The following is a 107,208-nucleotide window of genomic DNA, read 5'->3' as shown; positions in this document are numbered from 1 at the left end:
AGCGATGTACAACCGACGCTCACCACGGGTACGGGCCACTTGCACGTATTCCAGCGCCTCGATGTTCACCGCCATGCTGCGCGCAATGCGAAACGCGCCGGGGGTGAAACTCAATACGGCGGTGCAAATCAGCAAGGTCACTGAGGAGCCGAAAGCCGAGACCATGATCAATGCCAGCATCTTGCTCGGGATCGAAATGAACGCATCCATCAAGCGACTGATCACTTCGTCCAGCCATTTGGGCGAAACCACAGACAGTAGCGCGCAACTGGTACCCAGACCGCTGGCCAACACCGCCGCGATCAACGCCAGGCCAACGGTGAACCGTGCACCTACGAGGATGCGACTAAGCATGTCACGCCCAAGGTAATCAGTGCCGAACGGGTAAAGGGGGCTGATGCTGTCGAAGACATTATCGGAGACCACTTCGCCCACCGGGTGTGGAGCCAACCACGGGCCGAAGATCGCCACCAGCAACCAGATAACGCACATCGCAGCCCCGATCAGACCCAGCCAGCCCGGGCCATGAGCCCCCTTGCCAGTCGACAGGTCGGGGGTCACAGGCGTCGATTTCACAATGAGATTGTTCATTGGTTTCTCAGCCTCGGGTTAGACAGAATCGCGCAAAGGTCGGCGAGTAGCACCAGCCCCAGGTATGCCGTACAAAACAGCATGGTGCAGGCCTGAACCAGCGCCATGTCACGGTTGGTCACGGCATCGACCATCAGGCTGGCGATGCCGGGATAGTTGAAGATCGTCTCGACAATCACCACCCCGCCCAGCAGGTACGACAGGCTCAGGGCGATCGCGTTGGCAATTGGCCCTATGGCATTGGGCAAGGCATGGCGCAGCACGATGCGCATCGGGCTGACGCCTTTGAGCCGAGCCATTTCCACGTAAGGGCTGTCGAGCTGGTCGATCACCGCAGCCCGGGTCATCCGGGCCATTTGCGCGACGATGACGCAGCACAGCGTCATCACCGGCAAGGCGTAAGTGCGCATGAATTGCCAGGGTGAGGTGATGTCGCTGGCATAGGACAACGCCGACAACCAGCCCAGGTTTACCGCAAAAATCAGCACCGCCAGGGTCGCCACCAGAAACTCCGGGACGGCGACCATGGCCAGGGTGAAAAAGCTCAGGAAGCTGTCTATGCGCCCACCGCGCGCCATCGCCGAGCCGATGCCCAGAATCAATGCCACCGGCACCGACACCAGCGCCGTAGCGGCCGCCAGCATCAGGGTGTTCGGTACGCGGCCGGCCATCAACTCGCTGACCGGCATGGCGTTGGACACCGATACCCCCATGTCACCGCTGAGCAGGTTCATCAACCAGTGCAGGTAACGCAGCACACCGGGCTGATCGAGCCCCAGTTTCAGGCGCAGCGCCGCCACTTGTTCCGGCGTGGCGAACTGTCCCAGGGATTGTTGCGCCGCGTCCCCCGGCAGGACCGCCGTGATCGCAAACACGACCATGGACACGATCAACAAAGTCACGATCGCGGCGCCCAAACGCCGGCCGATCAACCACAGTGTGTTGCTATTCATCGCCTACCCTCCTGCGCTGTCCTTGACGTACCAACCGAGCATCCATCAAGCGTCCAGCCAGACCTGCTCAGCGAACATGTAGCCCATGAAGCCGCCCAGCGGGTTGCTGCCGTAGCCCTTGACGCGCTGGTCGACACCATCGATGTTGCTGATAAACACCGGCACGCCGATACCACAGTGGTCATGCACCAGGGTTTGCATGTCCGCGTACATCTTGCTGCGCTTGGCGTCGTCGGTTTCACCACGAGCGAGCATCAGCAACTGGTCGAACTGATCGTTCTGCCAACCGGATTCGTTCCACGGCGCTTTCGACTGGAAGAACTGCGAGAACATCACGTCGGCGTTCGGCCGTGGGTTGATGTTGCCGAAGCTCAGCGGGTGCTTCATCCAGTGGTTGGACCAGTAGCCGTCACTCGGCAAGCGGTTGACGTCGAGCTTGAGCCCGGCCTGTTTCGCCGACTGTTGCAACAGCACCGCGATGTCCACCGAACCGGTGGCGGCCGGCGATGCTGCCACCGGCATGCTGATGCTTTCCATGCCGGCCTTCTTCAGCAGGAATTTGGCTTTTTCCGGGTCGTAGACGGTCTGCGGCAGATCGGCATTGTAGTAGCGCGAACCCGGGGCAATCGGATGGTCGTTACCCACGACCGCGAAGCCACGGAACACCGCGGATTTGATCTGCTCGCGGTCAATCAGGTACTTCATGGCCTGGGTGAATTCAGGGCTTTTGCCGGGCAACTGATCCTGACGGATGATCAAGTCAGTGTAGTTGCCCGACGGCGCATCGACGACCCGGTGCTTGGCGCTGGCCTTGATACGCACCGTCGAGCGCGGGTTGACTTCGTTGATGATGTGCACGTCGCCCGACAGCAACGCATTAATCCGCGAGGGTTCATCGCCAATGGCGATAAATTCGATTTCGTCCAGGTAAGGCAGACCTGGTTTCCAATAGTCGGTGTTGCGCACAGCAAGCGAACGCACACCCGGTTTGAACTCCTTGGCCTTGAACGGCCCGGTGCCGATTCCCTGGTTGAAGTCGGTGGTGCCTTCGGGAACGATTAACAAATGTGAAACCGCGAGCATCGACGGCAGCTCGGCATTCGGGCCGCTCAGACGGATATGTACTTCGTTGGTGCCCGTGGCCTTGATTTCGGCAAACTGCTCCGCCAGAGGCATGACCTTGGAGCCCGTGATTGGGTCCTTGTGCCGCAATAGAGAAAACACCACGTCAGCGGCTGTCAGAGCCTTGCCATTGTGGAAGGTCACCTCTTTGCGCAAGGTGATCACCCAGAGCGTGGCGTCACTGGTTTCGATGCGCTCGGCCAACTCCAATTGCGGCACCATATGGCTGTCGAAACGGGTCAGGCCGTTGTAGAACATGAAATGGCGCGCGTAGTCTGTGGATGAGGAACCTTTGGCCGGGTCTAACGTATCGGCGGTGGAACTGGTCATGCCGGCGACTCGAATCCGCCCGCCCGGCTTGCCTTTGCCAGGACTCGCGGCTTCGTCGGCAAACAGTTTGCCGGCGGCACCGAACAGGCTACCGGCGCCTGCGGCAGCAACCCCGGCCACCCCCAGCATTTGCAAGGCACTGCGGCGTGACATGCCGCGATTGAGGCCTTCGAATACTCTCAGGCTTTCTTGGCCGGAGATCAGTTTCGAGTCGATCTTGTTGTCAGTCATATCAGCTGTACCTGTCGATAATGAGAAGGCTCATGCTCGCGGTTGTCCGGAGCGTCTTGAAACGCAAACGACGGTGAAGCCACAACTTCAAATTCAATGTAAATAATCCTGGAACCGGTAATAAGCGCCCACGAGCGGCAGGAACCACGGCTTGCCGAAATGCCCGGGAATCGCCGGCCAGTCCAGTTCACGCCAGGGGTTGGCCTCGACCTTGCCGTCCATGACCTCGGCCATGACCTGGCCCATGTGCACCGACATCTGCACCCCGTGACCGCTGTAGCCCATGGAGTGATAAACCCCACCGTGCTGACCGGCCCGAGGCAAACGGTCGGAAGTCATGTCGACCAGCCCGCCCCAGCAGTAATCGATTTTTACGTTGGCCAACTGCGGGAACATCCGCACCATCGCCGCTTGCAGCACCTTGCCGCTCTTGGCGTCGTTGACGCTGTCGGACATGGCAAACCGCGCACGACCGCCAAACAGCAGGCGGTTGTCCGGGGTCAAGCGGAAATAGTTACCGATCATGCGGCTGGTGACATAGGCACGATGACCGGGCAGCAATTGCTCGATCAACGACTGCGGCAGGACTTCTGTGACAATCACAAAACTGCCCACCGGCACGATCCGCCGCCGATACCAGCCCAGCCCGCCGTGCTGACAGGCGCCAGTGGCGAGCATCACTTGCCCGGCGTGCAGCGAACCTTTGCTTGTGTTGACCTGATATCCGCCAGCCCGGGCTTTCCAGTCCATTACCGAGGTGCCTTGATGAATCAGCGCACCATGTCGTACCGCCGCTTCCGCCAGGCCGACACCGAAGCGCCCGACGTGCATCTGCACACCGTTGCGTTGCAGCAAGCCACCGTGGAACTGCGCCGAACGCACTTCATTGCGGGTCTGTTCGGCGCTTAGCAACTCGACATCGGCATCGACTTCCCGACGAATCAGCTCGCAGGTTCGTGCCAGTCCTTCGTAGTGCATCGGCTTGGCTGCCAGTTTGAGCTTGCCGTTGCGGATCAGATCACAGGCGATTTGCTCCTGATCTACCAGCGACACCACGCTCTGCACCGCACTTTCGTAAGCCTTGTAATAGGCTCGAGCCTTGTCGACACCGAGGCTGGCACTAAGACCGGCGAAGTCCTGGGCCACCCCGGTATTGCACTGGCCGCCGTTGCGTCCCGAGGCTTCACCGATCACCCGCCCGGCCTCCAGCACGACGACACTGGCGCCTTTCAAGGCCAACGCCCGAGCCGCCGCCAGGCCGGTGAAACCGCCACCGACGATGGCCACGTCGACCTGCCCGGGCAACGCGCCGAGCTGGGCACCGGTGAACGCCGGTGCGGTGTCGAGCCAGTAGGATTCACTGCCCATGTCTAATCCGCCTATGCCAGGAAAAGTGCCATTACGTTACAACTCAAAGACCGACCAATGCCGCCAGTCCGCCGATGTCGGGGATTTGCTGGTAGCTGTAGAAGGCATTGGCAGGAACTTCATGACCACGGGCGACAAACGCCTTGTTCTTGATCTTCATGTCATGGGCCGGCATCAGGTCATAACGGAAGCTGGAGGACACATGCAAGATGTCTTCCGGGCCGCAGTTGAGGTTGTCGAGCATGTATTCAAAGGCGGCCAGACGTGGTTTGTAAGCCTGTGCCTGTTCGGCGGTGAAGACCTTATGGAACGGCGCGCCGAGCTTGTCGACGTTGGACATTATCTGGCTGTCGCTGGCGTTGGAGAAAATGACCAGGGGGATTTTGTCGGCGATTTTCGACAGACCTGCCGGCACGTCAGGGTGCGGGCCCCAGGTGGGTACGGCGTCGTAATACAGTTGGCCTTCGTCGCGGTATTCGATACCCCAACGCTTGCAGGTCCGGGCCAGGGCGGTCTTGAGGATTTCGTCATAAGGCATCCAGTCACCCATGACCTGGTCCAGGCGATAGGCCGAGAAATCCTTGACGAATTGGTCCATCTGCGCCGCAGGAACGCGATCAGCGAAAATCTCGCGAGTCATCGTGCCCATGTGAAAATTGGTCAGTGTACCGTAGCAGTCGAACGTAATGAATTTGGGGCGAAGAAAGCTCATTGAGTGCGGTCCTGAAGTTCGTTTAGGTCATGGCGTGACTAACATTCGCTTCATTCAAGAAGCTGTGATGCATCGCTGCAGCACACCGTCATTACAACACCGTGAATTCAGCAGATGGCGTTAAAAGCGACCTCTACTCGATACAAACCACCGTTTTAGCCTCCCCCCTCAGCAGACTTTGCGGCGCGCTCCTATCTTGGGCAAACCCCGTATTTGTGCGCTTTTATGGACCTTTATAATCCTGTACGAGCCGCGCGTGCCGTCATTAACCGCAGAAACTGCGCCGGACTGAACGAAAACGGGCGCTCCCCTGAGGAAGCGCCCGTTTGCTGTGGTTTGGAGCCTGCCATCTCTCTCCGGCTGGCCAGCTACCTGCGGGATCGCGATGTTATTGGAGGATGTCGATCAGCACGCTTTTGAAACGCAAATTGGCTTCGAATGCCAGGCCAACACGTCTTTATGTGGTCGGGTCGAACCCGCCGCTTCAAGCGGTGCGAGAGTCTCGGCATCCGCGTCGATCAGATCGGCCCAACGACGCATGACCCGCGCCCGCTCCCGAGGTAGACGGCTGGCCAATCACTGCAGGTGAACGCCTGCCAGGCATAGTTGACAGCCTCGTCCACCAAGGTTGGCTCGGCATACACCTGGCCGTCCGCATCACCTCCAGTACAGGCTGAGCATCGCGGTATTGGCCACCAATGAAATGAGCGCTGCGCACAGCGATTAGGCGAGGATCAAAACTGTCCATGGAGCGCTCCAGATATGAGCCGGCGAGTCGTTTACTCTGTTTCCATAGTAGAAAAAAAGCCCAGGCATTTGCTGCCGACCTTGCCATGCGATTAAGTAGTAAATGTGGTCTTGCGGCCTCTGCCTCGCGGAATCTGCCGAATGTACATCGCCCTCTTGTCAGTCCTTCATGCAGATGGGATACAGGCATCACCGCGCTGGAAATCCGGCCGCTCGTGAACACTTTTTAACGGAGACTCGCCATGTCCGACTCGCAACAATCCACCTATGGTTATCGCCCTATGACGGTTGCGGATCTACCGGCAGCCCACGCGTTGTCCGTGCAATTGAAGTGGCCCCATCGGCTGGATGACTGGGCCATGCTGCTGCGGATCAGCGATGGCTTTGTGGCGCTCGATGGCGAGCGCCTGATCGGCACCGCATTCGCATGCCCCCAGGGTGATTTCTCCACCATCGGGTTGGTGATCGTGAGCGACGCCTATCAAGGCAAGGGGATCGGACGCCAATTGATGGAACGGGCGCTTGATGCGTGCCAGCCACGCATCCCGGTTTTGAACGCAACCTTAGCCGGAGCACCGCTTTACGTGAGCCAGGGCTTCGTCGAGTTCGGTCGGATTCTGCAGCAACAAGGTCAGGCGCAAGTCCCGGCAATTACCCCATTGGCCAATGATGAAAAATGTCGCCCACTGCATGACGCCGATAAGGCGCGCGTGCTGGAACTGGCTAACGCCGGTACTGGGCTGGAGCGCAGTACCGTGATCACCGACCTGCTCGAGGTCGTCGAGCACTCGGTGGGCATTGAGTGCGATGGCCAACTGCGCGCCTTCGCCATGTTGCGCCCCTACGGCCGGGGTCGAGTTATTGGCCCGGTGGTCTGCGAGAACCTTGAACAAGCTCAACATCTGATCGGCGTGTTACTGGCCCAAGTGCCGGACACCTTCGTGCGTATCGACATTCCGGCGGATTGTGGCTTGAGCGACTGGCTGGAAACCGCCGGCCTAAAACAGGTCGATACCGTGGCGCAAATGGCCCGTGGCACACCGCCGCAAGCCAGCAACGGCGTGCGCCAGTTTGCCCTGGTCACCCAAGCCATCGCCTGATCGCTTGCCTTGATAGAACCCTCACCATCCAACACTTTTATTTGTATGGAGCGTCACCCGCATGCCCCAACCTACCGTTTTACTGTTAGCTCGAGCCGACGGCAGTCGCGTTGCCACACCTTTCAAATCGCTGCCATTGAGTGCTGCCGATCCGTTGATTGACTGTCGTCAGGTCGCCTGGTCCGGGACCGACGGCGTGTCTGCCGGCATTGTGGCAATCGGTGATGTGCTTGATATCGATGACTTCCCACACACAGAAGTGATCGTGATCCATGCCGGTCATGTCGTGCTAAAAACCGATGAGCAGACACTGCAATTGGGTATCGGCGCAAGCGCAGTGATCGGTCGCGGGACCGCGCTACAGATCGAGGCGCAGATCGGTACGCAATGGGCGTTTTGTACTATGACCACCGTAACCCCGACACCCGGCCTGACCTTGCTGGATCCGCTGGCGATGCTGTCCCCTTCCTCCCCACCAGAACCGCAAATATTGATCGGCCCGACGCCGCAATGCCGTTCACGTAATGCCTTCGAGGATGCGGCAACCAATCTGCGCGTCGGGGTCTGGGACTCGACGCCTTACGAGCGACACGGCCGAGCGCACAAGCTCAATGAGCTGATGTACTTGATCGAAGGCAGCGTGACCCTACAGGGATCTGACGGATCAAGCGTTACAGTCAACGCCGGTGACAGCGTGTTCGTCGCGCAGGGCGCACCGTGCGCCTGGAAAAGCACAGGGTATGTGCGCAAGGTGTATGCAGTTAAATAGACACCAATGGTCAAAAAAATGCCGGGATGGAGGATTCGTTGATGAAACAACGATCGAACTCATGCTCTCGGCAGTCGATGACCTGATTGCTGAGATCAATATTTTGATCTCAGCAAACGCCAGGAAAAATCCATCGTAACGTCGGCGGGCAAGGAATCTCCAACCAGTTTGCGTTGATTATTGATACCGATGCCGAATAGAACCCAGAGCCAGTCTTGGGGGGGTAAAAACACTTACTAATAAAAAAGGGGTCGCGAGATAAAATCTCGCGACCCTTTTGAATTATATGGTCGGGACGGAGTGATTCGAACACTCGACCCCTAGCACCCCATGCTGGGGACTGTAGCGACCCAAGCAATTGTTTTATAAGGATAACAGCCCTTTCTGAGGGTAGCAAAACATCCGCCTTTTTGTGCTTATGCAAACGGTAAACCGTGGCTTCCAGAGGAGGTTTTGCGCAGCAATGCATTGGGCGGCGACCACTTCCTGATGGTCTATGCTGGATTGGCCTGGACTGCCCCAGGCCCACCAAAAGGAAATTGAAGATGGCTGATGATCTGCACAACCGCGGCCCGAAAGACAGAGCTCGCGTGAACACATCTGAGGCTTGGGAGCTGAAGTACTGGGCGAAAGAATTTGGCGTCACCGAGGACCAGCTCAAAGCCGCTGTGAAAGCGGTCGGGCCGATGGTGACGGACGTCCGCAAGAAGCTCGGCAAGTAAAGTAATGTCGGCTCCGCGGCAATCGCGGGGCCTGCTTAGACCGCCACCATGTCAAGGTGACCACGAAACCAATGCAACCTATTGATCTATAACAATAAACAGGTGTTTTGTGCAGGGTTGAAAACCGTAACATACACCTATAAGAATCAATAACTTAGCGTTGTATATTCCTACAGTACTCCCCCCGTCCCCGGCGTTCTGCCGACCGAATACCAATCCCTTTTTTGACTGCTACGCTCTCCTCTTTCACGGAGGAAATCACAATGCCAAATTCAGACCTGCTCCCTTCCCTACTTTACAAGATCAACGAGAACCAACTCGCCCTTGAGGCCGCCATCATGGAGCTGACAAACTGGGTCGAGCAGCGAGGGTCCGCCGAGGTTGCCGACAATGTGCGAGGCGCTCTGGAGACGATTGACCGTAACGAGGAGTTCATCAAGATCACGCTCGCGGTGCTCATGACGCCCGAGTGACAAGGCGGCAGCTCGTCGCTTCCCCCTCGCCCAACGGCGTCAGCTCGATTACTGTACATACAACCAGTATTTGTACAGTGAATTGTCACGATGAATTTTGACCAGGCAAAAGTGCTGAGGCTTCAGCAGTGGCGCTCGACCCTTGATAACCATGAGTTCCGAATGCAGAACCCGGAGGCGCATCGCCAGACTCTTCATTCAATGAGCGAAACCTTGGCCGCCGAGGGCTTGATCGACAAGCTTGAGCAGTTCGACATGGATGAAATGGCGAACGCCGCCTACTGGCATGCCGTGGAAGAGCTGCATGACTCGCCACCTCGCTACTCCGGCGCGTCTTCCTATGACGTCGTATTGCGCGGGACTACCACCTTATTCGGTCGCATTGGCAGGTCCATTTTCTACGACGCCAGTTCGCTTGCTGATCCTCTGCGGTCTGGCTACGACGGCAAGGTCTATCCCGACGCCAGCGGAGCGAACCTTGTTTTCAATGCCTCTGGAACTATCGCGAGAATTACCGGGCTGACTATGGCCATGTCCGACGGGCGACTGTACGACCTTATCGAGACTCAACGCGTGGTCGAGGGAGCGACCTACGAACCGATCGAAGACCCCGACATGTACCGCGCCTTGGTCGACACTGCCCAGCTTGCCCGGGAGAGTCACGATCTGCGCGCCTTCGAAAAGGCACGGCCACTTCTCGACCTGGCAAGCTTTTGCACCTGCCCGACGTGCTTTGATCGCTTCGGTCCGCGCGAAGACTGTCCGACCTGCTTCGGAAAAGGGTTTGTAACGAAGCCGACATTGGCTGGTCTACGCTGAAAGCACGACGTGAGGATGTGGCAATGTGTGGACGACTTTCCCAGTACCGAGGCATTCACGACTTCGTGGCGGCATTGAGTATGCCGGGGGCACTCATCAACAATACTGGTGAGCAGCCCTTCTAGCGCTATAACGCCGCACCGACAACTCAGCTCGCTCTCTTCCATCTTGAGGAGAACGTACTGCACGCCGACATGGTCCGCTGGGGATGGCGGCCACACTGGGCCATGGATCGCGCCGCGCCGATCAACGCCCGGGTCGAGAAAGTCGCCCACGGCCCATTCTTCCGCGCAATTTGGCCGCACCGGGCAATCATCGCAATCGACAACTGGTTTGAATGGGTCGACGAAGGCGGGCCGAAGAAGCAGCCCTACTTGATCCGCCGGCGGGACCGGTCGCCAATACTGTGCGCCGCGATTGGGCAATACCCAAATGCCGAACATGAGCCCAGCGAGCACGATGGTTTCGTCATCATCACTGCTGATAGCGCTGGTGGCATGGTAGACATCCACGATCGACGACCGGTGACGCTGTCGTCCGAACTGGCCCGGGAATGGTTGGACCCGGCCACGCCAAAGGAACGCGCCGAGCAGTTGGTGATGCACCAGGGCGAACCCACTGAGGTATTCGAATGGTTCAAGGTGGACCGCGCGATTGGCAATGTGCGCAACCAGGGACCCGACTTGATAAGTCCGATCGAAGGAGCTCCAACCAGTGACTTATTCTAAATCAAAGCCACGGGCTTGAGCCGGTATCACTGTTTGCCAACCTTGAGGTCTATATCGTGATAGCCTTTTGACAACAATCAAACAGGAGACACGCATGCTTACTGATGAGCAGATCAAAGCCGCAAAAAAAGTTACCCCTTATTCGTCGGGGGAGAGTCCGCTGCACGAACACAACGACTGCATACGCTTTGCTTATGAATGGCTTGATGCACAGGCAAAGACTAAAGGCTTGGTGAAAACGCCCTTTCAGATAAAGCACCTGATCGAGAGATGGGCGGGACGATATGTATCAACTTCTGATGTAGAGGTTGCAGCATTCCTTCACCCCGACGTGCGAGGAAAATATCCCTACTTTAATATCAGCTCTCGGCTAACTAATCCCTCAACAAAGCGAATTCTGAATCTCGACCAAGCGTTCTCGCAAAATCAAAATGATCGACACGATTTGACTAACTACTCACGTAACGAATAAATCATCATGAAAGGCTGTCATGGCACATCCTTAAAGAACGCATGACCACCAAGCCTCAGCGTTTCTTTTGCTTTCGCCGCCCAGCCCGGGGCCTTCTTCATCGCGATGGCGTAGTAGTGCGTGGCACCGCCGGTGGGATCTGACACCTTCCCGTCGACGACCTGGTCAGCGGCGATCCGTGCTTGGGCAAGCTCGCGAAACGGGATCGCTTTTGCGCCGATCAGGTAGCCGTAGTTCGGGTCGCTCTTGTTCCAACAGCTGAACTGATACGGCGCCTGGCAAACACCGGCATATCCCTCCCCCCACCACGATCTGTCCTTGCCGTCGTTCACGCGGTTGCGAATTGTCCAGGCCACGGCGATCTGCCCTGCCAGGCTTTCGCCGCGCGCTTCGCCCCACAGCGTGCGCGCAAGGATGTCGCGGTCTTTATCGGTTACGGGCATAACTTTTCTCCAAGCAAAAAAATACCCGCGCTCGGCGGGCTTTTGTTTGTGTTGGTCAAACCTGCCCTTCCATGGACAGGCAATTTGGCGTGCTTGTTTTAGTAGGTGCTTATTGCTTCGACACTGAGGTTGTTTTGATAGCCCGATGAGTTGCGCGCCAAGGTACAGGTCGCGCGCACCGACCAATTTCCCGGCGGCAGCACAAGATTTACGGGCAAGATGACCCCGGTAACCGTAAGGACCACGTCAACCACTACGGTTTTCCCGCCAACGACCTTCTGGCATGCCTCAGCGTTAGCGATCGCTGAACTATTCGCGGCTACTACGACCACGCACGAAGCGTTGCCCGGCACACCATCAATCCGAACCGCCACAAACTGCCCGGCGGCTGCGTCAAAGGCTGTCGTAGTGTTGATGCCCTTGATCCGTACTGTTTTTACTTTTGTGTTATCCGTGGCTCGCTTAAATACGTGAAGTAGAGCCGAGAACGCCACGCCCCAAATAAGAATTCCGCCCTTTTTGGAGTGGTGGTTGATGGCGTTGCCGCCGTCTGAATTGGGGTTGGTTAGCCAGTCGTCGACGCCATAAATGTCGTCATCCGTCATTTGCGGGGTGCCGACAACATAGCGATTACCGAAGCGCGCTTGCAGGTCGAAAACAGCAGAGTCCGTTCCCGTTGAGCCCGTAATGTTAATGCCGTGACTGCCAGCCGAAAGGCCAAGATAGTTCCACACCGCCGTTTGGTAGATGCTGTTTACATACAGCATATGCTTGGCGCCTTCGCAACGAACCTCAAGGCGAACCGCAGTACCATTTGCCACTGTAAAGCCAAGTGCGCGAGTCAGAATATTTGTGCCGTTATAGTCGAGGCGTAGGCTGTTTCCCGCAACAATCGAAAGCGTGTAACAAAAGTTTGATCCCTCAGAGCGATAAAATATGCCAGGTACAGCGGTCGCGTAGTTCGAGCAAACGAACGTCGCACCGACGTGGATATCCTCGGACGTCACGTTTCTGGTGATTTTTCCGAAGCCCGACAGCACCGAACCTGGAGTGGTAAAAACGTAAGACGACGACCCTAAGTCCCAACCGGACGGGTAGTTGCCCCACCCGCTTTCACCGCTGTACTTTTTATTGCAGATATCGATCCCTTCACGCATGAGCCAAAGGCGACGGTTTACGTCCAGCAACGTGCAATTGTTTTCGCGCGCCTTGCCGCGTGCTGTGTCCGCGTTGCGTTGCAGCGGAAGTTGCAAAGGAGCACCGACTGGGTGCTTTTTTGATGGCAGCGCAGTCGGCACGATGGCGATGGATGGCGGGTTCGTCCAGAATTTCGTGTAGTCGATTACTGCCTGCATTTGGCTCGCGAACACATAACTATCGCCAAAAGTATCGTTTGCGCCAAGGCCAATGATGAGTAAGTGAGGCGCTGCGTTGCGGGCGTGGTCAATCCACGACAGGCCGACAGTGGAGCCTACCGGCCAAGAATTGTCAGCGAAGCCGCCCGGCGCCCTGTAGAACCCGACGTTTGGATCTACGCCGGGAGGTCCGCCCTTATAGTTCGGGTCTGCAAGGCCGCCCATGGCCACGCCGGCAATGCTGTAATTGACGATGTTGATCGTCAGCCCAGGATTCTGATTGATCAGAGATCGGCGCAAAATGCCAATCGACGAGTCTTCATAGAAAAGCTGCGAGTTACCCTCAAGGATAGAGTCGCCAGTAACAGCGATGGTCACAGACCCCGCCGCAATGCCGGCCAACAGGTAGTCAATGTTTCCGATGTCGTCAAACATGGACATGGCAACATAGTCGCCCTGCTGCTTTGTCAGCAGATTAAGCGATTGCTCAAGGGTTTGACCTCCTCGCCCGATCTTCGTCGTGCCAACGGTGCTTGCTAGTTCTTGGCGAAGGGCCGCGTCACCGATGGCCAGCAGCTTTGGCGCATCCGCCGCCCAGGTCGTTGTGGTGAAAGGAAGGCTTGCATCCTTGCCACGGTAGAGCTCGCCCGCATAGCGAACGACCTGCGTCGGCCGGGTAATGCTGATCCCTGCGACGTAATCGACGGCGGTTTCATACCCGCTACTGATGAGAAATTGTTGAAACTCAACTTCTCGCTCCGCTTGATCGGCGGCGAACTCAACTTCTCGCTCCGCTTGATCGGCGGCGAACTCAGTGCGTCGCTGCACCTGCGCGGCATCATGCTCTGCCGTCATGCCCGCCCACGTCTTGATTGCCTTACCTAGCCTTCCGAGCCAAGTAAGATTGGAGCTGTTTACGAGCTTGTCGAGGATTTGGGCATTGTCACGAAGGTCGCGTGGGTCAGTCGAGCCGTTTGGTTCAACAGGATTCCCGGTGTTATAGGCCATGGTTTTCCCCGAGGCAAAAAAAAGCCCACTCAATGGTGGGCCCGGAAAGGTTTTTGCTAAGCCGCGATCCGCGGCTCGTTGTCATCATCTGCATAGAACACTGGCGAGTATTCGGCAGCAGTAACCGCGCAGGTTCCATCCTGATTCGGGGTTATTTCGGTGATCATTGCGGGGTACCCGACTTGTTCGCTCGGCCCAAACAGGAAGCGTGCAGGCTCAATACTGAGGTCAGTGACAATGTCGAAGTCGATTGCGGTGGATGGCACAAGCACCTGGTGGAACCCCGCCGCCATCGGCTCGAACAGACTGGTTACCGTTCCGTCGTGCCGGCGGATCACCGCACGTGGTGCGGCCATAGACCAATCCATCTCCTCGCTCAGCGTGAGCAGGTACTGGCCGCCAACCAATTCAACCTCAGTGATCAAAGCGCTGCTCGTGGTGTTCGGGATGTCATCGGCCAGCGTGATGCGGTCGATGTCATCGAACACGAGAGCGTCCATCTCTGTGTCCACGCTGTAACCCCAGCGAGAGAACTGATACTTGCGCAATTGACGCATACCAATGCGCCAGGCCCTGGTTCGGTCAGACACCCCGTCGAGCTGAATTTTGTCCACCTTCAATTCCAGACTTCCATCCAGCCTGCACGGAACTGTTTCCTTGCGGTTCGTGTACTGGTCGATGTACTCCACGTCGACCCCATCGAAGTCATCCGGGCTTGGCGCTGTGAAGCTGGCGGTCAATTCGCTGGTCATTTCGTGTGGTGTGATCACACCGCGCGCAGGCTGTATGCCTTCACGCTTCACACTGAGAAGACCACTACCGCTCGACAGATGAGACATGCCGGCCGTGAATATCCCCTGAAGCGCTTCGCGGACAGGAATGGCCTTTTCATGCGACATGTCATACAGCTCGCCCCGTGGACTCCAGTAATCCAGGTCGGTCGCCGTGATTGCGTCCATATCAATTAATGATTCATCGATGCCAAGACTTTGGCACACGTGCAGGGCTGCACCTTTTATCGATCGGGCCGGCGCATTGTCATAAATCCGCGTGGGCACGCAGCTAATCTGGCGCTCCGATTGGGCGCTTAGACGATCTCCGCCGCGCATGTCAAAGGCGATTACGGTGATTCCGGCATACGACGCTGGAGCCGGAAGCCTGGACCTGAGTCCATACCACTGAATGGCATCACGCACCTGCCCGCCCTCGACAAGCTCAACCCGACGCATCCGAAACTCTGGCCGCAACGGGTAAGGAAACACCACCTTATGGGTGAAACCGATCTGGTCTGCGGTCGTGTCGGTGTAGGTGTGGGTGATTGAGTTCCAGGCCCCTGCAAGTGCAGCATCTCGCCACTGCACTTCGACTGACCTTGTGAGCGTCCGAATTTTCCCGGTCTTGTTGTAGTAGCAAAGCCCCTGACTAAAAAATATGTCGTACTCCGATTCTGTGGCCAACTCATTTTCCGGGCAGCCCATAAATGAACCGATCCAATTAATGGTGCCGCCGCTACCGGTCAACATGAAGTCGAGAAGCGTTCGTTCGGTAAAACCACCCCAAGCAGTATCAACAAGACCGGCGTCCGTAAGACGCTGAAGTGTTGCGGTAAAGCCGCTGATCGACGCAATCTTGAATCGGAGCCCGCGATAGCCAATTGCGATCCTTTGTTGCCCCGGCGGCACTCCAGTAAACGGCGTTCCGTTGTCGAATTTGAGGGTGATGAATGCGGCCTGTTCAGCGGTGCCACCCGAAGACGCAGTGCCCACGGTGTACGTCGGCCCCGACCCGAAAATCTGCACGGGTGCGCTGGACTGGGTAATAGGTCCGCCCTTGTATGGGCTCAACGGTTCAACCAGCCTGACCCGACCCGAGTTGTCCTGAGCCACAAGACCTGAGCCCGTCAGTTGCGCAGTGATCGATGCGATCAAACCACTCATGTTCGTGTAGTTGGTGCTGAGGGAAACCGTTCGCGCAATACCATTGAAGGTGATTGTCCACACCACAGCAGAGCCCGTGAAATCATAGGTACTTGGCGCTGCACTGGCCAAGACCGCTGACGGAGTACCACCCACGCCCGCGACAGGCGGAACATATGGCGAGTAACTGGCGATTATCAGGTCGAGCTCATCATCACTTTTAAGCGTGACCTTCATCCCCACAAATGGGTACAGATCGACGAATTGCCCGGATATTTTGCTGTATCCCGCCGCGCTGGTAACCGTGTATGTATCGGGCGTCACCAGCCTGACTACGGTTCCAGACGCCCACACCTCTGGAAATTTCGGAGCGTTTCCCAACAGCGAAATAGAGCTCCCGCTCAAAAGCAAAGAGTCGGCGATGACAGCCGCATCTGCTGGCGCTGTGCTGGAAAGATCAAGCCCCGCTGTGCCGGCATTGGTGCCGCCAACCTCGGTGACTGGGTACCAGTTTTGCGTTCTGATATCGGCGCCCAACGACTCACCGGGCTCATAAATCGAATAGTTCACATCCGACCCGAATGCCGCAACAGGCGTGTCACCAATTTTGATAGAGCTGGGAGGGATCGACAGGTGCCCCCTGCTAACCGACAAGCACAAGCTGGTTCTCATGATGCGCTTGTTCTCAAAGCGCGATACAGGAGGAACCAATAAGTCTGGGTAGACCTTGGCCATTCCCAAAAGCTCACGTATCGGAGAGTTCAGCTTTGCATGATTGCCAGTGGCCGTGGCAGCATCCAAATCATCGCCCTGCTGTTGCTTGCTGGCCTTCGCAGCTTTAGGCATGGTCAGCACCATGACAATTGAGATTGCCGCCAGCGCGACGGCCGCCCAGGCCGCTACTACTGCCGCACCGGCGCGCGCTTCGGGGAAAATTCTGACCTCGATATCTGGTGTGATGATCGTTTGGGGCCATTGTTCAGGAAGCACCACGGAGCCCGCAACCTCGATGCAGATCGGATGGGCTCTATCCAAGTTAAAACCACGGACATTTTCGGAAAGCCAAGCTGACAACAGCATCGGCTCGATCACGTCGTGAGCTTCCAGCGGTACAGCATCACCTTCCATGGCACCAATCCGGGATGGGTATATTTCGATCACTTGTAATACTCCACCCGCACATAGCGGCGTTTGAGCCTGTGCAGTGGCAGGCTGATTGTGTTTTGCTTTTCGGTGATCTCCATCGCCTCAAGTGAAGCGCCGCACCTGACCACTACGCCGACATGGCGCATCTCGCTACCCTGATAGAGGGCAATCAACGCCCCCTCCTCTGGATCGCAGGGTGTCAACGTGGGAAACCACTCGCCCGCGATCTCCACCATCGATCCGTCTCCGGCACGAATGTCGGCCCACTCAGGCCAATCAGGCAACCCAAGGTCGCGACGTACTTCCAGTACCAGGCCGTAGCAGTCAACGTTCGGCCACACTCTCCCGCCCTCTAGGTACCGGCCCGCGAGGTATTTGTCGTGGTCAATCATTATTGGTACCGCATGCCAGGGGCGAATTCGCCGGTGTAGTTGAAGCGAAGCCAGAGCGTTTCCAGCAGGTTGAAATAACCTGCGACAATCTGCGCCTCTGTGGCCGTGATAGAACCATTTTTAACTTTGTAACGAAGGATCTTCGACGGGTAGGCCATGTCGGTGCTGATGTACTCCCTGTACACCAAGCTGATCTCCCGTACAGACTTCAGCGCAGCACGCAGGAACCCTGAGACACTGCCGTCGATGTTGCACAGCGCAAACTTCAGGTCCTGCTTTCCGTCGCTACCACGCTTGGGCAGCGCGATGGATATGCCGCAAGCTTGGAAAGTAGCGAGGCCGCCAGTCTCAAGCCCCGCTTCCAAATCCTCATACCCATTGGTGAGGAAGTGGTGGGCCACACCATCGGTAACTTCCAGAGTTCCATGCAGAATCTCCGGCCCTCCACTGGAGTAGAGCCGGTTCAGTACGAAGCTGGTCATTGTGGCCAGTCCTTATTGATAGCCAAGTCGAGGATGTTCATGCCGAGGATGTACTCAGGCGCGTAGACGGCCCAGCCCCCGGTGAGGATCGGCCTTTCCCACAACTGCAGAGTTGCCTGGTAACGCCACAAACTAACGCCCTCAAGCGTCGGACCTTCGTAGATATCAAGAAAGTGGGCTTTGTACGACTGGAAGCCCTGTGGGGTTTTCAATTCATACTCAAACCACTGACTGCCAGATATCAGAACCTCTTCAAACCACGATTCAAAAAGCTGCGCCTGCGCATCGTTAAACAGCCAGGTAACAAGGCTTTCGGTTGGAACTGATGAGTACTTGCGACGGTATCTCGTCCGCCCGGTTTGCATCTGCGTACTGGCCACCGGACTCGTCGGCTTGAATCCATATCCATCTCGGAGAGCGCAAGGCAAACCCTTCGGAAACTGAATCATCTAGCAGCTCTCCCCATGCCGAACATTTGCTGGATGGCTTTTGCGCCCTTGCCGTCGCCTCGGATATCAGACACGAACTGATCAATCACCCATCGCCCATCCACTTGGCGAGACCGACTTTGACCGGCCTTGCTGGCATCTTCGATGAGATTGAAAACAGGTGGACCTGAGGAATTACTGCCTGCACTGACGCGATCAAGGGTTGAGTCCAGCTTTGCACTGGTTTCGGCAGTGGTGACTCGCTCACCTTTCTGCAGCAACCAGGTGCCAGTCTCCGGCACCGACTCGATACCATCGTGAGCCATACCGGCAAGCGCCGCAGTGCCGACAGCGCCTGCGAGTGGCCCGGTGATCGCCAAAGCAGTGGCCATCGCAGCAGGTGCTGCCAGCGGTCCAACGATTGGAATAGCAGCGGTAGACGCGAATGCGGCCAGACCGGCCTGGAGAGACATCGCCGTCGCGTTGGCAGCCAAAGCTGTCGCCGCACCGGACTGTGTGGTTTTGCCCACGATCAGTTGAACAGCCTGATAGACCAGCCACTGCGCGGCCATTTCCGTCAAGGCACCGACAATTGACTTCGCCATCGATGCGGCGACATTCGCAACGGAATCGCCGAAGCTTTGATTTTCTAGGACCATCGCTTGCAGGTTGTCCGAAATCGCGCGGCTGGTCCCCTCAAGGACGCTGGATGTAGCGTCAGCCGTTTGCTGCTGGTAATCAATGGCCGTGTCGCGGTAGTTCTCCCAGGCAGAAGTGACACCATCAAGCCAGTTGTTCTGTGCTTCGTCCTGCTGGTTGTAATAGTCCTCCTGAAGAACCATCCGCTCAGCAAGCGCTTCCCCGAGCATCTCGGTTTCTTTGTCGTACAACTCTTTGGTGATGTCTCCACCGTTGAGCTGCTTCTGCAAGTCAGCGGCCTGCTTGTTGTAATCCTGTTGAATCGCGAGATCAGCCTGCAGCCGTTCCTTCAGCTTGTCGCCAGATCCTGCGCCGGCAAGCTCTAACTCAAAACTTTGCTTTACCGTTTGATTGCTGTCCTTGAGCGTGTCGCCGAAGGTTGTCAGCTTCGCCGTATCTTCGTTGGCGAGCTTTATTTTTTGTAAGGCATCCAGCTCGGCAGCCAGACCTTCAAGTCGCTTTTGCTGGATCGCGTTGATCCCGACCAGTTTGCCCGATGAAATCTCAAAACGAATTTTGTCGATCTCAGTCGCTTTTTTCTGCGCGTCTGTACTGGTGTTGATCAGTGCAATCTGGCGTTCGAGGTCAGTCTCAGAACTTTTGAATGTGTCGCTTATCTTTTTGGCAGCAGTGGCGGCGTCCTGTGCGGCTTTCTTCGCGCGCTCAACGGCCTTGGGATCTACACCGCTGCCTTTGCCTGGCGTCACGCTGAGAGTGGTCGATGCGATTTCCGCAGCGGCTTTTTTGGCGTTAGCTACGTACTCCTTGAATTTGTCACCAGCAAGCGGCTCTTCAAGGCTTTGCTTTATCCCCGCTGCGGCCTGAGCTGCAATACCGAACTGGATTTGCGCGTCATTCGCAAGCGCGGCCGCGGTGGCTTTGAACTCTTTTGAAGTATCGCCAAATGAGATCATGCCCAGCGCGCTGTTGGCCTGGGCCGCCAAGTTGTTCGTGTGTCCTACAGCGGTGGCGAACATACCCACCAGCGTATTGGCCACAATGTCGAAAACACGGACGATGCCATCTCCGGCGTTCACAACGAAAGCCGCTGTTGTGACCAGCTTTTCACCCAGATTGCCAACAACACCACTCAGCCCGCCAGCATCTTTTGCTGACTGGTTGACGTCCTTTGAAAACTGGGCCAGCACAGGAAGGAATTCAGCAGCCAGCATAGTTTGTGCTGAGGTGATGTACTGCCCCAGTCCCTGAAGCTCGATACCGAACTGCTTGGCAGCAGCGATCGTCGTCTCGTCCATGACGATACCGGCATCCAATGCGGCCTGACCGAGTGCATCAAATGCTTTGCCGCCGTTGCGCAGCAGTGGTACCAGCGCGGTCGAATCGTTGGCGATGGCCTCCATGTAGAAGGTCATTTCCTGCTGATTTACGTTCGCCTTCTCAAGGCTGGTGACATACAGCGCCAGCGCGTCTTTGCTGTTCAGCTTCTTGAAGCTTTCGGCAGTGAGTCCAACCTTAGGAGCGATGTTTTCAAAAAAGTCTTTTAGCGCGCCACCGCCGGTGTTCGCAAAGTCACCCATCTTGTCGTTGGTGTCTTTGAAGATGTCCGACAGTTTGTCCTGCTCAACCCCTACGGTTTTCGCAGCGGCGGCGTACTTTTGGAATTCCGTGGTCCCGAGACCGGCAAGCGCTGCCTGGTTAGATATCTCTTTCGCGACGCTTGCAGAGTGAACAACCAGCGCCGTCAGGACGGCCGGGATGCTTCCTATCGCGACACCGACGCCCTTCGCCAAGCTGTCAAATGACTTGGCGATCTCTGCGTTACGCTTCTTCGCCTCTTGGCTGGCTTTATCGAGCGGGCCGGTGAAAGCACCGATTTTGGCGACTAGGTCCAGCGTCAGTGTCCCCAGTGATCTGCTGGCCATATGTTTTCTCCGGACGAAAAAAAACCCGCGTTAGCGGGCTCGATTTGTGCACTTATATCAGCCGTGATCCCACCAAGCTGTAAATCTCGCAGCTAGGTAGAAGACAATGCCGGCAGCCATGGTTAAAGCCCCCCACATGGGGTTATCTGATCCAACCATCATTACAACGCCGATGCAGGCTACGAGACCGCCTACCAGCATTCTCCCCTTATGCTTCTTGCCAGTTTGTTCCGTAACTGTAGGCTTCATAGTTCCCTCCATAAAAAAGGAACTCTAACACCTGGCCCTGTTCGACTTAAATGCCGGAAGCCAAACCGCTAAAGTACGAACTATTGGTATTTAAGCCCACGCTTTCATTGCCTCGGCTAGGCTCAGCGCTCGGTTTCCTTCATGAGGAATGAAATCCGTCAGCTTGAACCCACCGTCCTTGCTGATCTTGTTGGCATACATCGCCGAAAGAACCGCCAAACTTCGCTCAATGCGCAGCCCCATATTCAGCGAGCCGCGCTCCTTGCGGTATTTTGCCCACCGATGAAACTCGAGCGTGCTCACCCTTTCGCGGGCTTCCGCGATCGTGCAGCCGAGCGAGAGGGCGAGTTCGTGTTCGAGCTCGTCGAGGGCGGTGAGCTCTTCATCTTTCCCGCGTTGTTCACCTCATACATTGCAGCGAGCAACGCGACAGTCAACCGGCCGTCCAGCGCACCGCGCTCCGGGTCGGCGGCGCCCGTGATGTCGTCCACGGTAAACACCGGGGCACCGTTCTCATCACACACGCTTGCGGCCAGACGCCCAGCGAGACTGTCCTGCTTGCCATTCAACGAATTCACGTCGCTGATCGCAGCCTGATATCCCAACGGACGAATAAACACCGTAGCCTTGATTTCGTCGGCGCCTTGGGTCCAGGTGATTTCCTTCTCCACCGGCCGGCCCGTAAAGGCACCAACCGATTTCAAACTTTCGAGAGTCAGTTTCATTTCAAACCCTTAGGCAGTTTTACGGATCCAGGCCGAGCCACCGGACCGTTGGATGGTGGCGGCAGTGGTGACCACAGCGTTTGCGGCGAAGTCGAACGGGAAGTCGGAGACGTAGCCGTCGAAGATGAACCACGTGCGGGTGCTCGGTAGAACGAAATCGTCGCTGTCGCCAAGGACGGCCGCCGCTGTTGCGCCAGTGCCTGCACCGCCAGTCAGAGCAATGGTCGGGGTCGACGTGTAGCCGGCGCCTGGGTTGGTGATATTGAAGCCGGTCACTGCACCGCCGCTGATGATCGCGGTAGCAGTCGCGCCGGTACCGCCGCCGCCAGTAATAGCGACAGTTGGAGCGGTCGTGTAGCCGGTACCACCGGTGGTCAAGCTGATTGCAGCCAAGGCGCCATTGGTGCCAACGGTAGGCTCGATGTCGGTACCATCAGACCAGCCAACCGCCCAGCGAATGCTTTCGATGCTGTCGTCTTCGGAGAGTTGATGCAGACGCACATGGGATGCGTTGCGCGGATCCGCGTTGAGTGTCAGCGAAGCCTGGCCGGGAGTGCGCAGGCCACGCATGTAGGTCCGCACCTTCTGGCTTAGGCAGGTTGTTTCAATCTGGTCAGCAGGGTTACCGCCGGGGCTGAATGCCGTTGCGCACTCGATCTCGAGAATCTCGAAAATCGAAGGGTTCGCAACTGTCGGCACGAGTGCGTAAATCTGGGTTCCTTGGGAAAGGATCGACATGGCGTTCTCCAAATGTCGGGCATAAAAAAACCCGCGCATGGCGGGCTTGGGTTTGGGATTTGGCTATCTGGGTACAAGCCAGTCGATGTCGAAGCTCGACCGATACAGGTTTGTTTCTGCGTCCTTGCTCTCTCCGCCCCAGCGGACGACGTTTGCCTTCAGCTCGATGGCATGGGCTATGGCGTCGGTGACGGCCCGGGCAGATGACGCAGTTGCGGCGTATACATCAACCTGCAGCGTGAAACCGTCCATGTCAGGCCGCCCCGCCAAGTAGTTCTCGGGGCTGCCGGTGACCAACTGCCAAACGGCATACGGCTTCGCCACTCCCTCTGGCGCCTCGCCGAACGGATACAGCCTGTGAGGCGTCACGCCGAGCAGAGCGCGAACGCCAGCATCAGCTGCGCTCACGGTGAATATTGGTGCTGCTGGCATCAGCTACTCCCGGACGCCTTGGCCGCTCGCCTGATGGCACGATCAATGGCTTTTTCGTATTCGGTTATGAAGGTGTTGGTCGCTTCGCTGATGTTGTCAGCGAGAGCTTTCCGGGCAAACGGTTGAGCGCGCATTTTCGCGGTACCGAACTCAATCAGACGCCAATGCGGTGTTGGTGAGTTGGCCGACGTGTCGCCGCCATTTTTCAGCACCGCACCGTGCAAGATGCCGACCCTGAAACCGAGATCACCGCTCGCCTTGAATAGTTTCCCGTTCCATCGCAGCGCGACGTTGTCCGCGATCGAACGACCTGTTTCAGGGTCATCAATCCTCTTGGCGCCTTCTTTCATCTTGTCGGCGACCAGTTGTGCCACCTTTCGCAGCGCAGACCGCCCGCCCTTGCGCTTCATGTCATAACTGATGGCTTCGAGTTTCCCAACCAGCGAGTCGATGCCCACCAGGATGAACTCAACTGTCTCAGCCATCATTCAACCCCTTCGCCACCAGGATAGTGAGGTACTCCAAGCCCGACACAGGGTCGGGCATCGGCGGGCCTTGGATGTTGTACACGTCGCCGCGGTGCAGGATGCGCATCGTCGGCAACACACCGGGGCGGTATCGGATGACCATGCGGCCCGATGCTTCGGACTGGCCGGCCTGGGCCGCGATCAGGTCGCGAGCGCTGAGCGGTTCGACTGAGGCAGGAACCTTGTCCCACACCGTCGTCCAGCCCTCGATCTCTTCGCCGGTGCCAGGGTCCTGCGTGATACCAAGCGCCTGGAAGGTGACCCGGTGACGCAAAGCACCGGCCCTCATGGGATCACCACTGGATCAGGCGGGCCGGACCAATTGCGAGACGACCACAGCAAAGACTCAACGGCCATCGGGACCTCAGCAGTGATGGTGCCAACCACCACCGCCTCCCGATTCGCGTATGAATGCCCAATGAGCAGCAGCAACGCCGCCTTGAAGCTCGCCGGAAAGTCATCGACCTCCAGCAACTTTGGGTTGTCACAAAACCAGAGTGCCCAGGCCAACGCCGACTCGGCGTACAGGATTATGAGATCGTCTTCGTCCTCATAATCCAGACGCAAGTGCTTGCGAATCAGCTCGATGGGGAGCAGATCAGCAGCGGCGACGGTCATTTTTTGGTGGCCTTTTCCTTCGCCTTGGCGTCGGCTTCGGCTTTCGCCTTGGCTTCTGCGTCAGCCTTTTCCTTTTCGAGGGCGTCGGCCAGTGCCTCGGCGTCGGCTTCGGCTTTCGCCTTGGCTTCTGCGTCATCATCGACATACTCGGCCAGCTTCATGCCGACGAGAGCTTCGGCAATGTCGTCAGCGACCGGCCGAACCTCGTGCTGATCGAAGGTGCCACCGTTGAAATGGGAGAACTGTTGGAGCGCGCGAATCTTTTTCATCGGTCAAACAGGAGCGGTTGCCCGCCCCTGCCTCGCTGGCGATCAGGCTGCAGGTGCAAACGCACCCTTGATGATCGCGGTTGGACGATAGTGAGCCAGCGCCAGGCGCTCTTCGCACAGGATGGTCAGCATGTTCTTCACGAAGTTGTCGCGGTCTTCGCGGCTGACTTCCACGGTGGCATCCATGCGATCCCATACCTGGGACGCCAGATCGAAGCCACCGACGGTGAAGGTGCCAAGCGCCTGCGCCTTGGTGGCCACCACAGGGAGACCCCACATGACCTTGGCAGCGAACGCGGCTGGGCCGCCGAAAATGTAGCGGCCTTCGGCATCTTTCAGCAGTGCAATCGCGTGCCAGTCGCGCGGGTTCAAGATGATGCCGGAGGCTTCGAACTCGGACTCGCTGGTCTGGAAGATTGCGTGGGCAATCTGGTCCGCGCGGGTGTCGCCGGTCGCATTCAGGGCTGCATCGTATGCGGTGGCCACCTGGTTCAAACCGGTGAGGTTGTCACCGGTGCCGTCACCGTTCAGCAGCTGGGTTTCTTCAACCAACGCCAGACCGAACAGCAGACGGTTGTTGACGTAGGATTCCAGCATCGGCGCGTCATCCATCACCTGACGCGAAGCCTGGATCCAGTGAGCGATGGTCTTCACGTTCGCGGTCTGCTTGGTGAAGGTCAGGTTCGACTCGGGCTTCAGCGTGCCCTCGGGTACTGGCGCCGCGCTGTTGGTGAACACATTCTCGCGAACATACTCCAGCGAGTTCGTACTGATACGGCCCTGAGCGAGCAAGTCGCGAATGGTCAGACGGCGCAGGCCGGGCATAAGGATGCCAGGATTCATTTGGGCTTGGATCAGCGAGCCAGCCGAGCCAGCCGTGCTGCCCAGCACTTTGTCGAAGCTTTTCACGTCGACCTTGCCTGAAGACTTGCCGTCCCACGACTTGTTCAAGTCGATGGCGGTTTGCGCGGCAAAGCTCTTCTTGTTTTCCGGATCGTCCAGATTGCCGCCGGACAGCTTCTGCTCCAAATCGAACAGTCGAGTACCAGCGGATTTCAGTTCGTCCTGAACGGTGGTCAACTCGCCTTGCAGCTTTTTGCTGACCTCACCGGTGTCGGTGATTTCTTTTTTCTGCGCATCGAACAGCTCAGTCATTCGAGTCTGCGCGGTCTCGATGGCTTTCTGAATTTGTGCCAAGTCCATTATTTCTGCTCCAGCGATGGGAATGTTTTCAAGCGCTCCAGGAGCGCGGCGATTTCTGATTGGTCGCCGCCTTCGGAATCACTCCGAACCGCGGACTTGATGCGGGCGATAAACGCCTGCGCTTCGGACTTGGAAAGGCCGGCTGAATCTCTCAACCAGTTTTCCGCATCGCGGATGCTTTCGATGGTGTCCATGCTTTTCAGGGTGGACACAGTGGCCAGTTCATTGGCAGGGAAGGTGCAGATGCTGATTTCGTTGAGGCGGGACACGCTCTTGAATGAGTAGCCCGTCTCGATCGGAGTTACATCTCCTTTTGCGGCTGAAAACCCGACCGACATACCGCCCACGGTGCCGTGGATCATTGCGGCCTTGAGCGCGTCCGATTGCGGGTTGCCCGGGGTAAGTTCGCCACGAACGTGAAGGCCGGTGCCGTCCTCTGCCAGATCGAGCCATTTGCCGACAGGAATCTCATTGCGCCGATGGTTGAAGAACATGGCCACCGTGCGGGACTGGCTCTTCAGTGCTTGGGCAAATGCACCGGGCTCAATGATGTCGCCGTCGCCGTCAATGACACTGAAGACGCTGGCGTAGCCTTCGAAAATGCCCTGGGCACCGTCCTTGGCGAACTTGATAGAGGCCTGGTCGAAGGCCAGCGTTTTGCAAATACTCGGCATTTCAGCCTCCAGAAAAACTAAACCCCGCTTGGTGCGGGGTTCGTTTGGCCAAGTTGGGTAAGCGGTACGTTTTGCGATTGCCGTGTCGCAACATCCCCGCCGGGAAGCGGCGGCCGGTTATCAAGCCGTCGGCCTTCGTTGACCGTCAGCAGTCCGGAGTCGACGTTGGTCTTCAGGTAGTTCGCTCGGGCGGTGGAGTCTCCACGCAGCAGACCTTCCAGATTGTGCTCCGCATGCAGGCGACCTACTTGGTTCGGCTTGAGCAGCCAGCGCTCGATCGCGTACTCCCAACGATTCAGGTAAGGCGACAGTGTGTATTGAAGAAATCCGAGATTTTGCTGCTCGATGCCGGTGCCCCAACTGGTGGACTTTTCAACATCGCCGACCATGTGAGGCGGCACTCCGAAGAATCGCGCCAGTTCGCTGACCTGGAACTTTCGGGCTGACATGGTCTCCGCATCCTGCGGACTTACCCCGATCGCCTGGGTGGTAAAGCCACCTTCCAAAATCCACAAACGCTTGCGAACAGGTCCGCCGGATATTTCCTTGAAGTTCTCTTCGAGCTGCGCCCTCTGCTCCTTGTTGAGCACCTTTCCATCGCCGGTCATCAGCAATTGGGGCGACTTGGCACCATTGGCATAAAACTCTCGCTGCTGGTCTTCCATCGCCACCGCAACGCCAGCGGTCTTCGCGGCGAAAGCAATAGGTGAAAGGCCGACCAGTCCATTGAATCCAAACCCTTTGAGGTGAAAGATTTCGGACGGCTTGAAGTCGGCGTACTCGGTGTCTCGTTTGTACCGGTAAACCACCCGGTCGTTTTCAAGCCTGACGTCCATGTTCACGGACATGAGCGGTAGCAGGCTGATGACATCGCCGGCGCTGTTGCGCTCGATGTGAGCGTAGGAATTACCGTAGTAACAGAGCTGCATTGTCATGGCCTCGCGAAATTCCACGGCGGTCATGTACTGATTTGGGGAGTAGCGCAGCAGGCGTGCCAGGAGGTTATCCATGCCCACCTTGGTACGGTTGTCGTCTTTCGTTTCGTAGACGTCCAATGGCAATCCGGCTGTAACGCTTGAGATCAAACGCACACAGGCGAATACCGTAGCGATTTGCAGAGAGCGTTCGTCGTTAACGACCGAATCCCCTACCACTCCGGATGCGGACACTGGTCCGGTCTGAGATCCCTTTTCCGGCGTCGACAGTCGGCCGCCGACAAAGAAGCTCGCCATGCGCGCCCACAGGGGGCTGCGAGTGCGCAGGTCAATGCTGTAGTCGGTGTCTGCCATTACATACTCATCGGTCTGGAGAGGAAGTCGTCGACAGAGCCCTGCACGTCTGCGTTAGCCAGGATGCGGCCTATCGTCATGATCAGCGCGACAGCGCCGTCGATCTTGTTGTCATCACCCTGCTTGATGGGTCGCACCACGTCGTCGTTGCCGGGCATGTTTTTGCCGATCACGTTGGCGATGCACCAGGTCATGATGGGGTTACCGTCGTGATGGAATCGGCCGGCGGTGATCGCCGCCTCGAGTTCCTTCATCGGGTCCGACATGTTCGTGTAGTTCTGCGTGATGGTGATCGGATTGAAGCCCTCGTCGTCCAGGTCATGACTCAAGCCGGTCGCGCCGTGCGGGTCAATTGGCGACTCGCGCAGCGGCGCGTGGTGATTCGCCTCCTTGGTGTCCTCAAGGATTTCGCGGTAATCGATCTCGGCGCCGTCAGTAACCTCCAGATGCTTGGAGTTCACCCAGGCCTGGAATCGTTCGGACATGCGCTTGTTATCGGTGTTGAACGCGGTGTCATACGGCACCCAGAATTTCGGGGCCACGCTGTAGTAGTGGGTCTTGCCATCGATGACCCGCCAGAACAGACGTGCCCGCGAGTTCATGTCCAGTTTGCGCGCCAGGTCGAAGCCCGCAATCCACTCCTGCCCCTCGAACTGCTCGAGCGTGAGCGTGGTGTCTTCGCACGATTTCCAGTCCTCCATGTTGAAGAAGCCGGACTTCGCGCTCACCCAAAGGTTGAGGTGCTTCGTTTTGAACGTATTCGCGAAGCGAGCCGACCGAATCGCCCTCGCCTGCTGGCTCTCCAGGTACTCCTGGAACACCGAAACCCCATGGTTCGGGTTGGCCTTGGCCAGCATCTTCGGATCGGTCCAGTCATCACCCTCATCGAGGGTCCAGATCCAGCCGAACAACTCTTCGTCAGGCACGGTGCCGGCGAGCATCTCCACGACCTGCCGACGTTTGTCGTAGCAAGGTCCTTCGATATCGGCGCCGGCGGTGGTGATGATAAACATCAGCGGCTGTCGGCGAGCGCCCATGCCGGTGAGCATGGTGTCGTACTGAGCCGACGTTGGGTGTTCGTGGTATTCGTCGACGATCGCGCAGCTTGGTGATGCACCGTCGCCTGGGTTGCCAATCAGTGGTTCGAAGCGGCTGAAGTCGGACGGAATGTTCATGTTCGAAGCGTTGACCTCGATCCCCGCGGCCTGAATCAGCATGGGCGACTTGCTCACCATCAGCTTGGCTGGGCGGAAAACTTCCCACGCCTGCTTCTCGGTGGTCGCACCTGCATACACTTCAGCGCCGAACTCGCCGTCGGCAACAAACATGCTGATGCCCACGCCGCCCGCGACAACGGATTTGCCGTTTTTTCGAGGCACTTCCCAGTAGCTTTCACGGAACCGGCGGTGGCCGCCTTTCTTTTTGACCCAACCAAACGTGACGGCAAGGCCGAACAACTGCCAAGGCTCAAGGCTGATCAACTGACGCTTGAATGCCCACTCGCCTTTTGTGTGCGGCAGAAGCTGGATAAGCCTCAGCTTCTTTTCAGCCTTGACCGCGTCGAACTTGTATTTGAAGCCCCGCTTCCTGCTGGCTGCCAGGTCGTCGAAGTGACGCTGCACCGCCTGGTGGATGTATCGACAAGCCGGCACCTTACCGCGAAGCAATGACCGACCCCACGCCGTCGCCTTGTCGACGTTGGGGTGGGTAGATTTGGTCATCAGCTACTCAGTAGTTTGGCGAATTCGTTGGTTTCTTTCTCCTTGTTGCCGCCTATGAGGCGGCTGCGACTGGCTGGATCAAGGCCGAGCATCGACCCGAATGTAACCATTTGCCGCATTGTTTCATTGGCGGCAGTCAGTGCCGGGTTCTTCATCGGACCGCCGGTGGCACCGGTAACGACAATTCCGTGCACCTGGATTGATTCCTGCGCCATGCGCCAGTTGTCGTAAGCGCTGCAGAAAGCTTCTACGTTATGTAGGTCGGTGATCGCGACGACGTTCTCGCGCAGCAGCTCCGGAACAATCATGTTCCACATGGTGGCGGCCCGAGGGCTGAACCACTCGGGCGGGTCTATCTGGGTGATCTTGGAAAACTGTGGCTCGGCGGTGTTCAGCGCACGCTTGCCAGGGTTTCCAGCCAGTGCTTTCTTGGCCGTTGGCTTGGGTTTGCGACCACGGCCGGCGACCGTGGCGGTGCCTCCCATCGCGCAACTCCTGAATTTTTAATTTCGCGGGTGTAAGAAAACGATTGAGGGCGCGGTCTAGAAGCCAAAAAACCTGGACTTTCGACCCTCCCCCACCCCCTGAACGCGAATTCCTCTCATTTCGGTCATTTTCGACCATTTTTGGTGAAAAACCGTGCGATTCGTTCTCATTTCGATCATTTGCCCGGATGATCCGTGCTTTGCTGCACCGCGTTGCCCCATCCGCCGTCCTCGGCCGCTGTCTTGCGGCTGTGGCATGGCCGACACAGGCCTTGCCAGTTGGACCGGACCCAGAACGCATCCTTGTCACCTTTGTGCGGGACGATGTGGTCCAGATCAGTGGCAACCACCACCAAGCCCTGGCGTTCGCACTCAGCACACAGCGGGTGCTTGGCCAGGTAGGACTTGCGGGCCTGCTGCCACTTGTAGCTGTACCCACGCTGGCTACTGGTATCGCGCTGCTTCTCTCGCTGCTTCACCTCGAACTGCTTGCCCACATCCGCATGGGCTTCACAGTAGCGAGGGTTGCGGGTGAGTACGTTGCAGCCCTGGGCGTTGCACGGCTTCTGTGGCCTCAGCGGCATGGGCTGCCATCCATGTAGGTCGATGGCAAAGCATCGGGGTCTTCGTCACTCTCGTCTGCCAGCGCCTGAATCAGGAGCAACTGCTGCTCGGCCATCCTGTTGAGGATCGCTGTCTGCTGCTTCTGCTCGGTCAGCACCTGGGTCAGCAGGCTTTCCAAGTAGCTGAGCGGCTCGCTCATATGCAATGTCCTTCCACTTCTTGATCCATTCGCGCCGGGCGGCGCATCCACTGCAGGACATCATCGACCTCCTACTTGGTCTGACTGCGCTTGATCTGGGCGTCCACCTGATCGGCGCAGGTATCGAGCAGCTTGACCGCCTGATCCTTGAGGTCCCACACATCACCGTTGTCGCGTAGGTCAGCCTCTTCGGCATCAATGCGCTCGCACGGGATCAGCTCAGGGGGCTCGACTCTTACTGCTGTTGTCTTTGTTACCAGCGGCGGCGGGCTTCCCGCGCAGGCCGTCAGGCAAAGGCTGAGCAGCCCAATCGCGAACAGGCTTGCTGTTTCGTTTGAGATCTTCAAAGTCTTTCCTCGCCTTCTTGGCTTTCTGCTCACTGGCATTGATTCGCTTCGCCAGGTCGGCGGTGTAGTCGGCGTTGCGTTGGGCCTCGGCGCGAAGGGTGGTAATCGTCGCTTGGCTTTCTTTGTTGGCGTCGACGGCGTCTTGCTTACCCCTGGCCTCGATGGTCACCTGACCTTCAAGGGCAATGACCTGGTTGTGCTGGATGATCAGCAACAGGCAGGCAACGAGCGCGATAATTGCTGCAGCGGCAAAGGCCTTCATAGCGAATCCACCTTGCGCCCCAGGAAGCGGGTAACCATCTCGCGAATGGCCGTGACGCCGAGGAAGCCAATGGTCCCGCCGGCGGCCACGGACAGGCTCGATGGCCAGGCCATCCACTCAATGACGCTACTGGCTGACAAGCTCAACCCACCACAGATCAACGCCTCGAAGAAGATCCGGCGCTTGCTGGTTTCTTTAGCGTCATACAGGACACGCAGGAAGGAGATGAGGATCGCCATAATTGCGCCCTGCCAAAGTGGGTTGCTCAGGGCCACCCAGATAGCGGCCCACGTGTCCGGGTTCTTTTCGGGCATGAGCGTCATCCGGTGTCCTCCCTCTCGGGGAGCAAAGTAGGTACAGCTCCAGCAGCACTCCCAGCTCGGAGCAATGGGTGTGGTGGAGCCGTAAACGAAAAAGCCCCGCACGATGGCGAGGCTTATTGAATGAGTAGTTGCTGGTGAAGTTAACGCTTGTTGTAGTCGTTGTTGAATGAAGGATCAACTTGACCGGCAAACAAAAACCAAACAGCCCAAACCATGAGCAGTAAGACCGGGACACATAAGGCAAACGCAATAGCGTTCTGAGCTCTTTGGGATAACGCCTCGCCAGCTCTCAACAAATGCGGTGCCACGAGAATGAGGAGAAAAAACCCACCAAATAAATACCAAAGATTCATAGCATCCTTTCTTATCTCATTACAAAACAAAGCCCAGCTCGTTGGCTGGGCTTTGTGTGTCGCCTCTCATAACGCGCAAGATCGACATGATGGGGTTAATTTACGGCCAATTGGCCATCACGGTCAAGCAGCGTTTACGAAGATTTCTTCCAGATCGAATATCTCGGTTGCATGGATCACAGCCGCCTCCTCCAACTGCTCTAGGCGCTTGTGAATACCTCCTCGCCAGTTGCGTCGAGTGCGCTCCGGCGAGCCGGCCAGGTCCCAGGTGTTCATGTCGTAGAACTCGGCGGGCAATACGATCATGTCGGTGGAGCGCTTGCCGACCTGCACGCCCTTCAGCTTGGGGATCGCCCAGGCGGTGAGCGCCTTATAGATGAACAACTGCGGCGCCGGGGAAACCATGCGGGCTACCAGGCGGCCGATGGCGGCGACCTTATTGGCTTTGTGCGTCGAGTACTTGGCGACCAGAACATCCCACTGGGCCGGATCAAGCTGACGATGCAGGAGCGCATAGAGGCAGCAGTCATAGTCAAACTTGTCGCGCACCGAGAGCGAGCTACCAGTGCCACCCTGCCGCAGGTCGGCATCGATCAGCTTCTGCCAGGACTGCTTGGTGCTGTTGTCGATGTTGTCGGCGGCCAGTACGCGCACCAGGGTGCCCATCACGTCTTTATAGATGCCCATAGATCAATCCCCTGTGAAGTTCGAGCCGCCGGCGCCGCGGCGGTTGTTCTGTTCGTATTGTTCGTGGGCACCACCGATTGCCGGAGCGCTACTCAACTGGTTGCGAGACCGGCGAACCATCAGGCCGAGCTGAACTACCAGGTCATGCATCAGCAATGGCTCCAGCGTCTCGGCATGGACGAACCCGGACGAGTGACAGCCGATGCATTCGAGTTGGTGGAAGACACCCTGGATCAGGCCGGCGCCATGGCAGGAGGGACACTCAGTCATCGGGATGAGGCAACGCACAAAGGCGGGGCCATGCTGCTTTTTCATCATTTTTAAACCTCGCCTTTTATGGATTCGTGATTTGGCTAGAGGCCGCGCCATTCAAGGCCTCGGCGGCATTCTGCGAATTTTCGTTTCTAGTCATGGTCGAGCGGTGAATCAGGTTGAAGCCCTTCCCGTCTAACCATTCGTGCCACTTGTTCAGCGCCTCGCGCTTGAGCAACTCCGCCGAGGTGTGGATGTAGGTCTGCACGTTGCGGGTCAGCGTGTGATTCACCAGCATCTCGCCGATGAGGAAGTCGACACCGAGGTCCGTCCAGCCGGTGCGGGCCACCTTGCGAAGGTCATGGCTGGTCCACTCGCCTTTGCCCAGCCGGGTGAACACGGCACAGGCTTGGCTGTCGCTGATCGGACCACGATTACGCGCCGGGAACATGTAGGCGCCCTTGTAGCCCTTGGCCGATTGCCAGACCCGGTACCGCTCCAGCAGCGCGCAGACTTGATGGGTGAGAGGCAGGTGATGCTCGCAACGGGTCTTGGTGTTCTCGGCGGGAATGAACCACTCGCCCTGTTCACCCAGGGTCAGGTGAGCCCAGCGGGCTTGCCGTGTCTCGCCAGCGCGAGTGCCGTGGCAGAGCATCATCAGAGCCAACATGCAGTCCTGCGGGTGCTGGTCGAAATCCTCGGCCAGTTGACCGATCACCTCTTCCAGCTGCACGGCACGCAAACGTGATGGCTTGGGCAGAATTCGAGCCTTGGTGAAGTCGGTAAACTTGAAGCCGGCGATGGGGTTCTTGGCGATCAGGCGCAGCTTCTCGGCCTGCCGGAACGCGACAACCAGCACACCCCACATCAACCGAACATACGACAGCGACATCTCGGCCTGCATCGGCCACATCACCAACTTGTCTAGGGCAGAACGATCAACCTCGTCCACCAGCAGGTCACTGAGGCGAGGCTTGAGGTGGCACGTGATGATTGAGGTGTTGGTGGCCCGGCGTTTCGCCGACAGACTCCGCTCCGTCGATTGACGGGTCATGAACCAGTCCAGCAGCTGGCCGACCGTCTGCAAGGTGCCGGCGGCGGCCGAGGCCTTCGGATCGATCGCCAGACGCTCGCGAATCTTCGGCAGCGCGCTGATCAGTCCCTTCGCCGGAAGCTCTGGGAAACCGGCGATCTTCTCCCACTTCTTGCCGACCACCAGGTGCCAAGAGCCGCGGTCCCGGTTCTGGTGAAAGCGGAAGTAGACGCCCGGGTACCGCGCATCACGCATGTCCCGAACGTCCAAGTTGCCGGCCTGGCGCCGGATCTCGGCATCCGAGAAGGTGGTCAGCATCGTCTCGCTCATGCGGCCGCCACGGTAGGAGCCATGCGCAGGTAGGCGCGGATCTGCTCCATCGCGTCGAAGTGGCCACGGCAGACCACGGCGAGATAGCCCTGGTCGTTCAGTTTGCGAATGCGTTCGTGCTGGCTGGCCGAGATCGCGGCATCGTTCGGCGGCGTGGCCTTGAACTCGATATACAGACCGAAGTAGCCACCGCGCGCCATGGTCAGCACCAGATCAGGAATACCGGCCACCACACCCTGCTGCTTCAGTTTCGCTGCCACGGCCTTGTGCCGGTGCCCGCCATTCGGAACGTGATAGATCAGATCAGCGACGGCCGGCATGCAGGCACGGAGTTCGGCCATCAGTGCAGCCTGTTCAAGGCCTTCGCGGTCGACGGACTTGGCGCGCGGGGCGGCCTGCTTGAATAGCTTCGGGGTGAACGTCTTCATGGGCGCTCACCCCGCGCTTTCCGCTGCCGGCGATCAATAACACCGCACAACTCGCGCAGCACCCAGCAGGCGAGGATCATCACGACAAGCAAAGTCATTGGGTCGATCATGCAGCCCCCTTCACGGTAAGTATTCCGGCCCGGATCAGGGCCTCGTGTGTTTCGGCGATGGCCCGCGGCATGTCCTGCCAATCGATGTCGCCGACGGCGCGGCCGTCGATGACGTCATGGCAAGCGCTGCACGCGTACACGGCGACAGTGTCGAAGCCCTTCATGCCCATGCCTTTTTGGCCGCATGGCAGGTGAGCGAGCACCGTTGTAGCTGGGTCGAAGTTGCAAGCGCCAGGCGCGCGGACAGTGCAGTCCTGGCCATTGGCCGAGGCGCGTAGTTTCTTCGAGGTCACGCGCATACCCGCTCCCCGGTGATGACGTCGATCACCTCGAAATGTTCTGGCCACATCGTCTGGCCGAATTTGAAAGCGAGAACCTGATGTTCGAACAAGGCCACCGCGCGATCCGGCTTGTCGGTCAGGTCCAACTTGTGCGCGCAGCAGTGCACGGCGAAGCGGTAATCGGCAGGGTTGGTCGTTGCAAGGCGGGAGTTAGGCACGGGCAGCACCTCGCGCACGCATCGCACGGAGTTCGGCCAACGCCTGATTGCCCACCTCTGGTGTGCGCTCTGGCGCGGGGCCGGCCAACTCAGCTACTGGAACCTGCCCGAGCTGCTCACCCATCCAGACCTTGCGAACCTGTTCGAGATACCGCTTCTCGAAACTGACCAGGCCAAGCTCCTGGCTGAGCAGTGGCAGGCTGCTAAACCCAGCGGCGGCGGTCGCGTGGTAGACGGCAGGGTGAAACCACTTCGCAATTCCGTGCATCGTTGGGTGACAGTTGCGAAGGGCCTGCTTGTAAGCCACCTCCACGCTCGGCAATGGCGGGTTGAGCATCTCCGGCGTCGGCACGCAGCCTTGAATGAATTTGCCAACGCTCGGGATGAAGTCGGACGGCTCGGCGCGGCAACGGATCAGGCCGATATCGATCTGCTCTTGGGTGCAGATGCCGTTCTCGATGAAGGCCTGCAGCCAGGTGGCCTTCGATTCCATGTACGCCTTCTTGTCCGGCCAGGCTTGACGCCATGCCGTGCGGATCGAACGCATCTGGCGGAATAGCTGGTTGATCACCTTGCCTGTTTCCCGTGCCTGATCCTGCCGTTCTTGCACCGAAACATCGGTGGTGGCGTCGATGAATTCGCCGTGACGGACTTTGGTCAAGGCCTGAGCCGCTACCGTGGAAACCGTTTTCATTTGGCACCCCCAGTCATCCATTCGATGTCGGTGTCGTCGAACTCGTCCGCCTGCGAAGCAGTGCCGGCGGTTCTGGTTTTATCTCGTTTTGCCCACTTGACCAGTTCGAAGCACCAACCAGCGGCGCTCTGTACTGACGCTGGGCGGGCAACGTAGAAACCCATGAACGTTTCGAGCAGCTGGCTGGTGATGGCTTCGGCAGGCAGCCTGGCGATCGCAAGTTGGTCGGCCAGCGCCTTCTCGTTCGGAGTCCAGGAGGCGAACATGGCGAAGCGTTGGCGGTCGTCCAGTGCTTCGATGGCTGCCTGATCCTGCTCAGCAATCACATCGGCAATCGGCTGCCGCTGCTGCTGTTCGGTTCCTTGATGGTTAATTGATGTATTGGGTGCAGCCTCTGCACCCCGTTCTGTTCCAGGCTGCACCCCGTTCTGTTGTGAGTTGCACCCCGTTGCGTCATCTGCACCCCGTTTTGTACGGGGTGCAGGATTTGCACCCCGCAATAGTTGAAGGTCATAAACTACTGGACGGCGGTCATGGCGATCGATGTGCACGGCGGCAATGGCTTGGTTGCCCTTCTGGATCAGACCGGACTTCTCCAGGTCATCCAGCTTGTAACGAACGGTACGCTCGGAAAGGCCGGTGTCTTGAGCCAGGGTCGAAGCAGACGGAAACGCCCCTGCACCGTTCGAACCGGCGTAGTTGGCCAAGCACAGCAGCACGTGACGCGCGCTCGAGTCTTTGAGGGATTGGACGGGCAGCGAGAGCGCCCAGGACATTGCTTGAACGCTCACAGCGTGATTCCTTGAAGTTGTTCAGCCAGCGTGACGATGCCCGAACGGGTCACCATCACTTGCTCGACGACCTTGATGTCCTGCCCTTCCCCGCCGCCGACCTTGACCAGCTTGTGCTTGAGCCAACCGGTGTTCAGCCGAGGCTGATACGCAACCCAGCTCGAATGAGCGGTACGGCGATGAATCCAGCGATTCTGGTTCAGCCAGGCGAATAGATTTGTTGGGCGAATGCCGAGAAGCTGGGCGGCAGTGGTGATGCAGACGTCGCCGTGAGATTTCGCCAAACGCTGGAGCGCTTCGACTTTCGGCGCCTGCTTGGCGATGACCTGCTGAAGCTGGAGATTCTCTTCGGCTTGCAAGGCGGCGAACCGCAGAGCTTCAGGAAGAGTTTGTGGGATTGTGACAACCTGCGACACGTTTTCGAGTTCGTGCAAACGTGTCACGACACGGTATCGAAGCGGCGCGCTGTACCCGGAAAGCAACGTAACGACCAGGTCCTGCCCGAGCACGTACTCGGTTTGCTGCCGATTCAGGCCATCGAGATAGATGCGTCCAAAAGTGGACGCATCAAAACCGAGGTCGCCGAGCATGCGCTTCGTGTCGCGCATGACGTGCTGATGCTGCTTGCCGGTGAGATCGGCGATCTCCCGGCTCGACATGGTGACCGTATTGCTTGGAGCGACGATCGTGTTCATAATGGCCCCACTGTGTTTTACAAGTTGTTGAAAGAGCCGGGTTGCAGCCCGGCTTTTTTGTGCCTGGAATTCAGGCGGCTTTGACTGAGCTTTCCAGCTCCGCGAGGCTTTCCCTCACGTGCGTGATCTCCGTGAGGATTTCGAATTTCTCAGTGCTGGATACATGGCTGTCGTCTAGCGCTTCGTGGATGGCGATGGTCAGATCGGCAACCTCTTTGCCCACATGGATGAGAGATGCCGTCAACGCTTTCGGTGCCGGCGCGACTTTCGCGGTTAGCTCAAAACCGAACTGATCTGCCAGCGTCATCAATGGGCGCATGTCGCCGGTGTGCAGCAAAATCCCGAACAGATGCTCAATGGTCAGGTGATGCGCGGCGTTATCCGGGTTCGAGCGCTGAAGCAGGCTCACATGCGCCATGCACATTTTCCCAGCCAGCTCCTCTGCCCCGCTTTCCTTGACGGTGGTGTGGCAAGCCCTCAAGAAATCTTCCATTCGTAAAACCTCAAATTTGTTTCCGTGGAGCCCTTGCAGGGCTTGAGCGATCATTTGTTCAGCGAGTTAGGCGGCCGTGTCGTTGAGCGCTTGGGCCGGGTCGTCTTCACGCCGAGCAACCAGCGCGCCGCCTGACTCCTTCTCCAGAACGCACTGCATTGGGTAAGAAAACCCGCCGGCTGTACGGCATTGCGATACCCGGCTACCAGTCACGCGAAGGGCGTCCCCGATAGCGCGGCCGGTGCGGAAGTGTTTCAGGGCTTCGTCGTAGGTCATGGGCTTGTCTCCATTGTCTTCGCCGAGTTTAGAGTTCTTAACAATACAAGGCAAGTTATCTAAACAATGAATTGTTTAGAATCCTAAATATGGAATTCAAAGATCGCGTGACCGCGCGCATGAGGGAGCTGAACCTCAGCGCTACAGACATCAGCAAGCTGACCGGCGTGTCAAAGGCCACGGTCAGCTTTTGGGTGAGCGGAACAAACGGTGCAAAGGGTAAAAACTTGCTTTCCCTGGCACGCGCACTTGATTGCTCGCCTGACTGGCTATCGGAAGGCACCGGCTCGCCAGGCGTTTCCACGTCCGAAAGCCGATTGGATTCCGGCGCATCTGCCGCTGATATGGTCAAGCAGATGCTCGCAAAACAAGGGAAGTCTCTACCGGAAGCTGCGCGTCAACGTTTGCTTGCGGCGGCTGAGGCCGACGATGGCGGTGGTGTGATCGATCTCGACTATTACCGCCCAGGTGCTGTAGGCGATGAAGTGTGGATTGCCCATTACGACGTCCGGGCCGCGATGGGCGGCGGGCAGATCCCTCACGATTACCCCGAGATGTTTCAGGACGTGCGCGTCAGCCCCCAGCACCTGCGCGAAATGGGTGTTGAGTTCAAAGAGCATTTCCACCTGAAGATGGTGACGGGCTGGGGCCAGTCGATGGCGCCCACGATCAAGCACCGTGACCCGCTCTTGGTCGACGTCAGCGTTCGCGAGTTCTCAGGAGATGGGATCTACATGTTCTCTTGGGAGGGGCACCTGTACATCAAGCGTCTGCAGTGGATCGGCGACGATCAGATCAAGATGATTTCTGATAACGACAGGCATCAGCCGCAAACGATCAGGGCAGACGAAACTTACATCCAGGCCCGCGTTCTCCTCGTTTGGAACGCCCAGCTGGTGTAATCCCATGTCCCTAATTAAGCCCAACCAGCAACTTCGGCACGACCTAAAAGAGGCCGCAGCCCTTCTCAAGTGCTCCGGCGTAGATCTAATGCTGATCGCCGAGCGACTGGCGAAAGAAAGCCTTGAAGATGAAGCAGGAATGCTGCTCAAAAGCGCCATCAGCTATCAGGCTGTCGAGGACAAGCTGGCGAGTTATGCGTATGAGGTGAAGGCGGGGAGGGTTGTGCGGGGCGCTTGACGACACGTACAGCAAGGCAAACGCTTTGATCGCGCGAAAAGCCACTCTTGTGTTGATTTGGGAACATTTACACGGCTTGAGTAGGGTTATGCACATGGATATCCATAACCCATCCTGAACTTATTTCAAGTTGAAGCTAGCCGCCGGAATACATCGCCGCGAAACTTCATAAACTCATTAAGCTCTTCTGAAACACCTTTTTGCCCGTAAAAACGCCCCGAGTCTACGCCGTACTCTACAGTCAACTGAAGTCTCTTTCTTAAATCAGCAAGGTATACAGGATCGTACTCCTCTCTGCCTTGCTTACCTTTCTTGATTATCCTGGTAACAACCTCATCATCTTTAACAACGTCAATCATGCCGTATCGTTCAATGAGTTCGAAGCCGAATCTTCCAACCTTTTCGCGAAGATCATTATAGGATAAATATTTATCAGACTTCATGATCCTGCGGGAGTTTCTCAGAAGCCAGTCGACAATAACCGGAACTTCATCCTGCCTACTTTCAGAAATTTCATGAGCTGCGATTTGCCTGGTAAACTCAAACATATCGTCGTCATTGCACTTATCTACCCAGATATTATTTTCACCCAGATAATACAGAGCACTTAACAAGCCGGTACGTTTGTTACCATTATAAAAGCAGTGGTTCGATATTATGCCGTGAAATATAACAGCGCCCTTTTCGTATTCAGTAGAATACGCATCTTTACCGTTTACTGTCTGGAACGGCCTGGCGCAGGCTGACTCTAATAAATTTCCATCCTTCACTCCGGAAGGTTCGAGCGGATCTTCAGACCCGGCAAAATGATCAACCAAATATTGATGAATGCTTTCAACTAACTCCCTGTCCATCGGGCTCCCCAGCCAAGTCTATAGCTTTAAAAATTTCGATTGTAAAATATTATTATTATCGTACGCGTCCGAAGCTAGACCATCGATACTCTCAACATCAAACTTCACACACCAATGCTTTAACCAGCAACCAAAATCATCAAGATCATAGGTATGTTTGGCCAAGCCCTCGAACATATCGACAACCTGTTGCCATGGTGCCGTCAATCTAACGCCATTTATCAACAGAAACACCATTACTGCAGCCGCAGCTGTGCGTTTGTTGGCATTAAAAAAAGGATGGTTTTGCACTAGGGCTTCGGAGAAAACCGCACCCAAAACAAATATATCGTCTGCGTAGGCATAGCTCTGATACTGCATTGCCCTGTGCTGAGCAGATGAGAGCCCTGAGTAATTCAGGACACCCACCGGCTCCAGAGGAGTTTGCGCATCGATTAGGCTTTCGTTTAGCGAAGCTATGTCAGAGTCACTCAACCATTTAATTTGTGTTGTCGATTGAATCATTTCAAACTTTCGCCAGTTCTTCGAATGCGCGCTCATACTGATCAAAAATGATCAGGAAGGCGTTATTCACCTGCTTGGCGTGCGCAGAATAGCTTCTTCGGTTTGCAGCAAGCGCTTGCCCGCCTTTCGAAGACACATTCGGACGCTTAACATCTCGATTGTTGTGTGCCATAGCGATCTCCAGCATGTGAGCTCCTCCATAAGTTTACAGCTTAGGCCGATCTTGGCCTGGTTGCCTGGCTTCACGGACATGCGTCTAATTCGGGAGCCGCGCGTGCGCCCGTATGCCCGTGTTATATCCTCTGCTGAAGGATCTGGACAGCAATTTATCGTCACCGCGGCCGTTAATTCTATTCAAGCTTCACTACCTATGTACGCATATCCAGCATTCGATTCTTGCTGGCCGAAGAACTGGAAATTTTTTTTCAGAAAGGCGCCGGCTCCTCTACTTGCTCCATCACCTCGACCGGCCGATCTTCCACCGCGCTCGCCTCCCACCTCAGCGTCACCGACTCATCGTCGTTGAACGTCATGTCTATGCCAGACGTCTCGTTTAGTAGCCCCATCACCTCCTCCCACTCACGGTCACCATCCGTGTCCAGGCGATGGATCGTCACCCAGCGCTGAATCTGCGCTACGGGGTGGTTGATCATCGATGAGACGCGCAGGCCAAGACGCTCAATTCCGCTTACCTCATGCCGCACTGCCGGCTTTTCTGTCTTCTTTGCCTTCGCCATTTTCGCCTCCTAAATGCTGTATGCATATCCAGTTGTTGCGGAGCATACGCCAGCATTTTCTAAATCGTAAGGCTTGATCTTTTTCAATTCTCAGAGACGGCATCTCGCCAAGTTGTTAAGTTTTCTTAAAATAAGTGTTGACGGATTTTGTTTAGTTTTCTAAATTGCACCCATCGCAGCGACACACCGCCACTGCGGCACCACCGCTCTTTAACAGTCAGGAATCTTCGCGGATCGATCCCCGGAAACGGGCACAGCGCGAAACACAAATTTCGATCTCCATGCCAGCTCTGGAACTGGCCGGGCTCCCCATTGAGAGCACGCGAAGTTGCACAGCCACCCGATGTGACGCCAGTTGCGGCAGCGGGTAGAGAGAGGACTCCGGCGGACGTGCAGCGAGAGAAACGGACAGCATCACTGCTGCACCCTGGCGACAGGGTGCAGCGGGATGACAACCGAACACCGGAGCAACCCGAGATGACCACGATTATCAAAGATGACTTCACAAGCGGTGCGCAGGTCAGCATGGAAATGGACAAGGTCGCGGGTGAGCTGTTCGTTTTTCACTGCCCTGCCGGCCAGGGCTGCAAGGTGAGCAAGTGGCCTCTGGATAGCTACCACATGCCAATCGCGGTGGCTCATTACGAACAATGCTGTGAGCTGGAACGCGCCGTCTGAACAACCAGCGCCACGTCAGCCTGACGATAACTGCCCGAGCACCTGGTACTCCCCAGCACCAGGCCGCATCGGGGTGTGATTGGAGCGTGCCCAAGCGGGCTGCAGCGCTAGGATCGCAAAGACCCGTGTATGTCCTGAGCCGGCATGAGCGAGACGGCCAATACTAAAAACGCGGCGGGAACCAAGTAGGGGTAGCGCCCTGGTGTTCCGATCGCACCCCGATGCGGACGAAACCCCGGCTTATACCGGCCACCTGCATCGCAGATGAACCGCCGAGCGCGGGAATTGCCAATTCGTCCCCGGATACCTGATCGCGGCTGTAGAGCTGAAAGCGCGACGAGGTGATAACGCCGGGAGCAGGAACGGTTCGCCTTGCCTGCCATCTGCAACAAACCAGAGAACGGCGAGCGCCCGCCAAGATGCCAACGGCGCGCACTGGAGGATGACCATCATGAAATAGCACATGACCGAAGCCCTCCAGCAGGAGGCACCCCGTCACATAAGGTGGACTTTGTGACGCAAACAAAAGCCCGGTTCCGATCGGGCTTTTTTACGCCTGCCTTTATCCGTCAGCACTCTCCCCTGCGCCCAACGGCAACCAGCAGACCGGCCGAGTGCTGACGAATACACGCAACCCCACACAGAGGGATCAGCCATGCACCCATCAATGCAACAACGCAACGCCGGACTTTCCGCCCTCCGTGTGCGGGCAAGCATCGCCACCGCCGCGCTCTACGCCATGATCGGCAAGGACCAGCCCGTGCAAAAGATCCGCTACCAGGTCCAAACCAAGGGCAACGCTTACCACATCGTTGAGCTCCCCACTGGCTTGACCAAAGGCTTTCGCTGGACGTGGAAAGAAGCGGTCAACTATGCCCAGGTACTGGAAGCGCGCGCCGATGGCATCAAGGTCTCGCTGACAGGTGAGCGGAAATGATCGGCGTACCAATGCCCAACCCGCGGGACTCGATCATCGCGAACCTGAACCAGCAGCTGGATCAGTACTTTGGCCAAGGCCGGGCGGTGGAAGAAGTCGCCGCCGGCGTCAGCGGTGAAAAGGACGCCATGTTCGGCACCTCCCACAGCAACAAGCTTCGGATCGGGCGCAACAAGCAAGCGCCTCGACTGAAGGAACTGGCCGACGCCGGCAAGACCGTCATCCAAGCAGCGAAAGAGATGGGCATGGAAACCAAGCGCGCTCGGCTGATCGCCCGTGAGCACGACATCAAGTTCCCAGGCCCGCCGTGAGACGAATCAGCAACCAGGTGCGACAGCGCCGACGACAGACATGGCTGGATCTACCGGCCCACGGAATTGAAGAGGCAGGCCATGGCCAAAGAACAGGAGCTGACGGCGGAAGCCATCAAGCAGCGCCGGAAGCGCGAGAAGGACGCGACAAAGAAAGCCGCGCTGGGCATCGAGAAGTTCACTGTTGAGGTCGCCGGTGTGTTCAAGCCTGACATCAAGCGACTGATGAAAGAACACGGCTTCAACAACCAACAGGAGGTGTATCAGAACCTGCTGCGCAACCTGATAACCGCCGACTTCGAAACTGCTGCTCGAATGCTTCGATGCGTCACGACACCTTACGAACCAGACGAAAGGGTGTTGCGACAGTTGAGAGATGCTGGTCTAGACCATCTCGCCAAACACCCTGGCGAACCAGAAGACGAAATCGTCACACCGCCAGACTTTAGCCCTTCGGGGCTGGAGGTGGTGGCGGCGATGGAGCCTTAGGCCTCACATTGGCAGGATTTGTTTTGCACCTTTCGTCTTGGGCAATCACCCATTTTCCACCTTTGGGCATCGGTTGTGGCGCTTTGCTGGTCATAACTTACTCCGATACATCGCTTGTGAATTCTACCCATTGTACCTTCGATGAATCTATAACAACAAAGTCAGCCCCGAAAGGACGCTCGCCTTTTTCCTCTAGCCAACTGGGGCCCTCGATCACAAACTGCCCGCCAGACGGATCCGACGGCCACTCAGAAGGCCAACCATAAAGACGGCGTTCATCGTTCAAGTGCAAAACAACAAACCGCTCATGTCGCGCAAAGGTGCTGTACCACTCACTCGGATAGGAGGTTTGTTTCGTAATGTCTCTATGGCGCAACCAACTATGAAGCTTGTCATTTGTCGCTAAGTAACACGATAACAAGCCGACCAAAACCGAGATCACAAAAGACCATGACGCTTCTGTTTTGTCGTCCCACAATCCAATGATATACCCCTTGGAACCGATCCATAGAAGTCCGGCCTTAACTACTAATACTGCGCCATGGATAACGAAAGTAAAAATGAGAGCCTGAACAATTTGACCGAATGTATCCGGTCTTTTGAATGCCGTAAGCGAGTAGAAAATCCATGCCGTCAAAAACCCGGGGATTAGATACTGCAGCAGCGGTATTACTTCTTTAACCAATCCATCCAAGATTGCAATTCCCTATTTACCGAATTCAGCCTTCTGTAATACCCCACTTCAACGAATCACGCCAGCCAGCGAGGATCCCCTATGGAAATCACTTACGGCTCGGTCTGCTCAGGCATCGAGGCGGCAACGCTTGCATGGAAGCCTCTCGGGATGCGCGCCACCTGGTTCGCCGAGATCGAAGCCTTCCCCAGTGCAGTACTCGCCCACCACTACCCGAACACGCCGAACCTCGGCGACATGACCAAGCTCGGGGCCCTGGTCCTGGCTGGCAAGATCGAAGCGCCGGACGTGCTGGTCGGCGGTACGCCCTGCCAAGCATTCAGCGTCGCCGGCATGCGCCAGGGTCTACTCGACCCCCGCGGCGCCCTCACCATCAAATACGTGGAGCTCGCAGATGCAACTGACTATGTTCGCGCCGGCAGCAGAAAGCCCCCCTGTGTCATCGTCTGGGAAAACGTCCCCGGTGTCCTCAGCGACAAAGGGAACGCCTTCGGATGCTTTCTTGGCGCGCTTGCTGGGGAAGACTGCGAACTGCAGCCTTCAGGGAAAAGGTGGCCGGACGCTGGTTGTGTGTATGGACCAAAAAGAACAATCGCATGGCGGATCCTGGACGCCCAATATTTCGGCCTGGCCCAACGACGCCGCCGTGTGTTCGTTGTCGCAAGTGCTCGAGACGGATTCGATCCCACCGAGGTACTTTTTGAGCGAGAAGGCGTGCGCCGGGATACTGCGCCGCGCCGAGGCGAGGGGCAAGACGTTACCGGAACAGCTCCTTTCGGCCCTGCGCTCCAGTGCGGATGTGGACACGTCTTCGGCGAAGAGCTCGGACCGTACGGCTGCGTGAACTGCGAGGGTGATGAAGGCCCTGCTGTATCGATGTTCGGCGGCATCCCGGCCTTCGGCGGCCACAGCCTGGAAGGATCGGTCGAGCGCTCCGCAACGTTGACCGCAAAGGACAGCCGGCTCGACATGGAAAGTGAGACGTTCTTCGTACAGCCCGACGTAATTGGCGCTCTCACTAGCCACGCCTACAGCGGCGGTGCAGGTGGTCGGCCGGATGGCGCAGCTGCCGGTCACTTCCTAGCCGTCACTCCCTCGCTTCGTGCACAGGCGCAGAGCAGTCACCGAGCCGACTCTGAAGCTTTCATCGTAGCCGGCACACTCCAGGCCAATGGCAAGGCGGCCGGCAGCGCCACTCAGCAGGATGCTGAATCTGGGTTGTTGGTAGTACAAGAAGCTCGCGCATTCACTGCTGATGATTATAAGGAAGGGACCTTTACGGAGAGCGATACCGCGCGGCCATTGACCACCAGCGCGGACCGCTCTAGAGCCGCCCCCATTGTTGTGACCGCATTCAGTTGCAAGGATCACGGCGCCGACGCCGGGGCGATATCGCCAACGCTCCGCGCCATGAACCACTCCGGAAGCCACGCGAATGCCGGCGGCCAGGTCGCTGTGTGCATTACAGGCGACAGCAACCACACACTGAAGGCCGAGGGCTTCGACGGCAGTGAGGACGGCACGGGGCGGGGACAATCGATTGTGACCCACTCAATTCAGGCGGGAGCTTTGCGGACCAACCCAGATAGCGGACCAGATGGCGTAGGCGTACAGGCTGATCACGCTTACACCCTTGAAGCGCGAGCAGAGGTGCAGGCGGTTCAGGCTGGTTCAGCAGTGCGTCGTCTCATCCCCCGCGAGTGCGAACGCCTCCAAGGTATGCCCGACGACTACACACTGATCCCTTGGCGCGGCAAGCCCGCCGAGGAGTGCCCCGATGGCCCACGCTACAAGGCGATCGGGAACAGCAAGGCGGTCACCGTCGTTCGCTGGATTGGACAGCGGATACTGAAGCAGATCACACCCAGCCCATATGGTTGAGCATGTCGATAACCCGAAGGATAGCCATGGCTAAGCCAGCCAGCGTCGCAATCAATTGAACTCCAAGAATGTAGCCTTTCATTGAGATATGTCTCCGAATTCTGAGAGAGACGTTTTCTCTCTACCAGTATATCCGGCTTCAAACCCGCCTCTCCCACTCCACTGCCCGGGCATGACCCGGCATAGGACGCCCCATGCCCACAGAAAACAAACAGGCCGAGCCGCTGAAGGTTGAGCGGTCCACCGTGACGAAGCTGGTGATCACCGGCGCGCCACGGCTCGATGCGATCACCGTGTTCCTCGAGGACTTCGGCCGGCGCGACTGCCCGACTGAATCGAATCCGAACTATCAGACCGCCCAGGGCAAGATCACCATCAACTGCTGGGACAACAGTTGGAACGCTTACTGGGGCGGTATGGGGCCGCGTACCGTCGCCGAGTTCGTTGCCGACTGCGGTTGGGACTACATCCTGAATTGCTTGGATCGCGGGATCAGTTCCACCGTCTTCAGCGGCGACGCGCTGCACGCCTTGGCCAAGAAGTGCATCGTCCAGCGACGTCGACAACAGACCGGTCGCCATGACTGGGAACTGGGCGAGCTGAGCAAGGATGAAGCCCGGGAGCTTTGGCATGACATCGATGTTCTAAGCAGCATCGAGAGCTCAAACGAATGCTGGCATCAAAGCGCGCTGCTGACTGACTTGTTCGGTGAGGAATGGCATTACCCGCTCGACAGTAAGGCAGTCGAAGAAAACCACAAATTCACGTACCTGCGCCGAGTTGTCGAAGCGGTGCAACAAGCACTGCGTCAGGAACAGCAGCAGGTGGCAGCATGATCAATATCTTCTGGCGCCTGGTCGCCAAGCTGCTTGCCCGCCCGGCCATTGCCGCCTGGCTAATCGCCCGCGCCCAGCGCACGCCTTACCTGCACATCATGTCCGCCGACGGCGCCGATATGTACATGGGCCGCTGGTGGCTGTTCAACCCCTACTCCCGCACCACGCACAAGCCGGCGCTCTGGTGGTGCCCGTGGTCGTTCCGCATCCACCACATCATGCGGCCAGACGAAGACCGGGATCTGCATGACCACCCGTGGAACGCGAGGACGATCATCCTGCGCGGCTTCTACAAGGAGCAGCGCCGGCATTTCTGGAAATCTGGTGGCCACACCGACCTTGATTACTGGCGCGAACCCGGCGACACCGCCCGCCTGATGCACGGCGAGTACCACCGAATCGACGAGGTATCGCCCGGCGGCGTCATCACCCTGTTCATCACCAGCAAGTGGCGCGGTGACTGGGGCTTTCTGGTCAACGGCGTCAAGGTCCCTTGGCGCACCTACACAGGTACGGACAATTGAAGAGGTCTTTAAAAGTGAGCGAGCCAAAAGTGATTTACCTCGGTCCGGCCTGCGAGGCCGAAACCAGTGAAGGCAGGACCTGGGCAGAGGACAACCCGTGGCCGAACTGCGAATGCGGTCACCGCCCAGTGCAGTATGTGCTCGGTGAAACCTTTGAACGCATGAAGGCCGAGCGTGATGCCCTGCAGCTGCGCCTGAACGCAGCGGATCAGCAGATTGATGAGCTGACTGCGTCGCGTCCTTAGACGAGAACCGACAAAAACCGAACGTTAAACGCAGCAATTATCAGCGCGTTCACTAAGCCGGGCAGCCGCGTAAGCCCGAGAACCACATAAAGGATTGGACTGATCGAGCCGATCATCAGTTCTACGAATACGTCCGATGCCTGCTCGTCAAACACCGAAAAGGCCGCAATTACGGCCCATATCGTCAAAAAGACATACATCGTCACGCCGTCGACTCGATAGAAGGCCCGCTTGAACGCGTATCCCACGGTGTCCGTGTCGTTAAACATCTGAGTATCCCTACGTCGGTCGATTCGCTCGAGAGTAGCTGAATCGCAGCGTGAACCTCTACTCCCTCCCCTTTCAAAGTCAGCCGCTATAGCGGCAAGGACGAAGTCATGCCTGAAGAAATCAAATTGATCCAACCAGCGCCAGTTGTGCGCGACGAAATGGGTTCGTTTCAGCATCCCGATATGCCTGACTTCGACGAGGGCGACGGTGACAAGTGCAAAGCCTGGGTGGCAGAACAGGGTTTGAAGGTGGCGATGGTGAGCCTTGAGTACGCCGACGAAGCCGTTGCAGATCGCTACTTCGAAGCCGGCGATCCCGACTTCAGCTATTGGGAGCCTGACCGCCCCGAAGGCGAGGATTGGTTCTGCCTAGCGATTCACGACACCGACGACGGCCCTGTCTGCTGGTGGGCTCGCCGAGAGGTGACGCCATGATCGCCCTCGCCTGGTTCGCCTACGTGTACTGCTACAAGGGGCCGCAGCGATGAACAACAGGATCGTCTGTCAGTTCAGCTGCGGTGCTGCCTCGGCGGTGGCCACAAAGCTAGCGCTGGCTCAATACGGCACAACCCATGACGTGCAAATCATTAACGCGTTTCTGGCCAACGAACACGAAGACAGTCGACGTTTCCTGGTGGACTGCCAGGCTTGGTTCGGCCAAGAGGTTGTTCAGCTTAAAGACGAGAAATACGGCGCCGACATAATCCAGGTTTTCCGTCGCGAGAGGTTCATGAAGGGTCGCAACGGTGCGCCATGCACCAAGCTGCTCAAGCGCCGACTCCTCGATTCGTGGAAGCAGCCAGGCGACGTGATGGTGTTTGGCTATACCGCCGAGGAGGTCGATCGGTTAGAAGATTTCCGCGACCGCAATCCGGACCGGCCCGTGATCGCGCCACTGATTGACGCAGGTCTTGGGAAAGAAGACTGCAAGGCGATGGTTCTGCGAGCAGGCATTAGCCTGCCAATCATGTATCAGATGGGCTACGACAATGCCAATTGCATCGGGTGCGTGAAGGGCGGCGAGGGATATTTCCGCGCGATCCGCGAAGACTTCCCTGAGCAGTTCGAAGAGCTTTGCAAGGTTCAAGACGAGCTCGGCCAAGGTAGTTACCTACATCGCAATCGCACCACCAACGTGCGCTTCTCCCTGCGCGATTTGGGCGATGGCCCAGTGCGGCGCAACGAGAAAATCCCGTCCTGTTCGTTCTTCTGCGAGATGGCCGAAGCCGACATCGCCGACAACACCTAACCCCTCTTCCACCTACCAGCCTGCCGGTGTACGGCGGGCGAGGAATTTCCATGCCCGAGATTAAGTGCGCATACGGCCACACCCAGCACATCGGCACCGACGAGTGGATCAGTCAGCTATCACTGGACCAGCTTCGCTACGCCCGCCAGCAGATGGCTGAGCAAATTGATAAAGCCGAGCAAGGCCCGCGCCGGACAGTCTGGCTGGTCGATGACGGCATCAGTGTCGCTGGCTTTTATCGTGAGGACGCTTTCGCAGAAGCGGCCGACCACCTGCTCAGGATTTACAAAGACGTGTTTTTGAGAGAGGCGAAGGACTTCGGCGGAAGCCCCGGATCTGTTCACGAATTCAAGCAGTCGATGCCACACATCGAGCCGCGGCGCGTGACTCAGTTCGAATACGACACCGAGTGGTTCCCCGCTAAATCCGAATAACCACCTTCTGCCGCCACGCGCGGCATGGAGCATCCAATGAAACGAGAACTGATAAAGATCAGTGAGTTCCAGCGCCGGCGCTGGGGCGAGAACGGCACCCCGCAATGCCCGCAGGCCATCCGCAACCACATCCGTAACGGCGTGGTGCCCGGCGAGCAGATCGGGAAACTCTGGTACGTTGACTGGACAGCATTCAATCGCTCGGACGGAAACGACCTGGTGGCGATGGTATTGAAAGGAGCTGCATGATGGTCCCACGGCCGCGCAACAAGGCGAATAAGAGCCTCCCGCAGAACCTGTATTTCGATTCGCGGCGCTCGACTTATCGCTACCGGCGGCCAACCGACGGTAAGTGGTTCCAGTTTGGCAGCGACCGAATCAAGGCGATCGATGCCGCAAAGCAACTGAATCTGGAATTCATGCGCGGCGCTGACCTGATCGGCGCCGTGATGGGCAACTCAACGGAGTCATTTGCTGGCTTCCTCGATACCTACGAACGCGACGTTCTGCCGCCACGAGAGTTGGCCAAAGGAACGCTAGGCCTTTACGCCGTGCACTTCCGGCGCTTCCGCAAGCAGTTCGAGGGGAAGGCCGTCGATCAGATCACCATTCGCATGGTCGCGGAGATGCTCGACGCGCTCACCCCGCGCACGGCGAACCAGTGCCGGGCGCTACTGATCGACATCTTCAATCACGCAGCGTCCAAAGGACTGTGCCCGGACAACCCGGCGGCCAGCACCATTAACCGGATCGAGAAGAAGCAACGCAAACGCCACACGATTGAAGGACTGAAAGCCATTCGGGAGAAGTCCCCGGCCTGGCTGCAGAACGCAATCGACTTGGCGTTGATCACCGCCCAGCGCCGGACAGACATCCTCGACATGCGTTTTGATGGCAGTCGGGAGGGTTACCTGTACGTGGTGCAGAAGAAGACCGCCAAGGTCAGTGACGCGGCATGGATACGATTTCTGATAACGCCGGAGCTGCAGGCGGTCATCAGCCGATGCCGTGACGATGTCGTATCGCCCTACCTGGTGCACCGAAAGCCGGAGCGCCGGAAACAGAAGCAGGCGCAGACCAAGGATCACTGGACAAAGGTTGAGGAGAGGTATTTGACGCGAGCATTCAAGGAGGCCAGGGAGGCGGCGAACTGCTACGCGGGATGGAAGGAAGAAGAGATGCCGGGCTTCCACGAAGTGCGAGCGCTGTCGCTGCACCTGTACAAGAAAGCCGGAAAGGATGGTCAGAAAATAGCTGGCCATGCGAGCGAGGGCATGACCAGAAACTACCAACGGGACCACGAGGAAATCGTCTGGTCCGAGGCAATTCCGGACCTGAATATCAGCGAAATCACCGGGTAGTTTTGCGCCAGTTTTGCGCGGGTTTTGCGCAGGCACAAAAAAGCCGATCTAACTGATCGGCTCAAGTGTCTGATTTTACTCAGGAATAATGGTCGGGACGGAGTGATTCGAACACTCGACCCCTAGCACCCCATGCTAGTGCGCTACCGGACTGCGCTACGCCCCGACTAGGCGTGTAACTCGTCCTTCATCTCGAAGGACGCTCAAGAATATATCGCAAGCGTTTGAAAACTGGAAGTATTCAAACGCAGGAAATTATTTCTTGAGTACAACCAGCACATCTTCCAATTCCGCAATCATCTGCCGAATCATTTGCTTGTACTGGGTGGTGTCGTCTTTGGCTTCATCGCCGGACAAACGCAAGCGAGCGCCGCCGATGGTGAAACCTTGATCGTATAGGAGCGCGCGGATCTGCCGGATCATCAGCACGTCTTGTCGCTGATAATACCGGCGGTTTCCGCGGCGTTTGACGGGGTTGAGTTGAGGAAACTCCTGCTCCCAATAGCGCAGCACGTGCGGTTTTACCGCACACAGCTCGCTAACTTCACCAATGGTGAAGTAGCGTTTGCCTGGGATGACGGGTAGCTCGTCGTTATGACTTGGTTCCAGCATAAGCCTCAACTCGGGCCTTCAACTTCTGCCCTGGACGAAAGGTGACCACACGGCGAGCCGTGATCGGGATTTCTTCACCCGTTTTCGGATTGCGGCCAGGCCGCTGGCGTTTGTCCCGAAGGTCGAAATTGCCGAAACCGGACAATTTGACTTGTTCGTTGTCTTCAAGAGCGTGCCTGATTTCTTCAAAAAACAGTTCGACCAATTCCTTGGCCTCCCGTTTATTCAGGCCCAACTCCTCATACAGACGTTCCGCCATCTCAGCTTTCGTCAGAGCCCCCATACGTCACTTCCTTAACGTGGCGTTCAACCTTTGTTCGAGCGAGGTGAGGATGTTTTGCGTCGCGGTATTCACCTCATCGTCATTAAGAGTGCGCGATGGATGCTGCCAGGTCAAGCCGACTGCAAGGCTTTTTCTATCAGGATCAATGCCTTTACCCTGATACACGTCAAATAGCCTGAGGTCCGTGAGCCATTCGCCTGCATTTTCACGGATTACATCCAGTACAGCACTGGCCGCGACGTCCGTGGCCGCGATGAGTGCCAAGTCACGACGCACTTCAGGAAAGCGCGACAACTCGCTGAATTTCGGCATTTTCCCCAGCGCCACTTCGGCCAGGACCAGCTCGAAAACGAAGACCGGACGGTCAAGACCGAGGGTTTTCGACAATTCAGGGTGGATAGCGCCGACGAAACCTACCAGGCGACCTTCACGTTCGATGCGCGCGGTTTGACCCGGGTGCAGCGCTGGGTGTTTGCCCGGCACGAATGTGAACGAATCCAGTGCACCGGCAAAGCCCAGCACCGCTTCCACGTCAGCCTTGATGTCGAAGAAGTCCACGACATCGCGACCCTGCGCCCAACCTTCCGGCAGACGGCTACCGCACACAACACCGGCCAGCATTGGCTCTTGCTTCAAGCCTTCCAGCTGCCCCACGAAGCGCAGGCCACTTTCGAACAAGCGGACGCGATCCTGTTGACGGTTCAGGTTGTGCTGAAGCGCCTTGACCAGACCCGGCCACAATGACGAACGCATGGCAGCCATGTCGTTGGAAATCGGGTTGGCCAGCAGAAGCGGCTCTACACCTGGATTAAACAGCTCGAATTGTTTCGGATCGATGAAGCTGTAGGTGATCGCTTCCTGATAACCACGGGCGACCAACAGACGACGCAGCTCAGGCAGGTCGCTACGCGCTTCAGCCTTGGCTTGCGGTGCCAGACGGGCTTGCGGATAACGAACCGGCAGACGGTTGTAACCGTACAGGCGAGCCAGCTCTTCGATCAGATCGACTTCCAGGCTGATGTCGAAGCGATGGCTTGGCACTTCAACGCGCCACTGCCCTGCCCCATCAGCAGAAATATTCAGACCCAGGCCGCCGAGCAGACGCTCGACTTCGGCCGACTCCATTTCCATGCCCAGCATCTGAGTGATGCGTTGCGCACGCAGGGTGACTGGAGCAATTTTCGGCAAATGCTGTTCGCTGACGGTCTCGACGATCGGCCCAGCTTCACCGCCAGTGATTTCCAGCAGCAGGCCAGTGGCGCGCTCCATGGCTTCACGGGCCAGCTGCCAGTCCACGCCACGCTCGTAGCGGTGCGAGGCGTCGGTGTGCAGGCCATAGGAACGGGCCTTGCCGGCGACAGCAATCTGATCGAAGAACGCGCTTTCCAGGAAAATATCGCGAGTGGTCGCGGTGTTGACACCGCTGTGCTCGCCGCCCATGACGCCGGCAATCGCCAGGGCACGAGTGTGGTCGGCAATGACCAGCGTATCGCTACGCAGGCTGACTTCCTGACCGTCGAGCAGCACCAGCTTCTCGCCTTCTTCGGCCATGCGCACGCGGATGCCGCCATTGATTTCGGCGAGATCGAAGGCGTGCAGCGGCTGACCCAGCTCCAACATCACATAGTTGGTGATGTCGACAGCCGCGTCGATGCTACGCACATCGCCACGACGCAGACGCTCGACCATCCACAGCGGCGTAGGCTTGGACAGGTCGACGTTACGGATCACACGACCCAGGTAACGTGGGCAAGCGGCTGGCGCCAGCACTTCGATAGAACGCACTTCGTCATGCACGGCTGGCACCACAGCCACCACCGGACGGGTGACTTCGGCGGCGTACAGAGCGCCGACTTCACGGGCCAGACCGGCCAGGGACAGGCAGTCACCGCGGTTCGGAGTCAGGTCGACTTCGATGCTGGCGTCGTCCAGGCCCAGGTATTCACGAATGTCCTGACCGACCGGCGCATCGGCCGGCAATTCCATCAGGCCATCGTTGCCTTCGCCGACTTGCAACTCGGCTTGCGAACACAGCATGCCGTTGGACTCAACGCCACGCAGCTTGGCTTTCTTGATCTTGAAGTCGCCTGGCAGTTCGGCGCCAATCATGGCGAACGGAATCTTCAGGCCCGGGCGCACATTGGGCGCACCGCAAACGACCTGGAACGTCTCCGCGCCGTTGCTGACCTGGCAAACACGCAACTTGTCGGCGTCCGGGTGTTGCTCGGTGCTCAGCACCTCGCCCACCACCACACCGGTGAATTCGCCGGCGGCCGGCGTAACGCTATCGACCTCAAGACCGGCCATCGACAGACGAGCAACCAGCTCGTCTCGACTTACCTGCGGGCTTACCCAGCCACGCAGCCATTGTTCACTGAATTTCATCCTGCTCTCCTAAGAATTCGTTACGACTAGCGAAATTGCGCGAGGAACCGCAAGTCGTTGTCGAAGAACAGACGCAAGTCGTTCACGCCGTAACGCAGCATGGCCAGACGCTCAACGCCCATGCCGAAGGCAAAGCCCGAAAACTCTTCCGGGTCGATCCCGGACATGCGCAACACGTTCGGGTGAACCATGCCGCAACCCATGACTTCCAGCCAGCCAGTCTGTTTGCAGACACGGCAGCCTTTGCCGCTGCACATCACGCATTCCATGTCGACTTCAGCGGATGGCTCGGTGAACGGGAAGTACGATGGACGGAAACGTACGGCCAGTTCTTTTTCGAAGAACACGCGCAGGAATTCTTCGATGGTCCCTTTCAGGTCGGCGAAGTTGATATCGCGGTCGACCAGCAGGCCTTCGACCTGGTGGAACATCGGGGAATGGGTGATATCGGAGTCGCTACGGTACACGCGGCCTGGGCAGACGATGCGGATCGGCGGCTGTTTCGATTCCATGGTGCGGACCTGTACCGGCGAGGTATGGGTGCGCAGCAACATGTTGGCATTGAAATAGAAGGTGTCATGCATCGACCGGGCCGGGTGATGGCCTGGGATGTTGAGCGCTTCAAAGTTGTGGTAATCGTCTTCGACCTCTGGGCCTTCGGCGATGCCGTAGCCGATGTGGGTGAAGAATTGCTCGATTCGTTCCAGAGTGCGAGTAACCGGGTGCAGACCACCGGAGGTCTGACCGCGGCCAGGCAGGGTCACGTCAATGGACTCGGCAGACAGTTTGGCGGCCAGATCAGCCTCTTCAAACAGTGCCTTGCGGGCATTGAGAACCTCTGTGACACGCTCCTTGGCAACGTTGATCAGCGCACCGACTTGTGGGCGCTCTTCTGCCGGCAAATTCCCCAGGGTCTTCATCACCTGAGTCAATTCACCCTTTTTGCCAAGGTAGTGAACCCGGATTTGCTCCAGGGCATTGATATCTTCAGCGCTTTGCACAGCCTCTAGTGCTTGAGAGACGAGCGCATCCAGGTTTTCCATGTACAGACTCCAGATACAAAATAGGGGAAGAGCTTGAAGGCTCTTCCCCTATTTATGACGTTTAACACCTGGCCCCACAGAGGTGAGGCCGGGTGACTGTCGGGGGTACTTAAGCCAAGGTGGCTTTAGCTTTCTCGACAATCGCAGCAAACGCCGCTTTTTCGTTCACTGCCAGATCAGCCAGAACCTTACGGTCGATCTCGATGGACGCTTTTTTCAGGCCGGCGATGAAACGGCTGTAGGACAGACCGTTGATACGTGCACCAGCGTTGATACGAGCGATCCACAGAGCGCGGAACTGACGTTTTTTCTGACGACGGTCACGGTAGGCGTATTGGCCTGCCTTGATTACCGCTTGCTTGGCAACACGGAATACGCGCGAGCGAGCGCCGTAGTAGCCTTTAGCAAGTTTCAGAATTTTTTTGTGACGTTTACGGGCAATGACGCCACGCTTTACACGAGCCATGAGTTACTTCCTCTATTCTTGACTAAATTAACGAAGGCGCAGCATGCGCTCGACTTTTGCCACGTCACACGGTGCCAGCAAGCTGCTACCGCGCAGTTGACGCTTACGCTTGGTCGACATTTTAGTCAGGATGTGGCTCTTGAAAGCGTGCTTGTGCTTGATACCGTTAGCAGTTTTCAGAAACCGCTTAGCAGCACCACTTTTAGTTTTCATTTTTGGCATGTTCGGATACTCCGCATTCAGTTGATAAACATAATCAGAAGGCCTGCCGTGCCCTATTGATTACTTCTTCTTTTTCGGGGCGATGACCATGATCAGCTGGCGTCCTTCCATCTTAGGATGCTGTTCGACCGAACCGTACTCGAGCAAGTCACCTTCAACTCGCTTGAGGAGTTCCATCCCCAGCTCCTGGTGGGCCATCTCACGGCCGCGGAATCGCAAGGATACCTTGGCCCTGTCCCCATCACTCAGGAAACGTACCAGGTTGCGCAGTTTTACCTGGTAATCCCCTTCCTCCGTCCCTGGACGAAACTTGATTTCTTTAACCTGAATCTGCTTCTGGTTTTTCTTGGCCGCGGCAATCTGCTTCTTCTTCTCGAAGATCGATTTGCCGTAGTCCATCAGTTTGCAAACAGGGGGTACTGCATCGGCGGAAATTTCCACCAAATCCAGTTTGGCCTCTTCAGCCTTAAGAAGCGCGTCTTCAATTGACACAATCCCAAGCTGTTCACCTTCAGCCCCAATTAACCGAACCTCGCGTGCCGAGATATTCTCGTTGATCGGGGCTTTCGGTGCAGCTCGTTTATCTTGTCTCATTTCACGCTTAATAGTAATTACTCCGAATCTGGGCGACCACGCCGGGAAACCGCTTGCGCGAGAAACTCAGCGAACTGGGCGACGGGCATCGAGCCCAGGTCAGCACCTTCACGAGTACGCACAGCGACAGTCTGCATCTCGACTTCCCGATCTCCGATAACCAAGAGATAAGGAACCTTGAGCAAAGTATGCTCGCGGATTTTAAAGCCGATCTTTTCATTTCTCAAGTCAGACTTGGCACGAAATCCGCTTTCGTTGAGAGTTTTTTCAACCTCGGCGGCAAAATCGGCCTGTTTATCAGTGATATTCATGATCACTGCCTGGGTCGGAGCCAGCCACGCAGGGAATGCACCCTCGTAGTGCTCGATCAGGATTCCGACGAAACGTTCGAAGGATCCGAGGATCGCCCGGTGCAACATAACCGGGTGCTTGCGACTGTTGTCTTCGGAGACGTATTCGGCTCCCAGACGGACAGGCAGGTTAAAATCGAGCTGAAGGGTACCACACTGCCAGACACGACCCAGGCAATCTTTCAGCGAGAACTCGATCTTCGGACCATAGAATGCACCCTCGCCCGGCTGCAAATCGTACGGCAGGCCCGCGCTGTCGAGTGCTGCAGCCAATGCAGCTTCGGCGCGATCCCACAGTTCGTCGGAACCGACGCGTTTTTCCGGACGAGTGGACAACTTCATTTCGACTTCTTTAAAGCCGAAGTCGGCATAAACGTCCATGGTCAGCTTGATGAACGCAGCGGACTCGGCCTGCATCTGCTCTTCGGTGCAGAAGATGTGGGCGTCATCCTGAGTGAATGCACGCACGCGCATGATGCCGTGCAACGCACCCGATGGCTCGTTACGGTGGCAAGCACCGAACTCGGCCAGACGCATCGGCAACTCGCGGTAGCTTTTCAGGCCCTGATTGAACACTTGCACGTGACACGGGCAGTTCATCGGCTTGATGGCGTAGTCGCGGTTTTCCGACTGAGTGGTAAACATGTTGTCGGCATAGTTGGCCCAGTGCCCGGATTTCTCCCACAGGCTGCGGTCAACGACCTGCGGAGTCTTGATCTCCAGGTAGCCGTTATCGCGCTGAACCTTGCGCATGTACTGCTCGAGCACCTGGTACAGGGTCCAGCCGTTCGGGTGCCAGAAGACCATGCCCGGCGACTCTTCCTGGGTGTGGAACAGGCCCAGGCGCTTGCCGATTTTGCGGTGATCGCGCTTCTCGGCTTCTTCAATGCGCTGGATGTAAGCCGCCAACTGCTTCTTGTCAGCCCAAGCGGTGCCGTAAACGCGCTGCAATTGCTCGTTCTTGGCATCGCCGCGCCAGTAGGCGCCGGACAACTTGGTCAGTTTGAAGGATTTCAGGAAACGCGTATTCGGCACGTGCGGACCACGGCACATGTCGACGTATTCTTCGTGATAGTACAGGCCCATCGCCTGCTCGTTCGGCATGTCCTCGACCAGGCGCAACTTGTAGTCTTCGCCACGGGCCTTGAACACTTCGATCACTTCGGCGCGCGGAGTGACTTTCTTGATCACGTCGTAATCTTTCTCGATCAGCTGCTGCATGCGCTGTTCGATGGCAGCCAGGTCGTCCGGAGTGAAGGGACGCTCGAAGGCGATGTCGTAATAGAAGCCTTCGTCGATGACCGGCCCGATGACCATTTTAGCGGTCGGGTACAGCTGCTTGACCGCATGGCCGACCAGGTGAGCGCAAGAGTGGCGAATGATCTCCAGCCCCTCTTCATCCTTTGGCGTAATGATTTGCAGCGTGGAATCGCTGTCGATGATGTCGCTGGCGTCAACCAGCTTGCCATTGACCTTGCCGGCCACGGTGGCCTTGGCCAGACCTGCACCAATGGATGCGGCGACCTCGGCTACGGAAACCGGGTGATCGAATGAACGTTGACTGCCGTCGGGAAGAGTAATAGTTGGCATGGCGCCTCCTCTCCTAGTGGTGACCCCTACCAAAGGTCACGTGGGTTGGGATGAGCCAGTACAAGATCCGATCCAGGCCATTCAATGACGAACGCCTGCCTTACAGCGGCAGGAGCCTTGCGGCCAACCGGAAAACCGAACCAGAGTGACTGGGATTCAAATCAGGGTTATTCGCGCAATTGCCGCCACCGGGACTGAAAGTCATCCGGAGCCTGCAAACGCCCGAGCGAGGCATGCTAGCACAGATGAACGGTCGTCGATGCAACGAGGCTCGCGACCGAGGTCAATCCGCTCTTTTTATGCCAGAGTGCTGAACTTGAATCCTGCTTTACCCCTCAGATAAACACGACATTGACCCACAAGGAGCATCCCAGCATGCGTCTGAATCGTTTGTTCGCAGTAGTCGCCCCCATCGTTCTGCTGCTACCACTGACTGCCCACGCCGAATGGCCTAAAGACCTGCGCGCAAAGTACATGCAGCAATGTACACCGGCAGCGGCGACGCAGATCGGTGATGCAGCCGCCAAGGCCCACTGCGCGTGTGGTGCCGACGCCATCAAATCGTATCCAGCCAAGGACCTCCAGGCCCTGATGGACAATACAGCCAACGACGCACTGAAGCAAAAGGCACTGACGCAAATTTCCGCGTGCAAAGCCGATTCCAAAGAAAAAAAATAAGCCTGATGTCGGGATTTTCACCCCGCCCACGACAGTAAAAAGCTTCTGAAAACCGCTTTTTTTTACAATTTATGCAGGTTTTACAGGTTTTTTTACTGTCTTTACTTTTGGCTGAAAGCCTTCTAAAACGGGGCTTGCAGCGAAACAAAGCAGCAAACAGAATGCGACTGCAGGGCAAACAGCACGTCCGGGGGGCTCCCAAAGCGAACATTTCGACTATGATAGTCCGGTGTGCCCAGTTGGCCTGAGCAGCACAGCACTACTGAAAATATAAGTTTCTTGGAGATACACCATGTCTAATCGCCAAACCGGCACCGTTAAATGGTTCAACGATGAAAAAGGCTTCGGCTTCATCACTCCTCAAGGTGGCGGTGACGACCTGTTCGTACACTTCAAAGCTATCGAAAGCGACGGTTTCAAAAGCCTGAAAGAAGGCCAAACCGTTTCCTTCGTGGCTGAGAAAGGCCAAAAGGGTATGCAAGCTGCACAAGTTCGCCCAGAGTAAGTTTCTGGCGCACTAAAAAAACCCCGTCCATGTGACGGGGTTTTTTATGGGCGATACAAAAGCCTGGGCAGATCAGCCGCAGTTGATGCGTGTCACCACCCGATTGGCATCGGTATTGAGATTCAGGCGATCAGAGCGGTATTCCAGAGTCACCATATCGTTCGGCCCCAGGAACCGTGCATTCTGTGCACCAGCGCGGGTACGCGCCTGTTCCAGCAGCGCGGCCGAAGCCGCTTTGCCGATGGCGAATTCTGCCGCCTTGGCCTCACAACGGCTGTGGCCAGTGTCAGTCGTCGTAACGGGGTCTGTCGCAGGCTGCGAAGTCGAACTGCTGCAACCCGCCAGCAGCGTGACAGCGAACAAAGTACCCAATGACGCGAGCTTCCAAGGCATGAAGCCTCCTTTTTTCCAATAGTTAAGCTGAGATCTTGCGACCGCCAATCCGGCGTTTGGTTTCAAGGTGAGCGTCCTCGCCCGGCCCTTGACCCGCACAAGCAGTGAGTTTGCCTGAGCAGCGCTCTGTCGTTCATCACTCAATCGTGACTGAATATGAACGCCGCTCAATAGACATCAATGTAATCGAAGGGCGGGGTCGGCCAGTTTTCCTTCAGCGCGTTGAAGATCTGCATGACCCAGACCTCGTCGCTGGCCGCGACCAATCCAACATACCCGGAGCCCTTGGCCCACGTTTCAAGGCGAAACAGCAGGCCGTTGATATCGGTGCCACCTACAACGCCGGATGAAATGTAGGCAATCCCGTCCTTGGTCACACGCAATTGCGTATGTTCGTCATCACTGGCAGCGGCCAATAGCTGGCGCACCGCCTCAAGGGTCAAGCCGTCAGGGGTGTTCAAATCGATCTGCACAGCGCGGTCCTTGAAAATCGGTCAAAGACCAAGTGTCGCATAGCCCTCCCCTCATGCCTAAGTCGGAGTGCCAAATCTCGTGCAAAATGGTTAACTCGACACTCAGACTTTCCCGACTTTTCGAGCGCAATCATGACCACCGTAAGCATCGACGCCACCATCACCGTCAAGTGGCCACAGGGCCATAGCTCTTACAGTCCGGGCAGCCCGGAAGAGTTGGCAATCATTGGCATCGATCTACTGGTCAAAGCACTGGGAGCCGAATCAGCCCAATCATTCATCAAGCAAGTTTTCGAGAAATACCCTGCTGTCGTGAATGGCGCCTTGGAAACCGAGAGAAAATAAAACCCCGCAGGCTGGCACCTGCGGGGTCAACGCTTACTTCAGACGAGCCAGACGCTGGGTCAGCAGATCGAAGAAGCCCTGGGCATCGCCACTTTCAACCCAAAAAGCATTCTTCGGCGCCTTCAGGCCGTCATACCAGTCGACGATGGTTTGACCAAAGGTTGGTCCTTCGCGGCTATCAACGACCACATTGACCGAGCGACCGATGAACAACTCAGGCTTGAGCAGGTAGGCGATGACCGTCGCGTCATGCACCGGGCCACCTGGAATACCGTAGTGCTCCATGTCGCCTTTGACATACTCGTTGAGAATATCGCCGACCAGCTTGCTGGCGTTGTTATTGAGCGCTGCGATTTGCTTCAAACGCGCCTCACTGGTGAGGATCTTGTGAGTCACGTCCAGTGGCAGATACGTCAGCTTCACGCCGCTTTTGAGCACCACCTCTGCCGCCTGCGGGTCGGCGAACAGGTTGAATTCGGCCACTGGCGTGATGTTGCCCCCATTGAAGTGCGCGCCACCCATGACCACCACTTCCTTGATGCCCTGGACGATTTCAGGTTCCTGGATCAGCGCCAGGGCCAGGTTGGTCTGCGGCCCCAGCATGGCGAGGGTGATGCTGTGGGGCTTGGCGGCTTTCAAGGTATTGATCAGGTAATTGACCGCATTGCCTTCGGCCAAGCCTTTCTTAGGCTCGTGCACGGTGACGCCCGACAAACCTTCCTTGCCGTGGATGTTCTCGGCGTAAATCGGTGTACGCATCAACGGCTTCGGCGCACCCGCATAGACCGGCACCTCTTCGCGCCCCGCCCACTCGCGAGCCAGTCGTGCATTTCGTGAAGTCTTGTCCAGACGCACGTTGCCGGCGACGGTGGTCAACGCAAGAATATTCAACTCTTGCGGCGATGCCAGCGCAAACAGCAACGCGACTACGTCGTCCGCGCCGGGATCGGTGTCGATGATCAAGTCGATTTTTTCCGCCGCCTGGGCGCTCGTTGCAGTAATCAGGGACAAAAGCAGCAGACTCCGGAGCAAGTGGTGCAGTTTCTGAGCATAGCGGTGCATATCGCACTCCTTGTGCGTGGGGAAACGAATGTAGGCAAGCCGCGTTAGAAGGTCACTCCAGAGACCAGCACGATGTTGCAGTAAGGCGCACATTCGCCGGTCCGGACAATCGCCCGCGCTTGGCGGCTGAGGACTTTGAATTGCTCATGGCTGAGCAGCTCCCGCTGGCCCAGCGCGCCTTCGGCGTTCAGTTCATCAAGCGCGCTCAAGGCAGGCGGTTGCTTGTCGAGGATTTCCTGGGCCAACACATGCCGCTCAACCTGCATTTCACTGAGCACCACCTTCAAGGTGCTGACGAAATCGGGAATCCCCTGCGTCAGGGCCAGATCGATCAGCTCAACGCCTGGCGGTACAGGCAGGCCGGCGTCGCCGATCACGACCATGTCACCGTGGCCAAGGGAGGCGATCAACCGGGACAGTGCGATATTGAGTAATGGTGTTTTTTTCATGGTGCTTTGAACGCCTGCACTTCGGACAAGGAGGGAATCGAGGGTTGTGCACCGGCGCGGGTGACGGACAGCGCAGCAGCTACCTGGCCAAAACGGATTGCCTCGGCTTCGCTTTTGCCGGACGCCAAAGCAGCGGCGAAGCCCCCCACGAACGTGTCACCGGCAGCGGTGGTATCGACCGCCTTCACCTGCGACGCCGGAAAATGTTCAAAGCCTGTGCCGTTGGCGAACAGCGACCCTTGAGCGCCAAGGGTGATGATGACTTTGCTGGCACCCAAGGCGATTAGAGCGCTGGCGGCCGTTTCGGCGGACTGCAGAGAGTCCACCGCCACACCGCTCAGGGCTGAGGCTTCGCTTTCGTTGGGAATCAGGTAATCAATGGACGCATACCAATCCGTCGGCAGTGGTCGACTGGCCGGCGCCGGGTTGAGAATCACGGTTTTGCCGAGCTCACGGCCGCGCTTGAGGGCGTAGCCCACCGTGGCATCCGGCACTTCCAGCTGACAAATGATCACATCCGCCGCCTGCAACACCGCATCGAACCGATCGATGACCTGAGGCGTCAGCGCCCCGTTCGCACCGGCAACAATCACGATCGCGTTCTGACTGTTGTCATCGACCACGATCAAGGCCACGCCGCTGGCGCCTTCGACAGTACTGACCGCCTGGCAATCGATCTGCTCGGCCAACAACGCGCCGCGCAGCTCTTCGCCATAGGCATCGCTGCCGACACAACCGACCATCGAGACCTGCGCCCCAAGCCGCGCCGCGGCGACGGCCTGGTTTGCGCCCTTACCGCCGGACACCGTGGCAAATGACTCGCCGATCAGCGTCTCACCGCCACGGGGCAACCGTGGAGCCCGGGTCACCAAGTCCATGTTCAGGCTGCCTATTACCACTACTTTTGCTGGCATACATCACTCGTCAAATTCGGTTTCAGCGGTATTCGTCGAACACACCGGCGAGCGGTGCAGTCGACTCTCGCAGGACAATACTGGGCGTCACGATCCGTTGATCGGTAGCCATATCGGGTGATGCGATCCGTCTTAACAACACTTCGGCCGCCATCTCACCGAGCTGCAGGATCGACTGCCCCACGGTAGTCAGCGCCGGGTAGACATAACGACTCATCTGGATATCGTCGAAGCCGATGACCGAAAGTTCGGTCGGCACACGCACATTGCGCTCGGCAGCCGCTCGAAGCACACCGATGCCGATCATGTCGTTACCGGCAAAGATCGCGCTGGGCGGGTTCTTTTCCAGCAGAATCGCAGCGGCGTTGTAACCGCCTGTGCTGGTGAAGTCACTTTCCAGCATGCGCTCGCGATGCACTTCGACGCCTGCTTCTTGCAAGGCTCGGCGATAACCGGCCAGACGCATCTGTGCCACGCTGGTCCCCGCCGGGCCGCCGATAGTGGCGATATCCCGATGGCCCAGTTCCAGTAGATGACGGGTGGCCAGATAGGCGCCGTATTCGTGGTCGATGCGCACCAGATCGGCATTCACGCCTTCCAGCCCACGGTCGACGATTACCATCGGGGTGCGCACACCGGCGAGGCCTTCAGCCAGTCCAGCATCGCCGCCGGCGGATGCCACGATCAAACCGTCGATGCGCTTCTCCAGCAACACGCGCAAGTAGCTGCGTTGTTTGTCCGGGTTGTCGTCGGAGTTGCAGAGGATCACGCAGTAGCCATTTCGCTCACAGTAATCCTCGATGCCGCGCGCCAGCTCGGCAAAGTAAGGGTTGAGGCTATTGGGCACCAGCAACCCGATGGTCGCGGTGGTCTTGGCTTTTAACGAACGGGCCACGGCGCTTGGCACGTAGTCCAGGGTCTTGATCGCCGCCTCGACTTTGACACGCACTTCTTCGCTGACCGGCCGGGTCTTGTTCACCACATGGGAAACTGTCGTGTAGGAAATTCCCGCGAGTGCCGCCACATCTTTTATCGTTGCCATGACTCAGGTCCGCCGGCTTGCGCGCTGACTGCGATACGTATCCAGCACCACCGCCACCACGATCACCGCGCCAGTGATAATGCGTTTGGTGGGCTCGGTTGCGCCGATCTGCGCCAGCCCTGCCGCCAACACGGAAATAATCAGGACCCCAAAGAATGTGCTGATGACCGAACCTCGGCCGCCCATCAAACTGGTGCCACCGATCACCACGGCGGCAATCACCTGGAGCTCAAGCCCGGAGCCGGCATTCGGATCCGCCGCTTCCAGTCGGGAAATCTGGAACAGTGCAGCAATCCCGGCCAACAACCCCATCAGACTGAACACCAGGATCTTGTAGGGCTTTGGGTTGATCCCGGCCAGACGCACGGCTTCTTCGTTGGTGCCGATGCCGATCAGGTAGCGACCGAACACCGTACGGGTCAACACGGCCTGGGCAATGATGATAATCAGCAACGCAATGATGAACGACGGCGAGATGCCGAATGCAATGGGGTTGGACAACCACGCGAAGGCATCACCGATATAAGCGGTGCGCGAACCGGTCATCTGGTACGCCACGCCTCGGGCCATTTCCAGCACGCCGAGGGACACGATGAACGACGGAATCCGCCACGCCACGGTGATCGAACCGGTGATGGTCCCGGCCAGGGCCGCAACTGCCATCCCGAGTATCGCCGCGGGAAGAACGCTCCAGCTCCAGCCGAGAATCGCCACGCTGACCGTCGACGCCGCAAGCGCCAGCACCGAGCCGACAGACAGGTCGATGCCGCCGATGATCAGCACGAAAGTCATGCCCACCGCCAGCACCATCAAATCGGGAATCTGATTGGCGAGGGTGCTGAAGGTGTCGTAAGACAGGAAATGGCTGCTCAATACCGAGAACAGCGCAACCATCGCCAGCAAGGCACCGGCCAGGCCCAGATAGGTGCCCAGGCCGTAGAAATTGCCACTACGTTTGCCGGCAGAAGATGCAGTTTTCATGGAAGATCCCTAGGCGCTGCTTCATTGAGCAACGCATCACGTTTTTGGTAGCCGGCGAACGCGGCGGCAAGCAAATCATCCTGGGTCCAGCTGTCGCGCTCGAAGGTGTCGATCAGGCGCCCCGCCGACAACACGCCAATCCGGTCGCAAATCAACATCAGTTCGCGCAGGTCGCTAGACACCACCACCAGCGCTTTGCCCTGCCGCGTCAGCTCACCGAGCAGTGCATAGATGTCGAACTTGGCGCCGACATCAATGCCACGGGTCGGCTCATCGAACAACATCACCGCACAGTCGCGCTCCAGCCAGCGGCCGATCACGACCTTCTGCTGGTTGCCGCCCGACAACTCGGACACCAGCTGCGTAGGGCTCGAACTGCGGATGCGCATGGCGTCGATCTGACGCTGGGCCAGGGACATCTCGGCAGCGTTGTTGACGAAACCGCCGCTGGAAATCTCCGGCATATTACCCAGCGCAATGTTGGCGCTGATCGATTGGGTCAGCAGCAGGCCTTCGCCTTTACGGTCCTCGGTGATCAAGGCGATGCCATGACCGACCGCATCGGCCGGCGAACGGATGGTCACCACTTGAGGCGGCGCCCCCAGGGCGACGGTGCCACTGTCCGCCGTGTCCGCACCAAAGATCAGACGCAGCAGCTCGGTGCGCCCTGCCCCGATCAATCCGGAAATCCCGTAGATCTCGCCGGCACGCACTTCAAAGGACACATCGCGAACCTTGTCGGAGCGGGTCAGGCCTTTGACCGTCAAGGCTGGCGCGCCAATCTTGCGCGGCCCCAGGTCAATGTGTTCGCCGAGTTCACGGCCCACCATCAACGACACCAGTTGCTCGCTGTTGTAGTTGGCCATCGGCTCGACGCAAACCAGGTTGCCATCGCGCAAAACCGCAATGCGCTGGGCGACCCGTGCCAGTTCTTCGAGGCGGTGGGAGATATAGATGATCGAGACGCCCCGGGCCTGCAGACGCGTGATTTGCTCGAACAGCATTTCGACTTCGCGGGCGGTGAGCATCGCGGTCGGTTCGTCGAGGATCAATACATGGCAATCGCCGATCAGGTTGCGGGCGATCTCAACCATTTGCTGGTGACCGATGCCGAGTTCGCCGACCAGAGTGTCCGGGTCGATCGCGTCGAGCCCGACCTGAGCCATGGCCTCGATCGCCGCCTTGCGCAGTTGTTTGCGACTGATCCAGCCGCCGCTGCTGGGCAAGTTATCGAGAAACAGGTTTTCCGCCACCGACAGGGTCGGCAACAGATTGAGTTCTTGCATGACCATGCGGATGCCCAGGTCTTCGGCCTGGGCGCGGCTGCCGGGGCGGTAATCCTGCCCTTGGAATTGCATGTGGCCGGTGGTCGGCGTGACCAGTCCGCCAATGATTTTCGACAGCGTGCTTTTACCGGCACCGTTCTCACCGGTCAACGCCAACACTTCACCGCGCATTAGTGTCAGGTCGATGCCGGTCAGCACGGGTTGGGCGTAGGTCTTGCCGATACCGCTCACCGAGAGGACAGCGTTCGGGGCGCAAACTGACATAAAAATCTCCATGTGCTCGCCCCGACGGGCGAGCACCCTCGTGTGGCCGGAAGGATTACTTGGTGACCAGTTCCACCGGCGTTTCGATCACGCCATTGGTGCCGCTGTCGACCTTCTCGCCCTTGATGATTTTCAGCGCAGTCTCGATGCCGAACACGGCTTGCTTGGCGGCAAACTGGTCAGCGGTGGCCAGGACGCGACCATCCTTGAGCATCGGCTTGATGGCGTTGATGTTGTCGTAACCGACCACTTGCACCTTGCCGGCCTTGCCTGATGCACGCACCGCAGAAACGGCGCCGACGGCCATGCTGTCGTTGCCGGCCAGCAACGCTTTGACTTCGGGGTATTCACTGAGGATCGAGGCGGCAACCTTGTTGCCCTTGTCGATTTCCCAGTCGCCGGATTGCACGGAGACGATCTTGATCTTTGCCGCTTCCATCGCATCCTTGAAGCCCGCCGTACGGGCCTGGGCATTGGTGGTCGTGGACACACCCTCGATGATGCCGACTTCATCCCCTGCCTTCAGCTGCTTGGCCAGGTATTCGCCGACCAGACGCGCACCTTTGCGGTTATCCGGCCCTACGAACGGTACATTGATGTTTTTGCTTTTGACCACGGCCGGGTCCAGCTGGTTATCGATGTTGATCACGGTGATACCGGCATCGATGGCTTTCTTGATCACCGGCACCATGGCCTTGGAATCGGCTGGCGCGATGACCAGCGCATTAACCTTGGCCAGGATCATTTGCTCGACGATGCGCGTCTGGCCGGCGGTGTCGGTTTCGTCTTTGATGCCGTTGGAGATCAGCTCGAAATCGCCGGAGTGGTCTTTCTGATAAGCCTTCGCGCCGTCTTCCATGGTCAGGAAGAATTCGTTGGCCAGAGATTTCATGACCAGGGCGACTTTGGGCTTTTCAGGCGTCTCGGCGAAGGCCGATGAGACAGGCAGCGCGGCGGATGCGGCAGCCAGCATAGCGACAGCAAGAAGACGTCCAGCGAATGGCAGCTTCATGGGTTCACTCCGATCTTATGATTATTGTGAGCAACGCTTGCGCTGGCGAAGATTGCCGTGCGCCCTGCGATGGATCAATCCATCGAGAGCGTCGCGCAAACGTTTGCGTAGACCGAACTATGCGAACCCTGCTTTGATTTGTCAACGACCTGTATGGGTCTTACCGCTCTACGTTACGCCGTCGTGCTGACCAGAGCACCGGCGCTGGAGTCTTTGGCCAACTCTTTCACCAGGCTGCCCGCCACTTGTGCCAGGGCACCGTTCGTATCGGCTATCTGCCCCTGGATCGCCATGACCGCCGTGGCCTTGGCTTCCGGGGTCGGGTAAGACGCTGCCTGAGCTGCCGCCAGTTGTTGTTGCTCTTCACGCAACTGCTTCTGCAGTTCTTGCATGCGCTTAAGCAGCACCTGCACGGCAATGCTCTGGCTGCTTTTACTTTCTGATGGGCTTTTGTCCGGTGCAGCACCACCGGTTCTTACCTGGTTTTTATCCTTATCTGTCAGCGGAGTCGCGGTGTCGGCTGCTGTGTCGTTCAAGGCATTGATCGTCGCCGTGGTCTTGCCACCGATGGTGACTGCGCTTGGATTTGGAAAACCGACGGATAAAGACATGTTAACTCCCGAAAAGAAAAAATCCCTTGAAAGGGCATCGACCTTTGCGCCGGTTTCTTTAGCACGGATTTTCCATCTGACAAGGCGACTTACTCACCAGCAGTCGTAGGCCTTTTCGGAGAGCCGAACGAGAATCCTCAACTTATTCGGAATCCCGGACAACACAACGTTTAACGCCTGTAGTCCACAAGATTAATATTCATATAAATCATCGGTTTAAAAGTTTTTCTCATTCAACGTAGGGCTGGTACAGATCCTGCTCTTCTCCTGCACCCCCGGCGTTCAGATCTGCCTGGGGCGCATCTAGATGAACCTGCATCAGCACCGTCACTACTAGAGAGAAAATAATGAAATCTGCCTTCAACACTTTTATTCCGGGCGCCTTGGCCCTCTTGCTCCTGCTGCCTACCGCTCTTCAGGCAAAAGAAGTCGAAACTCAACAGAAACTGGCCAACGTGGTGATCCTAGCCACTGGCGGCACCATCGCCGGAGCCGGCGCGAGCGCCGCCAACAGCGCGACCTACCAGGCGGCGAAAGTCGGTATCGATCAGTTGATCGCCGGGGTTCCCGAGCTCAGCCAACTGGCCAATGTCCGTGGCGAACAGGTCATGCAGATCGCCTCTGAAAGCATCACCAACGACAACCTGCTGCAACTGGGTCGTCGCGTGGCTGAACTGGCTGACAGCAAAGACGTCGATGGCATCGTGATCACCCACGGCACCGACACGCTGGAAGAAACCGCCTACTTCCTGAACCTGGTGGAAAAAACCGACAAGCCGATCATCGTGGTTGGCTCGATGCGTCCTGGCACCGCGATGTCGGCGGACGGGATGCTGAACCTGTACAACGCCGTCGCCGTCGCCAGCAGCAAAGAAGCGCGCGGCAAAGGCGTCCTGGTGACCATGAATGATGAGATCCAGTCGGGTCGCGATGTCAGCAAAATGATCAACATCAAGACCGAGGCGTTCAAAAGTGCCTGGGGTCCACTCGGCATGGTGGTTGAAGGTAAATCCTACTGGTTCCGCCTGCCGGCCAAGCGTCACACCATGGATTCAGAATTCGACATCAAAACCATCAAGAGCCTGCCTGACGTAGAAATCGCCTATTCCTATGGCAACGTCAGCGATACAGCCTACAAAGCGCTCGCGAAGTCAGGCGCCAAAGCGATCATCCACGCTGGCACGGGCAATGGCTCGGTGTCCTCGCGCGTGGTTCCAGCCCTGCAAGCCCTGCGCAAGGACGGCGTTCAAATCATTCGCTCGTCCCACGTCAACGCCGGCGGGTTCGTACTGCGCAACGCCGAACAGCCTGACGACAAATACGACTGGGTCGTGGCGCATGACCTGAACCCGCAAAAAGCCCGCATCCTGGCGATGGTCGCACTGACCAAGACCAACGACAGCAAAGAGCTGCAACGGATGTTCTGGGAATACTGATTCGCCCTCGCCCGACCGGTTCCGGTCGGGCACTTTCCTCACCCCTTGCCAGCATTGGCAAGGGGTTCATACCGCACCTTCCCTCTTCCTGAAAAACTCCCCTTTGTCCTACACCAAACGGTAAAAACTGCTGTCAGAGGAATTTCTTGAATTTTAAGCAGTTGCGAAAATGCCTACAGTTAAATACTGTATGCACGTACAGCTTAATAAGGATAATTCCATGGCCACTTCCTCTGCCTCTCCTGACGCCTACGCACGCATGGGCCTGCGCGTTCAGAAAATCATCAATTCCCCTACTGCTCAGAAAGCCAAAGCCGCGCTGATCTTCCGGTTGCCGGACGAACCTGTGGATGAGTGGGAACAATTGCTCGAGGAAATCGACGAGAACGATAACGTCACCCTCGCCTATCGCGACGACGGTGGTGTGCAGATTTTCTGGGTTGTGCCGAAGGAAGATTGAGTCAATGAGTGTCCGCTGTTTTGCTTTGCTGTTTCTGTTTATCACCCTCAGCGCCCAGGCTGGCGCGCCACGCACTTTCAGCGAAGCCAAGAAAGTCGCCTGGAAGCTGTACGCGCCGCAATCCACCGAATTTTATTGCGGCTGCAAATACACCGGCAACAAAGTCAACCTGACGGCCTGTGGGTATGTGCCGCGCAAGAACGCCAAGCGCGCGGCGCGCATTGAGTGGGAACACATTGTTCCTGCCTGGCAGATCGGCCATCAGCGTCAGTGCTGGCAAGAAGGCGGGCGCAAGAACTGCACACGCTACGATCCGACCTATCAAAAGGCCGAGGCCGACCTGCACAACCTGGTGCCAAGCATCGGTGAGGTAAACGGCGACCGCAGCAATTTCAGTTTCGGCTGGCTGCCTGTGCAATCGGGTCAATACGGTTCTTGCCTGACCCAGGTCGACTTCAAGGCAAAGAAGGTCATGCCCCGCCCTTCCATTCGCGGCATGATCGCCCGGACCTATTTCTACATGAGCAAACAGTACGGTTTGCGCCTGTCGAAACAGGATCGCCAACTGTACGACGCCTGGAACAAGTCCTACCCGGTCGAAGCCTGGGAACGCCAGCGTAACCAGAGCGTGGCGTGCGTGATGGGCCGGGGCAACGAGTTTGTCGGGCCCGTGAACCTGAAGGCCTGCGGCTGATCAATCGCAGAAACGAAAAGGCCTCGGGTATTCACCCGAGGCCTTTTCGTTTCTGCCCCCTCATTGGACTAGCGATGTCATGCGCATCAAATGAGGACTGAGATTTTCTTGCGCCCCTGTTTAGGGTGTCCCGATGAAATGCTCCGCGAGAAACACTATTATTGGGCTGCGGGGTGTTCAAGGACCAACAGTTCAACGTTCTGTTTCTTTGCCCGGGTAAGCGCTGCTGCCACTTCCGCCTGCTTGGCCTCGGCCTCGGCTTTGGAACTGAATGGCCCGACCAGGATGCGCGCCTTGCCGTTTTCCACGACGACATTGGAAACAAAACTGTGCTCGATCAACCAGCCGCTCAGGTCGCTGACAGCCTGAGTCGTTTCGCCTCGCACTTCGAGATCCCATTGCGGCCCGACTGCCGCCGCTGGTGCGGAAACGAGTGCCGGTTTCGGCTTTTGAGCGTCAACACCCTTACCCTCGCCGCATCCAGCCAACGCCAATACTGCGATTACCAAGACCATTTTGCGCACAACGGTTCCCTCTGAATGCCGAAAGCGGCGATTTTAACATTCATGAATACTTCCCGAGTGCCGCAAAATGGGCTCAAAACAACGAGAATGATGGAGACGGCCTCTGTATAGTTACGCCTTGGGAATTAATGCAGCATCTGCGCGTCAGAAAGAGGCACCCAAACCGTGAGACTTCGCACTAATCTATACATAACACCGACCTCTGCACTGTTCGAATCAGGTGCCCTACAAAGCAATCAAGGAGAAGACCATGCTGATACTCACCCGCAAAGTCGGTGAAAGCATAAACATCGGTGACGACATTACGATCACCATTCTGGGCGTAAGCGGCCAACAAGTTCGCATCGGCATCAACGCGCCGAAAGACGTCGCAGTGCATCGCGAAGAAATCTACCAACGCATTCAGGCTGGCCTGACCGCTCCAGACAAGCCACAAACTCCCTGAATTCTGTTGCAGTCAGTAGCCAGCCTGTTCATCCCTGAACCACGGCTGGCTAAAGATTCAAGCGTTGCCTCGTCACTCGTTATTCGCCCGCGCCCTCTTTCTGTGTCAAATCTGCAGCCGATATTACCGGCACGCCCACAGCCGTGACTGTCAGACGTTTCCGATTAACCTCGAGGAAGAACGTGATCGGACTCGGTTAACCAAACGTAACGCCGCGCGCCATGCCTGTAGCAGCCACCACCATCAGCAACACCAGCAGCGCCTCCATATGGCTGACACGGGCGAACAGCTTCGCGCGCCCGCTATCGATCGCCGCGCCACGACTCAAGGCAACTCGCCATTTGATCAGCGTAATCATCGGTGCAACTTCGAGAAGCAGGATGAGCACAAAAAATGTCATCTTGAGATGGAAAAGGGGCTGATGGAGATAGTAATCAGTGCCTTTTTCGTACCCGCCGAAGGCTCGCATCCCACCGCTAATCAGTAGAACGACGGCAGAGATGCCCCACAGGTTGTCGGCCATCAAAACACTGCGCGCCTCCCCCGCCCCAGCCGCGAGGCGGCTGAATGCAGTCCCTCGAGTGAGCACCGCCCAGAACCCGATGGCAAAAGCCAGCAAGTGAATTGCCGCAAGCGACCAATGAACCAGCATCGAGACCTCCATCAGACAGCGTTTGAGTTTGGCCAGTCAGTAGTAGCCTAGAAAACTGCAGCTCGCCTGATTCTCATGAACGATGATTCGAAGGAGTGAGTCGATGACAGCGCTTGCCAAATTTCAGGCAAAAAAAAGCCCAAGCAGCTGATGGACGCTTGGGACTCAAAAATGCATAAACCGTGGTGGTGAACGCGGGGCGATAATACCCGAGCATTTCAGTTGTAACAATATATTTTGATCACTATTCAGTTAAAAATACTCGTAACCTATTAAATATCCACACAATTTTTATGGATCTTGGGGCAACCCCTATCGGCGACAGCCCCGAGCCTTTCATTCGAATCGCCCTATGCGCAGAGCCCAGCGCATTGGCTGGGCCCTGATTATCTTCGGTGTTCCATCATCTTGTCGGCGAGCGCTTTTGCTCTTTCAATCAACAGGTTTTGCCTGTCGTCATGAGTGACAGCCCCGACGACCGGTGCCGTCAGATTGCTTTCCGCGATCAACGCAGCGCAGAAGTATTGATCCCAAACCATCCGGTTTTCAGAGGCCTGTTTGTTCATCTGATTGGCGATCATATGCGGCTCCTTTTGGTGAGGTAGCACCGCTATCTTACGCCCCAATTGCGATCAACCTGAGCGCCGCAGACAATCAGCACGTACAGGACAGGGGACCACAAGCCAGGATCGCCTGATCGGTCATCAGCGAAATGGCTCAGGGAAGAAGGCGTTGATAGCAGCACGGCCATTCCTACACTTTCCGACGCGAGACAGGTTCATTTAGAAGGACTCGCTAACCTTTTGCAGGTTCGTGCCGATGCCTCTACCTTAGGGCATTGGAGCAATACAGATGAGAAACAATCAACCCGTTACACAGCGCGAGGTCAGCCTTGGACCTCAACAGAAACTCATCTCGACCACGGATTCGCGAGGGGTCATTACTTACTGCAATGATGCCTTCGTGGAAATCAGCGGCTTCAACAAAGCTGATCTGATAGGCGCCCCTCAGAACATCGTTCGCCACCCGGACGTGCCCTCGGCAATATTTGCGCATATGTGGGCCGCCCTCAAGCAGGGCAAACCCTGGATGGGCATCGTCAAGAATCGCTCCAGGAATGGTGATCACTACTGGGTCAATGCCTACGTCACGCCTATTTTTGAAGGCAGCCAGATTGTTGGTTATGAATCGGTCAGAGTAAAACCAGGCATTGAGCAGATCCGCCGCGCCGAAGCCCTCTACAAAAGAATAAGCCTGGGCAAGTCTGCCGTCCCCGGCAGTGATAACTGGCAACCCGCCCTCATGGACTGGCTGCCGTTTTTGACGATGGGCTTAGTGGGTACGTTGGGAGGTGTATTCCTCAGCACTCCCGTGGCGACAATAGTTGCCGTAGGCGTATCGGTGCCGCTAGGACTGATGGTTTCGCACCGGCAAAAGCGTGGCGCCCAAGACTTGCTGGACATGGCAGAGGCCTCCACTTCCGACCAACTGATTGCACAAATGTATAGCGACAAGCGAGGTCACCACGGGCGACTTGAAACGGCTTTCGTCAGTCAGGCATCACGCCTCAAGACTTGTCTGACGCGCCTGCAAGACACCGCTGAGCAACTGACCGGGCTGGCCGGGAGATCCGACGCTCTCGCCAGCGACAGTTCGCGCGGACTTGATCGCCAGCGAATCGAAACCGAGCAGGTATCGGCCGCCGTCAATCAGATGGCGGCGACCACTCAAGAAGTTGCAAGCCACGTCCAGCGCACGGCCGATGCAACTCAAGAGGCCAATGTGCTGACCAGCCGTGGTCGCGACGTTGCCCGGGACACCCGCGAAGCCATCCAGCGTCTCTCCGCCGTGGTCGGCGAGACAGGACAAACCGTTGCCCAGCTAGCCAAAGACAGCAACGAAATCGGGACGGTTGTCGATGTCATCAAAGGCATTGCCGATCAAACCAACTTATTAGCCCTTAATGCCGCAATCGAAGCCGCGCGTGCTGGAGATATGGGCCGGGGCTTCGCGGTGGTCGCGGACGAAGTGCGCCAACTGGCACAACGCACAACTGAGTCTACTGCTCAGATCCACGGCCTGATCTCCAAGTTGCAAGTCTCTTCCAATAATGCCGTGAAGACGATGGAGAGCGGCCATCGCCAGGCTGAAGAGGGGGTAACGTGGGTGCTGGAAGCAGACAAAGCGCTGGTTGGCATCAGTGAAGCCGTTGCCAACATCACTGACATGACAACCCAGATAGCAGCAGCAACCGAAGAGCAAAGCGCCGTCGCAGAGGAAATCAGCCGCAACATCACCACCATCGCCAGCCTTGCAGATCAGACATCCGAGCAAGCCAGGCATTCTGCCGAACTCAGTAAGGAGTTAACGCAGACAGCGACAACCCAGTACTCGTTGGTCGAACGTTTTAATCGATAACCCATCAGCCGCGACTGGTCCGTACCCATGCAGATTACTGGATGATCAATCCTGCTTTTAAACCAGTAATCTGCTCGATTCTTCGGGCCAGCCACGGCTTTGCACGCTATTTCGGCAAGAATCATTGAATTTCGAATGTTTACCAAGTAATGGCAATTTCCCTGAAGGGAAATAAAGGCTTTAATTGGAAGATGGAAATCAAAGACATACGCAGAGCCCGGGTCCGCCAAATCATCGAACGCGACTTCGGTGGGAAAGATGTTGATTTTGCCGCCAAGGTGGACAAGCAGCCGTCCTACATCTCAAGGCTATTCACTGATAAGGCAGAGCACCTCAGAAACATCGGGGAGAAAATGGCGCGCGACTTCGAAATGAAGTGCGGGCTTGAGCCTGGATCGCTGGATCGGCCATTAAGTGAGGGCGACCTCAAGTCGGCCGCAATCTCAGATGCAGCGACGCCGCGCATTCCGCCCGGAGTCGTCATGTCAGACATCGAGGTATGGGACGACGAAACCCCGCTCGATAACGACGAAGTTTACGTACCCTTCCTTCAGGAAATTGAATTGGCAGCGGGCTCCGGTCGATTCGCGATCGAAGAAAGCAACAGCTCTCGCCTTCGCTTCTTCAAGAAAGACCTTCGCCACAACAACGTGCAGTTCAGCAATGCGAAATGCGTGGTGGTCAGGGGAAACAGCATGCTCCCCGTGTTGCGTGAAGGTGCGACCGTGGGTATCGACGTCGGTAAAAACTCACTCGGCGCCATCATTGACGGCGACATGTATGCGATCAGCCATAACGGCCAGCTTCGCGTCAAGCAGGTTTACCGCCTGCCCATTGGCATTCGTCTGCGCAGCTTCAACCGTGACGAACACCCGGACGAGGATTATTCCTTTGCCCAGATCCAGGAGCAGCATATTGCGATTCTTGGGCACGTGTTCTGGTGGGCGATGTACTCGCGCTAACCATTGAAAGCCAGAATAATGCCCTGCAGAAGGGTTACTAAATGCCGAAGATAAAGCAGGAAAGCAAAGCAGTGACTGCTGCTGAAATTGAGCGCTCCATCCAGGCCCTGAACAAAATGGCAGAACGCCTTTGGGGAGATGGCCGGGAAGCTGAGGCGAAAGCCCTTCTCGATGCCCTGGACGCGCTTAACCGGGCGCTGGATCGAATCAGGATCGGGGAGAGTCGCAGGGTTGTGACTCTTCATTGAACTGCCACAGACTCAGTGAAGACCTAATGCTCGCGGAGGGACATTAAATGGCAGATCTGATGCAAGGGCTCGACGGCCCCAGAACAGCTCAGCAAGAGTTGTTTTACGATCTTGAAGACGCTACCGCCGTCATCGGCTGGGCAGTGGTTGAGCTGACCAACATGGCCAGCGGCAACAAATCGCGCGATGAGTCCATGGCGCTTATGAGGATCTGCGCGCTATTGGAGGCTCAGAAAGAAAAAATTCGCCTGCATGCGGATGAAGTCAAGGCAGGAAGGACTGTGCGAGTATGACGCGCAAATGAAGTGCCCAGCGGCGCTTACAGATGAAAAACCTGCTCACCCGCCGACCCCGCGTAGCCATTAATACCTGACCAACGAAGCCCGCCTACTGCGGGCTTTTTTTCGTCTTGAGAAAAACCAATGGAATCAGCTGTTTACCAACAACAGTCGTTTATTTACCTTTTTATTTACCATTATGCATTGACGCATTATCTGCAAATGGTAACTTTACCTCAAGCCAACGCAACTCTGGCCCACGCAAGAGCAGCTCACTGGAAAGCATCACTTCTGCCCATTCGATGATTGAGCAGTGGGATGTAGGCCTGCATCAAACGAGAGGCTCAACTGAGCAAGGCAATATCAACGGAATGAGGCACAAACCATGACTGTAGACATCACCAACTTCACCATTGCAACCCCGCTCCCGATCTCCGATACCAATCCGATAGCGCTTGAGATCATCGGCTGGCGCGCACTGATCGAATGCCCGGACATCGTCTCGATGCTGCCCGATGGCTCGCTGCAGATGACCGCGCCAACACTCGGCGCATCCAGCAAGAGCACGAAGCGCACCCGGTGCGAATGGAAGGAACCCGGTTACTGGCTGTTCTCCAGCGCAACGGACCACTGGAACCGTCAGGAGATGCGAGTGACCAAGGTCAACTCGCTGCAAAAGGTTGTGATCGCCCAGATTCACGTGAAGGATTCAGAACGACCACCCGTCAAGGTGTTCTGGAACAAAGGCAAAATCATCATGGGGTTCCGTTCGAGCTACTTGCAGGACGATCCGGTCAACTCGACAGTGCTGGAGAACGTGCCGCTCGGTGCACTTTTCAATATCAGCATTCACGCCAATTCGAGTGGCGCCGTTTCCGTTTCGGCAAGCTGTAACGGCGCTAAATCCGCTTCCACAATCATGCACCTCGACAACACCTGGGACACGAAAACGCTCGCCTTCCACGGCGGTGTGTACAACCAGATTGATTACTCCGAAAGCACCGACCCGGAAGACGGCTCGGTTTGCATCATCAGTGACCTGTCCATCACTCATGCCTGACATCGCCATTGCGTGCGATTGTGATTAACCAACACCAGGGGTCTGACTTGGAATCGGGGCCGCAGCAAACCCAGGCCGTCGCCACTGGCGGACCTGGGAATTTCACAGATTAACTTTTGTAGCGAGGCATAGCGGGAAGCTGACCGAAGGGAACCCCGGAAGAGAAATCAGCGCTGACTAGTCATCTCTATCATCGCGATCGCGACGGTGGTTGCGGTCATATCCCTGATCATTATCGCGACGCTCATATCTGCGCTCACGCCCTCGATCATCGTCCTCGTCTCGGTCATAGCCACGGTCGTATCCACGACCATGATCATAGCCCCGGTCACGACCGTACCTTTCTCCGTCATCCCAGTGAGGACCGCAGCCGCTTAATAGAAGAGAGCCAGAGATGGCCAGGAACATTATTACTGCACGCTTCATTTGAACGTCCTAAATGCGAAGGTCGGCGATATGACCGTGAGTCTGGTCAATGATTCAGTGGTGAGGGACGCGAAACAAAAAGCAGATCCAACGCAGAGTCATGCGCTTGCGCTGTCTGGAGGAGTACGACGAAAGCAGATCAGAAGGTGCAAACCTTATTGGACGGGACATTGTGATCGCTCGTAAGGACTACGAAGACCGCCACCGTCAGGGTCAGGGCATTGAGAGAGCACAGAAGACAGGCGTGTATGCAGGCCGTCCCAGTTGACGAGAAGCCGCACAGTCGCATCAAGGAATATCTCGTTGCTGGTATGAGCCCACGCAAGACCGCAACGACTGTAGGTTGTGCTCTGTCTACGCTGCAACGAGTCGCGAAGCAACATAGTTTCAGACAGCCCTAGAGCCTGCCTTAAGCGCGCTTCGTCGTCTTTGTGCCTAGGCGACGCTGAGTCTTCTTGGTTTGATGTTCAAGCCTGCAAATGCCTAAGGGTGCATATCATTCTTTCTATATTTAGGCGAGTTACATGCCAACCAGAGGCGACTCATTTAACACATGGGAGAAAATTCTGGAAATCTTCCAGTTTGCTACAATCACCGACGTTCACTCCCGTAGAAATTCACTCGTACAGGATGTACGGTCCCATCGTGTGACAAGGATACGCAAGGAAGAAACATTCATGTTCGAGAAGCACCCTGATCAAGCTCGAGAGCGCTGGCTTGTACTCTTGTCAGGAGGCGGTGCTCTGGTTATTGGTTTGATTTTTCTTTTTTGGAGGGGAGGAGCTGTGAGCTTTGCTTTTCTCTTGCCCGGACTTGCGTTTGTTCTAATAGCCATTTTTTGCAGTCATGAAGGATTCATGACTGCAATGCAGATTGGAAAATTTTTCCAGTGGTTTTCTTAGCTTCGTGGGAGGAAGGTTACTTCGAAGGGCGCTGCCAGTTCGCCAAAATTCCAGCCATGAATCCAAGACACCCACGAGAGTGGTCGAAATTGGGCGAAAAATGGGAATCTGGAAAACTCGCCCTCTCAGGGCTAGTACAAGATGATGATGCTCGCCACAACAGCTGCCAGAAATCCATACGGCACGTACGCCATCGGATAGTGGTAGGTCAATGGCAACCAAACGAAAAATACTGCACACACGGGCAGCAACAACCATCCGCGATTACGTGTAAGCCACTCATATCGACCGCTCAACCGGCGCACAAGCTTTCTCGCCGTAAAACCTATCACCAGCCCGGCGATGACAAATAACGCCGCGATCACCCACCACAGCCAAGATCCCATCGCCAACATCGACACTGTAATCAGTGCATTCATCGGTGGAAGTCCTTTTATTTTAATCGGCTGAGCTTACAGTCTCATCGCGAACCTGAACCAGCAGCTGGATCAGTACTTCGGCCAAGGCCGGGCGGTGGAAGAAGTCGCCGCCGGCGTCAGCGGTGAAAAGGCCGCCATGTTCGGCACCTCCCACAGCAACAAGCTGCGGATCGGGCGCAATAAGCAGGCCTCGATTGAAGGCGCTGGCCGACGCCGGCAAGACCGTCATAGAAGCAGCGAAAGAGATGGGCATGGAAACCAAGCGCGCTCGGCTGATCGCCCGTGAGAACGACATCAAGTTCCCAGGCCCGCCGTGAGACGAATCAGCAACCAGTTGCGCCAGCGCCGACGACAGACATGGCTGGATATACCGGCCCACGGAATTGAAGAGGCAGGCCATGGCCGAGGAACAGCAGCAGCCGACAGCAGAAGACATAAAGCAGCGCAGGAAGCGAGAGAAGGACGCGGCCAAGAAAGCCGCGCTTGGTATCGAGAAGTTCACGGTTGAGGTGGCCGGGGTGTTCAAGCCGGATGTGAAGAAGGTCATGAAAGCTCATGGCATCAACAGTCAGCAGGAGGTTCACCAATTGTTGCTGATGAACCTGATCGCCGCCGACTTCGAGACGCAAGCAAAGATGTTGCGCTGTGTCACGACACCTTTTGTTGTCAGCGAAAAGGTGTCGAGAGCATTTCACAACCAGAGCGTGCTACTCATCCAGCAGGATCCTGGGGATGACATCTTAGATCCAAGCTCGGATACCTATGGGCTCCAGTCGTAACTGGAGTTCTATCCGGCAATTCTGGGTAGAACGGTCATTAGGTTAAAGTTCGTTGAGATCGAATCCGGAGTTCGCAGAGCATTCGAGCATCTTGTTTAGATAGGTTGCTACGTTGCTGTTTTTCTCATAGATGATGCGCGCGTATTCATCAGAAGAAATGTGATCCGTATAACCGACAAATGTGCTGCCTGGCTGTTGAAGCTCGGTGCTATGAAGATGATCACGCCCTACGTACATAGCGCAGATGAGCTGACCTTGGACCTTTTCAGAGTATGCCGAGAGCATGGCCTAAGCTTGCACGACAGTCACTGCCCCAGCACCAATGAAGCTCTGTATTGCGTCGTACACGTTACCTGTCATTGCTAACTTCCTTCTTGAACATGTTGCTTTCCGGCCCCATGCAGGCCCCCCCGTAATACCCCACCCCAAACCAAATTGCCACCACCGGTCAAGGTGGGCGGCGCCTACTCGACTTTGATCTTCACGTTTGGCTCTGACGACATCGTCGGGCGACGCAACTCTGGATCGTTCGCATCAAGGCAACGGAATTGCAGTTCGGCATTTGCATAGCGACCGTAGCCGGAATCTCGAGATGCTTCTTTCACAGGCATAAGCTGCTTCCCTTTGTTTTCACAAAAGACATTGGCTTCCTGGTACAGCTCTGCCTTGACGGCGGCGCCACCGAAGGTGGTGAAGCTGCCATCCTTCGCGACCATGTATGTGTCGCGCCCCATCGGCACGATGCCCGGTCCAGCGCAGCCAGCGATAAGTAGAGTGATCGTTGAAACCAATAAAAGCCGCATCTGCAACATTCCTTGTGGTGTAGGGAAGCTGGCCATCACTCTGCCACACTCAAAAACATACCACCACTGTCGCATCCGGTCACGGAGGGCGGCGCCTGACTGGAGCGACGCCAGGCAAAAAGCCTTAATTGCTTGTGGTTGAGCGAGTATATCTGTTCGTCCATGTATGACTACATAGATCGCACCTGTGATACTCCGTCACCAAAAAATCGGTTTTTGTAACTCGAGCAAACTCCGTATAGCCAGTATTTTTATTAAGTACATTTTCCTGCTTGCTATATGTCCCCTTATACTCCTCATCTTCCTTTAAGAGCCTTATCTTGTTGGAGTTACAATTCCTACACCTAGAATCATTAGCACCAGAGTCTCCGATTGTAAAAGCAGCCCAAAAAAGTCCGACCGCGCCAACTGCGGCAAACAGCCAACCCAATGGAAAATAATTTCTCAGGGTGTGCTCAGACAGAATAAAAATGCCTGCCATACCAACTAGCATGCCGACCATCATGATCGCCAGCCCAGTCGTTTGCTTCTTTCTATCAATAACTTGAGACGGATGCAGTCTCTCAGTGATGACTCGCTGAAGGTCAGCGCTTTCTTTTATTTTTTGTTTCTCTTCTATTTTTGACTGAGATTCATAGTTACCGAGGTATTCAATATCCGGATTCTTCAGCCCACAAGGTAGATTTAGCACACCATCGCTAGTAAGGCCGATCCAATCTCGCAAAGTCCAGAAATCAACATGACAAGTTACATCAAACTCGTGCGACTCAAAATCAAAAACTGCAGTTTCATTGTTCAATATTTGTTTTTCAAAGGAGTCATCGAGATTCCTTCTCTTATCAAATATTTCCACTAAAACGGTAATTGGAACATGAGAGTACCCTTCAATTTTATCACTCCGCTTTACCGCTAGCCGCATAAGCTCTCCTTGAAATTACAATCTTTGCTTGGCCGCGAACCTACTATTAAGTCATTGCGCCTTTTCGACCATCATTTATAGCTCGACCACAACAAAATGGACAGCCCCTCCACAAGAGGCAAAGAGTCATAGCTAGCTACATATCTCATATCCCATTTCAACGAATCACGTCAGCCGGCTAGGATCATTGAGGTCGAGGATGAGCAGCAGTCGCAAAGCCTCTTCAATCGATTCAATACTGATTGCCCAGTGCTCAGCGTCTTTGTGTGACTTGTCGGTAAAGTTTTTTGGGAAAAGGGCCTCTATTGCCTCTATCTGAGGTCGATACCGGTCAACAACTGGCGGCCGCCAATGGAAGAGCAGCTTCTTGCGTGACGGTATGATCGAAAAGCACCACGCATCACCCTGGCTGACAGCAACAGAGCGCACCACCCCTTGCTTGGCTGCCCAGCAACTGACACTGCTCATGCAGGTGAAGGTGCCAATCAGCAACGCAAAGGCTTCCCGGACACCGCCGTCCTGGATGTACTCATAAAACTCAGCGATCCGCTCCGCATCGCCTGCACCTTTCAGCATCACGTAATCCTCCGAAATCCTACCGTCACTGTAGCCGCCCGGGCATGACCCGGCATAGGACGCCACGACTTCGAGGAATGGCAGGAGACGGTGTCGACTTTCCTGATCAACATTGCCGGCGCAACGGCCAGTGAGTCCGCCCGATTCGCCAACATATCGCGACACAAAATCACAATTAGCGAAAACGTCTCGCAAAAATTGGAGCTCGCCTACAGGCGAGAAAAATTGAAGTCGCTACCTGATGAGGACGCTAGTTGAGGGCCTCTCGCTGAACAAAGATGTGCACTCGGGCGGATGGTACATAGACTTCTGTAGGCCCTAACAGCGAAGTGCTGACCAGCTCTACAACCATCCCGTCTTTGGAAAGCCCGCAGCCTCTAATCTGGCGGTAGTCCTTCTTCGCTACGAGATCCATTTGTTCCTCCATCAGAGACGCCGAATCACAAATCACCGAACCCTTCGGCAAAAAGTGGCTTGCCGCTAATGCAGCGTCACTAAAAATGGCCAGTAGGCCAGCGTATACGACTAAACCAATTCGCATTTGATCCTTCCTTTGATTGTTGGCTGCCGAATCAAACACTAATTAATCGCAAATTGCCACCACCGGTCACGGAGGGCGGCGCCTGACTGCAGATAACCCACAGGTCGCCTAATCAATCGGGGTCATTCCTCGCGTTCTTTGCGAATCGCTTCCCCCCTGAGGAACCCAGCCTCTTTCGCTTCAGACTGTGTAGCAAACTCCCCAGCTTTTGTTGGCTTAGGAGCGTATCCGTCGACCTTCAGGTTAACAATGTCCCACCCGCTGACGAGGTTTTCGTTAGAGACGATAACTTCAACGCCGTTTCGGGACTCTTGTGCTGTAGTACCCATCTTTCTCTCCTTGATCCGGCTAATTGCCGGGCTCAACACAAATACCCCACTTCAACGAATCACGCCAGCCGGCGAGGATCCCCTATGTTCACAGCAATTGATTTGTTTTCCGGTTTTGGCGGATGCACCCGCGGTGGTGTCGATGCCGGACTCAAAGTGCTCTGGGCCGCCAACCACTGGCCAGCCGCTGTTGAGTGGCACACAAAGAACAATCCAGATACGCAGCACGTCTGCCAAGACTTGCACCAGGCTGACTGGTCGAAGGTGCCCAAGCATGACGTCATGCTGGCCTCGCCCTGCTGCCAAGGACATACCAAAGCCCGCGGCAAGGCATCCGGAAATCCACAGCATGACAACTCACGATCGACAGCCTGGGCGCCGGTGGCGAATGCAGAGGTGAATCGGCCCGACTTCGCGGTGATCGAAAACGTACCGGAGTTCATGGACTGGATTTTGTACCCAGCATGGGCAGATGCGATGCAACGTCTGGGCTACACGCTGGCACCACACATCGTTGACTGCGCCGACCTCGGCGTGCCGCAGTACCGCGTGCGGTTGTTCATGGTCTGCTCGCGCAGCAAGGCGCCACTTCACTTGCAGTTACCGCGATACCGGCACGTTCCCGCGAGCCAGATCATCGACTTCAATGCCGGCGAGTGGTCGCCGATCAATAAGCCAGGCCGCGCCGCGTCGACGCTGACCCGCGTGAAAAATGGACGCGAGCGATTCGGCGAGCGGTTCGTGATGCCCTACTACGGTTCCGGCTCTGGGCTTACAGGCCGCAGCCTTGATCGCCCAATAGGCACCATCACCACCCTAGACCGCTGGGCAGTAGTTGACGGTGACAAGATGCGCATGATCACCGCGGATGAAGCGATGGCAGCACAGTCCTTCCCTGCCGACACCCTCCGCCCGGACAACCACCGGTTAACCATGCACATGACTGGAAACGCGGTACCGCCACTAGCAGGTCGGCGAATCATAGAAGCGTTAAAAAAATCTGCATAATTTTGTCAAATAACAACCACTTCGTACTCCATGGCAATATCCCTGATGACCTGTCCGCCTTTTGGGGTAAGTTGGAACTTAGCATCAACTAAATCTCTACCCATTAATCCGTTTAGGCTGCCCAAAGAGATATTGCCCTGCTCGACAAGCCCCCTAAAATACAATGCCATATCCTCGAACGAAGTATTCTCAAGATTAGTGCCAGCCAATCTCACAACTACATTCTTTAGAATATTAATTCGGCCTAGCGTTAAATCGTACATAAGTATCAATTGATTACCAAAGGCACCATCATCCACATTATTCCTAGATCTCAGAAATCGATGCTCAATGCCAAACTCAGGCCCATTAACTTGCGCATGCACTACTGCTTGGAATGCTAAATCAATCCATCCTGCATCTAGAGTTAGACGTCCGCCGAGACTAATAGACGCGGAGGGCGGACCGCCCAACTCAGAGTTATGATCGACAAAATCCACATTATCGGGTAGGCGCCCCTCATGAAGAAGAGCGCATCGAAAGTAAGTATAAATTATTTGCTCTATCTGCTGTTGTTGTCCATCGAACTCGATACAAAGGCCGGAAGAGCCATATTCGCTGGGAGCTGCGGAATTAAATAGCAATTTATGTAATCTACCCCCTAGAAAATACGTAAAGGCCTCATTATCTCGCATATAATCATTTGAAATTAGTGATTTAGTTACGCCTTTGGGAAATGCCTTCCTAGAAGATGCAGAAATCGCGATCATTAAATTGGCGAACGCACCTACGTAGCGGCCGCCTTCCAACAGAACTTTTGAATCTTCAACTCTATCTTTAATACTCATCCTAACCTCAAAGATCGTGTTTGAGAAAAATAAATGTAGCTATTGGATTAAAAAGTGCCATGTATAAGTCACGCATCTACCTCAGCGGCCCTATGACCGGCCTGCCAGAACTCAACTTCCCCGCCTTCGCCGCAATGACTGCCAACCTCCGCGCCGACGGCCACACCGTCACCAGCCCCGCCGAGCTCAACCCTGACGGCGGCTCCTGGAACGACTGCATGCGCCGCGACATCGCAGCGCTGATGGACTGCGATACCGTGGCCACGCTCCCGGGCTGGGAGCATTCAAAGGGCGCCCGCCTCGAAGTGCTAATCGCTGAACGCCTCGGCATGACGGTTGTGAATGCCCACAATCTGGTATCGATGGAGATTGCAGGATGAGTAATTACTCTGCGTCTAAGTCCGCCCGGATGCGAGCAGCGATAGACGGCGCCCAATCCTGACCGGTAATTTGATACGTCGAACGCTTCTTGCTGACAATTCGAATCGAGTAGCTATCTGCGGATGGCGAGACAGGACTGACAAACAAACCAATGACCTCTCCCCAAGTGGCCATTCCGGCAGGTGCTTCAGACTTAATGACCCCAGCGCTTTTGTTAATTTCAACAATCGCCAAGCCTGAACTCATAGCACTCACCGAGGACTTCCACACCTCGTTGTAAGATTTATTTCGTACTTCAACGGTCACCCCACTATCAGTGGGTTGAAGCCCGTCAATAGTAGAACAAGCACCAATACCAAGGCACAACGCACCAACAGCTAAAGCCTTCGATACGGTTTTGATCATAAAGACACCCTCATCCCTTAGATTGGAAACTCAAGAAGTTTTGTAATTCAATTCTTGTAAACGGTTTTACCTGATGCTGGCAGCGAGCCAGAGCTTCGCATAATCCCCACAAAAGAAAAGCCCTTCCCCCTTCAAAGTCAGCCGCTATAGCGGCAAAGGAACAGTCATGCCTGAAGAAATCAAATTGATCCAACCAGCACCAGTTGTGCGTGACGAAATGGGTTCGTTCCAGCATCCCGATATGCCTGACTTCGACGAGGGCGACGGTGACAAGTGCAAAGCCTGGATGGCAGAACAGGGTTTGAAGGTGGCGATGGTGAGCCTTGAGTACGCCGACGAAGCCGTTGCAGATCGCTACTTCGACGCCGGCGATCCCGACTTCAGCTATTGGGAGCCTGACCGCCCCGAAGGCGAGGATTGGTTCTGCCTGGCGATTCACGACACCGACGACGGCCCTGTCTGCTGGTGTGCTCGCCGAGAGGTGACGCCATGATCGCCCTCGCCTGGTTCGCCTACGTGTACTGCTACAAGGGGCCGCAGTGATGAGTGATGCCCCTATTGAGCCGCAGGATTACATCTACGGCGTGAAGGTCGTCCAGATCGAAGACCTACGCGTAGCCAGAGGATTAACGAGGCGCCCGGCTTCCTCCTGCCGACACAAACAATTAGTTTATGACCAAGGCGAGCGGCGAGTCTGGTGCCAAGACTGCGAAGCCGAGGTAGAGGCTTTTGACGCCTTCGTTGGAATAGTCGAGGTTTTCAGCGCCGGCATGAGCAAGTTGAATACTCGGCGGCGCGAGCTAGCAGAAGCTGAATCATTCCAGATCCGCAGCAGAGCCGCGAAGGTCATGGATGAGGCATGGCGCAGCACGAAGATGGCGCCGCTCTGCCCGCACTGCAATGCTGCGATTCTTCCAGAGGACGTTGCCGGCGGCGTGGCAAGCACCTCGAAAGCCTTGGTTACCGCTGCGCGCAAACGCCAGCAGACGAACAAGTCCTAACCCCTCCCCCAACTTAGCAGCCTGCCGGTGTACGGCGGGCGAGGATTCGTTATGCCTGAGAAATCATCCATCCAAGACTTACAAGGCGCCGACCTGGCTCTCTGGGCTGCCCGCGCCCAGGGTATTGAAGAAAGAAAGCAAATCAAGCTCTACGCCTCGGGGCCTTGCTTGTACAGGGATACCGGCCCAGGCGGCGATCCATTTCCGTTTCGCCCCGACTCGCACCTGGGTGACGCGGCCATCCTCATTCACGAGATGGCAGGGGCCGGCATCCTGACCCTATTTGCGCATGGCGCGCAGTTCGAAGCCAAAGGCTTTGGGCATGTGGGCTTTTCGGGCTTGGCACCAGCAGCGCTGACCCGTTGCTACATCGCTTGGAAGCTCGGCCAAGACTTCACGGCGAATCCGACCAACTAACTCTCCCACCTTCTGCCGCCACGCGGCGCGGAGCATCATCATGGCAAAAGTCATTGCCCACATTACGGCCAGGCTGCCGCGCCTCATGGAGGCCGGCGAGTACAGGAAGCTGCGTTACGCCGGCGGCAAACCGAGTCTGCAACAGTTGAAAAAATGGATTGAGGAAGGCGAAGTGATTGGAGAGGTAAAGGGCGGGATGTACTTCGTGGACCTGCAGGCGGCTGTGATTGGATCGAATGATCCGCTGCTCGCCAAGATGATGGAGGTTGGCTGATGGCTCCCCCGCGCGCCAGGACAGTGAAGAACCGGGACCTGCCAGCGAACCTGTACCCGAACGGGAAATACTGGCAGTACAAAAACCCGATCACCGGCAAGAAGACCAGCATCAACAAGCCGATGGCGGAGGCCATCAAGCTGGCCAAGGCCGCCAACGCCAAGCTGCTGCCACTGCTGGCTGACAACGGGGCATTGCTGGCCATGCTCACCGGTGACGCTGCGCCAAAGTTCAGCGGCTGCCTGGAGCGTTTCGAGAAGGAATGGCTGACCACCAAGACCTACGCCGCGAGCACCTTGAAGGAAATCAAATTCAAGTTGGCCCGGTACCGCGAGGACTTGGACGACTTGATGATGGGACAGCTGGATGTGCTGACGGTGGCTGAGTACCTCGATGGTTTCGAGAACAACGCCTACACGAAGCACCGCGGGCTTCTGGTGCAGGTGTTCGCGTTCGCCGTGGCCAAGGGCCTGTGCGATCGAAACTCCGCCGAGCTCACCCTGGTCAAGAAGGAAGCAGAGAAGAAGCGCCAGCGGCACACCGTCGAGGGGCTGAACAAGATTTTGGAATACGTCGGGACGCCGATCTGGCTGAAGCGAGCCATCCGACTGGGGTTGCTGAGTCTTCAGCGGCGGGAAGATATCGTAATGTGGCCAAAATCGGCCGTGGACCTCGAGCAGAACACCATCAAGGTGTCGCCCGGGAAGACGCAGAACTATGGGAAGCCCGTGCACTTGGAGATTGTCATGGGCCATGCGCTGCGGGAGGTGGTCTTGGAGTGCATGAGATCGCCGGTCGTCTGCCCGTACCTGATCCACTACTCGCCAAAGGCGCGCAAGCGTACCCAGCTCGATGCCAAACTGCACTGGAACGCGGTGACGGCGGACTACCTGACCAAGTCATTCGCCCAAGCGCGGGACGATTCGAAGGCCTACGAAGAGGTGCCGGCCGGCGAGCGCCCCACGTTCCACGAGATCCGCGCACTCGGCGCCTGGCTGTACGAGCAGCAGGGGTTCGAGCAGGAATACATCCAAGGCTTGATGGGCCACGCAGATGTGAAGATGACCGAGCACTACCAGGCGGGGCACGGCGATGACGCGGTGGTTTACATGAAGGTCAAAGCCGACCTGAAGGTGTAGCGCGGTGGTCGTTTGCCCAAAATATTCCCAAAGATTGCCCAAACACCAGACAACAAAAAAGGGCCCACCTTTCGGTGAGCCCTTCTAGACCGCCCAGCAGAGCGGATTTTGTTTGGTAGGCGCGATTGGACTCGAACCAACGACCCCCACCATGTCAAGGTGGTGCTCTAACCAACTGAGCTACGTGCCTGCTGTGAGGCGGCATTCTACGGAATTCCGGAGGGGTGTCAACACCTTTTTTCGAGCTAACCCTATGAATATGCAAAATATTTAATTTCGCGGCGACAAAGAAGATTTTCCGGTGGCTGGCGGTCGATTTTTAACTCGGGTAGGATCGATGCACTCGTAAAATATATTAAACAGAGGCACCAGGATGGCGAACACCCCCTACCCAGAGTCCTATTACGCCGCATCGGCCAATGCGGCTCCGCCGCGTCCGGCCTTGCAGGGTGATGTAGAGACTGATGTCTGTGTGATCGGTGCCGGCTACACCGGCCTGTCCTCTGCACTGTTTCTGCTGGAGAACGGTTTTAAAGTGACCGTGCTGGAAGCCGCCAAGGTGGGTTTTGGCGCCTCGGGTCGCAACGGTGGGCAGATCGTTAACAGCTACAGCCGTGACATTGATGTGATCGAACGCAGTGTCGGGCCCAGGCAGGCTCAGTTGCTGGGGCAGATGGCGTTCGAGGGCGGGCGGATCATTCGTGAGCGGGTCGCCAAATATAATATCCAGTGCGACCTGAAGGACGGCGGTGTGTTTGCCGCCATCACGGCCAAGCAGATGGGCCATCTGGAATCGCAGAAACGCCTATGGGAACGTTTTGGTCATACGCAGCTTGAGTTGCTGGACCAAAAGCGTATTCGTGAAGTGGTGGCCTGCGATCAATACGTCGGCGGCATGCTCGACATGAGCGGCGGGCACATTCATCCGCTGAACCTGGCCCTGGGCGAAGCGGCGGCGGTCGAGTCGCTGGGCGGCACTATTTATGAGCAGTCGCCGGCGGTTCGCATCGAGCGCGGCGCGAACCCGGTGGTGCATACGCCCGAGGGCAAGGTCAGGGCCAAGTTCATTATCGTGGCCGGTAACGCTTACCTGGGGAATCTGGTGCCCGAATTGGCGGCCAAGTCGATGCCGTGCGGAACGCAGGTGATCACCACCGAGCCGCTGAGTGATGCACTGGCCAAGAGCCTGCTGCCCCAGGATTACTGCGTCGAAGACTGCAATTACCTGCTCGATTATTACCGCCTGACCGGCGACAAGCGTCTGGTCTTCGGCGGCGGTGTCGTCTACGGCGCGCGAGACCCGGCGAACATCGAAGCAATCATTCGACCAAAGATGCTCAAGGCTTTTCCGCAGCTCAAGGATGTGAAGATTGATTACGCCTGGACCGGAAATTTCCTGCTGACCCTGTCGCGTCTTCCTCAGGTCGGGCGCTTGGGTGACAACATCTACTATTCCCAGGGCTGCAGCGGCCATGGCGTGACGTACACGCACCTGGCGGGCAAGGTGCTGGCCGAGGCATTGCGCGGTCAGGCTGAGCGTTTTGATGCGTTTGCGGATCTGCCGCACTACCCGTTTCCGGGCGGGCAATTGCTGCGCACACCGTTTGCCGCACTGGGCGCGTGGTATTACGGGCTGCGGGACAAGTTCGGGTACTGACAGACACCAAAAACCCTATGGGAGCGGGCTTGCTCGCTCCCATAGGGGGGGATGGCGTTAGAGTCGATCCCGCGCGATACCGCTACGGATTCGCAGGATGTCGGCGAGTACGGCCAAGGCAATTTCAGCCGGAGTCTTGCTGCCAAGGTTCAACCCGATAGGCGCATGAATCCTCGCCAGATCGGCCTCTCCCAAACCACCAATCCTGCGCAGCCGCTCGAAGCGCTTTTGCGAAGTTTGCATCGAGCCCATCACGCCGATGTAAAACGCCTCGGTGCGCACGGCTTCCATCATCGCCAAATCGTCGATGCGTGGATCGTGCGTCAACGCCACCACCGCCGTGTCGCTATGGCAGCCGCCATCAGCAATGAACACTGATGGCAACTGACGACGTATCTCGACGTTTTCCAGCACCACACCTTCCAGCACTTCATCGCGCGGATCACAGAGAATCACCTCGAAACCCAGGCCTACCGCAAACTCCGCACATGCCTGAGCGACGCTGGAATACCCCGCCAACAGCAACCGTTGCGCCGCGCCAATCCGCACACGAACCCGATCGATCTCGCGTTCGATGCGCACGCCCTGCTCGCGATCATCCAACAGACTGCGCGCGCCGCTGGCCAGATCGACTTCACGGATCAGCCGGCGCTGGCCCAACAGCGCCGACTCCAGTTGTCGTAGATGCGCCTGCACCTCGCAATCAGGCTCAAGCCTCTCCACCAGCACATCGAGGACACCGCCGCAGGGCAGACTCACGCGAGAACGCGGGTCGTCACCTTCGCCGTAACGGACCACGCTGACGGCTTCATCAAACGCTCCCTCGGCGACGCGCTCGAGGAAGTCTTCCTCGACGCAGCCGCCGGACAGCGAGCCGATCCACAGGCCCTCCGTATTCACCGCCAGCATCGAGCCCGGCGCGCGCGGCGCAGAGCCGTAAGTGGCGAGCACCGTGCACAGCCAGATGCGCTGGCCGGCCATCGACCATTCCAGCGCCCGTCGTACCACCTGCAGATCGAGATGCTGCATGTCAGTGCGCCTTGTGCTCGAGCGGCGGTGCATCGGCCCGCAGCTTCTGCACGTCGTTCACCGCCAGATCAGCCGACTGACCACCCAACCCCTGACGCAGGTAGTTCAGCAGGTCAGTAAGTTGCTCGTGGCTGAGTTTGTCGGCAAACCCCGGCATCGGTTGCATGCGCTCGAACCCGGCAAACTTCTGCTCACCGATCCCGTCGTCGATGACCCGCACCAGGTTGCGCGGATCTTCCAGGCGCAACGTGGTGTTGCCGCGCATGGCCACCGCGATGTGCGGCTTGCCCTCGCCGTCCGATGCGTGGCAACCGGCGCAGACGTTCAAGTATTCCTGACGACCGCGTTGGGCGCTGGCGCTCAGCTTGTCCAGCGGTACGTCAGTCAGTGCTTTCGCCGTCGGCGGCTGATCGCCCAACAGGAACGTCGCCATCGCCGCCAGGTCCGGGTCGTTGAGGCCTTGGGTGCTGTTGTGGAACACCGGGAACATCTCGTTGAACATCGTGCCTTGGGCGCTCATGCCGTGCTTGAGGAACGAACTCAGGTCCTGATGATTCCAGCCGCGAGCGGCCAGGTCATTGGCCAAGAGACTCGGCGCCAGGTAACCGTTGAGCAGGCCGCCGGTCATGCGTTTGTCCTGCTGCATCGCGCCCGGCAAGCCGCGCGGTGTGTGGCATTCGCCGCAGTGACCGAGCACGTCGACCAGGTACTGGCCACGTTTGAAGACTTCGCTATTGCCTTCGGTGGACGCCAGTTTCACGTCCTTGCCATAGAGCATGTTCCAGCCCGTCAGGCCCAGACGTACGTTGAACGGAAAGCTCAGGCTCGTGACCGGTGCTGCGCGTTCAATCGGCTCGACAGTTTTCAGGTACGCGTGAATCGCGTCGGAGTCTTCTCGCGGCATCAGGTGATACGAGGTGTAGGGCATCGCCGGGTACAGGTTCGCGCCATCACGCCGCTTGCCTTCGGTGAGTGCGGCGAAGAATTCGTCATCGCTGTAGAGGCCGATGCCATGCTCTTTGCTCGGGGTGATGTTGGTGCCATAGATCGTCCCGAACGGCGAAACAATCGGCAGACCGCCCGCATACGGCGCGCCACCCGGTGCAGTGTGGCAAGCCATGCAGTCGGCGGCGCGGGCGAGGTATTCGCCGCGTTTCACCTGATCATCCGCGTGCGCCAGCAACACTGGGGCCATCAGGCCAACCGCCAACGCCAGGCGGGAAAGTAGAGGCTTCATGCTTAACCCTCCTTGACCAGGCCGAGATCGGTCAACACGTTGCGCGTCGCGCTGTAGTAACGCACGTAGCCGGTGCAACGGCAGATGTGGTGACCGAGGCTGTCCTCGATGACTTGCTCCAGCTGGCTTTTGACGATGGGCTGACGCTGCAGTTTCTCCACCAGCACGGTCGCGGCGTTGACGAAACCCGGCGCGCAGTAACTGCACTGGAAGGCGAACTCATCGACGAAACGCTGCTGGATCGGATTCAGCTCAGTGACCTTGCCCTGCTCGTCGCGCTTTGCATGGCCTTCGATGGTGCGCACTTTTTTGCCTTCGAAATAATGCGCACCGGTGATGCAGGTGCGCACTTCTTCGCTGGTGCCGTCCGGGTTGTCGACGATCACCACACAGGCGTGGCAGATGCCTTGGCCGCAGCCCAGGCGGGAGCCGGTGAGGTTTTTGTATTCGTGCAGGTAATCGATCATCGGCAGGTCATCAGGGATGTCCACCGGGCCGACGGATTGACCGTTGAGGGTCAGTTGAAGCGGACGGTTAGCCATTGAGGGCCTCCTTGATGCGTGCGGAAGTGATAGGCAGGTCGCGGACCCGTTTGCCGATGGCGTGGGCCACGGCGTTACCGATGGCACCGACCACCGGGATCATGACCACTTCGGCAATGCCCTTGGAGGGATCGCTTGGCGACAGTGGCGGCAGTATCTCGGCCGTCTGCTTCCAGACCGCGACGTGGCGCGCCATCGGCAAGCGGTAACGGTTGAAGTTCCAGTCACCCTCCCCCGGCCCGCCTTCGTACAGCGGCATCTCTTCGAGCAACGCATGGCCGATGCCCATGGCGATGCCGCCTTCGATCTGACCTTTCACCAACTCTTCCACCAGCACCCGACCGCACTCGACCCACGAGTGATGGTTGAGCACCTGGACTTCAGCCGAGCCCTTGTTCACTTTCAATTCCACCAGCGTCGCCACCGGGCTGTAATAAGTCACGGCCGCGTTGTTCAGCTGGGTGTCCGGGTAATGGACGTTCTGGCGGTCGAGCAGATGGAAACCGGCGCTGCTCATCTGCGACTTTTTCACGCTAGGTGCGCCGTCGCCGTACTTGACCGCCAGGCCATCCAGCGGCAGACGCTCGCGCACGCCGTCGATGCTGAACTCGGCCTCGGCCCAGCTCCAGCGGTTGAAACCGTGGACCGTCGCGCCGGTCACCAGGCCTTTTTCATGGGCATGCCTGGCCAACTGTTCAAAGCTCAGCGGCTGCATGCCGTTGGCGGTGAGTTTGCCGTCGACCCAATGCGCGTCTTCGCGACGTACCACATACGGGTTGGCTTGGCCGCCATAAGGCCCCTGCCCCCAGATCTGCAGCGCCGCCGGCCACAAACCGTGGTTGAACAACACGCGCGCCGCTTCACGGGTGGCATGGCTGAAGTAGTACGCGGAGTTGGTCGCCGACGAAGCGGAAGCCAACTTGCCGACCCAACGCGGATTGCGCAGGAATCCGTCCTGTTCGGCCTGGCTCATGATGTACGGGTTGCCGCTGGTGATCAGCTGCAACTCTTTCCATTCGGTCTCGCCGGTCTTCACTTCGTGCGCCGGGCTGCCAAGGAAATCCGCCACCACCATTGCTTGCGACGTGGACATGCCGGTGCCGATTTCAATGCCGATGTGACGCAGGTGGATGCGGCCTTCAGCGCTGAACTCGATGCTGGCCATCGGTGCTTCGGATCCGGTGCCGAAGTCTTTCTGGCAAATGGCAAAACCGACGCCGTACCAGTTGTCCGGGTCCTGGGCTTCGCGCTGTTTCTTGATCGCGTCGCGGTTTTTCCAGACTTCGTGAACGGCGGCCTTGTCGAGAATCTCGTGCAGGCGCAAGGCACCCGCCGGCACCGCGCCCTGGGTGTTTTTCATGCCCGAGACCATGGCGTTTTTCTTGCGCAGATCGATGGCGTCGATGCCGAGGCGATCGGCTATTTCATCGACCATCATCTCGGTGGACGCCATGCTTTGCAGGGTGCCATAACCGCGCATCGACCCGGCTTCAACGGCGCGAGAGTGATAAGCCGTGACCTGCAGATCGTTCTGCGGCATGTAGTAGATCGACTGCGCTGCCGTGGCGCCAACCGCCGCCACCGATGGGCTGTAGTTGATGCGTCCACCGCCGTCGACGCTCATCTCGGCGCGGAAAATCTTGAAGCTGTGATCAGTCTTGTCCACGGCCAATTGGTAGCGGATGTCAAACGGGTGACGCTTGATACCGCTCTGGAATTGTTCGTAGCGATCGTTGGCCAGGCGCACGGGAACACCGGCGCCGTACAACGCCGCCAATGCCGCGTAATAGACGAAAATGTTGTGGTCTTTGGAGCCGTAACCCACGGTGTAGCCGGGGTGCATGTTCAGGTTGGCCAGGCCGAAGCGCGACGGCGCGATCATCTTCGCGGTTTCCGTCGCGGCTTCCAGTGGGCACTGAGTCGCCACCACGAAATGCAGGGTCTTGGTCGCCGGGTCGTACCAGCCGTTGCCGTTGTCCGGCTCCATTGCAGCGGGCTCGATCGACGGGGTTTTGTAGCGCTCGTCGAACACCAGCCAGTTGTCTGGCGGGGTGTCGATCTGCTGTTTCATGCGGTCGGCATAGAACAAGCCGCGCTCGGTCAGGTTGCCGTGCAGGTTCGGCTGGGAATTCCACACCGGGCGACGGTTTTTCAGCATCGGGAACAGGATCGAATCCTTGAGGCTGGCGAATTCGTCTTCGTCCGCCGAGGTCGCACCGCCCACACGCACATAGCGGAAGCTGCCGTAGGGATCGCCTTCGTAGAACGGCACCTGAGCACCGTAACGAATCGCTTTGTCATTGAATTTGAGTTTGGCCTTGGCCTGGCGGAAGCGCTCGAAGTCGTTCCAGATCAGGATCGCCACGGGATGTCCGATGAACATCGGCACCTTGCCTTCCGGCAGCAGCGGATCAGGCGCGTGCTCTTCCGGGAAGACAATGCCGTCCTTGTCCAGGTCCGCGGCGGTGACGATGCGGTCGGGTTGCAACTCGGCACCGAGCCACGTCAGGTCGTACCCGGCATAAATGCGGTCGGCCTTGGTGGTTTTCAGCAGCATGGCGTGGCCTTGCTGCTCGGGCCAGCCCGGCATGTCCTTGGCGCGAATGTCGCGGGCAAAGACTTTGCTGCCGCAGACCTTGGACAAGGCATCGTTACGCGAGCGCGCCTTGCCGTTGTTGCCGAGCCATTGCTCGGACGGCACGGTCACGCTGTTTTCCATCAAGGCTGCCAACGCCTGGGAGCTGAGCGGCGCGAGCGTAACGCTCACACCCGCCACCAGCCCGCCCTGCAGGAACGAGCGCCGGGATATATCACGGTTGGACATGGATCATCCTCTGGGCGGTTATGGGTCCGCCCTTCTGGTTATGTACAGGAAATCTCGAGTCTTGCAGAAGCCCTTTCTGACGATGCAAAGGGCAGAATAGACAGTGCAAAGCTGACCGAAAGGTTAAGTTTATAGGCTTATGCGCTCCTGGCAAATATCCAGTCACAAAAAACTGACTAACGAATCAAAATATTGCGGCGTTGCGCTGCAATAAATCGAAACCACGGTCGGAAAAATGGCCGATGGTGAACGACGGGATCATTCGCTACTCAGCGATTAACTCCGGGCGGAGGTTTGTTGGCGAAGGTTAATCAGGTAACTCATCGGCATTTTTTCCCCGAACGCAGCAATGGGCAGATCGAGCAGTATTCAGCGGGCTCGGTGGCCAGGTAGTAGAAACAGCAGGTTCGGCGAAAGCGGATGCTTCGTTGCCCCTCATCCACCAGCGTCGGCGGTCGACAAAAATGGCTCAGCGGGTTGTAATCGAGACCGAACAGCGCCGGTTCGGCTTGGGTCATCAGCCAGTTGAAATCCCCTTCACAGCGTTCGCGCACCTTGGGGTCGTCGATTGTCACCATGTGTTTTTCATACAGTGAATAGACGCGAACGGCCGTGTTTTCCCAGAGGATGCGCCGGGAAACGCCAGTGACCCGGTTGAAGGTTTGCCACAGCGGTTTGAGCAGATCGGCGAACAGCGCTTGAACGATGGATTCGCGCCAGGCTTCGCGTTCGCCCGCTTCATACGTCAGTGGAAGGGAATGGCTAATCGGCATCGAAGACGTCCATAACCCGTCATCGTGGCCGTATTCGACCACCGCGTTGTCCAGCGACATCAACAATCCTTTGTCATACACCGACATCGCGTACAAACAGGCGCCGGTCGCCAGAAACGACAAGCGCTTGCCCAGCAACGAGGCGGTAATCGCCCGAGTCGGCGAGCCGATCACCGGGCCCAAGGCGTCCAGCAGTTGCACGCACACCTCTTCCTGCAACAAGTCCCGGGCCAGCAAAGAACGCGGTGAGTCACGCTCGGCGCTGTCCTTGAGCCGCAACTCACCGGACAACGTCGCCCACTCTGAAGCCGTGAAGTAACCGGCCAGGTTCATGGCGATCCATGCCCGCTGGCGTTGCCCGCCGGACAACGCGTCCACCGATCGATCCGCCAGGGCCAACAGACTGGTTTGCGCCCGCGCTCGCACCCCATCGGCATCGCTGCATCACTCATCCAAAGAAACCCTGCGCGAAGAAATATTTTAAATGCGACTAATTCTAATTAGTGTTTATGCGCCAGATAAAGCGCTTTGTTCGCTTTGCACCCAGTGAACACTTGAATAAAGGAGTAACGGACGGGAGATTTTGGCGTGCAGGCACCGGTTAATCAGGGCTGCGGGTCATTGAGGGGAATTATCACGAAACGTCAGAAATCTTTGCAGATCTGCACTGGGATGACTGATGCGAATTCCTGAGGGCCAGGGGAAAGGAGAGAGAAGCCAAATCGCAGACACAAAAAACCCCGGTCTTTCGACCAGGGTCTTTGCTATCGACTCAAAGATAGCCAGCGGCTTTCTTTGTAGCTTCAAGGCGTTCAGTGGGCCTTGAAGCAGATATGGCGCAGCGGACGGGACTCGAACCCGCGACCCCCGGCGTGACAGGCCGGTATTCTAACCGACTGAACTACCGCTGCGTATCGCTTTGGACTTGCGTCCAAGTAACTCGTCTGACTGGAAGCTTCGAGGCTTTCAATCTCGAATCAGGCGAACCTGACTCGGAAAATATGGCGCAGCGGACGGGACTCGAACCCGCGACCCCCGGCGTGACAGGCCGGTATTCTAACCGACTGAACTACCGCTGCGCGTCGGTGGAGGCTTTTAAAAGCTTCCATCTTGCTTTCGCAAGACTCTCAAGAAGTGGTGGGTGATGACGGGATCGAACCGCCGACCCTCTGCTTGTAAGGCAGATGCTCTCCCAGCTGAGCTAATCACCCTTTGCTTCGTTGAGGCCGCGAAATTTACGCAGGTAGCGAACCTAAGTCAATAGCAGGATTGAAGTTTTTCTGAAAAAGACAAAATCGTGTCACTCACGGCACATCCAGCATGAGCGCTAGACGGATCGATACAGGACTACTCGCTGTAAATCATCTTCTTGGTCATGCCGCCATCGACAACAAACTCCTGGCCCGTGACGAAACCGGCGTTCTTGGACAGCAACCAGGCCACCATCGCCGCGACGTCTTCGACCGTCCCTACCCTGCCCGCCGGATGCTGCGCATGATCGGCATCGGTCAGCGGTTCGGCACGTCGTACCGCCGGATCCCGGGTATCGATCCAGCCCGGGCTCACCGCGTTGACGCGAATTTCCGGCCCGAGACTGATGGCCAATGCGTGAGTCAGGGCCAACAGACCGCCCTTGCTCGCCGCATAGGCCTCTGTGTCCGGCTCCGACTGTGCGGCGCGGGTCGAGGCCAGGTTGACGATCGCACCGCTGTGAGCGCGCAGATACGGCGCACAGTGCTTGGCCAACAGCATCGGCCCACTGAGATTGACCGCCAACACACGGTTCCAGTACGCCAGATCAAGACTTTCCAGGGTGATGTTGTGCGGATCAGCCACCGCCGCGTTACACACCAGCGCATCCAGACGCCCGAACTGCCCCAGCACCTCGGCGACACCCAACGCCACTTGCCCCTCGTTCGAAACGTCCATGGCGATGAACCAGGCGTTTTCGCCCAGCACTTTCGCCACCTTCGAACCGCGCTTTCGATCCAGATCAGTCAGCACCACCTGCCAGCCTTCGCAGATCAGCCAGGCTGCGATCCCCAGACCAATGCCGCGCGCGGCCCCGGTGACCAGCGCAACGCGGCCATGGGTGCCAGTGCCCGGCGTGGACATCTCGATCACAAGGCAGCCAACCCGCGCGCCAGATCGGCTTGCAGGTCAGCCACGTCTTCCAGACCGACCGCGATGCGGATCAGACTGTCACGAATACCCGCCGCTTCACGCTCTTGCGGCGCCAGACGACCGTGGGAGGTGGTGCTCGGGTGCGTGATGGTGGTTTTAGTGTCGCCAAGGTTGGCGGTGATCGAAATCAGGCGTGTCGCATCGATAAAGCGCCAGGCGCCGTCTTTGCCGCCCTTGACCTCGAAACTCACCACAGCGCCGAAACCCTTCTGCTGACGCAAGGCCAGTTCGTGCTGCGGGTGGCTCTTGAGACCGGCGTAATGGACTTTCTCGATGCCATCCTGCTGCTCCAGCCACTCGGCCAGTTGCTGTGCGTTGGCGCAGTGCGCCTTCATGCGCAGACCAAGGGTTTCGAGGCCCTTGAGGAAGATCCAGGCGTTGAACGGGCTCAGCGTCGGCCCGGCAGTACGCAGGAAGCCGACGACTTCTTTCATTTGTTCGCTACGACCGGCGACCACACCGCCCATGCAACGGCCCTGGCCATCGATGAACTTGGTCGCCGAATGCACGACGATGTCCGCGCCCATCTTCAGCGGCTGTTGCAGCGCCGGGGTGCAGAAGCAGTTGTCGACCACCAGCATCGCGCCTTTGGCGTGAGCGATTTTCGACAGCTCGGCGATGTCCACCAGCTCGGCCAATGGGTTGGAAGGCGATTCGACGAACAGCAATTTGGTGTTGGCCTTGATCGCCGCATCCCAGCCGGACAAGTCGGCCAGGGGCACGTAATCGACTTCGATGCCAAAGCGCTTGAAATACTTCTCGAACAGGCTGATGGTCGAGCCAAACACGCTGCGCGACACCAGTACATGGTCGCCAGCGCTGCACAGGCTCATGACCACGGCCATGATCGCGGCCATGCCGGTGGCGGTGGCCACGGCTTGCTCGGCGCTTTCCAGTGCGGCAATGCGCTCTTCGAACGCACGCACAGTCGGGTTGGTGTAGCGCGAGTAGACGTTGCCCGGCACTTCCCCGGCAAAGCGAGCCGCCGCGTCGGCAGCGGTGCGGAACACATAGCTGGAAGTGAAGAACATCGGATCACCGTGCTCGGCTTCCGGCGTACGGTGCTGACCGGCGCGTACGGCCAGGGTATCGAACGCTACGCCTTCGAGGTCGCTGTCCAGCCGACCGGCATCCCAATCCTGACTCATGCTGTCACTCCTTGCCTTGCTCTTCTAGTAGATACAAAACCGGCCCCTCAGGGCCGGTAATTACTCAGTTGTTGTACAGATCAATGATCGCGCTGACTGCCTGCGTCTTGACCTTGGAGGCATCGTTACGAGCCTGCTCGATCTTGTTCAGGTAAGCCTCGTCGACATCGCCGGTGACGTACTGGCCGTCGAACACCGCGCAATCGAACTTGTCGATCTTGATCTTGCCGCCGCCGACCGCTTCGATCAAGTCAGGCAGGTCCTGATAGATCAGCCAGTCAGCGCCGATCAGGTCGGCCACGTCCTGGGTCGAACGGTTATGGGCGATCAGCTCATGAGCGCTCGGCATGTCGATGCCATAGACGTTCGGGTAGCGAACGGCCGGGGCGGCGGAGCAGAAGTAGACGTTTTTCGCGCCGGCTTCACGGGCCATCTGGATGATCTGCTTGCACGTGGTGCCGCGAACGATCGAGTCGTCTACCAGCATCACGTTCTTGCCGCGGAATTCCAGCTCAATGGCGTTGAGCTTCTGGCGCACGGATTTTTTCCGCGCTGCCTGGCCCGGCATGATGAAGGTCCGGCCGATGTAGCGGTTCTTCACGAAGCCTTCACGGAACTTGACGCCCAGGTGGTTCGCCAGCTCCAGGGCCGCGGTGCGGCTGGTGTCCGGAATCGGGATGACCACGTCGATGTCGTGCTGCGGACGCTCGCGCAGGATCTTCTCGGCGAGTTTCTCACCCATGCGCAGACGGGCCTTGTAGACCGACACGCCGTCGATGATCGAATCCGGACGCGCCAGGTAGACGTGTTCGAAGATGCACGGGGTCAGGGACGGGTTGGTCGCACACTGACGGGTGTGCAGCTTGCCGTCTTCAGTGATGTAGACCGCTTCGCCCGGCGCCAGGTCGCGGATCAGGGTGAAACCGAGCACGTCCAGGGACACGCTTTCGGAGGCGATCATGTACTCGACGCCTTCGTCGGTGTGACGCTGACCGAACACGATCGGGCGGATGCCGTGCGGGTCGCGGAAACCGACGATGCCGTAACCGGTCACCATCGCCACGACCGCATAACCGCCGACGCAACGGTTGTGCACGTCAGTGACCGCCGCAAACACGTCTTCTTCGGTTGGCTGCAACTTGCCGCGCTGGGCCAGTTCGTGCGCAAACACGTTCAGCAGTACTTCCGAATCGGAATTGGTGTTGACGTGGCGCAGGTCAGATTCGTAAATCTCCTTGGCCAGCTGTTCAACGTTGGTCAGGTTACCGTTGTGCGCCAAGGTGATGCCGTAAGGCGAGTTGACGTAAAACGGTTGAGCTTCGGCCGAGGTCGAGCTGCCTGCGGTCGGGTAACGCACATGGCCAATGCCCATGTGGCCGACGAGGCGCTGCATGTGACGCTGATGGAACACGTCACGCACCAGGCCATTGTCCTTGCGCAGGAATAACCGGCCATCATGGCTGGTTACGATACCGGCAGCGTCCTGGCCGCGGTGCTGGAGCACGGTTAGCGCGTCATACAGCGCCTGATTGACGTTCGACTTACCGACGATACCGACGATGCCACACATGCGACGCAACCCCTACTTAATGGATCTGAACTGAACACAACTCACAGAGGCGTTTTGGCCATCGGCAAGAGGTGCTCCTTGAACGGTATCTCAGCGGGTACGCTGATACCGCTGGCAAGCCACTGACTGCTCCACCCCAGGATCAGGTTTTTGGACCAGTCTGCGACCAATAGAAATTTTGGCACGAGCTGTGACTGTTGCCACCACCCGTCCTGCTGTACCGGCCCCAGGCTCAACAGCCCGACCGCCACGACCACCAGCAACACGCCACGCGCAGCGCCGAAGGCCATGCCGAGGAATCGATCGGTCCCGGACAACCCGGTGACGCGAACCAACTCGCCGATAAGATAATTGATCATTGCCCCTACGATTAACGTGGCGACAAACATGATGGCACAGCCCGTGATCACACGAGCCGATGGCGTTTGGATGTATCCGGCGAGGTACTCGGACAATGAACCACCGAACATCCAGGCGACGACTCCTGCGATGATCCAGGTCACCAGCGATAGTGCTTCTTTGACGAAGCCGCGGCTCAGACTGATCAATGCGGAGATGGCGACGATTGCAACGATCGCCCAGTCAACCCAGGTAAATGGCACAGTGCAGCCTACAGACGGATAAGGCGGCGCATTTTAGCAGAGCGCATGGCTATCGGTAAGCTGCGATTTTCAGTGCATTTCAAATCGGGGCGATAGTTTTAATTGCGCTCAGGCTGGAAGCGCACCACAAAACCCTTGAGGTTCTTCTGTCGACCCAGCAAGTCACGCAGACGATCGGCTTCGGCGCGCTCGATCAGCGGTCCGACAAATACCCGATTCTTGCCATCGGCCGTACGAATGTAGGCGTTGTAGCCCTGACTGCGCAGGTCTTTTTGCAGACTTTCGGCGCTTTCACGGCTCGACAGGCTGGCCAGTTGCACCGACCAGCTGACCGACAGGCCATTGGCGTCGACGCGGCTCTGAGTGGTGTCGGGCTTGCCCGGCGCGGCCGAAATCGGCTGAGACGGCGCGGCCGAGGGCTTGGCAGCCAAAGCGGGCACTGGAGCTGGCGCTGGTGCGACCGGCTTGGCGGCAGGCGCGGCAGGCGCAATCGGCTTCGCCGGCACTACCGGCTGAGCGATCTCTTCATCACTCGGCACAGGTTCCTGAGGCAATGCCTGCGGTTCAGGCACCACCACAGGATCGACCCGCACTTGCGGCACGGACGGTGCTTGCGGCGCGGACGGCGCTTCGACGATTACCTGACGCTGCTCGTCCTGACGGGAAAACAGCATCGGCAGGAAAATCACCGCCAGCGCCACCAGCACCAGGGCGCCAACCATGCGTTGTTTGTATGCCTTATCCAGCAATGCCATTTGCCGCTTCCTCCGTGGAGCGCCGGGCCAGCCATTCAAGGGCCTCGGCAACACAATAAAATGATCCGAACAACAGAATCTCGTCGTCGCTTGTCGCCAGCGCGCACTGCCCTTCCAGGGCCGCAGCCACGCTGTCATAGGACGTTACCGCGGCACCAAGGTTCTGCAACGCGGCCTGCAAATCGGCTACCGGGCGCGCCCGCGGTGAATCCAGCGGCGCAACCGCCCATTGCTGGACACTAGCATTCAATTCGCCGATGACACCATCCAGATCCTTGTCCGCCAACAATCCGAACACCGCCAGACGCTTGCCGACCAGCGGACGGCTGGCCAGACGGCGAGCCAGGTACTCGGCGGCATGCGGGTTATGCCCCACATCCAGCAACAGGTTCAGGCGCTTGCCCTGCCAGTCGAACTGACGGCGATCAAGGCGACCGACCACCCGCGTAGCTTTCAGCGCATCAATAATCTGCGCATCCACCCACGGCAATCCGAGCAACAGGTAAGCCTGCAAGGCCAAAGCGGCGTTTTCCATCGGCAGGTCGAGCAACGGCAGGTCGTGCAATTCGACCACATGCCCTTGAGCATCCAGCCCGCGCCATTGCCAGTTGTGACCGGTCACACCGAGGTCAAAGTCGCGGCCACGCAGGAAAAACGGGCAAGACAGCTCGCGCGCCTTGTCCAGCAGGGGTTGCGGAGGATTCAGATCGCCACAGAGCGCAGGCGCACCCTGACGGAAAATGCCGGCCTTCTCAAAGGCCACGGACTCACGGGTATTGCCCAGATAGTCTGCATGATCGACGCCGATGCTGGTGACCAGCGCCATATCGGCGTCGACCACGTTGACCGTATCCAGACGCCCGCCCAGACCGACTTCCAGCACCACGGCATCAAGCCCTGCCTGTTGAAACAGCCAGAACGCCGCCAGGGTGCCCATTTCGAAATACGTCAGGGACGTGTCGCCACGGCCCGCCTCCACCGCAGCAAAGGCTTCGCACAGCTCAGCGTCAGTGGCTTCGACGCCATTGACCTGCACCCGCTCGTTGTAACGCAGCAGGTGCGGAGAATTGTAGACACCCACCTTCAGGCCCTGCGCCCGCAGCAATGAAGCCACGAATCCGCAGGTGGAACCCTTGCCGTTAGTGCCAGTGACCGTGATCACCCGAGGCGCCGGCTTGCCCAGCCCCATTCGGGACGCTACCTGTTGCGAACGCTCCAGGCCCATGTCGATGGCCGAAGGGTGCAACTGCTCAAGGTAGGCGAGCCATTCGCCAAGGGTACGTTCGGTCATATGTTCGCAGGTACCGGCGGAACCACGATCGGCTCGATTGGCGCGGCGACGAATTTCGGCGTCGGCAGGCCCATCATTTGTGCCAGCAGGTTGCCAAGGCGCGGACGCAGTTCCTGACGGTGAATGATCATGTCGATTGCGCCGTGCTCCAGCAGGAACTCACTACGCTGGAAGCCTTCCGGCAGTTTTTCACGCACGGTCTGCTCGATCACGCGCGGACCGGCGAAACCGATCAGGGCCTTGGGCTCACCGACGATCACGTCGCCAAGCATTGCCAGGCTGGCGGAAACGCCGCCGTAGACCGGATCGGTCAGCACGGAGATGAACGGAATGCCTTCTTCACGCAGACGCGCCAGCACCGCAGAGGTCTTGGCCATTTGCATCAGGGAGATCAGGGCTTCCTGCATCCGCGCACCACCGGAGGCGGCGAAGCAGATCATCGGGCAACGGTTTTCCAGGGCGTAGTTGGCGGCGCGGACAAAACGCTCACCGACGATGGCGCCCATCGAACCACCCATGAAGGAGAATTCGAAGGCCGAAACCACCACCGGCATGCCCAGCAGGGTGCCACTCATGGAAATCAGTGCGTCTTTTTCGCCGGTCTGCTTCTGGGCGGCGGTCAGGCGATCCTTGTACTTCTTGCCGTCGCGGAATTTCAGACGGTCAACCGGCTCCAGGTCCGCGCCCAGTTCGGCACGGCCTTCGGCGTCGAGGAAGATGTCGATGCGCGCGCGCGCGCCGATACGCATGTGATGGTTGCACTTGGGGCAAACGTCCAGGGTCTTTTCCAGCTCTGGACGATACAACACAGCCTCGCAAGACGGGCATTTGTGCCACAGACCTTCAGGCACCGAGCTCTTCTTGACCTCGGAACGCATGATCGAAGGGATCAGTTTGTCTACTAACCAGTTGCTCATGCTTTCTTTCTCCAGTACCGGCGGCCCGAACGCTCTGGTTCGCAGCCCCGCGTATGCCCTTGAGCTAAATTCATATGTGTGGCGATGATCAGTGGATGGCCGGGTCAGTGAAGCGTGACCTGCGTACAACCCAAAAATCCTCAGCCATGCGTGTGGACGGCGGCAGTGTGCCAGCCGTCACATCGACGTATCGCGTACCGCTTTGATGAATGCCTGAATCTTTGCGTGATCCTTGATGCCCTTGCTCGCCTCCACCCCACCGCTGACGTCCACCGCGTAAGGCCGCACCCGGGCGATGGCTTCGGCCACATTTTCCGGCGTCAAGCCACCCGCGAGGATGATCGGCTTGCTCAAGCCTTGTGGTATCAATGACCAGTCGAACGCTTCACCGGTTCCACCAGGCACCCCTTCCACGTAAGCGTCCAGCAAGATCCCGCTGGCACTTGGAAACGCATCGCATGCCGCGGCGATGTCGTCGCCGGCCTTGACCCGCAGCGCCTTGATGTACGGACGGTGCCAGCCTTCACACTCGGCAGCAGTTTCGTCGCCATGGAATTGCAGCAAGTCCAGCGGCACGGCGTCGAGCAATTCGCCCAACTCGCAGCGGCTGGCGTTGACGAACAAACCCACGGTGGTCACGAACGGCGGCAGCGCGCTGATGATCGAGCGCGCATGCTGGAACGTAACCGCCCGGGGGCTTTTGGCGTAGAACACGAACCCGATGGCATCCGCCCCGGCCTCGACCGCCGCCAACGCATCTTCTATGCGGGTAATCCCACAAATCTTGCTGCGAACGGCTGACATGTCGATAGAACCTCAGGGCAAATCCGAGAAAGTCCCGGATGGTAACAAATGCATTCGAGGGCGTCAGCCGTCAAGTTCCGTGAAACCGGTCAGGAAGTGTGGGCCGATGTAACGCTCGGGCAGTTCGAACTCGTCGCGATACTCGACTTGCACCAGATACAGACCGTACGGATGCGCCGTCACCCCGCCAGAACGGCGAATCCGGCTCTCCAGCACTTCCTTCATCCACTCCACCGGGCGCTCGCCGGCACCGATGGTCATCAGCACGCCCGCGATGTTGCGCACCATGTGATGCAGGAAGGCGCTGGCGCGGATGTCCAGGACGATCATTTTGCCGTGACGCGTGACGCGCAAATGATGCAGTTCCTTGATCGGCGACTTGGCCTGGCACTGGCCGGCACGGAAGGCGCTGAAATCGTGAGTGCCGACCAGATACTGCGCCGCCTCGGCCATGCGCTCGACGTCCAGCGGACGGTGATTCCAGGTGATTTCTTCATTCAGGTGCGCGGGGCGGATCTGATCGTTGTAGATCACGTAGCGATAACGCCGGGCAATGGCCTTGAAGCGCGCATGAAAATGCGCTGGCATGACCTTGGCCCAACTGACGCTGACATCGTGGGGCAAGTTGATGTTGGCACCCATGACCCAGGCTTTCATCGAACGCTCGACCTGGGTGTCAAAATGCACCACTTGG

General features: G+C 57.4%; 133 protein-coding genes, 5 tRNA genes and 3 pseudogenes (2 of these 141 cut by a window edge). 46 read left to right on the top strand and 95 right to left on the bottom strand.

Going from position 1 to position 107,208, the window contains the following annotated elements:
- The 5 genes from ACM6I0_RS22320 to ACM6I0_RS22300 all read right to left on the bottom strand — a co-directional run.
- Positions 1-591, bottom strand: the 5' portion of a protein-coding gene (locus ACM6I0_RS22320; RefSeq protein WP_414923295.1) for an ABC transporter permease. The gene continues 285 nt to the left of window position 1, outside the view; 591 of the gene's 876 nt are visible here — the first part of the coding sequence; it begins with the start codon at positions 589-591; its stop codon lies off the left edge, out of view.
- Complete coding sequence (locus ACM6I0_RS22315; protein ID WP_222585760.1) at positions 588-1,544, bottom strand: ABC transporter permease; 957 nt, start codon at positions 1,542-1,544, stop codon at positions 588-590. The genes ACM6I0_RS22320 and ACM6I0_RS22315 overlap by 4 nt, the downstream gene beginning before the upstream one ends.
- Positions 1,545-1,589: 45 nt before the next feature.
- Positions 1,590-3,227 carry an ABC transporter substrate-binding protein gene (locus tag ACM6I0_RS22310; RefSeq protein ID WP_414923294.1) on the bottom strand — a complete coding sequence of 546 codons (1,638 nt, stop codon included), beginning with the start codon at positions 3,225-3,227 and terminating at the stop codon, positions 1,590-1,592.
- A 93-nt stretch (positions 3,228-3,320) separates the two neighbouring features.
- Positions 3,321-4,595: an NAD(P)/FAD-dependent oxidoreductase gene (locus tag ACM6I0_RS22305; RefSeq protein WP_414923293.1), complete on the bottom strand. Its 1,275-nt coding sequence runs from the start codon at positions 4,593-4,595 to the stop codon at positions 3,321-3,323.
- Between the two features lie 43 nt (positions 4,596-4,638).
- The gene (locus ACM6I0_RS22300) at positions 4,639-5,307 is read right to left on the bottom strand and encodes a haloacid dehalogenase type II (RefSeq protein ID WP_222585757.1); all 669 of its coding nucleotides are present in this window, start codon (positions 5,305-5,307) and stop codon (positions 4,639-4,641) included.
- A 989-nt stretch (positions 5,308-6,296) separates the two neighbouring features.
- Here ACM6I0_RS22300 and ACM6I0_RS22295 point away from each other — a divergent pair.
- From ACM6I0_RS22295 to ACM6I0_RS22265, 7 genes and pseudogenes are all read left to right on the top strand, one after another.
- The gene (locus ACM6I0_RS22295; protein WP_414923292.1) at positions 6,297-7,154 is read left to right on the top strand and encodes a GNAT family N-acetyltransferase; all 858 of its coding nucleotides are present in this window, start codon (positions 6,297-6,299) and stop codon (positions 7,152-7,154) included.
- Positions 7,155-7,215: 61 nt separating this feature from the next.
- Complete coding sequence (locus ACM6I0_RS22290) at positions 7,216-7,923, top strand: cupin domain-containing protein (protein WP_414923291.1); 708 nt, start codon at positions 7,216-7,218, stop codon at positions 7,921-7,923.
- 545 nt (positions 7,924-8,468) lie between these two features.
- Positions 8,469-8,645, top strand: coding sequence for a DUF3606 domain-containing protein (locus ACM6I0_RS22285; protein WP_414923290.1), 177 nt, complete (start codon positions 8,469-8,471; stop codon positions 8,643-8,645).
- Between the two features lie 263 nt (positions 8,646-8,908).
- Positions 8,909-9,118: a hypothetical protein gene (locus ACM6I0_RS22280; RefSeq protein ID WP_414923289.1), complete on the top strand. Its 210-nt coding sequence runs from the start codon at positions 8,909-8,911 to the stop codon at positions 9,116-9,118.
- 90 nt (positions 9,119-9,208) lie between these two features.
- Entirely contained in the window at positions 9,209-9,937 is a 729-nt protein-coding gene (locus ACM6I0_RS22275; RefSeq protein WP_414923288.1) for a hypothetical protein, read from the top strand.
- A 23-nt stretch (positions 9,938-9,960) separates the two neighbouring features.
- Positions 9,961-10,665: pseudogene (locus tag ACM6I0_RS22270) on the top strand (SOS response-associated peptidase family protein).
- 94 nt (positions 10,666-10,759) lie between these two features.
- Positions 10,760-11,137 carry a hypothetical protein gene (locus tag ACM6I0_RS22265; RefSeq protein ID WP_414923287.1) on the top strand — a complete coding sequence of 126 codons (378 nt, stop codon included), beginning with the start codon at positions 10,760-10,762 and terminating at the stop codon, positions 11,135-11,137.
- A gap of 17 nt (positions 11,138-11,154) precedes the next feature.
- Here ACM6I0_RS22265 and ACM6I0_RS22260 read toward each other — a convergent pair whose 3' ends face one another.
- The 36 genes from ACM6I0_RS22260 to ACM6I0_RS22085 all read right to left on the bottom strand — a co-directional run bounded on the left by ACM6I0_RS22260 (position 11,155) and on the right by ACM6I0_RS22085 (position 38,155).
- A complete protein-coding gene (locus ACM6I0_RS22260) occupies positions 11,155-11,580 on the bottom strand; it encodes a cell wall hydrolase (protein ID WP_414923286.1) in 426 nt (141 codons plus the stop codon).
- Between the two features lie 98 nt (positions 11,581-11,678).
- On the bottom strand, positions 11,679-13,943 hold the full coding sequence (locus ACM6I0_RS22255; protein ID WP_414923285.1) for a hypothetical protein: 2,265 nt from the start codon (positions 13,941-13,943) through the stop codon (positions 11,679-11,681).
- Positions 13,944-13,999: 56 nt separating this feature from the next.
- A complete protein-coding gene (locus tag ACM6I0_RS22250) occupies positions 14,000-16,987 on the bottom strand; it encodes a host specificity factor TipJ family phage tail protein (protein WP_414923284.1) in 2,988 nt (995 codons plus the stop codon).
- Positions 16,988-17,016: 29 nt separating this feature from the next.
- Positions 17,017-17,397, bottom strand: coding sequence for a nitrite transporter (locus ACM6I0_RS22245; RefSeq protein WP_414923283.1), 381 nt, complete (start codon positions 17,395-17,397; stop codon positions 17,017-17,019).
- Positions 17,397-17,879 (bottom strand): DUF1833 family protein, encoded by a 483-nt coding sequence (locus ACM6I0_RS22240; protein ID WP_414923282.1) that lies wholly within the window; start codon positions 17,877-17,879, stop codon positions 17,397-17,399. The genes ACM6I0_RS22245 and ACM6I0_RS22240 overlap by 1 nt, the downstream gene beginning before the upstream one ends.
- Positions 17,876-18,328: a hypothetical protein gene (locus tag ACM6I0_RS22235; RefSeq protein ID WP_414923281.1), complete on the bottom strand. Its 453-nt coding sequence runs from the start codon at positions 18,326-18,328 to the stop codon at positions 17,876-17,878. Before ACM6I0_RS22235 ends, ACM6I0_RS22240 begins: the two co-directional genes overlap by 4 nt.
- On the bottom strand, positions 18,325-20,889 hold the full coding sequence (locus ACM6I0_RS22230; protein WP_414923280.1) for a phage tail tape measure protein: 2,565 nt from the start codon (positions 20,887-20,889) through the stop codon (positions 18,325-18,327). Before ACM6I0_RS22230 ends, ACM6I0_RS22235 begins: the two co-directional genes overlap by 4 nt.
- 339 nt (positions 20,890-21,228) lie before the next feature.
- Complete coding sequence (locus ACM6I0_RS22225; RefSeq protein WP_414923279.1) at positions 21,229-21,441, bottom strand: hypothetical protein; 213 nt, start codon at positions 21,439-21,441, stop codon at positions 21,229-21,231.
- A complete protein-coding gene (locus ACM6I0_RS22220) occupies positions 21,438-21,863 on the bottom strand; it encodes a phage tail assembly chaperone family protein, TAC (RefSeq protein WP_414923278.1) in 426 nt (141 codons plus the stop codon). The genes ACM6I0_RS22225 and ACM6I0_RS22220 overlap by 4 nt, the downstream gene beginning before the upstream one ends.
- Positions 21,864-21,872: 9 nt before the next feature.
- Positions 21,873-22,601, bottom strand: a complete 729-nt coding sequence (locus ACM6I0_RS22215) for a phage tail tube protein (RefSeq protein ID WP_414923277.1) — start codon at positions 22,599-22,601, stop codon at positions 21,873-21,875.
- A gap of 63 nt (positions 22,602-22,664) precedes the next feature.
- Complete coding sequence (gene gp17 / locus ACM6I0_RS22210) at positions 22,665-23,033, bottom strand: tail completion protein gp17 (protein WP_414923276.1); 369 nt, start codon at positions 23,031-23,033, stop codon at positions 22,665-22,667.
- Positions 23,033-23,518 carry an HK97-gp10 family putative phage morphogenesis protein gene (locus ACM6I0_RS22205; RefSeq protein WP_414923275.1) on the bottom strand — a complete coding sequence of 162 codons (486 nt, stop codon included), beginning with the start codon at positions 23,516-23,518 and terminating at the stop codon, positions 23,033-23,035. Before ACM6I0_RS22205 ends, gp17 begins: the two co-directional genes overlap by 1 nt.
- Positions 23,511-23,849, bottom strand: a complete 339-nt coding sequence (locus ACM6I0_RS22200; RefSeq protein ID WP_414923274.1) for a phage head closure protein — start codon at positions 23,847-23,849, stop codon at positions 23,511-23,513. The genes ACM6I0_RS22205 and ACM6I0_RS22200 overlap by 8 nt, the downstream gene beginning before the upstream one ends.
- Positions 23,846-24,178: a head-tail connector protein gene (locus ACM6I0_RS22195; RefSeq protein WP_414923273.1), complete on the bottom strand. Its 333-nt coding sequence runs from the start codon at positions 24,176-24,178 to the stop codon at positions 23,846-23,848. The genes ACM6I0_RS22200 and ACM6I0_RS22195 overlap by 4 nt, the downstream gene beginning before the upstream one ends.
- Positions 24,175-24,447 (bottom strand): hypothetical protein, encoded by a 273-nt coding sequence (locus ACM6I0_RS22190; protein WP_414923272.1) that lies wholly within the window; start codon positions 24,445-24,447, stop codon positions 24,175-24,177. Before ACM6I0_RS22190 ends, ACM6I0_RS22195 begins: the two co-directional genes overlap by 4 nt.
- A 42-nt stretch (positions 24,448-24,489) precedes the next feature.
- Complete coding sequence (locus tag ACM6I0_RS22185) at positions 24,490-25,650, bottom strand: phage major capsid protein (protein WP_414923271.1); 1,161 nt, start codon at positions 25,648-25,650, stop codon at positions 24,490-24,492.
- Positions 25,650-26,324, bottom strand: a complete 675-nt coding sequence (locus ACM6I0_RS22180; RefSeq protein ID WP_414923270.1) for an HK97 family phage prohead protease — start codon at positions 26,322-26,324, stop codon at positions 25,650-25,652. The genes ACM6I0_RS22185 and ACM6I0_RS22180 overlap by 1 nt, the downstream gene beginning before the upstream one ends.
- Before the next feature lie 17 nt (positions 26,325-26,341).
- On the bottom strand, positions 26,342-27,613 hold the full coding sequence (locus ACM6I0_RS22175) for a phage portal protein (RefSeq protein ID WP_414923269.1): 1,272 nt from the start codon (positions 27,611-27,613) through the stop codon (positions 26,342-26,344).
- The gene (locus ACM6I0_RS22170) at positions 27,613-29,334 is read right to left on the bottom strand and encodes a terminase large subunit (RefSeq protein WP_414923268.1); all 1,722 of its coding nucleotides are present in this window, start codon (positions 29,332-29,334) and stop codon (positions 27,613-27,615) included. Before ACM6I0_RS22170 ends, ACM6I0_RS22175 begins: the two co-directional genes overlap by 1 nt.
- Entirely contained in the window at positions 29,334-29,819 is a 486-nt protein-coding gene (locus ACM6I0_RS22165) for a phage terminase small subunit P27 family (protein WP_414923267.1), read from the bottom strand. The genes ACM6I0_RS22170 and ACM6I0_RS22165 overlap by 1 nt, the downstream gene beginning before the upstream one ends.
- 176 nt (positions 29,820-29,995) lie before the next feature.
- On the bottom strand, positions 29,996-30,403 hold the full coding sequence (locus tag ACM6I0_RS22160) for an HNH endonuclease (RefSeq protein ID WP_414923266.1): 408 nt from the start codon (positions 30,401-30,403) through the stop codon (positions 29,996-29,998).
- Entirely contained in the window at positions 30,394-30,582 is a 189-nt protein-coding gene (locus ACM6I0_RS22155) for a hypothetical protein (protein ID WP_414923265.1), read from the bottom strand. The genes ACM6I0_RS22160 and ACM6I0_RS22155 overlap by 10 nt, the downstream gene beginning before the upstream one ends.
- Before the next feature lie 71 nt (positions 30,583-30,653).
- Positions 30,654-30,842, bottom strand: a complete 189-nt coding sequence (locus ACM6I0_RS22150) for a hypothetical protein (protein WP_414923341.1) — start codon at positions 30,840-30,842, stop codon at positions 30,654-30,656.
- Positions 30,802-31,191, bottom strand: coding sequence for a hypothetical protein (locus ACM6I0_RS22145; protein ID WP_414923264.1), 390 nt, complete (start codon positions 31,189-31,191; stop codon positions 30,802-30,804). The genes ACM6I0_RS22150 and ACM6I0_RS22145 overlap by 41 nt, the downstream gene beginning before the upstream one ends.
- A complete protein-coding gene (locus tag ACM6I0_RS22140) occupies positions 31,188-31,514 on the bottom strand; it encodes a phage holin, lambda family (RefSeq protein WP_285435583.1) in 327 nt (108 codons plus the stop codon). Before ACM6I0_RS22140 ends, ACM6I0_RS22145 begins: the two co-directional genes overlap by 4 nt.
- A 476-nt stretch (positions 31,515-31,990) precedes the next feature.
- The gene (locus ACM6I0_RS22135; RefSeq protein ID WP_414923263.1) at positions 31,991-32,554 is read right to left on the bottom strand and encodes a hypothetical protein; all 564 of its coding nucleotides are present in this window, start codon (positions 32,552-32,554) and stop codon (positions 31,991-31,993) included.
- A 3-nt stretch (positions 32,555-32,557) separates the two neighbouring features.
- The gene (locus ACM6I0_RS22130; protein WP_414923262.1) at positions 32,558-32,872 is read right to left on the bottom strand and encodes a hypothetical protein; all 315 of its coding nucleotides are present in this window, start codon (positions 32,870-32,872) and stop codon (positions 32,558-32,560) included.
- A 16-nt stretch (positions 32,873-32,888) separates the two neighbouring features.
- Positions 32,889-34,169 (bottom strand): tyrosine-type recombinase/integrase, encoded by a 1,281-nt coding sequence (locus ACM6I0_RS22125; protein ID WP_414923261.1) that lies wholly within the window; start codon positions 34,167-34,169, stop codon positions 32,889-32,891.
- Positions 34,166-34,597 (bottom strand): VRR-NUC domain-containing protein, encoded by a 432-nt coding sequence (locus tag ACM6I0_RS22120; protein WP_414923260.1) that lies wholly within the window; start codon positions 34,595-34,597, stop codon positions 34,166-34,168. Before ACM6I0_RS22120 ends, ACM6I0_RS22125 begins: the two co-directional genes overlap by 4 nt.
- 106 nt (positions 34,598-34,703) lie before the next feature.
- Positions 34,704-35,006 carry a nuclease domain-containing protein gene (locus tag ACM6I0_RS22115; RefSeq protein WP_414923259.1) on the bottom strand — a complete coding sequence of 101 codons (303 nt, stop codon included), beginning with the start codon at positions 35,004-35,006 and terminating at the stop codon, positions 34,704-34,706.
- Entirely contained in the window at positions 34,997-35,206 is a 210-nt protein-coding gene (locus ACM6I0_RS22110) for a hypothetical protein (RefSeq protein ID WP_414923258.1), read from the bottom strand. The genes ACM6I0_RS22115 and ACM6I0_RS22110 overlap by 10 nt, the downstream gene beginning before the upstream one ends.
- On the bottom strand, positions 35,199-35,900 hold the full coding sequence (locus ACM6I0_RS22105; RefSeq protein ID WP_414923257.1) for a replication protein P: 702 nt from the start codon (positions 35,898-35,900) through the stop codon (positions 35,199-35,201). Before ACM6I0_RS22105 ends, ACM6I0_RS22110 begins: the two co-directional genes overlap by 8 nt.
- Positions 35,897-36,676 (bottom strand): helix-turn-helix domain-containing protein, encoded by a 780-nt coding sequence (locus tag ACM6I0_RS22100; protein WP_414923340.1) that lies wholly within the window; start codon positions 36,674-36,676, stop codon positions 35,897-35,899. The genes ACM6I0_RS22105 and ACM6I0_RS22100 overlap by 4 nt, the downstream gene beginning before the upstream one ends.
- Positions 36,677-36,687: 11 nt before the next feature.
- Positions 36,688-37,386 (bottom strand): phage antirepressor KilAC domain-containing protein, encoded by a 699-nt coding sequence (locus tag ACM6I0_RS22095; RefSeq protein ID WP_414923256.1) that lies wholly within the window; start codon positions 37,384-37,386, stop codon positions 36,688-36,690.
- 70 nt (positions 37,387-37,456) lie between these two features.
- Positions 37,457-37,879, bottom strand: a complete 423-nt coding sequence (locus tag ACM6I0_RS22090; RefSeq protein ID WP_414923255.1) for a phage regulatory CII family protein — start codon at positions 37,877-37,879, stop codon at positions 37,457-37,459.
- Positions 37,880-37,945: 66 nt separating this feature from the next.
- Entirely contained in the window at positions 37,946-38,155 is a 210-nt protein-coding gene (locus ACM6I0_RS22085; RefSeq protein WP_030130831.1) for a hypothetical protein, read from the bottom strand.
- An 89-nt stretch (positions 38,156-38,244) separates the two neighbouring features.
- Here ACM6I0_RS22085 and ACM6I0_RS22080 point away from each other — a divergent pair, with 89 nt between their 5' ends.
- Positions 38,245-39,057, top strand: a complete 813-nt coding sequence (locus tag ACM6I0_RS22080) for a S24 family peptidase (RefSeq protein ID WP_414923254.1) — start codon at positions 38,245-38,247, stop codon at positions 39,055-39,057.
- 4 nt (positions 39,058-39,061) lie between these two features.
- Complete coding sequence (locus ACM6I0_RS22075; RefSeq protein ID WP_414923253.1) at positions 39,062-39,295, top strand: hypothetical protein; 234 nt, start codon at positions 39,062-39,064, stop codon at positions 39,293-39,295.
- Positions 39,296-39,420: 125 nt separating this feature from the next.
- Here the strand turns inward: ACM6I0_RS22075 and ACM6I0_RS22070 are convergent, their stop codons facing one another.
- The 4 genes from ACM6I0_RS22070 to ACM6I0_RS22055 all read right to left on the bottom strand — a co-directional run bounded on the left by ACM6I0_RS22070 (position 39,421) and on the right by ACM6I0_RS22055 (position 41,390).
- Positions 39,421-40,149 (bottom strand): type II toxin-antitoxin system death-on-curing family toxin, encoded by a 729-nt coding sequence (locus tag ACM6I0_RS22070; RefSeq protein WP_414923252.1) that lies wholly within the window; start codon positions 40,147-40,149, stop codon positions 39,421-39,423.
- A gap of 18 nt (positions 40,150-40,167) precedes the next feature.
- Positions 40,168-40,653 carry a type II toxin-antitoxin system death-on-curing family toxin gene (locus ACM6I0_RS22065; RefSeq protein WP_414923251.1) on the bottom strand — a complete coding sequence of 162 codons (486 nt, stop codon included), beginning with the start codon at positions 40,651-40,653 and terminating at the stop codon, positions 40,168-40,170.
- 1 nt (position 40,654) lies between these two features.
- Positions 40,655-40,840: a hypothetical protein gene (locus ACM6I0_RS22060; RefSeq protein WP_414923250.1), complete on the bottom strand. Its 186-nt coding sequence runs from the start codon at positions 40,838-40,840 to the stop codon at positions 40,655-40,657.
- Between the two features lie 238 nt (positions 40,841-41,078).
- Positions 41,079-41,390, bottom strand: a complete 312-nt coding sequence (locus tag ACM6I0_RS22055) for a DUF1654 domain-containing protein (RefSeq protein WP_414923249.1) — start codon at positions 41,388-41,390, stop codon at positions 41,079-41,081.
- A 477-nt stretch (positions 41,391-41,867) separates the two neighbouring features.
- Here ACM6I0_RS22055 and ACM6I0_RS22050 point away from each other — a divergent pair, with 477 nt between their 5' ends.
- The 4 genes from ACM6I0_RS22050 to ACM6I0_RS22035 all read left to right on the top strand — a co-directional run bounded on the left by ACM6I0_RS22050 (position 41,868) and on the right by ACM6I0_RS22035 (position 43,805).
- On the top strand, positions 41,868-42,068 hold the full coding sequence (locus ACM6I0_RS22050) for a hypothetical protein (protein ID WP_414923248.1): 201 nt from the start codon (positions 41,868-41,870) through the stop codon (positions 42,066-42,068).
- Positions 42,069-42,723: 655 nt separating this feature from the next.
- Entirely contained in the window at positions 42,724-43,005 is a 282-nt protein-coding gene (locus tag ACM6I0_RS22045) for a hypothetical protein (RefSeq protein ID WP_414923247.1), read from the top strand.
- Entirely contained in the window at positions 43,002-43,316 is a 315-nt protein-coding gene (locus ACM6I0_RS22040) for a hypothetical protein (RefSeq protein ID WP_414923246.1), read from the top strand. Before ACM6I0_RS22045 ends, ACM6I0_RS22040 begins: the two co-directional genes overlap by 4 nt.
- Positions 43,317-43,397: 81 nt before the next feature.
- The gene (locus ACM6I0_RS22035; RefSeq protein ID WP_414923245.1) at positions 43,398-43,805 is read left to right on the top strand and encodes a hypothetical protein; all 408 of its coding nucleotides are present in this window, start codon (positions 43,398-43,400) and stop codon (positions 43,803-43,805) included.
- A 97-nt stretch (positions 43,806-43,902) separates the two neighbouring features.
- Here ACM6I0_RS22035 and ACM6I0_RS22030 read toward each other — a convergent pair whose 3' ends face one another.
- Positions 43,903-44,499 carry a DUF6338 family protein gene (locus ACM6I0_RS22030; protein ID WP_414923244.1) on the bottom strand — a complete coding sequence of 199 codons (597 nt, stop codon included), beginning with the start codon at positions 44,497-44,499 and terminating at the stop codon, positions 43,903-43,905.
- A gap of 81 nt (positions 44,500-44,580) precedes the next feature.
- Between ACM6I0_RS22030 and ACM6I0_RS22025 the strand changes: the two genes are divergently transcribed.
- The 4 genes from ACM6I0_RS22025 (at position 44,581) to ACM6I0_RS22010 (ending at position 47,985) form a co-directional block, all read left to right on the top strand.
- Positions 44,581-46,380 carry a DNA cytosine methyltransferase gene (locus ACM6I0_RS22025; RefSeq protein WP_414923243.1) on the top strand — a complete coding sequence of 600 codons (1,800 nt, stop codon included), beginning with the start codon at positions 44,581-44,583 and terminating at the stop codon, positions 46,378-46,380.
- A 194-nt stretch (positions 46,381-46,574) separates the two neighbouring features.
- Entirely contained in the window at positions 46,575-47,216 is a 642-nt protein-coding gene (locus ACM6I0_RS22020) for a hypothetical protein (RefSeq protein WP_414923242.1), read from the top strand.
- Entirely contained in the window at positions 47,213-47,740 is a 528-nt protein-coding gene (locus tag ACM6I0_RS22015; RefSeq protein ID WP_414923241.1) for a hypothetical protein, read from the top strand. The genes ACM6I0_RS22020 and ACM6I0_RS22015 overlap by 4 nt, the downstream gene beginning before the upstream one ends.
- A 14-nt stretch (positions 47,741-47,754) precedes the next feature.
- Entirely contained in the window at positions 47,755-47,985 is a 231-nt protein-coding gene (locus tag ACM6I0_RS22010; protein WP_414923240.1) for a hypothetical protein, read from the top strand.
- Here ACM6I0_RS22010 and ACM6I0_RS22005 read toward each other — a convergent pair.
- Entirely contained in the window at positions 47,982-48,254 is a 273-nt protein-coding gene (locus ACM6I0_RS22005; protein ID WP_414923239.1) for a hypothetical protein, read from the bottom strand. The genes ACM6I0_RS22010 and ACM6I0_RS22005 overlap by 4 nt on opposite strands.
- 108 nt (positions 48,255-48,362) lie before the next feature.
- Here ACM6I0_RS22005 and ACM6I0_RS22000 point away from each other — a divergent pair, with 108 nt between their 5' ends.
- Genes ACM6I0_RS22000 through ACM6I0_RS21980 form a run of 5 tightly spaced genes read left to right on the top strand, consistent with a single transcriptional unit; the run spans position 48,363 to position 51,298 of the window.
- Positions 48,363-48,689 (top strand): hypothetical protein, encoded by a 327-nt coding sequence (locus tag ACM6I0_RS22000; RefSeq protein WP_414923238.1) that lies wholly within the window; start codon positions 48,363-48,365, stop codon positions 48,687-48,689.
- 49 nt (positions 48,690-48,738) lie between these two features.
- Positions 48,739-49,503: a hypothetical protein gene (locus ACM6I0_RS21995; RefSeq protein WP_414923237.1), complete on the top strand. Its 765-nt coding sequence runs from the start codon at positions 48,739-48,741 to the stop codon at positions 49,501-49,503.
- A 50-nt stretch (positions 49,504-49,553) separates the two neighbouring features.
- Complete coding sequence (locus ACM6I0_RS21990) at positions 49,554-49,937, top strand: hypothetical protein (protein ID WP_414923236.1); 384 nt, start codon at positions 49,554-49,556, stop codon at positions 49,935-49,937.
- A 36-nt stretch (positions 49,938-49,973) separates the two neighbouring features.
- Positions 49,974-50,186, top strand: a complete 213-nt coding sequence (locus ACM6I0_RS21985; protein WP_045060620.1) for a hypothetical protein — start codon at positions 49,974-49,976, stop codon at positions 50,184-50,186.
- Positions 50,186-51,298 carry a phage integrase Arm DNA-binding domain-containing protein gene (locus ACM6I0_RS21980; RefSeq protein ID WP_414923339.1) on the top strand — a complete coding sequence of 371 codons (1,113 nt, stop codon included), beginning with the start codon at positions 50,186-50,188 and terminating at the stop codon, positions 51,296-51,298. Before ACM6I0_RS21985 ends, ACM6I0_RS21980 begins: the two co-directional genes overlap by 1 nt.
- A gap of 89 nt (positions 51,299-51,387) precedes the next feature.
- Here ACM6I0_RS21980 and ACM6I0_RS21975 read toward each other — a convergent pair.
- From ACM6I0_RS21975 to thrS, 9 genes are all read right to left on the bottom strand, one after another.
- Positions 51,388-51,464: transfer RNA gene (locus ACM6I0_RS21975), tRNA-Pro, on the bottom strand.
- 89 nt (positions 51,465-51,553) lie between these two features.
- Positions 51,554-51,910, bottom strand: a complete 357-nt coding sequence (locus tag ACM6I0_RS21970; RefSeq protein ID WP_003179985.1) for a MerR family transcriptional regulator — start codon at positions 51,908-51,910, stop codon at positions 51,554-51,556.
- Complete coding sequence (gene ihfA / locus ACM6I0_RS21965) at positions 51,891-52,193, bottom strand: integration host factor subunit alpha (RefSeq protein ID WP_002553164.1); 303 nt, start codon at positions 52,191-52,193, stop codon at positions 51,891-51,893. Before ihfA ends, ACM6I0_RS21970 begins: the two co-directional genes overlap by 20 nt.
- Positions 52,194-52,196: 3 nt before the next feature.
- Positions 52,197-54,578 carry a phenylalanine--tRNA ligase subunit beta gene (gene pheT / locus ACM6I0_RS21960; protein WP_414923235.1) on the bottom strand — a complete coding sequence of 794 codons (2,382 nt, stop codon included), beginning with the start codon at positions 54,576-54,578 and terminating at the stop codon, positions 52,197-52,199.
- Positions 54,579-54,604: 26 nt separating this feature from the next.
- Positions 54,605-55,621, bottom strand: coding sequence for a phenylalanine--tRNA ligase subunit alpha (pheS, locus tag ACM6I0_RS21955; protein ID WP_007905876.1), 1,017 nt, complete (start codon positions 55,619-55,621; stop codon positions 54,605-54,607).
- Between the two features lie 109 nt (positions 55,622-55,730).
- Complete coding sequence (gene rplT / locus ACM6I0_RS21950) at positions 55,731-56,087, bottom strand: 50S ribosomal protein L20 (RefSeq protein WP_007905879.1); 357 nt, start codon at positions 56,085-56,087, stop codon at positions 55,731-55,733.
- A gap of 27 nt (positions 56,088-56,114) precedes the next feature.
- On the bottom strand, positions 56,115-56,309 hold the full coding sequence (rpmI, locus tag ACM6I0_RS21945) for a 50S ribosomal protein L35 (protein ID WP_008145659.1): 195 nt from the start codon (positions 56,307-56,309) through the stop codon (positions 56,115-56,117).
- Between the two features lie 60 nt (positions 56,310-56,369).
- Complete coding sequence (infC, locus tag ACM6I0_RS21940; RefSeq protein WP_169857083.1) at positions 56,370-56,921, bottom strand: translation initiation factor IF-3; 552 nt, start codon at positions 56,919-56,921, stop codon at positions 56,370-56,372.
- The gene (thrS, locus tag ACM6I0_RS21935) at positions 56,921-58,843 is read right to left on the bottom strand and encodes a threonine--tRNA ligase (protein WP_123403703.1); all 1,923 of its coding nucleotides are present in this window, start codon (positions 58,841-58,843) and stop codon (positions 56,921-56,923) included. The genes infC and thrS overlap by 1 nt, the downstream gene beginning before the upstream one ends.
- A 375-nt stretch (positions 58,844-59,218) precedes the next feature.
- Here thrS and ACM6I0_RS21930 point away from each other — a divergent pair, with 375 nt between their 5' ends.
- Both ACM6I0_RS21930 and ACM6I0_RS21925 read left to right on the top strand, forming a co-directional pair.
- On the top strand, positions 59,219-59,521 hold the full coding sequence (locus ACM6I0_RS21930) for a hypothetical protein (protein WP_285433157.1): 303 nt from the start codon (positions 59,219-59,221) through the stop codon (positions 59,519-59,521).
- Between the two features lie 292 nt (positions 59,522-59,813).
- Positions 59,814-60,026, top strand: a complete 213-nt coding sequence (locus tag ACM6I0_RS21925) for a cold-shock protein (protein WP_003179963.1) — start codon at positions 59,814-59,816, stop codon at positions 60,024-60,026.
- Positions 60,027-60,098: 72 nt separating this feature from the next.
- Here ACM6I0_RS21925 and ACM6I0_RS21920 read toward each other — a convergent pair whose 3' ends face one another.
- The gene (locus ACM6I0_RS21920) at positions 60,099-60,419 is read right to left on the bottom strand and encodes an I78 family peptidase inhibitor (protein ID WP_285433158.1); all 321 of its coding nucleotides are present in this window, start codon (positions 60,417-60,419) and stop codon (positions 60,099-60,101) included.
- Between the two features lie 167 nt (positions 60,420-60,586).
- Positions 60,587-60,892 (bottom strand): hypothetical protein, encoded by a 306-nt coding sequence (locus tag ACM6I0_RS21915; protein ID WP_414923234.1) that lies wholly within the window; start codon positions 60,890-60,892, stop codon positions 60,587-60,589.
- 132 nt (positions 60,893-61,024) lie between these two features.
- On the opposite strand from ACM6I0_RS21915, the gene ACM6I0_RS21910 reads away from it, so the two are divergent.
- Positions 61,025-61,237, top strand: a complete 213-nt coding sequence (locus ACM6I0_RS21910) for a hypothetical protein (protein WP_414923233.1) — start codon at positions 61,025-61,027, stop codon at positions 61,235-61,237.
- A 33-nt stretch (positions 61,238-61,270) separates the two neighbouring features.
- Here the strand turns inward: ACM6I0_RS21910 and ACM6I0_RS21905 are convergent, their stop codons facing one another.
- The 8 genes from ACM6I0_RS21905 to ACM6I0_RS21870 all read right to left on the bottom strand — a co-directional run bounded on the left by ACM6I0_RS21905 (position 61,271) and on the right by ACM6I0_RS21870 (position 68,858).
- Entirely contained in the window at positions 61,271-62,299 is a 1,029-nt protein-coding gene (locus tag ACM6I0_RS21905) for a nucleoside hydrolase (RefSeq protein ID WP_414923232.1), read from the bottom strand.
- Between the two features lie 44 nt (positions 62,300-62,343).
- Positions 62,344-62,748 (bottom strand): D-ribose pyranase, encoded by a 405-nt coding sequence (rbsD, locus tag ACM6I0_RS21900; protein WP_222585585.1) that lies wholly within the window; start codon positions 62,746-62,748, stop codon positions 62,344-62,346.
- Entirely contained in the window at positions 62,745-63,662 is a 918-nt protein-coding gene (rbsK, locus tag ACM6I0_RS21895; RefSeq protein ID WP_285433167.1) for a ribokinase, read from the bottom strand. The genes rbsD and rbsK overlap by 4 nt, the downstream gene beginning before the upstream one ends.
- 22 nt (positions 63,663-63,684) lie before the next feature.
- Entirely contained in the window at positions 63,685-64,704 is a 1,020-nt protein-coding gene (locus ACM6I0_RS21890) for a LacI family DNA-binding transcriptional regulator (protein WP_285433168.1), read from the bottom strand.
- Between the two features lie 3 nt (positions 64,705-64,707).
- Positions 64,708-65,685, bottom strand: a complete 978-nt coding sequence (locus ACM6I0_RS21885; protein ID WP_414923231.1) for an ABC transporter permease — start codon at positions 65,683-65,685, stop codon at positions 64,708-64,710.
- Positions 65,682-67,235 (bottom strand): sugar ABC transporter ATP-binding protein, encoded by a 1,554-nt coding sequence (locus ACM6I0_RS21880; protein WP_414923230.1) that lies wholly within the window; start codon positions 67,233-67,235, stop codon positions 65,682-65,684. The genes ACM6I0_RS21885 and ACM6I0_RS21880 overlap by 4 nt, the downstream gene beginning before the upstream one ends.
- Before the next feature lie 55 nt (positions 67,236-67,290).
- The gene (locus ACM6I0_RS21875; RefSeq protein WP_414923229.1) at positions 67,291-68,247 is read right to left on the bottom strand and encodes a sugar ABC transporter substrate-binding protein; all 957 of its coding nucleotides are present in this window, start codon (positions 68,245-68,247) and stop codon (positions 67,291-67,293) included.
- A gap of 173 nt (positions 68,248-68,420) precedes the next feature.
- Positions 68,421-68,858, bottom strand: a complete 438-nt coding sequence (locus ACM6I0_RS21870; protein WP_414923228.1) for a hypothetical protein — start codon at positions 68,856-68,858, stop codon at positions 68,421-68,423.
- Between the two features lie 347 nt (positions 68,859-69,205).
- Between ACM6I0_RS21870 and ACM6I0_RS21865 the strand changes: the two genes are divergently transcribed.
- The 3 genes from ACM6I0_RS21865 to ACM6I0_RS21855 all read left to right on the top strand — a co-directional run bounded on the left by ACM6I0_RS21865 (position 69,206) and on the right by ACM6I0_RS21855 (position 71,448).
- The gene (locus ACM6I0_RS21865; RefSeq protein WP_285433177.1) at positions 69,206-70,294 is read left to right on the top strand and encodes an asparaginase; all 1,089 of its coding nucleotides are present in this window, start codon (positions 69,206-69,208) and stop codon (positions 70,292-70,294) included.
- A 220-nt stretch (positions 70,295-70,514) separates the two neighbouring features.
- Complete coding sequence (locus ACM6I0_RS21860; protein WP_285433179.1) at positions 70,515-70,754, top strand: DUF1654 domain-containing protein; 240 nt, start codon at positions 70,515-70,517, stop codon at positions 70,752-70,754.
- A gap of 4 nt (positions 70,755-70,758) precedes the next feature.
- Positions 70,759-71,448 (top strand): endonuclease, encoded by a 690-nt coding sequence (locus ACM6I0_RS21855; RefSeq protein ID WP_414923227.1) that lies wholly within the window; start codon positions 70,759-70,761, stop codon positions 71,446-71,448.
- Positions 71,449-71,606: 158 nt separating this feature from the next.
- Here ACM6I0_RS21855 and ACM6I0_RS21850 read toward each other — a convergent pair whose 3' ends face one another.
- Entirely contained in the window at positions 71,607-71,972 is a 366-nt protein-coding gene (locus tag ACM6I0_RS21850) for an SPOR domain-containing protein (RefSeq protein WP_285433181.1), read from the bottom strand.
- Between the two features lie 250 nt (positions 71,973-72,222).
- Between ACM6I0_RS21850 and csrA the strand changes: the two genes are divergently transcribed.
- Positions 72,223-72,417 carry a carbon storage regulator CsrA gene (csrA, locus tag ACM6I0_RS21845; RefSeq protein ID WP_007938114.1) on the top strand — a complete coding sequence of 65 codons (195 nt, stop codon included), beginning with the start codon at positions 72,223-72,225 and terminating at the stop codon, positions 72,415-72,417.
- 196 nt (positions 72,418-72,613) lie between these two features.
- Here the strand turns inward: csrA and ACM6I0_RS21840 are convergent, their stop codons facing one another.
- Together ACM6I0_RS21840 and ACM6I0_RS21835 are read right to left on the bottom strand one after the other, a co-directional pair.
- The gene (locus ACM6I0_RS21840) at positions 72,614-73,069 is read right to left on the bottom strand and encodes a DUF2214 family protein (protein ID WP_285433189.1); all 456 of its coding nucleotides are present in this window, start codon (positions 73,067-73,069) and stop codon (positions 72,614-72,616) included.
- A 386-nt stretch (positions 73,070-73,455) separates the two neighbouring features.
- Complete coding sequence (locus ACM6I0_RS21835) at positions 73,456-73,650, bottom strand: hypothetical protein (protein ID WP_222585574.1); 195 nt, start codon at positions 73,648-73,650, stop codon at positions 73,456-73,458.
- A 271-nt stretch (positions 73,651-73,921) separates the two neighbouring features.
- Between ACM6I0_RS21835 and ACM6I0_RS21830 the strand changes: the two are divergent.
- The 7 genes and pseudogenes from ACM6I0_RS21830 to ACM6I0_RS21800 form a co-directional block, all read left to right on the top strand.
- A pseudogene (locus tag ACM6I0_RS21830) lies at positions 73,922-74,188 on the top strand (PAS domain-containing protein); the annotation flags it as partial.
- A 216-nt stretch (positions 74,189-74,404) separates the two neighbouring features.
- On the top strand, positions 74,405-75,487 hold the full coding sequence (locus ACM6I0_RS21825; RefSeq protein WP_414923338.1) for a methyl-accepting chemotaxis protein: 1,083 nt from the start codon (positions 74,405-74,407) through the stop codon (positions 75,485-75,487).
- A 149-nt stretch (positions 75,488-75,636) separates the two neighbouring features.
- Complete coding sequence (locus tag ACM6I0_RS21820; RefSeq protein ID WP_414923226.1) at positions 75,637-76,449, top strand: S24 family peptidase; 813 nt, start codon at positions 75,637-75,639, stop codon at positions 76,447-76,449.
- Positions 76,450-76,490: 41 nt separating this feature from the next.
- Positions 76,491-76,697, top strand: coding sequence for a hypothetical protein (locus ACM6I0_RS21815; RefSeq protein ID WP_208672175.1), 207 nt, complete (start codon positions 76,491-76,493; stop codon positions 76,695-76,697).
- Between the two features lie 47 nt (positions 76,698-76,744).
- On the top strand, positions 76,745-76,990 hold the full coding sequence (locus ACM6I0_RS21810; RefSeq protein ID WP_285433195.1) for a hypothetical protein: 246 nt from the start codon (positions 76,745-76,747) through the stop codon (positions 76,988-76,990).
- Between the two features lie 370 nt (positions 76,991-77,360).
- Positions 77,361-78,035 carry a polysaccharide lyase family 7 protein gene (locus tag ACM6I0_RS21805; RefSeq protein WP_414923225.1) on the top strand — a complete coding sequence of 225 codons (675 nt, stop codon included), beginning with the start codon at positions 77,361-77,363 and terminating at the stop codon, positions 78,033-78,035.
- Positions 78,036-79,138: 1,103 nt separating this feature from the next.
- The gene (locus ACM6I0_RS21800) at positions 79,139-79,363 is read left to right on the top strand and encodes a hypothetical protein (RefSeq protein ID WP_414923224.1); all 225 of its coding nucleotides are present in this window, start codon (positions 79,139-79,141) and stop codon (positions 79,361-79,363) included.
- Between the two features lie 131 nt (positions 79,364-79,494).
- On the opposite strand, the gene ACM6I0_RS21795 is transcribed toward ACM6I0_RS21800, so the two are convergent.
- Positions 79,495-79,782 (bottom strand): hypothetical protein, encoded by a 288-nt coding sequence (locus ACM6I0_RS21795; protein WP_414923223.1) that lies wholly within the window; start codon positions 79,780-79,782, stop codon positions 79,495-79,497.
- A gap of 194 nt (positions 79,783-79,976) precedes the next feature.
- Here ACM6I0_RS21795 and ACM6I0_RS21790 point away from each other — a divergent pair, with 194 nt between their 5' ends.
- Together ACM6I0_RS21790 and ACM6I0_RS21785 are read left to right on the top strand one after the other, a co-directional pair.
- Complete coding sequence (locus ACM6I0_RS21790) at positions 79,977-80,099, top strand: hypothetical protein (protein WP_414923222.1); 123 nt, start codon at positions 79,977-79,979, stop codon at positions 80,097-80,099.
- Between the two features lie 81 nt (positions 80,100-80,180).
- Complete coding sequence (locus ACM6I0_RS21785) at positions 80,181-80,561, top strand: hypothetical protein (protein ID WP_414923221.1); 381 nt, start codon at positions 80,181-80,183, stop codon at positions 80,559-80,561.
- Between the two features lie 464 nt (positions 80,562-81,025).
- Here ACM6I0_RS21785 and ACM6I0_RS21780 read toward each other — a convergent pair whose 3' ends face one another.
- From ACM6I0_RS21780 to ACM6I0_RS21765, 4 genes are all read right to left on the bottom strand, one after another.
- Positions 81,026-81,364 carry a hypothetical protein gene (locus ACM6I0_RS21780; protein ID WP_414923220.1) on the bottom strand — a complete coding sequence of 113 codons (339 nt, stop codon included), beginning with the start codon at positions 81,362-81,364 and terminating at the stop codon, positions 81,026-81,028.
- A gap of 124 nt (positions 81,365-81,488) precedes the next feature.
- Entirely contained in the window at positions 81,489-82,283 is a 795-nt protein-coding gene (locus ACM6I0_RS21775) for a hypothetical protein (RefSeq protein ID WP_414923219.1), read from the bottom strand.
- A 165-nt stretch (positions 82,284-82,448) separates the two neighbouring features.
- Positions 82,449-82,859, bottom strand: a complete 411-nt coding sequence (locus ACM6I0_RS21770) for a hypothetical protein (protein WP_414923218.1) — start codon at positions 82,857-82,859, stop codon at positions 82,449-82,451.
- A gap of 663 nt (positions 82,860-83,522) precedes the next feature.
- Complete coding sequence (locus ACM6I0_RS21765) at positions 83,523-83,729, bottom strand: hypothetical protein (RefSeq protein WP_414923217.1); 207 nt, start codon at positions 83,727-83,729, stop codon at positions 83,523-83,525.
- Between the two features lie 84 nt (positions 83,730-83,813).
- Here ACM6I0_RS21765 and ACM6I0_RS21760 point away from each other — a divergent pair, with 84 nt between their 5' ends.
- Positions 83,814-84,737, top strand: a complete 924-nt coding sequence (locus ACM6I0_RS21760) for a DNA cytosine methyltransferase (protein WP_414923216.1) — start codon at positions 83,814-83,816, stop codon at positions 84,735-84,737.
- A gap of 5 nt (positions 84,738-84,742) precedes the next feature.
- Here ACM6I0_RS21760 and ACM6I0_RS21755 read toward each other — a convergent pair whose 3' ends face one another.
- A complete protein-coding gene (locus ACM6I0_RS21755; protein WP_414923215.1) occupies positions 84,743-85,564 on the bottom strand; it encodes a hypothetical protein in 822 nt (273 codons plus the stop codon).
- A 59-nt stretch (positions 85,565-85,623) separates the two neighbouring features.
- Here ACM6I0_RS21755 and ACM6I0_RS21750 point away from each other — a divergent pair, with 59 nt between their 5' ends.
- Positions 85,624-85,944, top strand: coding sequence for a DUF4406 domain-containing protein (locus ACM6I0_RS21750; protein WP_414923214.1), 321 nt, complete (start codon positions 85,624-85,626; stop codon positions 85,942-85,944).
- A 4-nt stretch (positions 85,945-85,948) separates the two neighbouring features.
- On the opposite strand, the gene ACM6I0_RS21745 is transcribed toward ACM6I0_RS21750, so the two are convergent.
- Positions 85,949-86,350, bottom strand: coding sequence for a hypothetical protein (locus ACM6I0_RS21745; RefSeq protein ID WP_414923213.1), 402 nt, complete (start codon positions 86,348-86,350; stop codon positions 85,949-85,951).
- Between the two features lie 166 nt (positions 86,351-86,516).
- Between ACM6I0_RS21745 and ACM6I0_RS21740 the strand changes: the two genes are divergently transcribed.
- Genes ACM6I0_RS21740 through ACM6I0_RS21720 form a run of 5 tightly spaced genes read left to right on the top strand, consistent with a single transcriptional unit; the run spans position 86,517 to position 89,181 of the window.
- Positions 86,517-86,843, top strand: coding sequence for a hypothetical protein (locus ACM6I0_RS21740; RefSeq protein ID WP_414923212.1), 327 nt, complete (start codon positions 86,517-86,519; stop codon positions 86,841-86,843).
- Positions 86,844-86,892: 49 nt separating this feature from the next.
- Entirely contained in the window at positions 86,893-87,351 is a 459-nt protein-coding gene (locus ACM6I0_RS21735; RefSeq protein WP_414923211.1) for a hypothetical protein, read from the top strand.
- Positions 87,352-87,402: 51 nt separating this feature from the next.
- Complete coding sequence (locus ACM6I0_RS21730; protein ID WP_414923210.1) at positions 87,403-87,768, top strand: hypothetical protein; 366 nt, start codon at positions 87,403-87,405, stop codon at positions 87,766-87,768.
- Between the two features lie 40 nt (positions 87,769-87,808).
- Positions 87,809-88,042 carry a hypothetical protein gene (locus tag ACM6I0_RS21725; RefSeq protein WP_122838227.1) on the top strand — a complete coding sequence of 78 codons (234 nt, stop codon included), beginning with the start codon at positions 87,809-87,811 and terminating at the stop codon, positions 88,040-88,042.
- Positions 88,042-89,181 carry a tyrosine-type recombinase/integrase gene (locus ACM6I0_RS21720; RefSeq protein WP_414923209.1) on the top strand — a complete coding sequence of 380 codons (1,140 nt, stop codon included), beginning with the start codon at positions 88,042-88,044 and terminating at the stop codon, positions 89,179-89,181. The genes ACM6I0_RS21725 and ACM6I0_RS21720 overlap by 1 nt, the downstream gene beginning before the upstream one ends.
- Positions 89,182-89,294: 113 nt before the next feature.
- Here the strand turns inward: ACM6I0_RS21720 and ACM6I0_RS21715 are convergent.
- Positions 89,295-89,371, bottom strand: a tRNA-Val gene (locus ACM6I0_RS21715).
- Positions 89,372-89,554: 183 nt separating this feature from the next.
- Between ACM6I0_RS21715 and ACM6I0_RS21710 the strand changes: the two genes are divergently transcribed.
- The gene (locus tag ACM6I0_RS21710; protein ID WP_414923208.1) at positions 89,555-90,838 is read left to right on the top strand and encodes an NAD(P)/FAD-dependent oxidoreductase; all 1,284 of its coding nucleotides are present in this window, start codon (positions 89,555-89,557) and stop codon (positions 90,836-90,838) included.
- A gap of 57 nt (positions 90,839-90,895) precedes the next feature.
- Here the strand turns inward: ACM6I0_RS21710 and ACM6I0_RS21705 are convergent, their stop codons facing one another.
- From ACM6I0_RS21705 to truA, 18 genes and pseudogenes are all read right to left on the bottom strand, one after another.
- A complete protein-coding gene (locus ACM6I0_RS21705; RefSeq protein WP_414923207.1) occupies positions 90,896-91,867 on the bottom strand; it encodes an XdhC family protein in 972 nt (323 codons plus the stop codon).
- 1 nt (position 91,868) lies between these two features.
- Positions 91,869-93,104 carry a c-type cytochrome gene (locus tag ACM6I0_RS21700; protein WP_414923206.1) on the bottom strand — a complete coding sequence of 412 codons (1,236 nt, stop codon included), beginning with the start codon at positions 93,102-93,104 and terminating at the stop codon, positions 91,869-91,871.
- Positions 93,105-93,106: 2 nt separating this feature from the next.
- Complete coding sequence (locus tag ACM6I0_RS21695; RefSeq protein WP_222585568.1) at positions 93,107-93,646, bottom strand: (2Fe-2S)-binding protein; 540 nt, start codon at positions 93,644-93,646, stop codon at positions 93,107-93,109.
- On the bottom strand, positions 93,639-96,470 hold the full coding sequence (locus ACM6I0_RS21690) for a xanthine dehydrogenase family protein molybdopterin-binding subunit (RefSeq protein WP_285435629.1): 2,832 nt from the start codon (positions 96,468-96,470) through the stop codon (positions 93,639-93,641). The genes ACM6I0_RS21695 and ACM6I0_RS21690 overlap by 8 nt, the downstream gene beginning before the upstream one ends.
- Positions 96,471-96,790: 320 nt before the next feature.
- Positions 96,791-97,576: an IucA/IucC family C-terminal-domain containing protein gene (locus ACM6I0_RS21685; RefSeq protein ID WP_285435800.1), complete on the bottom strand. Its 786-nt coding sequence runs from the start codon at positions 97,574-97,576 to the stop codon at positions 96,791-96,793.
- Positions 97,565-97,666: pseudogene (locus ACM6I0_RS21680) on the bottom strand (ABC transporter ATP-binding protein); the annotation flags it as partial. The pseudogene ACM6I0_RS21680 and the gene ACM6I0_RS21685, both read right to left, overlap by 12 nt.
- A gap of 411 nt (positions 97,667-98,077) precedes the next feature.
- Positions 98,078-98,154, bottom strand: a tRNA-Asp gene (locus tag ACM6I0_RS21675).
- Positions 98,155-98,245: 91 nt separating this feature from the next.
- Positions 98,246-98,322 (bottom strand) — tRNA-Asp (locus ACM6I0_RS21670).
- Positions 98,323-98,378: 56 nt separating this feature from the next.
- Positions 98,379-98,454, bottom strand: a tRNA-Val gene (locus ACM6I0_RS21665).
- A 136-nt stretch (positions 98,455-98,590) separates the two neighbouring features.
- The gene (locus ACM6I0_RS21660) at positions 98,591-99,358 is read right to left on the bottom strand and encodes an SDR family oxidoreductase (RefSeq protein WP_285435801.1); all 768 of its coding nucleotides are present in this window, start codon (positions 99,356-99,358) and stop codon (positions 98,591-98,593) included.
- A gap of 5 nt (positions 99,359-99,363) precedes the next feature.
- Positions 99,364-100,575 carry an O-succinylhomoserine sulfhydrylase gene (locus ACM6I0_RS21655; RefSeq protein WP_090182294.1) on the bottom strand — a complete coding sequence of 404 codons (1,212 nt, stop codon included), beginning with the start codon at positions 100,573-100,575 and terminating at the stop codon, positions 99,364-99,366.
- Between the two features lie 64 nt (positions 100,576-100,639).
- The gene (gene purF / locus ACM6I0_RS21650; RefSeq protein WP_150654185.1) at positions 100,640-102,145 is read right to left on the bottom strand and encodes an amidophosphoribosyltransferase; all 1,506 of its coding nucleotides are present in this window, start codon (positions 102,143-102,145) and stop codon (positions 100,640-100,642) included.
- 41 nt (positions 102,146-102,186) lie between these two features.
- Positions 102,187-102,747 carry a CvpA family protein gene (locus ACM6I0_RS21645; RefSeq protein ID WP_222585559.1) on the bottom strand — a complete coding sequence of 187 codons (561 nt, stop codon included), beginning with the start codon at positions 102,745-102,747 and terminating at the stop codon, positions 102,187-102,189.
- 98 nt (positions 102,748-102,845) lie between these two features.
- Positions 102,846-103,502 carry an SPOR domain-containing protein gene (locus ACM6I0_RS21640; RefSeq protein WP_414923205.1) on the bottom strand — a complete coding sequence of 219 codons (657 nt, stop codon included), beginning with the start codon at positions 103,500-103,502 and terminating at the stop codon, positions 102,846-102,848.
- Positions 103,486-104,793, bottom strand: coding sequence for a bifunctional tetrahydrofolate synthase/dihydrofolate synthase (gene folC, locus ACM6I0_RS21635; RefSeq protein ID WP_414923204.1), 1,308 nt, complete (start codon positions 104,791-104,793; stop codon positions 103,486-103,488). Before folC ends, ACM6I0_RS21640 begins: the two co-directional genes overlap by 17 nt.
- Positions 104,790-105,710, bottom strand: coding sequence for an acetyl-CoA carboxylase, carboxyltransferase subunit beta (gene accD / locus ACM6I0_RS21630; RefSeq protein WP_056744405.1), 921 nt, complete (start codon positions 105,708-105,710; stop codon positions 104,790-104,792). Before accD ends, folC begins: the two co-directional genes overlap by 4 nt.
- Positions 105,711-105,887: 177 nt before the next feature.
- Positions 105,888-106,514, bottom strand: coding sequence for a phosphoribosylanthranilate isomerase (locus ACM6I0_RS21625; RefSeq protein WP_414923203.1), 627 nt, complete (start codon positions 106,512-106,514; stop codon positions 105,888-105,890).
- Between the two features lie 63 nt (positions 106,515-106,577).
- Positions 106,578-107,208, bottom strand: partial view of a tRNA pseudouridine(38-40) synthase TruA gene (gene truA, locus ACM6I0_RS21620; RefSeq protein ID WP_208672265.1) — the 3' portion only. It continues 194 nt past the right edge of the window; the window shows 631 of its 825 coding nt (coding positions 195-825); its start codon lies off the right edge, out of view; its stop codon occupies positions 106,578-106,580.

The sequence above is a fragment of the Pseudomonas sp. IT-P294 genome, assembly GCF_949767865.1.
GTDB lineage: Bacteria > Pseudomonadota > Gammaproteobacteria > Pseudomonadales > Pseudomonadaceae > Aquipseudomonas.
This window is presented reverse-complemented; position numbering and strand designations above follow the sequence as displayed.

Excerpts from the sequence above, each read along its gene's own strand:
- ACM6I0_RS22315 (WP_222585760.1), bottom strand. The coding sequence starts at position 1,544 with ATGAATAGCAACACACTGTGGTTGATCGGCCGGCGTTTGGGCGCCGCG.
- ACM6I0_RS22310 (WP_414923294.1), bottom strand. The coding sequence starts at position 3,227 with ATGACTGACAACAAGATCGACTCGAAACTGATCTCCGGCCAAGAAAGC.
- ACM6I0_RS22305 (WP_414923293.1), bottom strand. The coding sequence starts at position 4,595 with ATGGGCAGTGAATCCTACTGGCTCGACACCGCACCGGCGTTCACCGGT.
- ACM6I0_RS22300 (WP_222585757.1), bottom strand. The coding sequence starts at position 5,307 with ATGAGCTTTCTTCGCCCCAAATTCATTACGTTCGACTGCTACGGTACA.
- ACM6I0_RS22295 (WP_414923292.1), top strand. The coding sequence starts at position 6,297 with ATGTCCGACTCGCAACAATCCACCTATGGTTATCGCCCTATGACGGTT.
- ACM6I0_RS22290 (WP_414923291.1), top strand. The coding sequence starts at position 7,216 with ATGCCCCAACCTACCGTTTTACTGTTAGCTCGAGCCGACGGCAGTCGC.
- ACM6I0_RS22285 (WP_414923290.1), top strand. The coding sequence starts at position 8,469 with ATGGCTGATGATCTGCACAACCGCGGCCCGAAAGACAGAGCTCGCGTG.
- ACM6I0_RS22280 (WP_414923289.1), top strand. The coding sequence starts at position 8,909 with ATGCCAAATTCAGACCTGCTCCCTTCCCTACTTTACAAGATCAACGAG.
- ACM6I0_RS22275 (WP_414923288.1), top strand. The coding sequence starts at position 9,209 with ATGAATTTTGACCAGGCAAAAGTGCTGAGGCTTCAGCAGTGGCGCTCG.
- ACM6I0_RS22265 (WP_414923287.1), top strand. The coding sequence starts at position 10,760 with ATGCTTACTGATGAGCAGATCAAAGCCGCAAAAAAAGTTACCCCTTAT.
- ACM6I0_RS22260 (WP_414923286.1), bottom strand. The coding sequence starts at position 11,580 with ATGCCCGTAACCGATAAAGACCGCGACATCCTTGCGCGCACGCTGTGG.
- ACM6I0_RS22255 (WP_414923285.1), bottom strand. The coding sequence starts at position 13,943 with ATGGCCTATAACACCGGGAATCCTGTTGAACCAAACGGCTCGACTGAC.
- ACM6I0_RS22250 (WP_414923284.1), bottom strand. The coding sequence starts at position 16,987 with ATGGAAGGTGATGCTGTACCGCTGGAAGCTCACGACGTGATCGAGCCG.
- ACM6I0_RS22245 (WP_414923283.1), bottom strand. The coding sequence starts at position 17,397 with ATGATTGACCACGACAAATACCTCGCGGGCCGGTACCTAGAGGGCGGG.
- ACM6I0_RS22240 (WP_414923282.1), bottom strand. The coding sequence starts at position 17,879 with ATGACCAGCTTCGTACTGAACCGGCTCTACTCCAGTGGAGGGCCGGAG.
- ACM6I0_RS22235 (WP_414923281.1), bottom strand. The coding sequence starts at position 18,328 with ATGATTCAGTTTCCGAAGGGTTTGCCTTGCGCTCTCCGAGATGGATAT.
- ACM6I0_RS22230 (WP_414923280.1), bottom strand. The coding sequence starts at position 20,889 with ATGGCCAGCAGATCACTGGGGACACTGACGCTGGACCTAGTCGCCAAA.
- ACM6I0_RS22220 (WP_414923278.1), bottom strand. The coding sequence starts at position 21,863 with ATGAAACTGACTCTCGAAAGTTTGAAATCGGTTGGTGCCTTTACGGGC.
- ACM6I0_RS22215 (WP_414923277.1), bottom strand. The coding sequence starts at position 22,601 with ATGTCGATCCTTTCCCAAGGAACCCAGATTTACGCACTCGTGCCGACA.
- gp17 (WP_414923276.1), bottom strand. The coding sequence starts at position 23,033 with ATGCCAGCAGCACCAATATTCACCGTGAGCGCAGCTGATGCTGGCGTT.
- ACM6I0_RS22205 (WP_414923275.1), bottom strand. The coding sequence starts at position 23,518 with ATGGCTGAGACAGTTGAGTTCATCCTGGTGGGCATCGACTCGCTGGTT.
- ACM6I0_RS22200 (WP_414923274.1), bottom strand. The coding sequence starts at position 23,849 with ATGAGGGCCGGTGCTTTGCGTCACCGGGTCACCTTCCAGGCGCTTGGT.
- ACM6I0_RS22195 (WP_414923273.1), bottom strand. The coding sequence starts at position 24,178 with ATGACCGTCGCCGCTGCTGATCTGCTCCCCATCGAGCTGATTCGCAAG.
- ACM6I0_RS22190 (WP_414923272.1), bottom strand. The coding sequence starts at position 24,447 with ATGAAAAAGATTCGCGCGCTCCAACAGTTCTCCCATTTCAACGGTGGC.
- ACM6I0_RS22185 (WP_414923271.1), bottom strand. The coding sequence starts at position 25,650 with ATGGACTTGGCACAAATTCAGAAAGCCATCGAGACCGCGCAGACTCGA.
- ACM6I0_RS22180 (WP_414923270.1), bottom strand. The coding sequence starts at position 26,324 with ATGCCGAGTATTTGCAAAACGCTGGCCTTCGACCAGGCCTCTATCAAG.
- ACM6I0_RS22175 (WP_414923269.1), bottom strand. The coding sequence starts at position 27,613 with ATGGCAGACACCGACTACAGCATTGACCTGCGCACTCGCAGCCCCCTG.
- ACM6I0_RS22170 (WP_414923268.1), bottom strand. The coding sequence starts at position 29,334 with ATGACCAAATCTACCCACCCCAACGTCGACAAGGCGACGGCGTGGGGT.
- ACM6I0_RS22165 (WP_414923267.1), bottom strand. The coding sequence starts at position 29,819 with ATGGGAGGCACCGCCACGGTCGCCGGCCGTGGTCGCAAACCCAAGCCA.
- ACM6I0_RS22160 (WP_414923266.1), bottom strand. The coding sequence starts at position 30,403 with ATGCCGCTGAGGCCACAGAAGCCGTGCAACGCCCAGGGCTGCAACGTA.
- ACM6I0_RS22155 (WP_414923265.1), bottom strand. The coding sequence starts at position 30,582 with ATGAGCGAGCCGCTCAGCTACTTGGAAAGCCTGCTGACCCAGGTGCTG.
- ACM6I0_RS22145 (WP_414923264.1), bottom strand. The coding sequence starts at position 31,191 with ATGAAGGCCTTTGCCGCTGCAGCAATTATCGCGCTCGTTGCCTGCCTG.
- ACM6I0_RS22140 (WP_285435583.1), bottom strand. The coding sequence starts at position 31,514 with ATGACGCTCATGCCCGAAAAGAACCCGGACACGTGGGCCGCTATCTGG.
- ACM6I0_RS22135 (WP_414923263.1), bottom strand. The coding sequence starts at position 32,554 with ATGGGCATCTATAAAGACGTGATGGGCACCCTGGTGCGCGTACTGGCC.
- ACM6I0_RS22130 (WP_414923262.1), bottom strand. The coding sequence starts at position 32,872 with ATGATGAAAAAGCAGCATGGCCCCGCCTTTGTGCGTTGCCTCATCCCG.
- ACM6I0_RS22125 (WP_414923261.1), bottom strand. The coding sequence starts at position 34,169 with ATGAGCGAGACGATGCTGACCACCTTCTCGGATGCCGAGATCCGGCGC.
- ACM6I0_RS22120 (WP_414923260.1), bottom strand. The coding sequence starts at position 34,597 with ATGAAGACGTTCACCCCGAAGCTATTCAAGCAGGCCGCCCCGCGCGCC.
- ACM6I0_RS22115 (WP_414923259.1), bottom strand. The coding sequence starts at position 35,006 with ATGCGCGTGACCTCGAAGAAACTACGCGCCTCGGCCAATGGCCAGGAC.
- ACM6I0_RS22105 (WP_414923257.1), bottom strand. The coding sequence starts at position 35,900 with ATGAAAACGGTTTCCACGGTAGCGGCTCAGGCCTTGACCAAAGTCCGT.
- ACM6I0_RS22100 (WP_414923340.1), bottom strand. The coding sequence starts at position 36,676 with ATGTCCTGGGCGCTCTCGCTGCCCGTCCAATCCCTCAAAGACTCGAGC.
- ACM6I0_RS22095 (WP_414923256.1), bottom strand. The coding sequence starts at position 37,386 with ATGAACACGATCGTCGCTCCAAGCAATACGGTCACCATGTCGAGCCGG.
- ACM6I0_RS22090 (WP_414923255.1), bottom strand. The coding sequence starts at position 37,879 with ATGGAAGATTTCTTGAGGGCTTGCCACACCACCGTCAAGGAAAGCGGG.
- ACM6I0_RS22085 (WP_030130831.1), bottom strand. The coding sequence starts at position 38,155 with ATGACCTACGACGAAGCCCTGAAACACTTCCGCACCGGCCGCGCTATC.
- ACM6I0_RS22080 (WP_414923254.1), top strand. The coding sequence starts at position 38,245 with ATGGAATTCAAAGATCGCGTGACCGCGCGCATGAGGGAGCTGAACCTC.
- ACM6I0_RS22075 (WP_414923253.1), top strand. The coding sequence starts at position 39,062 with ATGTCCCTAATTAAGCCCAACCAGCAACTTCGGCACGACCTAAAAGAG.
- ACM6I0_RS22070 (WP_414923252.1), bottom strand. The coding sequence starts at position 40,149 with ATGGACAGGGAGTTAGTTGAAAGCATTCATCAATATTTGGTTGATCAT.
- ACM6I0_RS22065 (WP_414923251.1), bottom strand. The coding sequence starts at position 40,653 with ATGATTCAATCGACAACACAAATTAAATGGTTGAGTGACTCTGACATA.
- ACM6I0_RS22060 (WP_414923250.1), bottom strand. The coding sequence starts at position 40,840 with ATGCTGGAGATCGCTATGGCACACAACAATCGAGATGTTAAGCGTCCG.
- ACM6I0_RS22055 (WP_414923249.1), bottom strand. The coding sequence starts at position 41,390 with ATGGCGAAGGCAAAGAAGACAGAAAAGCCGGCAGTGCGGCATGAGGTA.
- ACM6I0_RS22050 (WP_414923248.1), top strand. The coding sequence starts at position 41,868 with ATGACCACGATTATCAAAGATGACTTCACAAGCGGTGCGCAGGTCAGC.
- ACM6I0_RS22045 (WP_414923247.1), top strand. The coding sequence starts at position 42,724 with ATGCACCCATCAATGCAACAACGCAACGCCGGACTTTCCGCCCTCCGT.
- ACM6I0_RS22040 (WP_414923246.1), top strand. The coding sequence starts at position 43,002 with ATGATCGGCGTACCAATGCCCAACCCGCGGGACTCGATCATCGCGAAC.
- ACM6I0_RS22035 (WP_414923245.1), top strand. The coding sequence starts at position 43,398 with ATGGCCAAAGAACAGGAGCTGACGGCGGAAGCCATCAAGCAGCGCCGG.
- ACM6I0_RS22025 (WP_414923243.1), top strand. The coding sequence starts at position 44,581 with ATGGAAATCACTTACGGCTCGGTCTGCTCAGGCATCGAGGCGGCAACG.
- ACM6I0_RS22020 (WP_414923242.1), top strand. The coding sequence starts at position 46,575 with ATGCCCACAGAAAACAAACAGGCCGAGCCGCTGAAGGTTGAGCGGTCC.
- ACM6I0_RS22015 (WP_414923241.1), top strand. The coding sequence starts at position 47,213 with ATGATCAATATCTTCTGGCGCCTGGTCGCCAAGCTGCTTGCCCGCCCG.
- ACM6I0_RS22005 (WP_414923239.1), bottom strand. The coding sequence starts at position 48,254 with ATGTTTAACGACACGGACACCGTGGGATACGCGTTCAAGCGGGCCTTC.
- ACM6I0_RS22000 (WP_414923238.1), top strand. The coding sequence starts at position 48,363 with ATGCCTGAAGAAATCAAATTGATCCAACCAGCGCCAGTTGTGCGCGAC.
- ACM6I0_RS21995 (WP_414923237.1), top strand. The coding sequence starts at position 48,739 with ATGAACAACAGGATCGTCTGTCAGTTCAGCTGCGGTGCTGCCTCGGCG.
- ACM6I0_RS21990 (WP_414923236.1), top strand. The coding sequence starts at position 49,554 with ATGCCCGAGATTAAGTGCGCATACGGCCACACCCAGCACATCGGCACC.
- ACM6I0_RS21985 (WP_045060620.1), top strand. The coding sequence starts at position 49,974 with ATGAAACGAGAACTGATAAAGATCAGTGAGTTCCAGCGCCGGCGCTGG.
- ACM6I0_RS21980 (WP_414923339.1), top strand. The coding sequence starts at position 50,186 with ATGGTCCCACGGCCGCGCAACAAGGCGAATAAGAGCCTCCCGCAGAAC.
- ACM6I0_RS21970 (WP_003179985.1), bottom strand. The coding sequence starts at position 51,910 with ATGCTGGAACCAAGTCATAACGACGAGCTACCCGTCATCCCAGGCAAA.
- ihfA (WP_002553164.1), bottom strand. The coding sequence starts at position 52,193 with ATGGGGGCTCTGACGAAAGCTGAGATGGCGGAACGTCTGTATGAGGAG.
- pheT (WP_414923235.1), bottom strand. The coding sequence starts at position 54,578 with ATGAAATTCAGTGAACAATGGCTGCGTGGCTGGGTAAGCCCGCAGGTA.
- pheS (WP_007905876.1), bottom strand. The coding sequence starts at position 55,621 with ATGGAAAACCTGGATGCGCTCGTCTCTCAAGCACTAGAGGCTGTGCAA.
- rplT (WP_007905879.1), bottom strand. The coding sequence starts at position 56,087 with ATGGCTCGTGTAAAGCGTGGCGTCATTGCCCGTAAACGTCACAAAAAA.
- rpmI (WP_008145659.1), bottom strand. The coding sequence starts at position 56,309 with ATGCCAAAAATGAAAACTAAAAGTGGTGCTGCTAAGCGGTTTCTGAAA.
- thrS (WP_123403703.1), bottom strand. The coding sequence starts at position 58,843 with ATGCCAACTATTACTCTTCCCGACGGCAGTCAACGTTCATTCGATCAC.
- ACM6I0_RS21930 (WP_285433157.1), top strand. The coding sequence starts at position 59,219 with ATGCGTCTGAATCGTTTGTTCGCAGTAGTCGCCCCCATCGTTCTGCTG.
- ACM6I0_RS21925 (WP_003179963.1), top strand. The coding sequence starts at position 59,814 with ATGTCTAATCGCCAAACCGGCACCGTTAAATGGTTCAACGATGAAAAA.
- ACM6I0_RS21920 (WP_285433158.1), bottom strand. The coding sequence starts at position 60,419 with ATGCCTTGGAAGCTCGCGTCATTGGGTACTTTGTTCGCTGTCACGCTG.
- ACM6I0_RS21910 (WP_414923233.1), top strand. The coding sequence starts at position 61,025 with ATGACCACCGTAAGCATCGACGCCACCATCACCGTCAAGTGGCCACAG.
- ACM6I0_RS21905 (WP_414923232.1), bottom strand. The coding sequence starts at position 62,299 with ATGCACCGCTATGCTCAGAAACTGCACCACTTGCTCCGGAGTCTGCTG.
- rbsD (WP_222585585.1), bottom strand. The coding sequence starts at position 62,748 with ATGAAAAAAACACCATTACTCAATATCGCACTGTCCCGGTTGATCGCC.
- rbsK (WP_285433167.1), bottom strand. The coding sequence starts at position 63,662 with ATGCCAGCAAAAGTAGTGGTAATAGGCAGCCTGAACATGGACTTGGTG.
- ACM6I0_RS21890 (WP_285433168.1), bottom strand. The coding sequence starts at position 64,704 with ATGGCAACGATAAAAGATGTGGCGGCACTCGCGGGAATTTCCTACACG.
- ACM6I0_RS21885 (WP_414923231.1), bottom strand. The coding sequence starts at position 65,685 with ATGAAAACTGCATCTTCTGCCGGCAAACGTAGTGGCAATTTCTACGGC.
- ACM6I0_RS21880 (WP_414923230.1), bottom strand. The coding sequence starts at position 67,235 with ATGTCAGTTTGCGCCCCGAACGCTGTCCTCTCGGTGAGCGGTATCGGC.
- ACM6I0_RS21875 (WP_414923229.1), bottom strand. The coding sequence starts at position 68,247 with ATGAAGCTGCCATTCGCTGGACGTCTTCTTGCTGTCGCTATGCTGGCT.
- ACM6I0_RS21870 (WP_414923228.1), bottom strand. The coding sequence starts at position 68,858 with ATGTCTTTATCCGTCGGTTTTCCAAATCCAAGCGCAGTCACCATCGGT.
- ACM6I0_RS21865 (WP_285433177.1), top strand. The coding sequence starts at position 69,206 with ATGAAATCTGCCTTCAACACTTTTATTCCGGGCGCCTTGGCCCTCTTG.
- ACM6I0_RS21860 (WP_285433179.1), top strand. The coding sequence starts at position 70,515 with ATGGCCACTTCCTCTGCCTCTCCTGACGCCTACGCACGCATGGGCCTG.
- ACM6I0_RS21855 (WP_414923227.1), top strand. The coding sequence starts at position 70,759 with ATGAGTGTCCGCTGTTTTGCTTTGCTGTTTCTGTTTATCACCCTCAGC.
- csrA (WP_007938114.1), top strand. The coding sequence starts at position 72,223 with ATGCTGATACTCACCCGCAAAGTCGGTGAAAGCATAAACATCGGTGAC.
- ACM6I0_RS21840 (WP_285433189.1), bottom strand. The coding sequence starts at position 73,069 with ATGCTGGTTCATTGGTCGCTTGCGGCAATTCACTTGCTGGCTTTTGCC.
- ACM6I0_RS21835 (WP_222585574.1), bottom strand. The coding sequence starts at position 73,650 with ATGATCGCCAATCAGATGAACAAACAGGCCTCTGAAAACCGGATGGTT.
- ACM6I0_RS21820 (WP_414923226.1), top strand. The coding sequence starts at position 75,637 with ATGGCAATTTCCCTGAAGGGAAATAAAGGCTTTAATTGGAAGATGGAA.
- ACM6I0_RS21815 (WP_208672175.1), top strand. The coding sequence starts at position 76,491 with ATGCCGAAGATAAAGCAGGAAAGCAAAGCAGTGACTGCTGCTGAAATT.
- ACM6I0_RS21810 (WP_285433195.1), top strand. The coding sequence starts at position 76,745 with ATGGCAGATCTGATGCAAGGGCTCGACGGCCCCAGAACAGCTCAGCAA.
- ACM6I0_RS21805 (WP_414923225.1), top strand. The coding sequence starts at position 77,361 with ATGACTGTAGACATCACCAACTTCACCATTGCAACCCCGCTCCCGATC.
- ACM6I0_RS21800 (WP_414923224.1), top strand. The coding sequence starts at position 79,139 with ATGTTCGAGAAGCACCCTGATCAAGCTCGAGAGCGCTGGCTTGTACTC.
- ACM6I0_RS21795 (WP_414923223.1), bottom strand. The coding sequence starts at position 79,782 with ATGAATGCACTGATTACAGTGTCGATGTTGGCGATGGGATCTTGGCTG.
- ACM6I0_RS21785 (WP_414923221.1), top strand. The coding sequence starts at position 80,181 with ATGGCCGAGGAACAGCAGCAGCCGACAGCAGAAGACATAAAGCAGCGC.
- ACM6I0_RS21780 (WP_414923220.1), bottom strand. The coding sequence starts at position 81,364 with ATGCGGCTTTTATTGGTTTCAACGATCACTCTACTTATCGCTGGCTGC.
- ACM6I0_RS21775 (WP_414923219.1), bottom strand. The coding sequence starts at position 82,283 with ATGCGGCTAGCGGTAAAGCGGAGTGATAAAATTGAAGGGTACTCTCAT.
- ACM6I0_RS21770 (WP_414923218.1), bottom strand. The coding sequence starts at position 82,859 with ATGCTGAAAGGTGCAGGCGATGCGGAGCGGATCGCTGAGTTTTATGAG.
- ACM6I0_RS21765 (WP_414923217.1), bottom strand. The coding sequence starts at position 83,729 with ATGGGTACTACAGCACAAGAGTCCCGAAACGGCGTTGAAGTTATCGTC.
- ACM6I0_RS21760 (WP_414923216.1), top strand. The coding sequence starts at position 83,814 with ATGTTCACAGCAATTGATTTGTTTTCCGGTTTTGGCGGATGCACCCGC.
- ACM6I0_RS21755 (WP_414923215.1), bottom strand. The coding sequence starts at position 85,564 with ATGAGTATTAAAGATAGAGTTGAAGATTCAAAAGTTCTGTTGGAAGGC.
- ACM6I0_RS21750 (WP_414923214.1), top strand. The coding sequence starts at position 85,624 with ATGTATAAGTCACGCATCTACCTCAGCGGCCCTATGACCGGCCTGCCA.
- ACM6I0_RS21745 (WP_414923213.1), bottom strand. The coding sequence starts at position 86,350 with ATGATCAAAACCGTATCGAAGGCTTTAGCTGTTGGTGCGTTGTGCCTT.
- ACM6I0_RS21740 (WP_414923212.1), top strand. The coding sequence starts at position 86,517 with ATGCCTGAAGAAATCAAATTGATCCAACCAGCACCAGTTGTGCGTGAC.
- ACM6I0_RS21735 (WP_414923211.1), top strand. The coding sequence starts at position 86,893 with ATGAGTGATGCCCCTATTGAGCCGCAGGATTACATCTACGGCGTGAAG.
- ACM6I0_RS21730 (WP_414923210.1), top strand. The coding sequence starts at position 87,403 with ATGCCTGAGAAATCATCCATCCAAGACTTACAAGGCGCCGACCTGGCT.
- ACM6I0_RS21725 (WP_122838227.1), top strand. The coding sequence starts at position 87,809 with ATGGCAAAAGTCATTGCCCACATTACGGCCAGGCTGCCGCGCCTCATG.
- ACM6I0_RS21720 (WP_414923209.1), top strand. The coding sequence starts at position 88,042 with ATGGCTCCCCCGCGCGCCAGGACAGTGAAGAACCGGGACCTGCCAGCG.
- ACM6I0_RS21710 (WP_414923208.1), top strand. The coding sequence starts at position 89,555 with ATGGCGAACACCCCCTACCCAGAGTCCTATTACGCCGCATCGGCCAAT.
- ACM6I0_RS21705 (WP_414923207.1), bottom strand. The coding sequence starts at position 91,867 with ATGCAGCATCTCGATCTGCAGGTGGTACGACGGGCGCTGGAATGGTCG.
- ACM6I0_RS21700 (WP_414923206.1), bottom strand. The coding sequence starts at position 93,104 with ATGAAGCCTCTACTTTCCCGCCTGGCGTTGGCGGTTGGCCTGATGGCC.
- ACM6I0_RS21695 (WP_222585568.1), bottom strand. The coding sequence starts at position 93,646 with ATGGCTAACCGTCCGCTTCAACTGACCCTCAACGGTCAATCCGTCGGC.
- ACM6I0_RS21690 (WP_285435629.1), bottom strand. The coding sequence starts at position 96,470 with ATGTCCAACCGTGATATATCCCGGCGCTCGTTCCTGCAGGGCGGGCTG.
- ACM6I0_RS21685 (WP_285435800.1), bottom strand. The coding sequence starts at position 97,576 with ATGAACCTGGCCGGTTACTTCACGGCTTCAGAGTGGGCGACGTTGTCC.
- ACM6I0_RS21660 (WP_285435801.1), bottom strand. The coding sequence starts at position 99,358 with ATGTCCACGCCGGGCACTGGCACCCATGGCCGCGTTGCGCTGGTCACC.
- ACM6I0_RS21655 (WP_090182294.1), bottom strand. The coding sequence starts at position 100,575 with ATGAGTCAGGATTGGGATGCCGGTCGGCTGGACAGCGACCTCGAAGGC.
- purF (WP_150654185.1), bottom strand. The coding sequence starts at position 102,145 with ATGTGTGGCATCGTCGGTATCGTCGGTAAGTCGAACGTCAATCAGGCG.
- ACM6I0_RS21640 (WP_414923205.1), bottom strand. The coding sequence starts at position 103,502 with ATGGCATTGCTGGATAAGGCATACAAACAACGCATGGTTGGCGCCCTG.
- folC (WP_414923204.1), bottom strand. The coding sequence starts at position 104,793 with ATGACCGAACGTACCCTTGGCGAATGGCTCGCCTACCTTGAGCAGTTG.
- accD (WP_056744405.1), bottom strand. The coding sequence starts at position 105,710 with ATGAGCAACTGGTTAGTAGACAAACTGATCCCTTCGATCATGCGTTCC.
- ACM6I0_RS21625 (WP_414923203.1), bottom strand. The coding sequence starts at position 106,514 with ATGTCAGCCGTTCGCAGCAAGATTTGTGGGATTACCCGCATAGAAGAT.